Origin of the sequence: Pseudomonas sp. 21 (assembly GCF_000955805.1) — a bacterium.
Lineage (GTDB): Bacteria > Pseudomonadota > Gammaproteobacteria > Pseudomonadales > Pseudomonadaceae > Pseudomonas.
Genome location: NZ_JYOA01000007.1, coordinates 93382 through 207467 on the forward strand (window position 1 = coordinate 93382; position 114086 = coordinate 207467).

The following is a 114086-nucleotide window of genomic DNA, read 5'->3' on the forward strand; positions in this document are numbered from 1 at the left end:
GCGCATGGCGCGCTCCTACAAGTTCGCGCCACCCCTTGCCGTTTGGCGCAGGGCCCGATCGGCGTACAAAAATCGCAGGCAAGAAAAAACCCCGCTTCTTGCGAAGCGGGGTTTTGCAGACCGATATCCTGACGTCCATGCAGGCCACCATCCGTGGTGGAATCCCTATATTTCCGTGTTGTCTTTGGCGCTTCCTGCGCAATGTCCTGACTGAGATAAAGGTTACCGCTGTAGACCTTTATCAGATAGACGCCGATCACCACCGCAGTTTGTAAGCTATGGCTTACAAAAATTCGAAATACCCTTCTTCTCAAAAGAAATATCCCAATAAAAAAGCCCCGCCGAAGCGGGGCTTTCTCACACGCGACAGCTTAGAACTGCGCGGCGTCCAGCAGGTACAGCGACTCGCTGCCGGCCTTCACCGAGGCGGTCAGGGAGTGGATGCGCGGCAGCAGACGGGCGAAGTAGAAGCGCGCGGTGCCGAGCTTGCTGGCGTAGAACTCGTCCTGGCCTTCCTTGCCCAGCGAAGCGCGAGCCATCAAGGCCCACATGTACGCGTAGGCGGTGTAGCCGAAGGCGTGCAGGTACTCGACCGAGGCGGCGCCGATCTCGTTCGGGTTGCCCTTGGCACGGTCCAGGACCCAGGCGGTCAGCTCGTCGAGGTTCTGCACGGCGGCGTTCAGCGGGCCGGTGAACTCGGCCAGTTCGGCAGAGGCCGATGCGGTGAAGGCACGGATCTCGTCAGTGAACAGCTTGGCGTACGCGCCGCCGCTGCCGACGATCTTGCGGCCCATCAGGTCCAGCGCCTGGATGCCGTTGGTGCCTTCGTAGATCTGGGTGATGCGGCAATCGCGCACCAGCTGCTCCTGGCCCCACTCGCGGATGAAGCCGTGGCCGCCGAAGATCTGCTGGCCGTGGATGGTGGTTTCCAGGCCCATGTCGGTGAGGAAGGCCTTGGCCACCGGGGTCAGCAGGGCGACCAGTTCCTCGGCGCGCTTGCGGGTGGTCGGCTCTTCGCTGTACTTGGCGGTGTCCAGCTGCATGGCGACGTAGCTGGAGAAGGCGCGGCCGCCCTCGTTCAGCGCCTTCATGGTCAGCAGCATGCGACGCACGTCCGGGTGGACGATGATCGGGTCGGCGGCCTTGTCCTTGGCGACCGGGCCGGTCGGCGCGCGGCTCTGGATACGCTCGCGGGCGTACTCCACGGCGCTCTGGTAGGAGCGCTCGCCAGTGGCCAGGCCCTGGATGCCGACGCCCAGGCGCTCGTAGTTCATCATGGTGAACATGGCGGCCAGGCCCTTGTTCGGCGCGTCGACGATCCAGCCGGTGGCGCCGTCGAAGTTCATCACGCAGGTGGCGGAGCCCTTGATGCCCATCTTGTGCTCGATGGAGCCACAGGACACGGCGTTGCGCTCGGCCAGGGAACCGTCGGCGTTGACCATCACCTTGGGCACCAGGAACAGCGAGATGCCCTTGGAGCCTGCCGGCGCGTCGGGGAGCTTGGCCAGCACCAGGTGGATGATGTTCTCGGTCAGGTCGTGCTCGCCGCCGGTGATGAAGATCTTGGTGCCGGAAATCTTGTAGCTGCCGTCAGCCTGCGGCTCCGCCTTGGTACGGATGATGCCCAGGTCGGTGCCGGCGTGCGGCTCGGTCAGGCACATGGAACCGGCCCAGGTGCCGGCGTACATGTTCGGCAGGTACTTGGCCTTGAGTTCTTCGCTGGCGTGGTTGAGCAGCGACAGGCAGGCGCCGGCGGTCAGCATCGGGTACAGGCCGAAGGACAGGTTGGCCGAGTTGACCATTTCCTCGACCTGGGCGCCGATCACCTTGGGCATGCCCATGCCACCGAACTCCGGCGCGCCGCCCACGCCCACCCAGCCGCCTTCGGCGTAGGTGCGGTAGGCCTCGGGGAAGCCGGCCGGGGTCTTCACGCCCTCGGCGCTCCAGCTGCAGCCTTCTTCGTCGCCGCTGCGGTTCAGCGGGGCGATCACGCCGCCGGTGACCTTGCCGGCCTCTTCGAGGATCGCGGCGGCGGTCTCGACGTCGACGGTCTCGGCCAGGGCAGGCAGTTCGGCCCACAGATTGGCGACCTCGAAGACTTCATTGAGGACGAATTGCATGTCGCGCAGGGGAGCTTTGTAGTCAGCCATGATGGATCCTCGAACGAAAACGACGGCTGATCAGGCAGCCAGCGGTATCAGAATAGGAGGTACACGAAGGTACGCCGCCGGAGTTTACTCCAACAACTTTTCAGACTTTAAGCGTCATGTTGTGACCACACAACTATGTATTGGTCACAATGTGTAGCGAAAAACGAGGAGGCCCGCGCAAGGCGGGCCTCCTCGACTGGCACGGGAATTACAGGGCGAACTGCTCGGCCGACAGGCGCATCAGCACCTCGGAACCGGCCTCCGCTGCCGCCACATGGGACAGCGCGCGGGGCAGCAGGCGGCTGAAGTAGAACTCGGCGGTGGCCAGCTTGGTTTCGTAGAAGGCCTTCTCGCCAGCGCCCTCTTCGAGCTTCTGCTGGGCGACCAGCGCCATGCGCAGCCAGAAGTAGCCGAGGGTGATGTAGCCGGAGTACATCAGGTAATCCACCGAGGCGGCACCGACTTCGTCCGGGTTCTTCATGGCGGCCAGGCCGAGCTTCTGGGTCAGTTCGCCCCACTGCTTGTTCAACGCCGCCAACTGGGCGACCTGGGCCTTGAGCTGCGGGTGCTCGGCGTGCTGCTGGCAGAGCTGATGAACCAGCTTGGTGAACCCCATCAGCAGCTTGCCCTGGCTACCGAGGACCTTGCGGCCCAGCAGGTCCAGCGCCTGGATGCCGTTGGTGCCCTCGTAGATCGGCGCGATGCGGCAATCGCGCACCAGCTGCTCCATGCCCCATTCGCGGATGAAGCCGTGGCCGCCGAACACCTGCATGCCGTGGTTGGTCACTTCCAGGCCGGTCTCGGTCATGAAGGCCTTGCAGATCGGCGTGAGGAAGGCCAGCAGGTTGGCCGCGCGCTCACGCTCTTCGGCGTCCTGGGAGAGGTGCTCGATGTCCAGCAGTTGCGCGGTGAAGTACGCCAGCGCGCGGTTGCCTTCGTTGAACGCCTTCATGGTCAGCAACATGCGGCGCACGTCCGGGTGGACGATGATCGGGTCGGCGGGCTTCTCCGGCGCTTTCGGGCCGGTCAGCGAACGCATCTGCAGGCGGTCCTGGGCGTAGCGCACGGCGCCCTGGTAGCTGGTCTCGCCAAGGCAGAGACCCTGCATGCCGGTGCCCAGGCGCGCGTGGTTCATCATGGTGAACATGCAGGCCAGGCCCTTGTTGGCCTCGCCGATCAGGAAGCCCTTGGCGCCATCGAAGTTCATCACGCAGGTGGCGGAAGCCTTGATGCCCATCTTGTGTTCGATGGAGCCGCAGGCCACGGCATTGCGCTCGCCGGCCTCGCCGTTCGCGTCCAGGTTGAACTTGGGCACGATGAACAGCGAGATGCCCTTGGTGCCGGCCGGTGCGTCGGGCAGCTTGGCCAGGACCAGGTGGATGATGTTCTCGGAGAGATCGTGCTCGCCGGCGGAGATGAAGATCTTGGTGCCGGTGATCGCGTAGCTGCCGTCGGCGTTGGGCACGGCGCGGGTCTTGATGATGCCCAGGTCGGTGCCGCAATGCGGTTCGGTCAGGCACATGGTGCCGGTCCAGACCGCGCTGGTCATGCGCGGCAGGTAGGTGTCCTTCTGCTCCTGCGTGCCGTGGGCGTGGATGGCGGCCATGGCGCCCTTGGTCAGGCCGGGGTACATGCCCCAGGAGCAGTTGGACGCGCCGATCATCTCGCTGACCAGCAGGCCGAGGGACGGCGGCAGGCCCTGACCGCCATATTCCGGGTCGCTGGAAACGCCGTTCCAGCCAGCCTCGACGTACTGCGCGAAAGCTTCTTTGAATCCCTTGGGCGTGGTCACCACGCCGTTGTCGAAGTGGCAGCCTTCCTCGTCGCCGGAGCGGTTCAGCGGGGCGATGACCTGTTCGCAGAACTTCGCGCCTTCCTCGAGGATGGCGGCGAACATGTCCGGGGTGGCGTCGGTGGCGCCGAGGGCTTCGTAGCGGCCGGTGAAGTCGAAGACTTCGTCGGTGAGGAAGCGCACGTCGCGCAGGGGGGCCTTGTACTCGGGCATCGCGAATCTCCGTTCGGTTCAGGGCGCCAGCGTGGCGCGGAAAACTCGAACCTAACGGGGCGTGACCGCCTGGACAATCACGCTGCACGCGCTGAATGCGTGGTCATAACCCGGCCGGGTCAGACGGTGCGCACCGCGCCGCGACGGGATTGCCCGTGCACGGCCACGCGGTTGCGCCCGCCGCTCTTCGCCGAGTACAGCGCCTCGTCGGCGCCCTTGATGACTTCCTCCGGGCTGCGCCGCTCGCCATCGCGCTCGGCGACGCCGACGCTGATGGTCACCGAGACCGTCTGCGCGTCCTTGCCGGTGCGCTTGTTGCGGCCCTGGCGGTCGTCCTTGGGGCGATTGCCACGGTCGCGCAGGTGCATGGCGTAACCCTCGATGGCCTGGCGCACGCCATCGAGGTAGGGCAGGCACTGCTCTACCGACTTGCCGGCGAAGACCACGGTGAACTCCTCGCCGCCATAGCGGTAAGCCTTGCCGCCGCCACCGGTGCGGCGCAACTGGCTGGCGACCATGCGCAGCACCTGGTCGCCGACGTCGTGGCCGTGGCTGTCGTTGAATTTCTTGAAGTGGTCCACGTCGATCATCGCCAGCACGTACTGTTGGCCCAGGCGCTGGAAGCGTTCGTTCAGCGCGCGGCGTCCGGGCAGGCCGGTGAGCTCGTCGCGGAAGGCCATCTGGTAGGCCTCGTGGGCCACCGCGCCGGCGAGGGTGAGCATCACCAGGCTGGTCATTACGGTCAGCGCGTGGGGCAGGATGAACACCTTGGGCAGCATCCACAGCAGCCCGAGCAGGCCCAGCAGCTGCGCGGCGTGCAAGGGCCGCGGCTGGCGCACGTAGGCGGCGACCAGGGCGATGAAAGCCATGAGGAAACCGAAGTAGGACAGTTGCGCCAGGCTCATCCAGTGGCCGTGCAACGCCGGCCAGTAGGTGTCGCTGAGCAGCTCCGCCAGGCCCTGCGGGAAGCGCTTGGCCAGGGCGGTCGCCACGCCCGCCACGGCAATCAGCGCGGCGCTGCGGGCCAGCAGGTCCTGCAGCATGTGCATGCGCTCCTGCCAGATGCCGTACAGGCCGTAGAGCAGCGGCAGCAGCACGCAACAGAGGTGGAACACCAGCGCCGCCTCCGGGAGCACCACGCGGTGCGCCTGGAAGTAGTCGACCTGGTTATCGAGGAGGAAATAGGCGATGTAGACCACCGCCAGCATGAACAACTGGCGCTGGCGCCCATAGACCATGCACAGCGCACCACCGAGCAGCAGCAACAGGGTCGGCAGGACGTTGAACAGCGAGGTGAAGAAATCGGACAGTTCGGCCAGGGAGCCGGCGGCGATGCCGGCCGGAATCAGCAACAGGGGCGTGAGGAAGTGGCTGAGCCGGTAGGGGGCCGTGGGTCGCACAGGGGGTTCCGCAAGGTGGGTGCCGGGCTCGCCGTCAGTCGATCGGCAAGTGGCGTAATGATGGCATTTTCTGCGGACATTTGTGTGGGATCGGATACGAAAAAGCCCGCCTTGCGGCGGGCTCCTTCCTGTTCAGCAGACGGACGGCGAACCGTCCGTACGGGGCGCTGATCAGTAACCGAGGGCGAAATCTTCCTCGGCCAGGTCCATCAGGTTGTTGGCGCCGGACAGCATGGAGCCAACGTGCGCGCGGGTGCGCGGCAGGATGCGCTGGAAGTAGAAGCGCGCGGTCTTCAGCTTGGCCTGGTAGAAGGCCTCTTCGCTGGTACCGGCAGCCAGCTTCTCGGCAGCCAGGCGAGCCATGTCGGCCCAGAAGTAGGCGAGGCAGGCGTAGCCGGAGAACATCAGGTAGTCGACCGATGCGGCGCCGACTTCCTCGCGGTCCTTCATGGCGGCCATGCCGACCTTCATGGTCAGGTCGCCCCACTCCTTGTTCAGCGCAGCCAGCGGTGCAACGAATTCCTTGACGGCTTCGTTGGCCTCGTTGGCCTGGCAGAACTTGTGCACGATCTTGGTGAAGCCCTTGAGCGCTTCGCCCTGGGTCATGAGGATCTTGCGGCCCAGCAGGTCCAGCGCCTGAACGCCGGTGGTGCCTTCGTACAGCATGGAGATGCGGCTGTCGCGGACGTTCTGTTCCATGCCGTGCTCGGCGATGAAGCCGTGGCCGCCATAGATCTGCACGCCGTGGTTGGCGGCTTCGAAGCCCACTTCGGTCATGAACGCCTTGGCGATCGGAGTGAGGAAGGCCAGCATCGCGTCAGCGGCTTTCTTCTCTTCTTCGTCCTGGCTGCGCTGGACGATGTCGACCTGCTTGGCGGCGAAGTACAGCATGGCGCGGTTGCCTTCGGCGAAAGCCTTGGCGGTCAGCAGCATGCGGCGTACGTCCGGGTGCACGATGATCGGGTCAGCGGCTTTTTCCGGCGCTTTCGGGCCAGTCAGCGAACGCATCTGCAGACGCTCGCGAGCGTAGGCGATGCCACCCTGGAAACCGATTTCGGCGTGGGCCAGGCCTTGCAGCGCGGTACCCAGGCGAGCGGTGTTCATGAAGGTGAACATGCAGTTCAGGCCCTTGTTCGGCGGGCCGATCAGGAAGCCGGTGGCGGCGTCGAAGTTCATCACGCAGGTAGCGTTGCCGTGGATGCCCATCTTGTGCTCGATGGAGCCACAGGAAACGGCGTTGCGCTCGCCCACGTTGCCTTCGGCGTTGGGCAGGAACTTCGGCACGATGAACAGCGAGATGCCCTTGGTGCCCTGCGGGGCGTCGGGCAGGCGGGCCAGCACGATGTGGACGATGTTGTCGGCCATGTCGTGTTCGCCAGCGGAGATGAAGATCTTGGTGCCGGTGATCTTGTAGGTGCCGTCAGCCTGCGGCTCGGCCTTGGTGCGCAGCATGCCCAGGTCGGTGCCGCAATGCGGCTCGGTCAGGCACATGGTGCCGGTCCACTCGCCGGAGACCAGCTTGGTCAGGTAGGTGTGCTGCTGCTCGGAGGTGCCGTGGGCGTGCAGGGTGTTCATGGCGCCGTGGGACAGGCCCGGGTACATGCCCCAGGACCAGTTGGCCTGGCCGACCATTTCGCTGATGGCCAGACCGAGGGATTCGGGCAGACCCTGACCGCCGTGCTCGACGTCATGGGCCAGGCTCGGCCAGCCGCCTTCGACGAACTGCTGGTAGGCCTCTTTGAAGCCGGTCGGCGTCTTCACGCCTTCCGGGCTCCATTTGCAGCCTTCCAGGTCGCCAGTGCGGTTCAGCGGAGCGATTACCTGTTCGCAGAACTTCGCACCCTCTTCGAGGATGGCATTCACCATGTCCGGGGTGGCGTCTTCGGCGCCCGGCAGGTTCTGGTAGTGCGCTTCGTAGCCCAGCAGCTCGTCGCGAACGAAACGGATATCACGCAAGGGGGCCTTGTAATCAGGCATAGCGGTAAACCTCTACGAAGGGTTCTGGTTAATGGGCGACCGGTTGCTGCGGTCGCAGTGCGGGAGCATTCCCGGCCGCCCAGTCGGTGCGCGCACGCATCCGGACAGTCAAACAGGCGTTTGAAACATACGTTTACGCCATACCCTTGTCAAGCATGCAAACCGACCATCCGGTCACGCTCGCAAGGCGCTTCGCCGGGCATTCCCGCAGCGAATTCCTGAGCTTGATTAAAGCCCATGGCAGAGCGGCCGGCGTGTCGTGAGGACAGCCGGCCGCCAGGGGAATTCAGTTCAGGGAAAAGTGGCCGTCAGGCGCGGATATCGATGAGCGTGCCGAGCGTTTCGTCGGCTGCCTGGATGACCTTGGCGTTGGCCTTGACCTCGTGCTCGCCGCGGCGCAGGTCCACGAGGCGGTCGTTCAGCACTTCGCTGGGCGCGGTGCCGGCAGTGGCGATGTCAGTGCTGGCGCGGTCGACGCGGCGCTGGCCGTTCTGCACGCCATACAGGCCTGCCGAGAAAGCATTGCCGGAAATTTCCATCGAGCGCCTCCACAACAAAAAGCAGCAAGTGGCCACTATTCAAGCAGACAGACCGCCCCAGGCCAAGGCTCGGTTACAAATCCAGGATGCCCAGGTCCAGGTGCGCGGACACCGCCGCCGGAGTCGCCGAGGCCAGGCGCGGCACGCGCCCGAGGCAGGGCGCGGGCAGCCGCTCGGCGAGGGTCGCGAGGTTTTCTTCCAGACGGGAGGTCTGCGCGTCGACGATGTTCGCCACCCAGCCGGCCAGCACCAGGCCGTCGCGCTGGATGGCCTCGGCGCTGAGCACGGCGTGGTTGATGCAGCCCAGGCGCACGCCGACCACCAGGATCACCGGCAGCCCGAGAGCAACGGCGAGGTCCGACAGGTTCTCCTCCCCCGCCAGCGGCACGCGCCAGCCACCGGCGCCTTCCACCAGGGTGAAATCGGCGCCCAGTTCCAGCACCGAACGCACCGGGCCCTTGAGCGCATCGACCGTCAACTTCACGCCCTGCTCGCGGGCGGCAAGGTGCGGGGCGATGGCCGGCTCGAAGGCGAAGGGGTTCACCTGCTCGTAGGCCAGCGGCACGCTGCACTCGCCCAGCAGCGCCAGCGCGTCGGAGTTGCGCAGGCCCTCGGGGCTGCGCTCGCAGCCCGAGGCCACGGGCTTGGCAGCGGCGGTGGACAGGCCCGCCTGCCGCGCCGCGTGGAGCAGGCCGGCGGCGATGGTGGTCTTGCCGATTTCGGTGTCGGTGCCGGTGACGAAGTAGGCGTGGGACATGGATTCCTCGGTGTCTTTCGTAGGAGCGGACTCCGTCCGCGATAGGTCCGCTTCGCGCCGGATATCATCGCGGACGGAGTCCGCTCCTACAGGGAATTGATTTTGCGCAGGACGGCGTAGACCACCCGGTAAGTCGCCGGCAGCCCCTCGGGCGTGCGGAAGCGCTCGTAGGCGGCGATCAGCGCGCGCACCCGCTCGCGCCCGGTGAGACCGTCGGGTCGGCCGGGGTTGAGGTTGTGCGCACCGAGCGCCTTGAGTTCATGGGTCAGGCTGCGCAGGTCGGGGAAGTGCAGGACGCGATCCTCGGTGCGCAGCTCCAGCACTTCCAGGCCGCTGCCTTGGCAATGCTGCTGGTACTGTTCGAAGGCACGAAAACGGTTCACATGGACGAAACCGTCTACCGCTTCCCAGCTCTGCCGCAGTTCGCCCAGGGTGCCGACGCACAAGCTGCTGAAGGCCAGCACGCCACCGGGGCGCAACACTCGGCGCGCTTCTGCGAGCACGGCCGGAAGATCGGCGCACCACTGCAGGGCCAGGCTGGAGAACAGCAGATCCGCTGCGCCATCGCGCAGTGGCAGGCTTTCGGCGTCTCCGCCGACAAAGTACTGCGCGCCACCTTGCTCGCGGGCGTGGCGCAGCATGCCCTCGGCAATGTCGACGGACAGTCCCTGTGCCTGTGGATAACGCGCCGCCAGGGCGCGAGTGAAATAACCGGTGCCGCTCCCCAGGTCGATCCAGCGCTGCGGCGCGCCCCCGGCTGGCAAAGACTCCAGCAGACGGTTGCCGACAGCACGCTGCAGTTCGGCTACCGCGTCATAAGTCGATGCGGCGCGGGAGAAGGAGGCGGCAACCTGGCGTTTGTCGGGCAGCGCGCTGGTACTGCAATCAGGCATCGTCGCCCTCGTGGATGAACTTCAGGATGGCGCCCGCCACTTCGTCCGGCTGCTCCAGCGGCAGGCCGTGGCTGGCGCCGGGCAACAGGCTGACTTCGACATCCGGCAGCCACTCCAGCAGCGCGTCGGCGGCACTGGCCGGAACCAGCGCATCGTTGGCAGCGAACAGGTGCAGTTGCGGGCCGGGATAGCGACCGAGAGCGGCGCGAGTATCGAGCTGCCCCAGCAGTTGCAGGCCGGCGGTCAGGCCTTCGGCATTCAATTGCGGCAGCGCCACCTGCAGCTGGCGCGCGAGGGTGCGCGCGTCGCGGGCGCCCTGGCTGACCAGCAGGGTGAAGCGCTTGCGCACCAGGTGCGGCTCCAGCAGGAAGGCCTCGAAGAAGTCCTCGAAGACCTCGCCGGCCATGGCGTCCGGCCAGTCCTCGCGGCGGCGGAAGCAGAGATTGGCGGCGATAGTCACCAGCCCCCGGCAGGACTCACCACGGCGCGCCGCCAGCTCGGCGCCAAGCATGCCGCCCAGCGACCAGCCGGCGATCCAGGCGTCGTGGGCGACGTTGTCGTCCAGTTCGTCGAGCCAGGCATTCGGATCGGCGTCCGCCGGCAGCGGCTCGATCTGCACGTTCAAATGCGGTGCCTGCTCCAGCAGTGCATCGCGCAGCGGTTCCAGCGGCGCGCTGCCCAGGCCCCAGCCTGGCAACAGGATCAGTTGGTCACGCATCATCGCCCTCCTCGGCATCGATCTCTGCCAGAAGGCTAGACGACACGCGCTGCCAGCTCTCCGCCAGCGCCACGAGCAGGCGATCGACCTGCGCTTCGGTGTGCGAAGCGGACAGCGTCACGCGCAGGCGCGCGGTGCCGGCCGGCACGGTGGGCGGGCGGATCGCGCCGACCAGAATGCCGCGCTGGCGCAGCTCGGCCGACAACGCCATGGCCTGGGCGCTGCCACCGATGAGGATCGGCTGGATCGGCGTCGGGCTGTCCATCAGCTCCAGGCCGATGGCTTCGGCACCGGAGCGGAAGCGCGCGATCAGCGCATTCAGGTGATCACGGCGCCAGCTCTCGGCGCGCAGCAGTTCCAGGCTCTTCAGCGTGGCGCATGCCACGGCGGGCGGCTGGCTGGTGGTGTAGATGTACGGGCGGGCGAACTGGATCAGCGTCTCGATCAGCTCCTCGCTGCCCGCAACGAAGGCGCCAGCGGTGCCAAAGGCCTTGCCGAGGGTGCCGACCAGTACAGGCACATCCTCCATGCTCAAGCCGAAGTGTTCGACGATACCGCCGCCGGTCGCGCCCAGCGGGCCGAAACCGTGGGCGTCATCGACCATCACCCAGGCATTTTGCTGTCGAGCCGTCGCGCAAAGGCTGGGCAGGTCAGCCAGGTCGCCGTCCATGCTGAACACGCCATCGGTGACGACCAGCGTATTGCCTTCGGCCTTCTCCAGGCGCGAGGCGAGGCTGGCGGCATCGTTGTGCAGGTAGCGCGAGAAGCGCGCCCCGGAGAGCAGGCCGGCATCCAGCAGCGAGGCGTGGTTGAGGCGGTCCTCCAGCACGCTGTCGCCCTTGCCGACGAGGGCAGTGACGGTACCGAGGTTGGCCATGTAGCCGGTGGAAAACAGCAGCGCGCGCGGGCGGCCGGTGAACTCGGCGAGCGCCAGCTCCAGCTCATGGTGCGGGCCGCAGTGGCCGTTGACCAGGTGCGAGGCGCCACCGCCGACGCCCCAGCGCTCGGCGCCGGCACGCATGGCGGCAATCACCTCGGGGTGATTGGCCAGCCCCAGGTAGTCGTTGGAACAGAAGGCCAGCATCGGCTGGCCGTCGATGACCACTTCCGGTCCCTGCGGCGATTCCAGCAGCGGACGGCGGCGGTAGAGGTCCTCCGCCTGGCGCTGGGCCAGACGGGCGGCGAGATCGAAAGGCATACGCAACCCCTTAGCTGCAATTCAGGCTTCCGGCTGAAGGCCGAGCCCGTAGGAGCGAGCTTGCTCGCGAACTGCCTGGCATCGGAGTGTCAGGGATGATTGTTCGCGAGCAAGCTCGCTCCTACGAAAAGCAGGTCAGGCCGAAGCCGCGTTATAGAACAGCTGCGAGTCGCGTTGTTCCACCAGCGCCTGCTCGATGGCGGCCTGGTGCACTTCGTCGGCGTGCTCCTCGCGCTCCTCGGGCTTGATGCCCAGGCGCGCGAACAGTTGCATGTCCTTCTCGGCCTGCGGGTTGGTGGTGGTCAGCAGCTTCTCGCCGTAGAAGATCGAGTTGGCGCCGGCCATGAAGGCCAGGGCCTGCATCTGCTCGTTCATCTGCTCGCGGCCGGCGGACAGGCGCACGTGGGATTTCGGCATCATGATGCGGGCGACGGCCAGGGTGCGGATGAAGTCGAACGGATCGACGTCCTTCTCCTCGGCCAGCGGGGTGCCCTTGACCTTCACCAGCATGTTGATCGGCACCGACTCCGGGTGCTCGGGCAGGTTGGCCAGCTGGATCAGCAGGCCGGCGCGGTCGTCCACCGACTCGCCCATGCCGAGGATGCCGCCGGAGCAGATCTTCATCCCCGCCTCGCGCACGTACGCCAGGGTCTGCAGGCGCTCGCCGTAGGTGCGGGTGGTGATGATGTTGCCGTAGAACTCCGGCGAGGTATCGAGGTTGTGGTTGTAGTAGTCCAGGCCCGCTTCGGCCAGGGACTGGGTCTGCTCCTGGGTCAGCTTGCCCAGGGTCATGCAGGTTTCCAGGCCGAGCTTCTTCACGCCCTTCACCATTTCCAGCACGTAGGGCATGTCCTTGGCGGACGGGTGCTTCCAGGCGGCGCCCATGCAGAAGCGGGTCGAGCCGATGGCCTTGGCTTCGGCAGCGGCCTGCAGCACCTTCTGCACTTCCATCAGCTTTTCCTTGTCCAGGCCGGTGTTGTAGTGGCCGGACTGCGGGCAATATTTGCAGTCTTCCGGGCAGGCGCCGGTCTTGATCGACAGCAGGGTGGAAACCTGTACGCGGTTCGGGTCGAAATGTGCGCGGTGCAGGGTCTGCGCCTGGAACAGCAGGTCGTTGAAGGGCTGTTCGAACAGGGCGCGGACTTCGGCAAGGGTCCAGTCGTGGCGGGTTACTTGGGCTGCGGTGGCACTCATCGGCAAAGTCCTTCGACGCTTTGGGGGCGCCTCTTGTCTAAGGTGCCCCGGCGGCGCGCCACCGGGGAAATCAGGCTCAAGGCATCATATGTGGAGCTGTGACGCTGTCAACCATTCCCGCGACACAGGTCGACAAGTGCCCATTTATTGATCAATTACAACGATCTCGTAGCGGCTGAGGCTGAACCGATCCGCCCCATTGCCGCTCCAATCAGGCAGAACACTCAGGAGTCATACCCCAGATGGGAACAGAAGGATTCTTCGACGGCCTTGGCCAGATGGTCGGCAAGGCCATCCGCTTCATCGTCGATCTGCTGTCGGGCGTGCTCGGCGGCCTGTGGCGCGCCATGGACGACTTCTTCCACGGCCTGGCGCGGGCTGTGGGAATCGACGTCTCGATCTTCAGCTTCGTCCTGCTCTTCATTGGCCTGCTGTTTCTCTACAGTGGCATTCGCGCCTTCCTGCGGCGCTCGATCTTCGGCGGGCTGATCTGGACGGTGCTGGGCCTGGTGGTCCTGAGCTGGCTGATCCACTGACGGCGCCGCCCTGCGGAGGGCGGAATGCGATTACTTCCCTGGCGCCCCACCTGGTGGCGCCCACGCGTGCAATGCCTGCTTTGCGGTGGAACGGCGGAACCTGCCGCCCTGCCGCTGTGCGCCGGTTGTGACGACGACCTGCCCTGGCTCACCGGCCACTGCGTGATCTGCGCCCTGCCCCTGCCCACCACCGATCTCGCCTGCGGCCAATGCCTGCGCCGAGCGCCAGCTTTCCAGAAAGTGGAAACGCCGTTGCGCTACGGCTTCCCCGTCGATGCGCTGATCACCCGCTTCAAGCATCAGGCCAACGCGCCGCTGGGCCGCTTGCTCGGCCAGTTACTGGCGCGCCATCTGCGGCACGCCTTCGACGAGGGCCTGGCTCGACCGGAGCGGCTGATCCCCGTTCCCCTGTCACGCCGGCGTGAGCGCCAGCGCGGCTTCAACCAGGCCGCCCTGCTGGCCGACTGGATCGCCGAGCCTCTTGGCGTGCCTGTGGATAAGCGCCTGGTGCTGCGCACGCAGGACACCCCGGCCCAGCAAGGCCTCGATGCCGCCACCCGCAAGCGCAATCTGCGCAACGCCTTCGTCCTGGCCGACGGAGCCATGGTCGATGGCCTGCACCTGGCGCTGGTGGACGACGTGCTGACCACCGGCGCCACCGCCGAACGCATCGCCCGCCTGCTGCGTCGCGCAGGAGCCAGGCGGGTGGACGTCTACTGCCTTGCCCGCACGCCGGCCCCGGAATAGACGACCGTTCGGCCACATTCCCGACATTTGCCCCTTGCGTTTTGCACGCCAGCAACGGAGCCTCGTCGCATACCAATAAGTACCCGCGAAACCATGACCACCCTCAGCCTGTTGACCCAACACGTTACCCGCCGCCCGCAGCGCATCGCCCTGCTGGCGCAGATCGCCCAGCTCGGCTCGATCACCCACGCCGCCAAGGCTGCCGGGATGAGCTACAAGACCGCCTGGGACGCCATCGACGAACTGAACAATCTCTCCGACCGGCCGCTGGTGGAACGCAGCGTCGGCGGCAAGGGCGGCGGCGGCGCACGCCTGACGGTCGAGGGCGAACGCCTGCTGGCGCTGTACCAGCGCCTGGAAGCCCTGCGCGAACACATAGTCGAGCACGTCGAGCACCAGGCCGACCTGGAGCTGATCGGCCGCCTGATGATGCGCACCAGCGCACGCAACCAGTTGCACGGGCGCGTCTGCGCGGTGGAGCCGTCCGGTCTCAACGACCTGGTGTGCATCGAGCTGCCCGGCGGCTCGCGCATCCAGGCGCGGGTGACCCGCGAGAGCACCGAGAAGCTGGAACTGGCCAACGGCGTGCCGGTGGTGGCGCTGATGAAAGCCGGCTGGCTCTACGTCGACCTGCCGCACATCCCCTGCCCGGAAGGCCTGAACGCGCTGGAAGGCCATGTCGATGACATCCGCGAAGCCGAAGACGGCCCCAGCGAAGTGCGCATCCAGTTGCCCAGCGGCCAGATGCTCTGCGCCCTGACCGACCCGGAGCGCATCGAGATCCTCGGCCTGAAAGCCGGCTCGCCGGTGCGCGCGCAGTTCTCCCCGGCGCAGGTGATCCTCGGCACGCCGCTGTAGTCCCCGTTACACGGGTTTCCCTGCCTCATATCAAGCCCAGCGGCGCCGCGCCGCGCTCCAATAGCCGATAGAGTTCCGCCCCGGCCGGGCGGAATCTTGGCCTACCGGAGCTCCCACCATGCGCCGCCCACTGCTGCTGATCACCCTGCTGTTCCTGCCCTTCGCCAGCCACGCCGGCCCCGACGTGCTGCGCGTCGGCGCCAGCGACGAACTGATGCCGATACTCGAACCCGTGGTCGACCAGTACCAGCTCGACACCCACAACAAGGTCCTGCTGATCGGCGGCGGCGAAAGCGAACTCACCGAGCAGGTGCGCCAGGGCACGCCCTACGACCTGCTGCTGACACCGCTGCACAACACGGCCAAGCCATCCCAGGCGGTCCAGTGCAAGGCCCGTTCGATGCAGAAACTGACCCTGGTGAAGGGTGAGCGCCGGGCGCTGGCCACGGACTTCGTCGACTACCTGCGCAAGCACTGCCCCGACCACTGAGGCGACTTCCCACCCATTGACGGTGGACTGGGTACACTAGGCAGCTTTACCACTGCCGGATCGTCGCCATGTCTCATCCTTTTTCCGACCTCACGCCCGATCTGGTACTGGATGCAGTGGAAAGCATCGGTTTTCTCAGCGATGCCCGCGTTCTTGCGCTCAACAGCTACGAGAACCGCGTCTACCAGGTGGGCATCGAGGACAGCGAGCCGCTGATCGCCAAGTTCTACCGCCCCGGGCGCTGGACCAGCGAGGCGATCCTCGAGGAACACACCTTCTCCGCCGAACTGGCCGAGTGCGAAGTCCCGGTAGTGGCGCCGCTGGTGCACGAGGGACAGACCCTTTTCGAGCACGCCGGCTTCCGCTTCACCCTGTTCCCCCGCCGTGGCGGCCGCGCGCCGGAGCCGGGCAACCTCGATCAGCTCTATCGCCTCGGCCAGTTGCTCGGTCGCCTGCACGCCGTGGGCGCCAATCGCCCCTTCGAGCACCGCGAGGCACTGACGCCGCGAAACTTCGGGCACGAGTCCCTGGCCACCCTGCTGGAAGGCAACTTCATCCCGAAAAGCCTGCTGCCGGCCTATGAATCCGTGGCCCGCGACCTGCTGAAAAAGGTCGATGACTTGTACGCCCGCGTGAAGTACACGCCCATCCGCATGCACGGCGATTGCCACCCCGGCAACCTGCTGTGCCGCGACGACACCTTCCATGTCGTCGACCTGGACGACTGCCGCATGGGCCCGGCCGTGCAGGACCTGTGGATGATGCTCGCCGGTGAACGGCACGAACGCCTGGGCCAGCTTTCCGAGCTGGTGGACGGCTACCAGGAATTCCACGATTTCGACCCGCGCGAACTGCCGCTGATCGAAGGCCTGCGCTCCCTGCGCCTGATGCACTACAGCGCCTGGCTGGCGCGCCGCTGGGACGACCCGGCGTTCCCGCCGAGCTTCCCCTGGTTCGGCAGCGAGCGTTACTGGGGCGAACAGGTGCTGGTGCTGCGCGAGCAACTGGCGGCGCTGGATGAGGAGCCGTTGCGACTGTTCTGAGTGCTGACCGCGCTCGCGACCGCATTGGCTCTTTGTAGGGGCGAGCGAACCGCCCGACATCGAGTTCGTGGGCAAACGGGTTCGCGAGCAAGCTCGCTCCTACAGGCAATGCCCTTCTGCGTAACGGCAACGTTACGCACATTCTTTCAGACCCTACCGTCATCACCCGCGGCGGCACAGACAAGCCTTCGCGAGCGCCCTAGAATTGTGCGGCCACTCATTAGCTGCCTAACCAAGGATGTTCCATGGCCACCGCCAATCCCCGCCGGGGCTACGCCCTGGGCTTGACTGCCTACGTCATCTGGGGGCTCTTCCCGATCTACTTCAAGCTGCTCGAACGCATTCCCGCCCTGGAAATCATCACCCATCGCGCCATCTGGTCGGCGGTGTTCGGCGCCCTGCTCCTGCTGGTGTGGAAGCATCCCGGCTGGTGGCGCGAGCTGCGCGAGAACCCCAAGCGCATCGCCGTACTCACCACCAGCGGCCTGCTGATCGCCAGCAACTGGCTGGTCTACGTCTGGGCGGTGAACAACGGCCACATGATCGAGGCCAGTCTGGGCTACTACATCAACCCGCTGATCAACGTATTGCTGGGCCTGGTGATCCTGCGCGAACGCCTGCGTCCGCTGCAGTGGGTGGCGGTCGGCCTCGCCGCGCTGGGCGTGGCGCAGCAACTGTGGCAACTGGGCAGCCTGCCCTGGGTATCGCTGGCGCTGGCGCTGACCTTCGGCTTCTACGGGCTGATCCGCAAGCAGGCGCCGGTGGCGGCGTTACCGGGGCTGGTCGTCGAAACCTGGATCCTGCTGCCACTGGCGATCGGCTACCTCGTGCTGTTCGCCGACGGCCCGAGCGTGCATGCGGACTTCTGGACCACCAAGGACGCCATCTGGCTCGCCGCCGCCGGCCCGATCACCCTGGTGCCACTGGTGTGCTTCAACGCGGCCGCGCGCCACCTGCCCTACGCGACCCTGGGCTTCCTGCAATACCTGGCGCCGACCCTGGTGCTCTTGCAGGCAATCCTGCTGTTCGGCGAGCACCTGGACACCACGCGCCTGATCTCACTCTGCTGCATCTGGGCGGGCCTGGTCGTCTACAGCCTGGACATCTGGTATCGCCTCTCCCGCGGTGACTGATCATTAATTGATCCACCGCCTGCAAGCCACACCAGCTGTGGCTTGCAGGCAGTCACCCGCAGATTGTCCACAGCTCTATCCCGCGATTGCGGGGATAACGGCTGTTTTTTCCACAAGCCACTCCGCCACGTTCTTCTCGGTGCTGCCCTGGCTGTCACCACGCGATGACATGATCAATATTTGACCAAACCTGCGTAAGCCCCGTGAAATCTAGCGTGCAGAGAGATTCCCCCGGCTTTTCCACAGGCTGATCCCCGCTTCGTGTGGACGGATGGGCGCCGCCCGCTCAGAAACTGGACAACTCCGTGAAGCCCAGAAGCGGCGTGGCCTGCAGCGTTCCATGAACGGCTTCTCCACAGACTCTTCCAGTGGATTTGTGCACAGCGCCTGGAAGGTTCGGAGCTCCGTTTTCTCTGAGCCTCTGCTGTACAAAAAACAAGCAGCAGCATCAAACACCCGGAAACAGGGCATCACAGACACTTATCAACAGAATGCCCACGGCGCGATCCCCGCGATCTGTGCACAGTTCCAAAGTTCGACGTGGATAAGAAGATTGGCGCCAAGCCCAAATGAAATGGGCCCCCTGTCAATTCATCAACAGAGAACCCACAGGTTTTTCCACAAGACGGGTGGTCAGAGCAGCGTAGCTATTCCCCGCTGTGGAAATTCAGTTCCACCATCAGGTCATCGGCCAGCTCTTCCAGCTTCTGCTGCAGGGTTTCCAGTGGCAGGGTCAACGGCACGGCCAGCAGCGCCTCGGCGTGGAACAGCGGCTCGCTGCTCATCGGCGCGGGGAGCACCTCGGTGGTCAGGCTCTCCAGGTTCACGCCGTGTTCGGCCAGCAACTGGGTGATGTCGCGGACGATGCCGGGGCGGTCGTTGCCCACCAGGTCGAGATGGATCGGCTTCCAGTTGCAGGCCGGCTCGATGCCGCTTTCCGCCAGCAGCACGCGGATGCCGTGCTCGCTCAACTCCTGCAGGCCTTCCACCAGTTCGTCATAGCCCTCGGCGGGCACGGCCACGCGAAGGATCCCGGCGAACTGCCCGGCCATGCGCGACATGCGGCTTTCCAGCCAGTTGCCGCCGTGGGCGGCGATGCATTTGGCCACGCGCTCCACCAGACCGGGCTGGTCCTGGGCGATGACGGTCAGTACGAGGTGGTCCATGAGCAGTCTCCGCGAAGGGCTAGGCCGTGAGGTCCAGCCAATAGGTGTAGAACTTGTCGTCCCGCTTGTAGCCCAGGCGCTCGTACAGCGACTGGCCAGCGTGGTTGGTCTTCGCCGTCTCCAGCATCAGGCCGCAGGCGCCGGTGGCTTCGCCATGGGCGCGGGCAGCGTTCATCAGCGCCTCGCCATAACCATCGCGGCGCGCGGCCGGCAGCACATAGAGGTCACTGACCAGCCAGGACGCCTGCAGCGCCAGGGAAGCGAAGAACGGGTACAGCTGCACGAAGCCGACCGCCAAGCCATCGATGCTGCGCGCGATGAACACCGTGGACTGGCCACTGCCGATGCGCGCCCCGAGGTACTCGCGAATCTTCGCGTGGGGCGCGGGCACCTCGTAGAAATCGAGGTAGCCGGAAAACAGCGGAACCAGGTCATCCAGATCGGTGGGGGTGGCAAGCGTCACGGACATGCGGGATTCTCCAGGAGGGAAGAAGCAGTATAGGCACGGCGAGGTTAGCCGGCTGCGACGGGCTGCCACAGGTACCCATTCGGGTAATGCGTGTACAGTTTTAAGATTTATCTGGAACAATCCAGATGATATTTGCGAACATAAGATCTGCTACGTGACTGATATGCGTACTTTGGTCTAACCGCGACGCTAGCCCACTGATTTTTCCCACGGCATCATGTAGTATTCCGCGGCTCGGACTACAAGGCGTTTTGCCTGTGTCCAGAGCTGGTCCTGAGCAGAGTGAGGCAAGCAATGACTGAACGCGTTCAAGTCGGTGGCCTGCAGGTCGCCAAAGTCCTTTTCGACTTCGTGAACAACGAAGCCATTCCCGGCACCGGCATCGAAGCCGGCAAGTTCTGGGCGGGCGTAGAAACCGTAATCAACGACCTGGCGCCCAAGAACAAGGCCCTGCTCGCCAAGCGCGATGACATCCAGGCGAAAGTCGACGGCTGGCACCAGGCCCGCGCCGGCAAGCCGCATGACGCAGCCGCCTACAAGGCCTTCCTGCAGGAAATCGGTTACCTGCTGCCCGAGCCGGCCGACTTCCAGGCCAGCCCGCAGAACGTCGACGACGAAATCGCCCGCATGGCCGGCCCGCAGCTGGTCGTGCCGGTGATGAACGCGCGCTTCGCCCTGAACGCCGCCAATGCCCGCTGGGGCTCGCTGTACGACGCCCTGTACGGCACCGACGCGATCAGCGAAGAGAACGGCGCCGAGAAGGGCAAGGGCTACAACAAGGTCCGCGGTGACAAGGTCATCGCCTTCGCCCGCGCCTTCCTCGACGAAGCCGCTGCGCTGGAATCCGGCTCCCACGTCGACGCCACCGCCTACGTCGTGAAGAACGGCGCGCTGGCCGTGACCCTGAAGAACGGCAGCGAGACCGGCCTGAAGAACGCCGCTCAGTTCCTCGCCTTCCAGGGCGAAGCCGCCAAGCCGAAAGCCGTGCTGCTCAAGCACAACGGCCTGCACTTCGAAATCCAGATCGACCCGACCAGCCCGATCGGCCAGACCGACGCCGCTGGCGTGAAAGACGTCCTGATGGAGTCCGCGCTGACCACCATCATGGACTGCGAAGACTCCGTCGCCGCCGTCGATGCCGACGACAAGGTCGTGGTCTACCGCAACTGGCTGGGCCTGATGAAAGGCGACCTCGCCGAGCAGGTCTCCAAGGGCGGCAGCACCTTCACCCGCACCATGAACCCAGACCGCGTCTACACCAAGGCCGACGGTTCCGAGCTGAGCCTGCATGGCCGCTCCCTGCTGTTCGTGCGTAACGTCGGCCACCTGATGACCAACCCAGCGATCCTCGACGCCCAGGGCAACGAAGTGCCCGAAGGCATCCAGGACGGCCTGTTCACCAGCCTGATCGCCATTCACAACCTGAACGGCAGCGCCACCCGCAAGAACAGCCGCACCGGCAGCGTGTACATCGTGAAGCCGAAGATGCACGGCCCGGAAGAAGTCGCCTTCGCCGCCGAAATCTTCAGCCGCGTCGAAGACCTGCTGGGCCTGCCGCGCAACACGCTGAAAGTCGGCATCATGGACGAAGAGCGCCGCACCACCGTCAACCTGAAGGCCTGCATCAAGGCCGCCGCCGAGCGCGTGGTGTTCATCAACACCGGCTTCCTCGACCGCACCGGTGACGAGATCCACACCTCCATGGAAGCCGGCGCCATGGTGCGCAAGGGCGCCATGAAGACCGAGAAGTGGATCGGCTCCTACGAGAACAACAACGTCGACGTCGGCCTGGCCACCGGCCTGCAGGGCAAGGCGCAGATCGGCAAAGGCATGTGGGCCATGCCCGACCTGATGGCCGCCATGCTCGAGCAGAAGATCGCTCACCCGCTGGCCGGCGCGAACACCGCCTGGGTTCCGTCGCCGACCGCCGCCACCCTGCACGCGCTGCACTACCACAAGGTCGACGTGTTCGCCCGCCAGGCCGAGCTGGCCAAGCGCGCACCGGCTTCGGTGGACGACATCCTGACCATTCCGCTCGCCCCGAACACCAACTGGAGCGCGGAAGAGATCAAGAACGAGCTGGACAACAACTCCCAGGGCATCCTCGGCTACGTAGTGCGCTGGATCGACCAGGGCGTCGGCTGCTCCAAGGTGCCGGACATCAACGACGTCGGCCTGATGGAAGACCGCGCGACCCTGCGCATCTCCAGCCAGCTGCTGGCCAACTGGCTGCGCCACGGCGTAGTGACCGAAGAGCAGGTGCTGGAAAGCCTCAAGCGCATGGCTTCGGTGGTGGATCGCCAGAACGCCGGTGACGCCCAGTACCGCCCGATGGCGCCGAACTTCGACGACAACGTGGCCTTCCAGGCTGCGCTGGAACTGGTCCTCGAAGGCACCCAGCAGCCCAACGGCTACACCGAGCCGGTCCTGCACCGCCGCCGCCGCGAGTTCAAGGCCAAGAACGGCCTGTAAGAGCTTCGCCAAGCGTTGAAAGAACCGCCCTTCGGGGCGGTTTTTTTATGCCTATCGGTTGGGATTGGTGCCGCCCCCAGCCGATCGCTGACAGCGTCCGCTCCTACGCCGAGCCTACCTGTGAGGGTGGGAGCGGACTCTGTCCGCGATTGCCCTTGAGCCACTTCGGAACCCATGCGTAACGCCTGTGCACAATTATTGTGTACAAAATCCCCAGTCAGCTAGTTTCCCGTATCGGCAGGATCTGACTCTCAAGTCAATGATTGCTATGGGAAAATTATTTCACGCCCCCTTGAACACCTGGCAAAGCCGCACCAAACAAGGGCTCTGCTCGATTCCAAAGGCAGGGGAAAATCAAGCGGAGCTGCAAGGTGAACCGGGCTGGCACGGAATTGGCTTTTGCACACAAACCAAAAAAAGCCGTGCATACAAAGCCGAGTAGCCCATGACCAGCAGTCCTACCCACCTGTCCGGCGTTACCCCCCTCCAATCTGTCGATAGCGCGGCCGCCGCCCGGCCGGCCGCGCCAACCCTGAGCCCACGCCTGTACAGCGCCGACCTGGCGCCGACCAAGGCTGCGGGCCGCAGCTGGGGGCGCTACAGCCTGTTCGCGCTGTGGACCAACGATGTGCACAACATCGCCAACTACTCCTTTGCCATCGGCCTCTTCGCGCTGGGCTTGAGCGGCGCGCAGATCCTCGCTGCCTTCGCCCTGGGCGCGCTGGTGATCTACGGGCTGATGAACCTGTCCGGCTACATGGGCCAGAAGACCGGCCTGCCCTACCCGGTGATGTGCCGTATCAGCTTCGGCATCCACGGCGCGCAGGTGCCGGCGCTGATCCGCGCGGTGATCGCCATCGCCTGGTTCGGCATCCAGACCTACCTCGCCTCGGTCGTGCTGCGCGTGCTGCTCAGCGCCATCGCTCCGAGCCTGGCGGCCTACGACCAGGACTCGATCCTCGGCCTGTCGACCCTGGGCTGGATCACCTTCCTCGGCATCTGGTGCGTGCAGTTGGTGATCTTCGCCTACGGCATGGAGATGGTGCGCCGCTACGAATCCTTCGCCGGCCCGATCATCCTGGTCGCCTTCGCCAGCCTCGCCGGCTGGATGTACTGGCGCGCCGGGCTGTCGATTGCCTGGTCCAGCGGCAACGCGCCGACCGGCGCGACCATGTGGCTGAAGGTGCTCGGTGCCGCGGCACTGTGGGTTTCGCTGTACGGCACCATGATCCTCAACTTCTGCGACTTCACCCGCAATTGCCCGGACCGCCGCACCATCAGCGTCGGCAACTTCTGGGGCCTGCCGGTGAACATGCTGGGCTTCGCGCTGATCGCCGTGGTGCTGGCCGGCGCGCAGTTCAGCATCGACGGCAGGCTGGTGCAGAACCCCACCGAGATCGTCGCCGCCATCCCCAACACCTTCGGCCTGGTGCTGGCCTGCCTGGCCTTCCTGATCGTCACCGTGGCGGTGAACATCATGGCCAACTTCGTCGCCCCCGCGTACGTGCTGACCAACCTCGCGCCGAACCTGCTGAACTTCCGCCGCGCCGGCCTGCTCAGCGCCACCATCGCCGTGCTGATCCTGCCGTGGCACCTGTACAACAGCCCGGCGGTGATCGTGTACTTCCTCGGCGGCCTGGGCGCACTGCTCGGCCCGCTGTACGGGATCATGGTCACCGACTACTACCTGGTGCGCCGTGGCCGGGTGAACCTGCCGGAGCTCTACAGTGAAAGCCGCGAGGCGGCCTATCACTTCAGCGGCGGGGTCAACCTGCGTGCGGTGGCGGCGTTCGTCCCGGCCGCGCTGATCGCCATCGTCCTGGCGCTGGTGCCGGCGTTCGAAACGCTGTCGCATTTCTCCTGGTTCTTCGGTGCCGGGCTCGGCGCGCTGATCCACTTCGCCCTCGCCGACCGCAAGCGCAGCCATGTGGATGTCTGCGGCGAATCCATCGCGGTGGACGCTGCGCATCACTGAGGCCGACAAGGCCGCCTTCGGGCGGCCTGGTTCGTTCAGGGCGCCAGCAGGAAGTCCAGCACCGCGCCTTCGAACTCACGGGGAAACTCGATGTTCGACAGGTGTACCGCCGGCAGTGTGAACAGGCGCGCGCCGGGGATTGCCTCGGCAATCAGCTCGCTGTGATCCGCGGCGGTAACCGTGTCGAATTGCCCTGCGATCACCAGCGTGGGCAGGCGGACGTTCCGCAAGGCCGTGCGCAGATCGGTTTCCTGCACGGCGGCAAAGGAACCGGCCAGCCCGTGCCGGTTGGTCGCCAGCAGCGTGGCGCGGAACGGCGCCACCTCCGGGCGGTCCTGCTCCAGCCAGGTCGCCGGGAACCAGTTGCCGAGGAAGGTCGCGGCGGTGTCCCGCATATCCTCCGCCTCCAGCACTTCGGCGATGCGCGCCTCCCACTGATCCTGTGGCCCCAGCCAGGCGGAAGTGTTCGCCAGCACCAGTCGCTCGATACGCTGCGGTGCGTTCAGCGCCAGCCATTGCCCGACGAAACCACCGAGCGACAAGCCGAGAAAATGCGCACGTTGCACACCCAGTGCGTCCAGCAATTCGATGACGTCTTCGCCCAGCCGCGCCAGCGAGTACGGCCCCGGCGGCACGCTGGAAGCGCCATGGCCGCGAGCGTCGTAGCGCAGCACGCGGAAGTGCTCGCTCAGCGCGGCAATCTGGCCGTCCCACATATGCAGGTCGGTGCCGATGGAGTTGGACAGAACCAGCAGCGGCAAGCCGCCGGCGCCATCCAGGCGGTAGGCAATGCGCACGTTGTCGCGGGTCGTCAGGTAGTGCAGCGGGCTCATGGGGGCGTCTCCGTCAGTGAAGGTGCAGACGAAGGTAGTTGCCGCGGCATTCCGAAGAAATTACAAAGAGCTGACCAGGACTGTCAGGAAAGCTGACATGCACGATTTCACCCTGCACGACCTGCAATGCTTCGATGCCGTGGCCACGGCGGGCGGTTTCCAGGCGGCGGCGCAGCAACTGCACCGCTCGCACCCGGCGGTGTTCGCCGCCGTCGCCCGGCTGGAGCGCCAGCTCGGTTTCGCACTGCTGGATCGCAGCGGCTACCGCGTCACCCTGACCGCCTCCGGCCAATCCTTCCATCGCCGCGCCCAGGGTTTGCTGCGCGAGCTGGGCAGCCTGCGCGACCACGCCACGCACCTGGCCGCCGGAGAGGAAAGCGAGCTGCGCGTGGTGCTGGGCGACTTCTGCCCGCGCCCTGCCCTGCTGGAACGATTGGCGCGCTTCTTCTCCGCTGAACCGCAGACGCGGCTGCAGCTGTACTTCGAAAGCGTCAGCGGCCCGCTGGAGCGGCTATTGGACGATGAGGCGGAACTGATCCTGCACCGTGTCGACAAGGCCGATCCGCGCCTGGAATGGCTGGACCTGGGCGCCGTGGATTTCATCCCGGTCATTGCCCCGGCGCTCCTGCCGGAAATGGAGAGTCCCGGCCCGGACCACCTGCGCCAACTCACCCAGTGCGTCATGCGCGACAGCGCCCGGCACTCGCCGCCGGTGGACTTCTTCACCCTCGAAGGAGCCCCGCAATGCACCGTGCCGGACCAGGCGATGAAAAAGGAGTTGGTGCTGCACGGTCTGGCCTGGGGGCACCTGCCGCGTCACTTGATAGAAGAGGAACTGGCCGAGGGCCGCCTGCGCGACCTCAGCGGAGCACAACTGCCTGGCCGTCGCGAGGAACTGGTCGCCGCGCGCCTGCGCGACCGCGCCCACGGCCCAGTCGCGCAACGGCTCTGGAGCTTCCTGCAGGCAGGCTGATCAGCTGCGACTCATTGGCCCGCGCACCGGCTGCTCGCGCAGGTGGCTGACCTCGCTGACCGGCGCACCCGCTGCGATCAGCGCCTCGCGCTGCTGCAGGATCGGCGTGCGGGCGATGGCGCGCTCGAACCGGTGGAGTTTTTCGAACGCCGGCAGGGCGAAGGCCGCTTCCAGCATCGCCGCCAGTTTCGGCCAGCGCTGGGCATCGAGCGGGTAGCGGGCGAACTGCGCGTTGCGCATGAAGCAGGCCACGCTGATGTCGGCGATGGACAGCTCGCCGAACAGCCAACCGCTTTCCGGCAACTGCGCTTCCAGGTAGTCGAAGATCGACGGCAGATCCTGTTGATAGGTCTTTTCCAGCACCGCTGCGTCCGGCTCGCGGCCCCACACGCCACGGCCGATCACCAACTGGTCGAACAGCTGCCAGATCACGACCTGGCCCATGCGGCTGTCGGCGAACTCCTCGATCCAGCGTGCGCGAGCGCGCTGGGTGATATCCGCCGGGTAGAGCGCAGGCTGTGGATAACGCTCTTCCAGGTACTGGCAGATCACCGAGGAGTCGTTGAGCACCAGCTCTCCGTCCACCAATACCGGCACCTGGCGCAGCGGGCTGAGGCGCTCGAACTCGGCGTTGCCGTAAAAGGGCACGACGGAGTCGATGCGGTAGTCCACGCCCTTCATCTCCAGCAGGACCAGCGCCTTGCGCACATAGGGGGACAGGTAGGAGCCGATGATGAGTACCGGGTCGGACATGGCTGTTCTTCTTATAGGAATGGGCGCCCGATTGTAGATCGTGCTGCGAACGGTGGACAAAAGCCGACGGGCGCCAATTGCGCGCGTGACTGCACTTTGCGATCATTTGCGAATAGTTATCGTTTTTGAACTTGATCCCATTCGGGTCATTGGGGGAGTAGCTTGTCGGCCATCCAGATGGGTAGCGGCGAACTCGTTGGCGCCTTGTATCGCGATCACCGCGACTGGCTGACTGCCTGGCTGAACCGCAGCCTGGGCTGTCCGCAGCGCGCCGAAGACCTGAGCCAGGACACCTTCGTCCGCGTGCTCGGTCGGCGCGAGCTGCCCTCCCTGCGCGAACCGCGCGCCTTCCTGGTGACCGTTGCCAAGGGCCTGCTGGTGGACCACTGGCGCCGCGTGGCGCTGGAACAGGCCTACCTCGACGAACTGAAATGCCTGCCCGAAGCGGTGCAGCCCTCCGCCGAGGACCACTGCCTGATCCTCGCCGACCTGCGCGAAATCGACCGTCTGCTGGGCAAGTTGTCCACCCGCGCACGCAGCGCCTTCCTGCTCAATCGCCTGGACGGCCTGGGCCACGCCGAGATCGCCGAGCAGCTGGGCGTATCCGTACCGCGCGTGCGCCAGTACATCGCCCAGGGCCTGCGCCAGTGCTACGTCGCCCTGTACGGCGAGCCGACGTGAAGGGACCGGTATCCCTGCAGGTGCTGGACGAGGCGATCAGCTGGCAGCTGCGCCTGGGCTCCGGTGAATCGCGCCCGGACGATGAAGCCGCCTTCGCTCGCTGGCATTCCGCCCACAGCGAGCATGCCCGCGCCTGGAGCCAGTTGGGCATGCTCGACCGCAGCCTTGCCGGCGCCGCCCCCAAGGCCGCACGCAACGCCTTGCTGCGCTCGCCCGGCGAGTCGCGGCGCAAGGTCCGCCGGCTGGCCGGCACCGGGCTGTCGCTGCTGCTGGTCGGCGCGCTGGCGCTGGGTGTCGGCAACCGTTACGCGCCGGTGCGCTATGCCTTCTCCGACCTGGTAACCGCCACTGGCGAGCAGCGCGAACTGCGCCTGCCGGACAACACCCGGCTGGTGCTCAACAGCCGCACCGCCGTCGATGTGCGCTTCGACGCCGAGCAACGGCGCATCGTCCTGCTCAGCGGCGAAATCCTGGTGGAGACCGCCCACGGCGACAGCCGCCCGTTCATCGTCGAAACCGACGAGGGCCGCCTGCGTGCCCTCGGCACGCGCTTCCTGGTGGAGCGTGACGAAGGCGACAGCACCTTGCTCAGCGTCCTGCAGTCCGCCGTGGCCGCACGCCCCGAACAACTGCCGGACGAGCGCGTGATCAACCAGGGCCAGCAGGTACGTGTGCGCGCCGACGGCTTCGGCACAGTGGAGGCCAACAGTGCCACTGCCGACGCCTGGACCCACGGCATGCTGGTGGTGGACAACGTGCGCCTGGGCGAGTTGATCGACCAACTGGCTCGCTACAGCCCCGGCCACCTCGCGGTGGACCCGGCGCTGGCGGACCTGCGCATCACCGGCAGCTTCCCGCTGAAGAACATCGACCTGGCGCTGAGCTCGCTGGAGCCGACGCTGCCGGTGCGTATCGAGAAGCACGGCCCCTGGTGGTCGCGCGTGGTGCCGCGCGGCTGAAGGTTCTTGCGTAGGAGCGAGCTTGCTCGCGAACGGATTCCCCCCCGGTTGCCAAGCCATCAAGGGGTTCGCGAGCGAGCTCGCTCCTACGAAAAGCCCTCCGGAAAAATATTTTCACCCCGCCCTATCACTTTTTGAATCTCGTCCGGCAAGGAGGCATCGAGAACCGTTTTCATTCAGGAGTCGTTTTCAATGCGCCGCCCGTTCGAACTGTCGCTCCGCCCCTGCCTGCTGGCCACCGCTATCCTGCTGACCACCTCTTCGGCCATCGCCGCCGACGCCGTGCGTGACTACCAGGTGCCCGCCGGCCCGCTGGCCAGCACCCTCAACCGCATCGCCGCCGAAGCCGGCCTGTCGCTGAGCCTCGACCCGGCGCTGGCCCAGGGCCGCAGCGCGCACGCCGTGCAGGGTCGCTACGATGCCGCCGGCGCGCTGCGCCAGGCGCTGCAGGGCAGCGGGCTGGAACTGGTGGAAAGCGAATCGGGCAGCTACAGCCTGCGCCCGGTGCCCAGCGACACCCTGTCGATGTCCGCCACCACCATCAGCGGCACCCAGGAAGACCCGGACGGCCCGACCGTCGGCTACCTCGCCACCCGCACCCGCGCCGGCACCAAGACCGACACCCCGCTGCTGGAAGCCCCGCGCTCCATCTCCGTCGCCACCCGCGAGCAGATGCAGGACCGCAACGTGCAGAGCCTGGACGACGCGGTGCGCTACATGCCCGGCGTGATCGCCAGCAGCTACGGCAACGACACCCGCGCCGAGTGGTTGAAGGTGCGCGGCTTCGAGCCGACCCAGTTCCTCGACGGCCTGCCGCTGCCCAAGGGCTCCTACGTGATGCCCAAGCTGGAAACCTGGGACCTGGAACGCGTCGCCCTGCTGCGCGGCCCGGCCTCCTCGCTGTACGGCCAGACCCCGCCCGGCGGCCTGCTGGACATGACCAGCCGCCGCCCCGAGACCGAGAGCAGCCATGAAGTGCAGTTGCAGGTCGGCAGCTATGAGCACAAGCAGATTTCCTTCGACAGCACCGGCAAGGTCGACGACGCCGGCAACCTGCTCTACCGCGTCAGCGGTGTCGTGCGCGACAGCAACACCCAGGTCGACCACGTCGACAACAAGCGCTACAACATCGCCCCGAGCCTGACCTGGAACTTCGACGAAGACACCAAGCTGACCTTCCTCTCGCAGTTCAACCGCGACGATACCGGCATCACCAGCCAGTTCCTGCCGCTGCAGGGCACCAAGCTGTCCACCCCGGCGGGCGAGGTGAAGTACCACGAGAACCTGGGCGACCCGGACTGGGAGTTCTACGACAAGACCTACTACGCCCTGGGTTATGCCTTCGAGCACCGCATCAACGACGTCTGGCAGTTCCGCCAGAACCTGCGCTACACCAAGAGCGACCTGTCCTTCCAGGGCATCACCGCCGGCGGCAGCGCGACCTCGGTGGCCGACGACGGCACCCTGTCCCGTGGCGCCAACGTGGTGGACGAAGACATCAGCCAGTTCGCCATCGACAACAACCTGCAGGCGGACTTCTCCACCGGCCCGCTCAAGCACACCCTGCTGCTGGGCCTGGATCACCAGCGCGCCAACACCAACTACAAGTGGCTGTACGGCACCGCGCCGACCAGCAACATCAGCAAGCCGATCTACGGCCAGGACTTCAGCAACGTCGTCTACACCGCGTACAACGACTACAACCAGAAGATGCGCGATACCGGCCTGTACGCCCAGGACCAGATCGCCCTCGACAACTGGCGCCTGACCCTCGGCGGACGCCAGGACTGGGCCCACACCGGCTCGAAGTTCTATAACGCCAATGGCGCCACCGATACCCGTCGCGACAGCAATTTCAGCGGCAACGCGGCGCTCAGCTACGTGTTCGACAACGGCGTGGCGCCCTACGTGTCCTATGCCGAGTCGTTCCAGACCGAAGCCGGCGGCACCAACGGTGCGGCCTTCGAGCCGAGCACCGGCAAGCAGTACGAACTGGGCGTGAAGTACCAGCCGGTGGGCACCGACCTGATGCTCAGCGCTGCCGTCTACGACCTGACCCGCAAGAACATCGTCCTCACCGGCAGCGACTTCATCAGCCGCCCGGTGGGTGAAGCGCAGGTCCGCGGCTTCGAGCTGGAGGCCGTGGGCAACGTCACCGAGAACCTCAAGGTGACCGCCGCCTACACCTACGCCAACAGCAAGATGACCAAGGTCGCCAACCCGCTGGACAAGAACCGTCCGCTGCCGCTCACCCCGGAAAACCAGGCCTCGCTGTGGGCCGACTACACCTGGCATGACGGCCTGCTCGACGGTTTCGGCCTGGGCTTCGGCACCCGCTACGTCGGCGAGACCCACAACATCGCCATCGGCAGCATGGGCTACGTGCGCGACAAGTCGGACGGCGACACCGGTTCCTACACCGTCTACGACGCCGCGGTGCACTACGACCTCGGCCGCCTGGACAACAGCCTCAACGGCCTGAACGTCGCGCTGAATGCCAACAACGTATTCGACAAGGAATACATCTCCACCTGCGACGGCTTCTACTGCTACTACGGCGACCGTCGCAACGTGGTGGCCAGCGTCAACTACAAGTTCTGACCGGAACCGGCGGCCCGCGCAACGCGGGCCGCTTCGATGTTTAGGGGAACGTAGGAGCGGGCTCCGTCCGCGATGACCTCCGGCGCGAGGCGGACCTATCGCGGACAGAGTCCGCTCCTACGCAATGCCCACCTGCTCAGCGCACCACCGCTCCCCACACCACACTCGCATCGTCGTGGATCTTCAGGCGCGGATAGTCCAGCGCCTGGCCATCGGCGCTTTCCAGCGCGCGCAATTCGTCGATCAGTGCTTCGACGCCACGCTCGGGCAGCGCCGCGAACAGCGCGTCCAGGTCGTAGCGGCGAAAATCCAGCAACCGGTCGAAACCATCGGTTACCAGCATGAATGCCTTCAGCCCCGCAGGGTCGAGCACCCGGCGTTGCACGTGGGAAATCCAGCGTTCGCTTGGGTCGAGGCACCAGTAGCCTTCCGGCGTGTTGGCCAGCATGCGGTTGCGCCGCACCCATTCGCGACTGGCCTGCCAGAGCTGCGCATGGCTCCAACCCGGATTCGCCTCGCGCAGCGCCAGCAGGCGCTGCACCGACTGGCGATCGATCTCTTCCAGCGGTGTGTCGCCGAAGCTCTCCACATGCCCGTCATCCCACGCCAGGTGGATGCAGGTGTCGCAGAGATTGAGCAGCTCCAGCGTGCCATCGCCCAGCACCCGCAGCAGGCTCAGGCAGGCCGTGGGCAGGTTCAGATCAAGGCTCACGGCCACGCCGGAATCGCGCTGGAAATCCGCAGCGATGCCCGCCTGCAATTGCACCAGCAGGTCTTGAGTCCGCCTGTACGGCTGCTCCTCCAGCAGGCGCTGAAGATGTCCATTGGCGCTCTGCGCCAGCCAGCGGGCATCGCTCTCGCCGCCCACCAGCCCCTGCCCGAGACTGGTCGCCCCATCCAGCACCCAGGCCGCCGTGGCGGTATGGCCGATGGCGTCATCGTTCACCGGCGAGCCCTGGCGGCACGCCGCCCCCAATACGGAAATCGTCGTCACAACCGCTCTCCTTCGTTTCGTCGGCCACACTGACCGGCGTACAGTCTCACCTGAATCCGGACTCTGCCAAGGAGAGCCCCATGCTTCGCGTTTTGTCCCTTCTCTTGACCGGCCTGCTGCTGGCCACCGGCGTCCATGCCGCCGAGGTGAAGTACTTCGACCTGCCCAAGGGTTCCGGCCCGCACGATGTGGCGCCCACCGAGGACGGCAAGGTCTGGTACACCGCGCAGAAGCTCGGCGTGCTTGGCCGGCTCGATCCGCAGACCGGGCAGAGCGAGCAGATCAGCCTCGGCAAGGGCTCCAGCCCCCACGGCGTGATCGCCGACGCCAACGGCGACGCCTGGATCACCGACGGTGGCCTCAACGCCATCGTCCACGTGGACGCCCAGCGCCTGGGCGTGGAAGTCATCCCGCTGCCCAAGGAGGCAGCCAACGCCAACCTCAACACTGCGGTATTCGATGACGATGGCGTGCTGTGGTTCACCGGGCAGAATGGCTTCTATGGTCGACTCGACCCGGACAGCCGCGACCTGAAGGTCTGGCCGGCGCCGCGCGGCAAGGGCCCCTACGGCATCGCCGTGACTCCGGATGGAGGCGTCTGGTACGCGTCGCTGGCAGGCAACTACATCGGCCAGGTCGACGATATCGCCGATAACGCCACCACCTTCGACGCGCCCGGCAACGACAGCGGTCCGCGTCGCCTGTGGGCCGACTCCGTGGGGCGGCTGTGGATCAGCCAGTGGAACGCCGGGAGCCTGGCTCGCTTCGACCCCAGCGACAACCAGTGGAAAACCTGGAAGCTGCCCGGCGATCATCCGCAGCCCCATGCCGTCTACGTCGATGCCATGGACCAGGTCTGGCTGAGCGATTTCGCCGCCAATGCCCTGCTGCGCTTCGACCCGCAGAGCGAGAAATTCACGGCCTTCCCCAGCGACCACGCAAACGCCAACGTCCGCCAGTTGCTTGGCCGCCCCGGCGAAGTGTGGGGCGCCGAATCCGGCACCGATCGCCTGGTGCTGATCCGCGACTGAACCGATGACCGACACCCAGGAGTTGCTGTCGATGAGTACCCGTCCCGTCCTGTTCCACGCCGCCGCTTCGCCCTTCGTGCGCAAGGTCATGGTCCTGCTGCACGAGACCGGCCAGGTCGACTCCGTGGAGCTGTACGCCGCCGTCCACACCCCCATCGCGCCGGACGCCGGCGTGCTGCACGACAACCCCGCCGGGAAGATTCCCGCCCTGCGCGTGGCCGACGGCCAGACCCTGCATGACAGCCGGGTGATCCTCGAATACCTCGACCAGCAGCACGCCGGCGAACCGCTGATCCCCCGCGAAGGCGCGGCGCGCTGGCGTCGCCTCACCCTCGCCTCGCTGGCCGACGCGGTACTGGATGCCGCCGTGCTGATCCGCTACGAAACCGCCATGCGCCCGCAGGAAAAACACTGGGACAAATGGCTCGACAACCAGCAACTGAAGATCGTCCGCACCCTCGCCTATTTCGACGGCCCGGCCCACCCCGAGCTGACCGGGCGCTTCGACATCGCCGCGATCGGCGTCGCCTGCGCGCTGGGCTACCTGGACTTCCGCCAGCCGCACTGGGACTGGCGCACGGACTATCCGCAACTGGCGAAGTGGTTCGCCGAGGTCAGCCAGCGGCCGTCGATGCAGGCGACCGTGCCGGCCTGACGGGTTGATGGGTATCGCTGCGCTCCAGCGTTCCTACGAGGGCGAGGGTACGCAGCTCAGAGAGTGCTCCGGCATGCTCCAGACCCGCCAGCCCGCACCGCCCAGCCCCCTCTCCCCTCGGGAGAGGGTTGCGGTGAGGGGAAGCCGGCTGCGCCAGGTCTTCATCATCGGCTGGCTGTGCCGCACCACCCGCCGCTGAAAACGTTCATCGTGCTTCTCCCTCCGCCCCACCCCCTGCTCGAACAACCCGGCGATCCGCCGTGCCAGCCGCCGCCCTACCTCGCGCTCCTCGCGCAGCCCGGCCCAGGCACTCACGACTGCTGCTCCTGGCCGCCGAAGCGGTAGATCGGCAGCGCCAGCAGCAGGCCGAGCTGGGCGACTCCCATGCACATCTCCAGGAAGGAACGCACGTGGGGATTGTTCGCCGCATCCTCGACGCCGGTGAGCAACTCCCACCACTCTCCCGGCAGCAGCAGGGCGATGTGGGCCAGCGGTTTGCCGCTGGCCACCAGCAAGGCGATCCAGTCGAAGCGGCCGATGAGCATCAGCAGCGGCAGGCACAGTCCGCTGATCAGCAGGCCGGCGAACAGGCACAGGGAAAAACGCATCACGTGGGTCATCGCGGCTCTCCTCAGCGCTGCACGCGCACATCGTCCAGGGAAAATTCCAGGTCATCGCCGCGGGGCTTGCCGATGCCATACCAGTCCAGCCGGCGGGTCAGCACCATCACGCCACCGAGCACGCCGAACAGCAGCAGCGAGCCCATCAGCAATGCATAGTCTTCGGCGCTGAGCAGCGCATAGAGCATCCCGTAGAGCCCGGCGAGCCCCAGGCTGAAACCGGCCCCGCGCCACAGGCTGTGCAACACGTGGCAGAGGTAGAAGCCGATCAGCCCAACGCAGGCGCCGGCGGACAACAGGTAGGCCAGCTCGAAGCCGAGGTGCTCGGAAAGCGACAGCAGCAACAGGTAGAACAGCGCCAGCGCCATGCCCACCAGCGCGTACTGGATGGGGTGCACCGACAGGCGCTTGAGCACTTCGAAGAGGAAGAAGCCGGCGAAGGTGAGGACGATGAACAGCAGCGCGTACTTCACCGCGCGGTCGGTCTTCAGGTACTGGTCCACCGGGTCCACCAGCGCCACGCCGAAACGATGCTCACCGAACTGGCTGCACTCGGCGGTGCTGGCACGAGCGGTATCCGGATCAGCCGCGCCAACCGCACGGGCGACATCGACCTGGGCCGGCGCGGTGCACGCACGCAGTTGGTCCTCCAGGTTGGTGGCGAAGAAGCTGGTGCGCCAGCGCGCGCTGAAACCCTGGTCGCTGACGCTGCGCTCGGTGGGCAGGAACTCGCCGCCGAAGCTGGGGTGCGGCCAGTCCGAGACCAGGTTGACCTGGCTGTCGCGGCCCACCGGGGTGATGTCCAGTCGGCTGCTGCCCAGCAGCGAAAGCTCGAAGGCATAGTCGAAACGCTGCTCGCGGTCGCTGGCCTTGAGCGGCAGCAGCGCATGCACGCCGTTGCCGAGGAACTGGCTCTGGGTGCCGGGCTGGAAGTCGCGCAGCTCGTCGCCGACTTTCAGCTTCGGCGCATTCTCGATGCCACGCACATCGCTGATGCCCACGGCCAGCAGCGGGTCGTCGAAACGGTAGCTGGTGAGATCACTGCTGATGCCGTAGTTGGCCGGCAGGACGAAGCTGCCGCTGACCCGGCTGTCGGCATGGAACAGGCGCGCCTCGTAGATGCCGCGATGGCGCAGCTCGGTGCGCATCTGCCCGTCGAGGCTGAAGACTTCCGGCAGGAAGTACAGCCGCCCGCGCACCTCGCGTTCCTGCAATACGCGCTGCTGGCTGGCCTTGTCCAGGCGCCAGCTGCGAATGGTACGGGTGTAGGGCACGACCACCAGCGGGCCGGTGAGCTGCTGGCTGTAGCTGGCGCTGCGGGCGATGTCCTGCAGGACTTCGTCGCGGTAGTTCTGACGCTCGTCGACGAGGCCGTCGATCATCAGCAGGGGTATCAGCAAGAGGACGATCAACAGCGCGATGGCGCCGAGCTTGATGCCGAGATGGCGGTTCATCGAGGGCTTCTCCGTAGGTGGACGACGGAGAGAGCTTGGGGTTCGCGCGTGGCGGCGCTCGGGGCGGATTGTGGAGACTGTGTGGGTTTTATGTGGCACGGAACTCCCTGTAGGAGCGCGCCATGCGCGCGATAGCGGGCATGGCCCGCTCCTACAATGGCAGGACCAGGCTCGCCTTCACGCCGCCGTCGACGTTCTCCACGCTCAGCTCACCACCATGCAAGGTCGCTACTTCCGCGACGAAATTGAGGCCGAGGCCGGTGCTCTTGCGGCCACTCGCCGGACGCGGCAGCGAATAGAAACGCTCGGTCAGGCGCGGCAGGGCGAACTGCGGAATGGCTTCGCCCTGGTTGAACAGCTCGACGCGCCAGCCCTCGCCAACGGGCAGCGCATCGAAGCGAATCACGCCGCCGGCCGGGGTGAAATCCAGCGCATTGTCCAGCAGGTTGCCCAGCGCCTGGCGCAGCAGGAAACGCTCGCCCACCACGGTTGCCTGCGGTGGAATCGCATTCTCCAGCTGCACCCCCTGCGCACGGGCCATGCGCTCATCGATCAGCTCATTCGCCAGCTCATGCAACGCCACCGGTACATGCTCCTCCAGCCCCTGGCGCTGTTCCACCTGGGCGAGGTTCAGCAGGCGCTCGATCAGCTGCTGCAGGCGCTCGCTCTCCCCGGCGATGTTGCCGACGAAGCGCGCACGCTGCTCGGCAGGCATCTCGCCTTCGAGCAGTTCTGCCGCGCCACGGATTGCCGCGAGCGGGCTCTTCAACTCGTGGGTCAGGGTATGCACGTAGCGCTCGACGTAGTCCTTGCCCTCGAGCTGCACGCGCATGTGCTCCACCGCGCCGGCCAGTTGCGCCATCTCGCCGCCCCGATAGCGCGGCAGCTCGGCGCGCCGGCCCTCGCTGACCGCCTGGGCGTAGCGGGTCAGGCGATCCAGCGAGCGGCTCAGCCACCAGGACAGCCCCGCGCCGACCAGCAGGCCGAGCACGATCAGCCCGGCGCCGAGCCACGCCAACCGGCGCTGCGAGCGATCGATGTAGGGTTGCAGGGTACGGTTGGGCTTGGAGACCGAGACCACGCCGATGATCTTCTCGCCATCGCGGATCGGCGCGGCGACATACATCACCGAGGACTCCGGGTCATCCGCCGACTCGCGGCTGGAGCGCGCCCCGTACTCGCCGTGCAGGGTCCGATAGACGTCGTTCCAGCGCGAATAATCCTGGCCCACTGCCTTGCCGAGTGAGTCCAGCAGGACGACGCCGCGCACATCGGTGACGTAGATGCGGTGGTTCACCGCGGTCTTGTTCACGCCCCAGATGTCGGCCTGCGGGCTACGCGCGCCATAGGCGCGGAGCATGTCGGGCAGTCGGCTCTGGTCGAGGGTGCCGCGCTTCACGTCAGCCTGGAGAATCTCGGCCAGCAGATTGGCGGTATCCACCAGGGTCTCTTCGCTGGACTGGCGTACGCCGGGGCGGATTTCGTCCATCACCGTGCGCAGGACGAACCAGCCGGTCAGCCCGACGAAGAAGAAGTAGACCAGGAATATCCGCAGCGACAGGCGCATCAGCTCTTGTCCGGCGCGTAGCTGTAGCCCAGCCCGCGGTGGGTCTGGATCGGTTCGGCGGTGGGAGCGACCTGGCGCAGCTTGGCGCGCAGGCTCTTGATGTGGCTGTCGACGTTGCGCTCGTAGCCGGCATCGGCGGCGACGCCCAGGGCATCGAGCAACTGCTCGCGGCTGAAGACGCGTTCGGGGCGCGCCAGCAACGTTTGCAGCAGGCGGAATTCGTGGCGGGTCAGGGCCAGCAAGTGGCCGTGGTAGCGAATCTGGAAACGCTCTTCGTCCACCTCGAACGGGCCGTTGCCGGCGGGCGCCGTGGCAGGCGCTTCACGCGGCGCGGTGCGCTTGAGGATGGCTTTCACCCGCGCGGCAACTTCGCGCGGGCTGAAGGGTTTGACCACATAGTCGTCGGCGCCGATCTCCAGGCCGACGACGCGGTCGATCTCGGCGTTGCGCGCGGTGAGGAAGATCACCGGCACTTCGGAGAAGCGCCGCAGCTGTTTGCAGGCTTCGAAGCCGCTGATGTCGGGCAGGCCGACGTCGAGGATGACCAGGTCGAATGCGTCGCGCTGCAGGCGTTCGAGGGCGGGGCCGGCGAGGTTCAGCCAGGTGGCCTCGAAACCCTCGGCCTGCAGGGCGTAGAGCAGCGTGTCGGCGATGGCGGCTTCATCTTCGACGATGAGGATGTGGGGCATGGGATTCCGATTCCCGGGAAAGTCCCGGAAGGGTCCATCATGCCCCGCGCCGCGTCAATCGAGGATCAGGAGCAGCTCGGCTTGCCGGCGACGAAGCGCTCACCCGGGTCCACCGCGACATGGAATTTGCGCAGGCCCTTGGTGCCCATCAGGAACGGGTAGTTGAAGTGGCTGCGATCAGTGAGGTTGACCTCGATGGTGCGCTGGTCTCCGCCCAGGCATACCGGCAGCTCGATCACCGGGCGCTGGCTGAGGCCGGGGCTGGCCTCTTCCTCTTCGTCCTCGCCAGCGGATTCGGTGCGGTTCTTGATCTTCGAGATGCGCGACAGCTTGTGCTCGTATACCGAGTCGCCGCCGTCCTTGGTGGCCAGCTTGAAGCGCACCCAGTCCTCGCCGTCACGCTGGAAGATCTGGATGTCCTTGGCCGACAGCGAGGAGGTGTAGGCGCCGGTGTCCATCTTGGCCTGCAGGGTCTGGTCGAGTTCGGGCAGGCTGACCCATTCGTAGCGGCCGTAGAGCTTGGTCTCGGCGGCCAGGGCGAGGCCGGGCAGTGCGATGAGGGTAAGCAGAGCAAGGGCGCGTTTCACGCGGAATCTCCGGGGTGGATTACGTCGCATAGGACTAGCACGGCGGCCATTGGTTCGCCATACCCGCGCCGCTTGGGCAGGAACAATTGTCTGCGTATCATGGCCGCGCCACCGTCGCACAAGGAATGGACCCCATGCCGGCAGTCAAAGGCGTCATCGCCAGCCTCCTGCTGTTGCTCAATACCCTGATCCTGATCGGGCCTATGATGCTGATCGCGCTGCTCAAGCTGATCATTCCCGGTCAGGCCGCGAAGGACGCCTGCTCGCGCGGGGTGATGTGGATCGCCGAGACCTGGGCGGAGATCGACAAGGCCATCTTCGCCCTGATGACGCCCACCCTCTGGGACATCCGCGGCGGCGCCCAATTGCGTGGCGACACCTCTTACCTGGTGATCAGCAACCACCAGTCCTGGGTCGACATTCCGGCGCTGGTGCAGGCCTTCAACCGCAAGACGCCCTACTTCAAGTTCTTCCTCAAGAAGGAGCTGATCTGGGTGCCCTTCCTCGGCCTGGCCTTCTGGGCGCTCGACTACCCCTTCATGAAGCGCTACAGCAAGGCCTTCCTGGAGAAGCACCCGGAACTCAAGGGCAAGGACCTGGACATCACCCGGGCCGCCTGCGAGAAATTCAAGCGCATGCCGGTGACCGTGGTGAACTACCTCGAAGGCACGCGCTTCACCCCGGCCAAGCAGGCCCAGCAGCAGTCGCCCTACCAGAACCTGCTGCGCCCCAAGGCCGGCGGCGTGGCCTTCGTGCTGGCCGCGCTGGGTGAGCAGCTCGATACGCTGCTGGACGTCACCCTGGTCTACCCGAAGGGCCCACGACCGGGCTTCTGGGACCTGCTCTGCGGACGCGTGCCGCGCATCATCGTCGATATCCAGGCGCGCGAGATCGACCCCGCGCTGTGGCAGGGCGATTACGAGAACGATGCGGAATTCCGCCAGTACGTGCAGCAGTGGGTATCGCAGCTGTGGGAACAGAAGGATGCGCGCATCGAACAGTTGCGCCAGGAGTTCTGACGCGGCTCAGGCGCCCCGCCCGGCGACCGGCGCAGCCGGCGTCAGCGGGGCCGTCGGCGTGCCCCAGAGTCCACCGAGCGTCCCCAGCAGCTGGCTGCTCAAGCCCTGCTCGGTGAAGTAGTCGAGGATCACCCCGGCGAAGCGGCCGATCATCGACTGGTCCATGCCCAGCACGCCGAAGATCTGGTCGACGTCCTGCAGGTTGTTGATCCCGCCCAGCAGCGCCGCGGCGCTGCCCAGCCCACCGAAGCCACCCAGCGCACCACCCAGATCGCCCAGCGAGCTGTTGCCGGCGAGCTGGTCGAGGTTCGGCAGGGATTTCTGCAACTGTGCCGTGTCGGTGTCCTTCAGGCTGTTCATCGCCAGCCCCAACAAGGCGCCGGTGCCGCCGATGGCCTGCTGCTCGCTGACACCCAGCTGCTTGGTGAGGTTGCCCAGCAGCGCATTGGCGGCGGGCGGCACGCTCTGCGTCTCGGTGACGGGCTCGCTGGCGTCGGTGAAGGTAGCGGCGAACACGGGGGAAGCGGCCAGCCAGGCGGCAGCCAGGAAGACGACGGAACGGGTGGGCATCGACGGCTCCGGAAAACGGATGTCCGGCCCCAGGACGGGGCCGGATCGTCGATAGGACCGGGGCGCGGCGCGGCGGTTCCGCGCCGGCCGGCGGATATCAGGCGCCGGTGCCCCAGAGGCTGCCCAGGGTGCCGAGCAGGTTGCTGTTCAGGCCCTGCTTGCCGAGGTAATCCAGCAGCACGCTGGAGAATTTGCCGGTCATGTCCTGGTCCATGCCCAGCGCGCCGAAGGCCTTGCTCACGTCGCCCATGCTGCTGACGTTGCCCAGCAGGCCGCTGGAAGCGCCGCCGCCCAGGTCGCCGAGCTGGCCACCGAGGCCGCCCAGGGCATTGCTGCCGGTGAGTTTGTCGAGGCCGGGAACGGTCTTCGCCAGCTGCGAATAGTCGGCGGTGCTCAGCTTGTTCTTCGCCAGGCCCAGCAACGCGCCGGTACCGCCGAGCGCCTGTTCGTCGCTGACGCCGAGCTGGCCGGTCAGGGCGCTGAGCAGGCCGCTGGTCTGCGGGGTGGAAGCAACGCGCGAGGTATCGGCGCCGGTCGCGCCGGACACCGCCTTGGCGGCATCGCCCAGGTTGAAGGCGAATGCGGAGGAAGCCGCCAGCAGGGCGGCCAGTGCGAGGGTGACACGGGGTTTGACGGACATCGCTGTCTCCTGGGGGTACCGGACGCCATATCGACCGGGAGCCGGGGCCATTGTTCCGCCCTGGGAGGCGCGACGGGGGAAAAGCACGGCGCGGTCACAGGACCGCCAATGATCGACCTCCCGAGGCAGCGACAGGGAACTCCCTCGCCAGTGGGCAACGAAAGGCCGTTCGTCCAATTCCCTGGGCTGGCGGCGAGCTAGAGTCGTCTCTCCGCTGCCGCGGCGTTTTTCCCCGCGAACGCCAAAGATTCCCTAAGCTAGAGCCATTCCCGCCCGACGGACCGACCATGAGCGAACCCTTCATCCTCACGCCCCGCGTGGCCCGCCTGCTGCCCTGGCTGGTGGCCATCGCCTTCTTCATGCAGGCCCTGGACGGCACCATCCTCAACACTGCCCTGCCGAGCATGGCCCGCTCGCTGGAAGAGGACCCGCTGCGCATGCAGGGCGTGGTGATCGCCTACCTGCTCACCGTGGCGTTGCTGATCCCTTCCTCCGGCTGGATTTCCGACCGCTTCGGCACGCGCCGGGTCTTCCTCTTCGCGATCTTCCTGTTCAGCTTCGGCTCGCTGCTCTGCGCGCTCTCGCCCAGCCTTGGCAGCCTGGTCGGCGCCCGCGTGGTGCAGGGCATCGGCGGCGCGCTGATGATGCCGGTGGGGCGCCTGGTGATCCTGCGCGTGTACCCGCGAACGGAGCTGGTGCGCATCCTCAGCTTCGTCACCATCCCCGGCCTGCTCGGTCCGCTGGCCGGCCCGACGCTGGGCGGCTGGCTGGTGGAGTATGCCAGCTGGCACTGGATCTTCCTGATCAACCTGCCGGTGGGGCTGGTCGGCTTCATCGTCGCCCTGCGCCTGATGCCGGACCTGCACGGCGTGCGTGCGACGCGCTTCGACACGATCGGCTTCCTGCTGTTCGGCGGCTCCATGGTGCTGATCACCATCGCCCTGGAAGGCCTGGGCGAATTGCGCATGCCCCATGTGCGCGTGGTCCTGCTGCTGGTGGGCGGCCTGGTGCTGCTGGCGGCGTATTGGCTGCGCGCACTGAAGATCGAGGCGCCGCTGTTCCCTCCGTCTCTGTTCCAGACGCGAACCTTCGCCGTCGGTGTGCTGGGCAACCTGTTCGCACGGCTGGGCAGCGGCTCCCTGCCCTTCCTCACGCCGCTGCTGCTACAGATCGGCCTGGGCTTCTCGCCGTCGCGGGCGGGCATGACCATGATCCCGATGGCACTGGCGGCCATGGTGATCAAGTCGCTGGCGCGACCGCTGCTGGACCTGTTCGGCTACCGCAAGCTGCTGGTGGGCAACACCCTGTTGCTCGGCGCGATGATCGCCAGCCTCGGCCTGGTCGACCAGAACACTCCCTACGCGCTGCTGCTGGTGCAGCTGGCGATACTGGGCGGGATCAACTCGCTGCAGTTCACCGCGATGAACACCCTCTCCCTGATCGACCTGCGCGACGACAACGCCAGCGCCGGCAACAGCCTGCTCTCGGTGGTCATGCAGTTGTCCATCGGCATGGGCATCGCCTGCGCGGCGGCGCTGCTGGGCGGCTTCAATGGTGACCAGGAAAGTGCGCAAGGCGACGTGCTGTCAGCTTTCCACGCGACCTACTTCAGCGTCGGCATCCTCTCGATGCTGGCGGCGGCGATCTTCTTCCAGCTCAACGCCGACGACGGCCGCACCACGCCACGCCGGGTCGAGCCCGAGCATGGCGTCGATGAGCACTGATCAGGGCTTGCAGGTAGGCGCGACGGTCTGCGTCTTCGAGGCGTCCACCGCGCCCAGGTGTTCCAGGGTGCGGCGGCCGAGCAGCACCGGGTAGTCCAGAGTCTGGCGGTCACGCAGGGTGAACTGCTCGCGATAGACCTTGCCGCCCAGGCAGACGTCCATCAGCACCACCGGGCTGCGCTCGACGCCGCTCTCGTTCTTGAACTTGAGCACACGCTCGACGCGCCGCTCGAAGGGCAGGCGCTGCTCCTTGCCGGTGGCAGGGTCGGTGAGCATCACGTCGTACTGCACCCAGCGCTCGCCGTTCTTCTTGATCCGGACGATGTTGCGCGCATCCATCACCGAGGTCTGCGCGCCGGTGTCCAGCTTGGCCTTGAGCGGCGCCTGCTCGGGCATCAGCATGAGCGTTTCCACCCAGCCCCAGGTGGTGGGCTGCGCGGGGGCGTCGGCGGCAAGGGCACTGCCCGAGAAGAGCAGGCCGGCGAGCAGCAGGCGGAAGGCGGGCGATGGCATGGATGGCGGCTCCGGAAAGTCGATGGCGGCACTATGGGCAATCAGAACATAGGCAATAAAAAACCCCGGATGTTTCCACCCGGGGTTCTTTTTGGCTGACGCCAGGGGATCTTAGATCACCTGCACGCGCTCGGCCTGCATGCCTTTCTGGCCCTGCACGACCTCGAAGCTGACTTTCTGGCCTTCGGCCAGGGTCTTGAAGCCGTTACCTTCGATAGCGCGGAAGTGTACGAACACGTCCGGGCCGCTTTCCGGGGTAATGAAGCCGTAGCCTTTGGTCTCGTTGAACCACTTGACGGTGCCGTTCTGACGATTCGACATGGTGTTCTCCTTGGAACGTATTTTTGAAATTAGCCACGAATGGCCAGGAACTGAGTTGCAAGGAGTTACAAGGAGTCGAGCAGGACGGGGTGGAATAACCGACCGCATCAGGTCACGATCGACGGCGACCCATGCAAACACAGTCCGGAAACTCTACGATAAAAATCTGCGGAAAGCGAATCTCTTGAAAAAACCGTTCATCGCCACTTGGAGAAATTCTGACGAGCGGCCTCAAACCCTTGCCATATCGGCTTCTCAGCCCTTTTGAGGGTGCTCTCCTGCTACACTGCGCGGCCATATGGATTCACCCGGGCTCCCTTCGTGACCACCTCTGCATTTTCCAGCCTCGCGCTGTCGGCCGACCTGCTGGCCAACCTCGATTCTCTCGGTTACCGCGAGATGACGCCGATCCAGGCTGCCGCCCTGCCGGCGATCCTCAAGGGCCGCGACCTGATCGCCCAGGCCAAGACCGGCAGCGGCAAGACCGCCGCCTTCGGCATCGGTCTGCTCAGCCCGCTGAATCCGCGCTACTTCGGCTGCCAGGCACTGGTGCTGTGCCCGACCCGCGAGCTGGCTGACCAGGTGGCCAAGGAAATCCGCCGCCTCGCCCGCGCCGCCGACAACATCAAGGTGCTGACCCTCTGCGGCGGCACGCCCTTCGGCCCGCAGATCGGCTCGCTGGAGCACGGCGCCCACGTGGTGGTCGGCACCCCCGGTCGCATCCAGGAACACCTGCGCCGCGGCACCCTGAAGCTCGATGGCCTGAACACCCTGGTGCTCGACGAAGCCGACCGCATGCTCGACATGGGCTTCTACGACAGCATCGCCGACATCATCGGCCAGGCCCCGGCGCGCCGGCAGACCCTGCTGTTCTCCGCCACCTACCCCGAGGGTATCGACCAGCTGGCGGCGAAGTTCCTGAAGAACCCCGAGCGCGTGGAAGTGGAAGCGCTGCACGACGACAGTCAGATCGAGCAGCACTTCTACGAGATCGATCCCAAGCAGCGCCTCGATGCCGTCGTCCGCCTGCTCCAGCATTTCCGCCCGCAATCCTGCGTCGCGTTCTGCCATACCCGCCAGCAGTGCATGGAAGTGGTCGAGCAACTCAACGCCCGCAAGATTTCCGCACTGGCCCTGCACGGTGACCTGGAGCAGCGCGAACGCGACCAGGTGCTGACCATGTTCGCCAACCGCAGCTGCAGCGTGCTGGTGGCCACCGACGTGGCCGCGCGCGGGCTGGACATCGCCGCGCTGGAAGCGGTGATCAACGTCGAACTGTCGCGCGATGCCCAGATCCACATCCATCGGATCGGCCGCAGCGGTCGTGCCGGCGAAAAGGGCCTGGCGCTGTCGCTGGTCACTCCCGCCGAAGCCAACCGCGCGCAGGCCATCGAAGACCTGCAGGGCGCGCCGCTGAACTGGGAACGCATCGACTTCCTCAAGGCCAACGACACCCCGCTGCTGCCGCCGATGACCACCCTGGCCATCGCCGGCGGGCGCAAGGACAAGCTGCGTCCCGGCGACATCCTCGGCGCGCTGACCGGCGATGCGGGCCTCAAAGGCACACAGGTCGGCAAGATCGCCATCTTCGACTTCCAGGCCTTCGTCGCCGTGGAGCGCGACATCGCCAAGCAGGCGCTGAAGCACTTCAACGAAGGCAAGATCAAGGGCCGCTCGTTCAAGGCGCGCATCCTCTGACCGGAAAGCCCCTGTAGGAGCGAGCTTGCTCGCGAACCGCACGATATCGATAACGTCGGCAAACAGTGTTCGCGAGCAAGCTCGCTCCTACAGAAAGCCCCGCGGCTCAGCCGCGTCGGTGCGTGACTCGCTCGCGATAGCCGCACGACAGTCGTTCCGCTAGTCTGAGCAGCAGACATTCGGAAGTCCCGCACGCGCATGTTTTCCTCCCCACTGCTCCAGTCTCTGCGGCGCCTCTGGGCGCTGGACAAGTTCGCCTACAGCCTGCGGGTGTTCGTCGCCCTCAGCGGGGTCATGCTCGCGTGCTGGCTGCAGGGTCGGCCGGAGCTGGTCATCCCGCTGTTCCTCGGGGTCATCGCCAGCGCCCTGGCGGAAACCGACGACCACTGGCTGGGCCGCCTGCAGGCACTGCTGGTGACCCTGGCGTGCTTCACCATCGCCTCGCTGGCGGTAGAACTGCTGTTCCCCTACCCGCCCCTGTTCGTCGCCGGGCTCGCGCTCTCGACCTTCGCCATGACCCTGCTCGGCGCCCTCGGCGAGCGCTATGCGGCGATCGCCTCGGCGACCCTGATCCTGTCGATCTACACCATGATCGGCGTCGACCAGCGCGGCGGTACGCCCACCGACTTCTGGCGCGAACCGCTGCTGCTGGTGGCTGGTGCGGGCTGGTACGGATTGCTCTCGGTGCTGTGGAACGCGCTGTTCGCCAACCAGCCGGTGCAGCAGAGCCTGGCGAAGCTGTTCCTCGAACTGGGCGAGTACCTGAAGATCAAGTCGACCCTGCTGGAGCCGCTGCGCCAGCTCGACGTCGAAGCCCAGCGCCTGGCGCTGGCGCGGCAGAACGGGCGCGTCGTGGTGGCGCTCAACCAGGCCAAGGAAACCATCCTCGCACGGTTGTCCCACGGCAGGCCGAGCCCGAAGATCAGCCGCTACCTGAAGCTCTACTTCATCGCCCAGGACGTTCACGAGCGCGCCAGCTCGTCGCACTACCCGTACAACCAGCTGGCCGAAGCCTTCTTCCACAGTGACGTGCTGTTCCGCTGCCAGCGCCTGCTCAACCAGCAGGGCAAGGCATGCAAGGCGCTGGCGAAGGCAATCCAGCTGCGCCAGCCGTTCGACTACAACGACAGCGAACTGGCCCTGGCCGACCTCAACGCCTCGCTGGAGTACCTGCGCCAGCAGGGCAACCCGGCCTGGCGCGGCCTGCTGCGCTCCCTCGGCGCGCTGGCGGCCAACCTCACCACCCTGGACCGCAAGCTCAGCGGCGCGAGCAACCCCGACATGCTCGACGACGAGCAGGACAGCACACTGCTGGACCGCTCGCCACGCTCATTCAAGGACGCGCTGGAGCGCATCCGCCTGCAGGTTTCGCCGACCTCACTGCTGTTCCGCCACGCCCTGCGCCTGTCGCTCGCACTGGCTGCCGGCTACGGCGTTCTGCACCTGATCCACCCGACCCAGGGCTACTGGATCATGCTCACCACGGTGTTCGTCTGCCAGCCGAACTACGGCGCCACGCGCATCCGCCTGGTGCAGCGGATCCTCGGCACGCTGGTCGGCCTGGTGGCCGGCTGGGCGCTGATCGACCTGTTCCCCAACCCGCTGGTCCAGTCGCTGCTGGCGGTGGTCGCCGGGGTCGCCTTCTTCGCCACGCGAAGCACCCGCTACACCCTGGCGACGGCGGCGATCACCCTGCTGGTGCTGTTCTGCTTCAACCAGGTGGGCGACGGCTACGGGCTGATCCTGCCGCGCCTGTTCGATACCCTGCTCGGCGCGCTGATCGCCGGCATCGCAGTGTTCCTGGTGCTGCCCGACTGGCACGGGCGCAGCCTGCACCGGCTGGTCGGCGGCACCCTGGCGTGCAACAGCCGCTACCTGCGGGAAATCATGCAGCAGTACGCCAACGGCAAGCGCGACGACCTCGCCTACCGCACCGCGCGGCGCAACGCGCACAACGCCGACGCGACGCTCTCCACCACACTGTCGAACATGCTGCTGGAGCCCGGCCACTTCCGGAAGGACGCGGAGATCGGCTTCCGCTTCCTGGTGCTGTCGCACACCCTGCTCAGCTACCTTTCCGCCCTCGGCGCGCACCGCAACCAGCTGCCGCCCGACGTCAACGACGACCTCATCGCCGAGGCCGCCGAGCGCCTCACCGCCAGCCTCGACGACATCGCCGCGCGGCTCAACGAGCGACGCCCGGTGGCTATCTACAGCGACGAGGAAGACGCGCTGGCCAAGCGCCTGGAAGAGTTGCCCGAGGAACAGGACGACGCCCACCGGCTGGTACAGACCCAGCTGGCACTCATTTGCCGGCAGCTCACGCCGCTGCGCACCCTGGCGGCGCACCTGCTGAAGAAGGACCTCGGAGCGGAGCAGAGCGAAGCCGCCTGACGCTTTTGCAGGATCGAGGGGGACGCCCAGTTCTGGCTCGCGAACGCATTGCACCGGAGTGAATCGGGGTTCGCGAGCAAGCTCGCTCCTGCATAGAGCCCAAAGCCCCGTCAGAGACCGTGCTCGCGCATCAGCGCGTCGTAGCTGCCGTCCTCGTGCATCTCGTGGATCGCCTTGTTGAACGCCGCGATGATCGCCGCGTGGTCGGGCACATGCCGGCCGACCAGGATGTGCAGGCCATTCTCGGTCAGCGGAACCGGCAGGAATTCCAACTGGCCCTTGAGTTCGGCGAGGTCGCCGTTGAAGTGCACGCGCGCCGTGATCTCGTCTTCCAGCGTCAGGTCCACTCGGCCGGCCTGCAGCATCAACGCCGCGTTGACGAAGCTGAACACCGGTACGCGCTGCAGTTTCGGATCGCTGTTGAACGCCTCGGAATAGGCGTACCCGCGGACCATGGCGATGCGGTAAGGATAGAGATCGGCCAGCTTGCCGAAGGTGATGGGCGAGCCCTGGCGCTTGATCAGGCGTACGCGGTTGACCAGGTAGGGCTCGGAATAGACAGCGAAGGACTCCCGCTCCGGCGAATACCACGCATCCGCCACCAGGTCGTACTCGCCGTTGGCCACGCCGTGCAGCACGCGCGGCCAGGGCACTTCGATGTACTCGCTGGCGTAACCGGCACGCTTGAGCGCCGCCTGCACCAGGTGCACCGCCACGCCGTTGCCCGGCAACTGGCGATCCGCGTAGGGCGGCCAGCGGTCCGCGGCAATGCGCAGCACTTCCCCGGCCGGCGCCGCGCTGGTCACGCACAGAAGCAGGAGGATCAGCAGCAGGCGCAGCGGCATCGCGGATGTCGTCCAGGGAGAAGCTTTCAAGACTAGACGCTGCCCACGGCGCCGCGCCAACCTCAGAACAGCATCGCCGCGCGCAGGCTCATGCCGCCGCCGGTTTCCGGCACCACGGTCACGTTGTAACGCTCACTCTCCGGACCTTCGAGGAACAGGTTGTAGGTGAAGTTGGCGAAGAAATTGCCCACGGCCATCCCCACCAGCACATCGGTGGGATAGTGCTTGTCGCCTTCCACACGCGATAGCGCGGTCAGCCCGTCGAGGGTGTAGAGCCCGGCCTTGGCGGTGTAGCGCCAGGTCGGGTCCATATCGATATAGTCCAGGTTGCGACGGGTGAAACTGGTGTGCACGGCCGTCACGGCGGTGTGCTTGGACGGGAAGGAGTCGTCGGGAATCCCGTCCGGCCGCTCGCGTCCGGACCATTCCTTGGCCTCCTCGACGAAGCCGGTCACCGCATAGCGGTCCGCCGCCAGCAAGGTCAGGTTGCGCCCGCGCCAGCTCCACTTCTCCTCGCTGCTCACGTCCTTGGGCGATGCCACCAGGCCGGTGACCACGCTCAGGCCGGTGGCGAGGTTGAGCATGCGGTCGGCGGCCTGGTTGGCGTCGCCGCCGAAGAACCAGTCATGGTTGCTCGCCGACTTCTGCCACTTGTGGTCCCAGCCGCCCGCGGCGATCACCGCCGCGCCAGCCACCGGAGCCCAGACATCAGCGCTGGTGGCGGCGCGCTGTGCCGAATCCCCCACCCGATCCCAGCTCATTTGCGGTGCCCCTGCGCAACCGATGAGCGCGGCGCTGGCCGCCAGGGTGGCGACTGCCAGCAAAGTCCGAGTCATGATGTTCCCCCATGCGCCCGGCCCGCTCCAGGGCAGCGGACGCGTCAATGCATGAGCGGGGAAGGATAGTCCGGTGCGTTCTGAAGGCTCCTGCCTTCAGTCATTAATCGGTAACTCTTCATTTCCTTCAGCGGAAAAAGAAAAACCCCGCCGAGGCGGGGTTCTTCAAATCAGACGGAATCAGCCTTTGAAGACGTCTTCCACCGACTGCAGCGGGTAGTGCTTCGGATACGGCAGGGTCGCCACGCCGGTCTCGATGGCGGCCTTGGCCACGGCGTCGGAAACGACGGTGATCAGGCGCTTGTCCATCGGCTTCGGAATGATGTACTCGCGGCCGAACTCGATCGCGCTCACGCCGTAGGCGTCGCACACGTCCTTGGGTACCGGCAGCTTGGCCAGGTCACGCAGGGCCAGGGCGGCGGCGATCTTCATTTCTTCGTTGATGCGGGTGGCGCGTACGTCCAGGGCACCGCGGAAGATGAAGGGGAAGCCCAGTACGTTGTTGACCTGGTTCGGGTAGTCCGAACGGCCGGTGGCCATGATCACGTCGTCGCGGGTGGCGTGGGCCAGTTCCGGCTTGATTTCCGGATCCGGGTTGGAGCAGGCGAAGACGATCGGGTTCGGCGCCATGCGCTTGAGGTCGTCCGGGCTCAGCAGGTTGGCGCCGGACAGGCCGACGAATACGTCGGCGCCTTCCAGGGCGTCAGCCAGGGTGCGCTTGTCGGTCTCGGTGGCGAACACGGCCTTGTACTGGTTCAGGTCGTTGCGGCCGGCGTGGATCACGCCCTGGCGGTCGATCATGTAGATGTTCTCGACCTTGCCGCCCATGCTCACCAGCAGCTTCATGCAGGAGATGGCGGCAGCGCCGGCGCCCAGGCAGACGATCTTCGCGGTTTCCAGCTTCTTGCCGGCGATTTCCAGCGCGTTGAGCATGCCGGCGGCGGTCACGATGGCGGTACCGTGCTGGTCATCGTGGAAGACCGGGATGTCGCACTGCTCGATCAGCGCGCGCTCGATCTCGAAGCACTCGGGTGCCTTGATGTCTTCCAGGTTGATGCCGCCGAAGGTGATGGAGATGCGCTTGACGGTATCGATGAAGGCCTGCGGGCTCTCGGCGTCGACTTCGATGTCGAACACGTCGACACCGGCGAAGCGCTTGAACAGGACGCCCTTGCCTTCCATGACCGGCTTGGAGGCCAGCGGGCCGAGATTGCCCAGGCCGAGAATGGCGGTGCCGTCGGAAATGACCGCGACCAGGTTGCCCTTGCCGGTGTACTTGAAGGCCAGTTCCGGATCACGCGCGATTTCGCGCACCGGCTCGGCGACGCCCGGGCTGTACGCCAGCGACAGGTCGCGGGCGGTGGCAGTCGGCTTGGTCAGCTCGACGCTCAGTTTACCGGGGCGGGGTTGGGCGTGATATTCGAGGGCAGCGGTCTTGAGATCAGACATTTGGGCACTTCCGCTTTTGTTGCTTGTTGGACAGACGGGGGTCCGAGCATACGCACAAACCCCGCACCTGCCAAGGTAGCCCAAGCCCCTGCTGTCAAGACCTCTAGCGTACGACTTTCAGCCAATCGCCCGGTTTTGGCTGGCCGGTTGGATACAAGTCATTCAATAAACGTATACGATTTATCGAGTCAGATTCCGGACCGGATTCGGCCTTCGCGAACTGCTCGACAGTCTGCCCGGATTTGACCTGAACGACGGCAATCCGGCGCGGTTGCGCAAGTTTCTGCTCGTCCGCACGCATCGGCCGGAAGCTGCGGATGACCTGCATGAAGTGATCGTCCTCGCTCTCCAGCGAGGCGCGACCTTTGACCACACCAATGAACAGGTAGGCGTGGTCCTTCTGGTAGATCACCGCCGCGCGCCGTGCCGGATTGCCGGGCACCACGCCGGTGGCGACGTCGAGGCCGCTCTGCTGGAAACTTTCTTCGTTCGATAACCGCCCGCCAGCGCCTTTTCGCAGGTATTCGGCCGGGGTCAGCTGGCCATCCCGGGGCACCAGCTTCATGCCGATGTAGGCTTGCTGGTCGGCGGTGTAGCCCACCAGGGCGGACGGCTGGTTGAGGATGCCCCAGCCCGTCGGGTAAGTCAGGGTAAAGTCCAGTTCCGAGTGATAGAACGCCTGGCCACGGCGCACACCGCTGGCGGCGGAGTCGCCGAAGGGCATGCCGTCGATGGCCTTGAGGTAGCGTTCGGCGCCCACTTCGCGTTGGCCGCTGACGGCCAGGGCCTGGGCCGGACCGATCACCTGTTTCAGGCGCTGGTCGTTGTCCGGGTGGGTGTCGAACAAGCCATGGTAGCCGACCGGCTGGGCGGCCTGGCCCTTGCGCGCCGCTTCGTCGCGGGCGAAATCTTCCTGGTTCTTCAGCACCCGCACTACCTGGATCATGGCGGTGGGGTCGTAGCCGGCGCGGGCCAGGTACTTGGCGCCGAGACCGTCGGCCTCCAGCTCCATGTCACGGCCATAGCCGCGCACGAAGGCGGTGCCGAGCACGTTGGTGAGGTCCGCCGCGGCGCCCACGCCGGTGCCGATGGCCACCGCCTGCCCGAGAATGCCCCAGGCGCTGGACTGACTCTGCTGCTTGACGCTATGCCGGGCGGTGACGTGGCCGACCTCGTGGCCGAGCACGGCGGCCAGTTCCGCCTCCGAGCCCAGATACGCCATCAACCCACGGTGGATATAGATGTAGCCGCCGGGCAGGGCGAAGGCGTTGATGTCGGGGGTGTCGATGACCGTGAAGTGATACTGCAGCTGCGGCCGGTCGCCGGCGCGTGCGACCCGCTCGCCCACCTGCTGGACGTAGGCCTGCAGTTTCGCATCCTCATAGCGCGGGTACTGCTTGGCGATTTCCTGGCTGTACTTCTGGCCCATCTCCAGCTCGCTCTGCTCGCTCATCATCACGAAGTCAGACTTGCCGGTGGCCGGGTTGGTGGCGCAACCGCCGAGGACGCCCAGGAGCGCCAGCAGCACCAAGGTTCCGAACGAGCGCAAGCTCATGGCAATACCTCCATCATCGCCGGGTCGGTTACAGGCAGCATCCAGCGCGCCTGTCCGGGTTTAACGCCACCACGCTCGGCGCGGTCGATGACCCAGCCGCGCGCTTCCACCTGTCGCCCCTTCAGGTCGCGCAGGGTTGCATCGTCGAACTGCCTCACGAGGCGCGGCTGGATACGCAGCACCAGCGGGCCGTCGAGCTCGACCCACAGGCCGCCCCGGTTGCGTTGAACCTGCTCCACCCGACCCTGTACCACCGCAAAGCCGCTGTCCTGAAGTTGCTGCGCCGTCTGCACCGGGGACTTTTTCCACAGCCCCAGCCTGGCGCGGCGCGCCTCGCGCTCGGCGGCCTGCTGGCAGACGGTAAGGTCGGTGTTGGGGGCGATAGCTACAAGGTAGCCCAGACCTTCGGCGAGCAGGCGGGATTCGAGGTTGTTGCCCTGGCCGTCAAAGGCGTGGGCCAGGGTGCGGCCGTACTTGTCCTTGCCCTGCTGGCCGGCAACCAGGCCGACCTCGCCGTCATTGGCTGCCACCAGTTGCTGCAGGCGGCGCTGGGCGGTGACCGCAAAGGCCTCTTCGGAGCGGCCATGATGGGCCAGTTCCGGGGCGTTGACGCCGATCAGGCGGACGCTGCGGCCGTCGGCCAGCTTGAGCGTGTCGCCATCCACCACCCGCGCCACGCGCACCGTTTCGGGCGACGAAGGCTTCGGGCAGGCAGCGGCGCTGGCGTCCAGGGAAAAAAGGACGGCCATAAAAAAGGCGCCCACGAGGGACGCCTTTTTCGAATTACCGTGAAAAACCATCGTGGGCCTTTCCCGGAAATCGATCTTACTTCTTGCCGCCGAACATGGCGAAGCGCTGGTTGAAGCGGTCGATACGGCCGCCGGTGTCCAGAACTTTCTGCTTACCGGTGTAGAAGGGGTGGCACTCGGAGCAGACGTCCAGGTGAATGCCCTTGCACAGGGTGGAACGGGTCTTGATCACGTTGCCACAGCTGCAGGTAGCTTCGATGTCTTCGTACGCGGGATGGATTTCCGGTTTCATGGTCTCTTCCTCTCAGTGGTGTGCCGCCACCCAGTCTCTGGCAGAAGCCGAGCCACGGTCATCGAGGACCGCGGGCGGGATCTTTTACCGGGCACCGCACGGAAATTAAGGGCGTGGATCATACCAGAGAACGCTTTCAACGCAAGATCAGGCATGACCGACCGTCGCATTGCCCATGCTACCATCCGACGCTCCCCGCCGCCCCGGAATCCGTCGCGTGCCGTCACCGTCCATCCTGCGCCTCGCCCTGCCCTCGCCGCTGCGCCGCCTGTTCGATTACCTGCCCCCGCGCGGGGTCGACGTCGCACGCCTGCAGCCCGGCGTGCGCCTGCGCGTCCCCTTCGGCCGTCGCGAGATGGTCGGCGTGCTGGTGGACAAGGTGGAAAGCTCCGACGTCCCGGCGGACAAGCTGCGCCCGGCGCTGGCCGTGCTCGATCGCGAGCCGCCGATGCCGGCGCACCTGCTGGAGCTGTGCCGCTGGACGGCGCAGTACTACCAGCACAGCCTGGGCGACACCTTCTCCTGGGCGCTGCCCAACCTGCTGCGCCAGGGCGATCCGGCCGAAGCTCGCCAGCAGCGTTTCTGGCATGCCGAACCCGGCGCCCGCGAGGAAGACCCGCGCCTGGCCCGCGCACCGCGCCAGCGCGAAACGCTGAAGATCCTCAAGCAGCATCCCCACGGTGTCGCCCACGACCTGCTCAGCCAGTTGCAGATCAACAAGGACAGCCTCGACCTGCTGCAGGAAAAGGGGCTGGTCACCCTGGAAGTGCGCGAGCACCGCGTGCCGCCGCACCACGGCCCGTGGCTGGCGCAGGCGGAACTGCCGCTGAATGCCGAACAACGCGCCGCCTTCGAGGCCGTGCGCGCCGGTTTCGGCAGCTTCCACAGCTTCCTCCTGGCCGGCGTCACCGGCAGCGGCAAGACCGAGGTCTACCTGCAACTGATCCGCGAAACCCTGGAGGCCGGCAAGCAGGCGCTGGTATTGATCCCCGAGATCAACCTCGGCCCGCAGACCCTGAGCCGCTTCGAACGGCGCTTCAACGCGCGCATCGCCCTGCTGCATTCGGCGCTGACCGACCGCGAGCGCCTCGACGCCTGGCTGGCGGCCCGCGATGGCGAGGCGGACATCATCATCGGCACCCGCTCGGCACTGTTCACCCCGCTGAAGAATCCGGGGCTGATCATCATCGACGAGGAGCACGACGCTTCCTATAAACAGCAGGAAGGCCTGCGCTACCACGCCCGCGACCTGGCCATGGTGCGCGCGCGGCTGGAGAACGTGCCGATCCTGCTGGGCTCCGCCACGCCGGCGCTGGAAAGCCTGCACAACGCCCAGAGCGGCCGCTACGGCCTGCTGCGCCTGACCCAGCGGGCCGGCGGCGCGCACCAGCCCAAGTTCCACCGCCTGGACGTGAAGAGCCTGCCGCTGGATTCGGGCATCTCCATGCCGCTGCAGCGTTCGATCAAGGAAACCCTGGCCGCCGGCCAGCAGGTGCTGGTCTACCTGAACCGCCGCGGCTTCGCCCCGACCCTGCTGTGCCACGACTGCGGCTGGATCAGCCAGTGCCCGCGCTGCGATGCGCGCATGACGGTGCACCAGGGCAGCGGCGAACTGCGCTGTCACCACTGCGACCACCGCGAGCGACCGCCGCGCAATTGCCCGAAATGCGGCACCGTGGACCTGCGCCCGGTCGGCGCCGGCACCGAGCGCGCCGAGGAGCGCCTACGCATCCTCTTCCCGGACTACCCGGTGCTGCGCATCGACCGCGACAGCACCTCGCGCAAGCACGCCATGCGCGACCTGTTCGCCACCATCAACAAGGGCGAGCCGTGCATCCTGGTGGGCACGCAGATGCTCGCCAAGGGGCACCACTTCCCGCGGGTCACCCTGGTGGCGATCCTCGACGCCGATGGCGGGCTGTTCTCCGCCGACTTCCGTGCCAGCGAGCGCATGGCCCAGCAGATCGTCCAGGTCGCCGGCCGCGCCGGGCGCGCCGAGGAACCGGGCCGCGTGCTGATCCAGACCCATCTGGCCGACCACCCGCTGCTGGTACAACTCACCGAGCAGGGTTACTTCGCCTTCGCCGAGCAGGCCCTCACCGAGCGCCGCTCCGCCGGTCTGCCGCCCTTCTCGCACCTGGCGCTGCTACGCGCCGAGGCGCACAAGCCGGGGCAGGCCGAAGGTTTCCTCGACGAAGCCTGCGCCGAGGCCGAGCGCCTGCAGGCCACCCTCGGCCACGACGTCGACCTCCTCGGCCCGGTGCCGGCGCCCATGGAACGCCGCGCCGGCCGCTACCGCGCGCAACTGCTGCTGATGAGCACCGCCCGCGCACCACTGCACCGTCTTCTCACCCCATGGCTGCAAACGCTCGAGGGCATGCCCAGCGGGCGCCAGGTACGCTGGTCGCTGGATGTCGACCCGATCGATCTGTTCTGACGACCTTCTTTTATTCCCAAGAACCCGTCCGCCGCGCCGGAACCGTCCTACATTGACTTCCATCAGCCGCGACGGACGGCGCAGCGGCGAGACTGAACTCGGAGCGCTCCGCGGTTGGCAAGCCATGCCCAGCCACGGATAATGCGCGGTTCTGAGCCCGATAACCGGTCGCGCGCGCCGGATGCACGCGAGCACGGAGAAAACCATGAAAGACACGATTCGCCACCTGATCCAGCAAGCCCTTGTCAGCCTCACCGAAGACGGCACCCTGCCGGCCGGCCTGACGCCCGACATCCAGGTGGAGAACACCAAGGACCGAACCCACGGTGACTTCGCCAGCAACATCGCCATGATGCTGGCCAAGCCGGCCGGCATGAAGCCGCGCGACCTGGCCACCAAGCTGGTCGCGGCGCTGCCGCAGAGCCCGGAAGTGGCCAAGGTCGAGATCGCCGGCCCCGGCTTCCTGAACTTCTTCCAGGACCAGGCCTGGCTCGCCGCCAGCCTCGACAAGGCCCTGGCCGATGGCCACATCGGCGTACGCAAGGCCGGCCTCGCGCAGCGCGTGGTGGTGGACCTGTCCTCGCCGAACCTGGCCAAGGAAATGCACGTCGGCCACCTGCGCTCGACCATCATCGGCGACGCCGTCAGCCGCGTGCTGGAATTCCTCGGCGATACCGTGATCCGCCAGAACCACGTGGGCGACTGGGGTACCCAGTTCGGCATGCTGCTGGCCTACCTGGAAGAACAACCGGTGGACGCCCAGGCCGAACTGCACGACCTGGAAGTCTTCTACCGCGCCGCCAAGAAGCGCTTCGACGAATCCCCCGAGTTCGCCGACCGCGCCCGTGAGCTGGTGGTGAAGCTGCAGGCCAACGATCCCAAGTGCATCGCCCTGTGGACCCGCTTCAACGACATTTCCCTGTCGCACTGCCAGAAGGTCTACGACCTGCTGGGCGTTAAGCTGACCATGGCCGACGTGAAGGGCGAGAGCGCCTACAACGACGACCTCGCCCAGGTGGTCGCCGACCTCACGGCCAAGGGCCTGCTGGTCGAGAGCGACGGCGCCCTGTGCGTGTTCCTCGATGAATTCAAGAACGCCGAAGGCGAGCCGCTGCCGGTGATCGTGCAGAAGGCCGGCGGCGGCTACCTCTATGCCACCACCGACCTCGCCGCCATGCGCTACCGCCACAAGGTGCTGCACGCCGACCGCGTGCTGTACTTCGTCGACCAGCGCCAGGCCCTGCACTTCCAGCAGGTGTTCGAAGTGGCCCGCCGCGCCGGTTTCGTCCCGGCCAGCATGGACCTGGAGCACATGGGCTTCGGCACCATGAACGGCGCCGACGGCAAGCCGTTCAAGACTCGCGACGGCGGCACCGTGAAGCTGATCGACCTGCTGATCGAAGCCGAGGAGCGCGCCTACACCCTGGTGAAAGGCAAGAACCCCGACTTCAGCGAGCAGGACCTGCGCCAGATCGCCCACGCCGTGGGTATCGGCGCGGTGAAGTACGCCGACCTGTCCAAGCACCGCACCAGCGACTACAGCTTCAACTTCGACCTGATGCTGAGCTTCGAGGGCAACACCGCGCCGTACCTGCTGTATGCGTACACCCGCGTGGCGAGCATCTTCCGCAAGCTGGGCAAGGGCTACGACGAAGTGGGCGGCAAGATCGTCCTGCAGCAACCGCAGGAAATCGCCCTGGCCGCCCAGCTGGCGCAGTTCACCGACCTGCTCAACAACGTCGCCGTGAAGGGTGTCCCGCACATCCTCTGCGCCTACCTGTACGAGCTGGCCGGCCTGTTCTCCAGCTTCTACGAGCACTGCCCGATCCTCACGGCCGAAGACCCGGCGCAACAGGAAAGCCGCCTGCGCCTCGCCGCGCTGACCGGCCGTACCCTCAAGCAGGGCCTGGAGCTGCTGGGCCTGGAAACCCTGGAGCGCATGTAAGCACCCATGGCGAAGAAGAAACCCGCTCCCAAGCGCGGCGCCAGCCGCTACCAGGCCCCGGCCAAGAAGACGTCGGTCCCCGGCTGGGTCTGGCTGGTCGCCGGCCTGGCCATCGGCGGCTTCATCATGTTCCTGATGAAGCTGGAGCCGGGTCGCAACGACGTCAAACGCGAGAAGCCGGAGGCGCCCAAGACCGTGGTCGGCTCCAGCAAGCCCTCCGGCACCGTGCAGCCGCAACAGCCGGCCGCCCCCACCGGGGTCAAGCCCAAGTACGACTTCTACACCCTGCTGCCGGGCTCGGAAGTCGCCGTGCCGCCAGAGGCCGTGCCACCGCCGGCCAAGCCACAGCCGCCGGCGACCGTGGTCGCGACCAAGGAAGAAGCCGAGAAGATCGACACCCAGCGCGCCCTGGCGGCGCTGAGCGGGCAGAATCCGCCGCCACCGGCGGTGGTCAAGCCGGCAACGCCCGCCACGCCGCCCGCGACCCAGGTCGCCAGCGCGCAGAAGCAGGCATTGCCGCAGGCTCCGGCCAGCGATACGGCGCCAGCCAAGCCGACACCGCCGCCGGCCGTCGCCGCCACGCAGTACTACCTGCAGGCCGGCTCGTTCCGTAAGCAGACCGACGCCGACCACCTGCGCGCGCAGATCATCATGATGGGCCAGAACGCCCGCGTGGAGTCCGGCACGGTGCGCGACGAAACCTGGTACCGCGTCATGGTCGGCCCCTACGGCGACCGCGCCAAGGCCTCCGCCGCGCAGAAGCAACTGGCCGGCAACGGCTTCAGCAACCTGCTGTTACAGCAGCGCCAGACCCGCTGATTCCAAGGCCTGCACCGACGAGTGGCGCGCGAAATGCGCGTTGCTCGTCCGGTGCAGGACTTGAACCCCGCCTTCCTAGTCCCCATCTGACTCTGCATTCGGGCACATCGCCCCGCTAGTGTGGAGTAAGACCCTTGACCACCATCGTATCTGTCCGCCGTAACGGCAAAGTCGTCATGGGCGGCGACGGCCAGGTTTCCCTGGGCAACACCGTGATGAAAGGCAACGCGAAGAAAGTCCGTCGCCTGTACCACGGTGAAGTACTGGCCGGCTTCGCCGGCGCCACCGCCGATGCCTTCACCCTCTTCGAACGCTTCGAGCAGCAGCTGGAAAAACACCAGGGCCACCTGGTGCGCGCCGCTGTCGAGCTGGCCAAGGACTGGCGTACCGACCGCTCCCTGAGCCGCCTGGAAGCCATGCTGGCCGTGGCCAACAAGGACGCATCCCTGATCATCACCGGCAACGGTGACGTGGTCGAACCCGAGCACGGCCTGATCGCCATGGGTTCGGGCGGCGGCTTCGCCCAGGCGGCCGCCATGGCGCTGCTGCAGAAAGGCAGCGACGAGATGAGCGCCCGCGAAATCGCCGAGACCGCCCTGAACATCGCCGGCTCGATCTGCGTGTTCACCAACCAGAACCTGACCCTTGAGGAGCTCGACAGCGCCGTCTGAGCGCTGTCGTTCCGGAGTAGCCCGTCAAATGTCCATGACTCCCCGCGAGATCGTCCACGAACTCAACCGCCACATCATCGGCCAGGACGACGCCAAGCGCGCCGTCGCCATCGCCCTGCGCAACCGCTGGCGGCGCATGCAGCTGCCGGCCGAACTGCGCGCCGAGGTGACGCCCAAGAACATCCTGATGATCGGCCCGACCGGCGTCGGCAAGACCGAGATCGCCCGCCGCCTGGCCAAGCTGGCCAACGCGCCGTTCATCAAGGTGGAAGCGACCAAGTTCACCGAAGTCGGCTACGTCGGCCGTGACGTCGAGTCGATCATCCGCGATCTCGCCGATGCCGCGATCAAGATGCTCCGCGAACAGGAAGTGCAGAAGGTCAAGTACCGCGCCGAGGACGCTGCCGAAGAGCGCATCCTCGACGCCCTGCTGCCGCCGGCGCGCACCACCGGCTTCGGCGACGAGCCGGCACGCGAGGACTCCAACACCCGCCAGCTGTTCCGCAAGCGCCTGCGCGAAGGCCAGCTGGACGACAAGGAAATCGACATCGAGGTCGCCGACATCCCCTCGGGCGTGGAAATCATGGCCCCGCCCGGCATGGAGGAGATGACCAACCAGCTGCAGAGCCTCTTCTCCAACATGGGCAAGGGCAAGCGCAAGTCCCGCAAGCTGAAGGTCGCCGAGGCGATGAAGCTGATCCGCGACGAGGAAGCCCAGCGCCTGGTCAACGAAGAAGACCTCAAGGCCCGCGCCCTGGAAGCGGTCGAGCAGAACGGCATCGTCTTCATCGACGAGATCGACAAGATCGCCAAGCGCGGCAACGTCGGCGGCGCCGATGTGTCCCGCGAAGGCGTACAGCGCGACCTGCTGCCGCTGATCGAGGGCTGCACCGTGAACACCAAGCTGGGCATGGTGAAGACCGACCACATCCTGTTCATCGCCTCGGGCGCGTTCCACCTGTCCAAGCCCAGCGACCTGGTGCCGGAACTGCAGGGCCGCCTGCCGATCCGCGTCGAGCTGAAAGCCCTGAGCCCGAGCGACTTCGAGCGTATCCTCAGCGAGCCGCACGCTTCGCTGACCGAGCAGTACACCGCGCTGCTGAAGACCGAAGGGCTGGACATCGAGTTCGCCGCCGACGGTATCAAGCGCCTCGCGGAGATCGCCTTCCAGGTCAACGAGAAGACCGAGAACATCGGTGCCCGTCGCCTGCATACCCTGCTTGAGCGCCTGCTCGAAGAGGTGTCCTTCGATGCCGCGGACCTGGCCAGCGAGCACAGCGACAAGGCCATCGTGATCGACGCGGCCTACGTCAATGGCCACCTGGGTGAGCTGGCCCAGGACGAAGACCTGTCGCGCTACATCCTGTAAGCGGATCACTGCGACAGCGACGGGGCGCCTCAGGGCGCCCCGTTGGTTTTCCGCCGGCGCTACAATGCCGGTATCGCCGTCCAGGAGCCGTCCATGCGTATCCCAACCGCCATCAAGCTGCACAAGGCCTCGAAGAAGCTCTCGCTGACCTATGGCGACCAGTCCTACGACCTGCCTGCCGAGTTCCTGCGCGTGCATTCGCCATCGGCGGAAGTCCAGGGCCACGGCAACCCGGTGCTGCAAGTGGGCAAGCTGAATGTCGCCCTGAGCAACCTGGAGCCGGCCGGGCAGTACGCGCTGAAGCTGACCTTCGACGACGGCCACGACAGCGGCCTGTTCACCTGGGACTACCTCTATGAGCTGTGCATGCGCCAGGACGAGATGTGGGCCGATTACCTGGCGCAGCTGGAGAAGGCCGGCAAGTCGCGCGACCCGTCGGAGTCCGTGGTCAAGCTGATGCTGTAGGTTCCCCTGTAGGAGCGAGGGGGACGCCTAGTTCTTGCTCGCGAACCATTCCAACGCCTGCGCTGCCGGAAAATTCGTTCGCGAGCAAGCTCGCTCCTACAAAAGCCCCAACGCTGCTCCTACAACTCGTTCGATCTTTCCTCCCCGCCTCCCTCTTCGCACCAACCTTCGTCGGGCAATCGCTCCAGGGCACGCCATTTGCAACATTCCCATTGCAGACTGCTGCGTGCAGGGTGATGACCAAGGGTTTGGCGAGATGCCCCCGCTCTAGGGCGCGTTTTCTAACTTTTCCCGACATACTCCTAGGAGTTGGCCCACGCTGCACCAGCTTGCGCGGCGAAGGAAACTCGGGTAACCAAGGCAGTGCAATGTACGGAACTACAGTGCACAAAGCGTGGTTTCCTGACCTTCCAGTGATGCCGCCAAGTAGATGAATCGCGTGGAGCCCTCTCCACGTTCCGCAACCCCGAGAAGTACTTGGCCCTACGTCACGAAAGGTGAGCCCCGCCAGTATGTGTCTCAGGACAATGGAGCGTCGCCGATGACCCAGAAGAACAACAGCGATCTACCCCAGCAAGCCGCGGAAAACACCCTGAATCTCAGCCCGGTGATCGGCATTCAGGGCAAGGACCTGCTCACCTCTGCCCGCATGGTGCTGCTGCAAGCGGTCAAGCAGCCGTTCCACAGCGCCAAGCACGTGGCCCATTTCGGCCTCGAACTGAAGAACGTGCTGCTCGGCAAGTCCGACCTCAAGCCCTCGGACGACGACCGCCGCTTCAACGACCCGGCCTGGAGCCAGAACCCGCTCTACCGCCGCTACCTGCAGACCTACCTGGCCTGGCGCAAGGAGCTGCACACCTGGATCGGCGACAGCGACCTGTCCAGCCAGGACATCAGCCGCGGGCAGTTCGTCATCAACCTGATGACCGAGGCCATGGCGCCGACCAACACGCTGTCCAACCCGGCAGCGGTCAAACGCTTCTTCGAGACCGGCGGCAAAAGCCTGCTCGACGGTCTTACCCATCTGGCCAAGGACCTGGTGAACAACGGCGGCATGCCCAGCCAGGTCAACATGGAAGCCTTCGAGGTCGGCAAGAACCTGGCCCTGACCGAAGGCGCGGTGGTGTTCCGCAACGACGTGCTGGAGCTGATCCAGTACAAGCCGATCACCGAGAGCGTGCATGAGCGCCCGCTGCTGGTGGTGCCGCCGCAGATCAACAAGTTCTACGTCTTCGACCTGTCGCCGGAGAAGAGCCTGGCGCGGTTCTGCCTGCGCAACCAGGTGCAGACCTTCATCGTCAGCTGGCGCAACCCGACCAAGGCGCAGCGCGAGTGGGGCCTGACCACCTACATCGAGGCGCTGAAAGAGGCCATCGACGCGGTCCTGTCCATCACTGGCGCCAAGGACCTGAACATGCTCGGCGCCTGCTCCGGCGGCATCACCAATGTCACCCTGCTCGGCCACTACGCAGCCCTGGGAGAGAAGAAGGTCCACGCCTTCACCCAGATGGTCAGCGTGCTGGACTTCGAGATGAACACCCAGATCGCCCTGTTCGCCGACGAGAAGACCCTGGAAGCCGCCAAGCGCCGCTCGTACCAGTCCGGCGTGCTCGAAGGCAAGGACATGGCCAAGGTGTTCGCCTGGATGCGCCCCAACGACCTGATCTGGAACTACTGGGTCAACAACTACCTGCTGGGCAACGAGCCGCCGGCCTTCGACATCCTGTTCTGGAACAACGACACCACGCGCCTGCCGGCCGCGCTGCACGGCGAGCTGGTGGAGATGTTCAAGACCAACCCGCTGACCCGCGCAGGCGCCCTGGAGGTCTCCGGCACGGCCATCGACCTCAAGCAGATCACCTGCGACTTCTACTGCGTGGCCGGCCTGTCCGACCACATCACGCCGTGGGAAGCCTGCTACCGCTCCGCGCGCCTGCTGGGCGGCAAGTGTGAATTCATCCTGTCCAACAGCGGCCACATCCAGAGCATCCTCAACCCGCCAGGCAATCCCAAGGCCCGCTTCATGACCGGCCCTGAACTCTCGGCCGATCCGAAGGCCTGGCAGGAAAACGCCAGCAAGCACGCCGATTCCTGGTGGCTGCACTGGCAGAACTGGCTCGCCGAGCGCTCGGGCAAGACGCGCAAGGCACCGACCGCCCTGGGCAACAAGGCCCACCCGGCCGGCGAAGCCGCCCCTGGAACCTACGTACACGAACGATGAAAACAGAACTCCTCCCGCAAGCCGGCGCCGTGGACGACGCCATCACCCCAGAATCGTCGCCGGCCGTGGAAGTGGCCGCGCCGACGAGCCGGCGCGCACGCAGCAAACGCAGCGACGAGGAGATCCTGCCGAGCAAGGCGCCGACGGCGCAGCCCTTCGAGTTCCGCACCATCGAGCTCGACGGGCAGACCATCCGCACCGCCGTGCGTCCGGGCAAGCGGCACATGACACCGTTGCTGATCTTCAACGGCATCGGCGCCAACCTGGAGCTGGTCTTCCCCTTCGTCGCCGCGCTGGACCCGGACCTGGAGGTGATCGCCTTCGATGTCCCCGGCGTCGGCGGCTCGTCCACGCCCAGCACGCCATACCGCTTCCCCGGCCTGGCGAAGCTGGCCGCGCGGATGCTCGACTACCTGGACTACGGCCAGGTGACGGCAATCGGCGTGTCCTGGGGTGGCGCCCTGGCGCAGCAGTTCGCCCATGACTACCCCGAGCGCTGCAAGAAGCTGATCCTCGCCGCCACCGCCGCCGGTGCAGTGATGGTGCCGGGCAAGCCGGCGGTGCTCTGGCGCATGGCCAGCCCGCGCCGCTACATCCAGCCCTCCTACGGCGTGCACATCGCTCCGGACATCTACGGCGGCGCCTTCCGCCGCGATCCGAAGCTGGCCATGGCCTTTGCCAGCAAGGTGCGTTCGTCCGGCAAGATGGGCTACTACTGGCAGCTGTTCGCCGGCCTTGGCTGGACCAGCATCCACTGGCTGCACAAGATCCGTCAGCCGACGCTGATCCTCGCCGGCGACGACGATCCGATCATCCCGCTGATCAACATGCGCATGATCGCCTGGCGCATCCCCAACTCCGAGTTGCACGTGATCGACGACGGCCACCTGTTCCTGGTGACCCGCGCGGAAACCGTGGCTCCGATCATCATGAAATTCCTCCAGGAGGAACGGCAGCGCGCGATCATCCACCCCCGGCCTTTCGCTCCGAAAGCCAGCTGAGTCCAGCCCAAGCATCACAGCTTCGTCATGGTTCGAGGTCATCCTGCCTTGACTGATCGCTGCGCAGGCACTTTTTTTAAGGAGCCGAACAACAAACAGGCGTGTTCACGGGTATCGACACGTAGCGCCTGAATTGGGAGAACGCTGCCGCCACCTTCACCGGTGTCCGCAGGGCAACCCGGCTGCTGATCCGCTGCCCTGTTTTCGGGCAGTTTCCTCTCGCGTCGATACCCGTGCACATCCCTCGAACCGGCGACAGGCGTCTGGAACGGGCCATTCCCGATTCTGGTACAGCCCTTGCGTCGCCATTGGCAGGTCGGACCCTTCATGGAGTGCTGTTCATGCGAGAGAAAGCTGAGCCTGGTAGCGTCCCCGTTCCTTCCCAACACATGAATGCGCAGAGTGCGATGCTCGGCCTGCGCGGCAAGGACATGCTGTCCACCCTGCGCATGCTGGCGCTGCAGGGCGTGCGCCAGCCGATGCATTCGGCGCGGCACCTGGCGGCCTTCGGCAAGCAGGTGGGCAAGGTGCTGATCGGCGACTCGCCGCTGCAGCCCAATCCGCAGGACGCGCGGTTCCAGGATCCGTCCTGGCGCCTGAACCCCTTCTACCGGCGCACCGTGCAAGCCTACCTGGCCTGGCAGAAGCAACTGCTGGCCTGGGTCGACGAGAGCGACCTGAACAGCGACGACCGCGCCCGCGCGCGTTTCCTCTTGTCGATCCTCTCCGACGCCGCCTCGCCATCGAACACGCTGCTCAACCCTCTGGCGGTGAAAGAGCTGTTCAACACTGGCGGACAGAGCCTGCTCAAGGGCGCGCAGCACCTGCTCGACGACCTGATGCACAACGGCGGCATGCCCAGCCAGGTCAACCGCAGTGCCTTCGAGATCGGCCAGAACCTGGCCACCACGCATGGCGCCGTGGTGTTCCGCAACGAGGTGCTGGAGCTGATCCAGTACAAGCCAATGGGCGAACATCTGCATGCCAAGCCGCTGCTGATCGTGCCGCCGCAGATCAACAAGTTCTACATCTTCGACCTGTCGCCGGAGAAGAGCTTCGTCCAGTACGCCCTGAAGAATAACCTGCAGGTATTCATGGTCAGCTGGCGCAACCCCGATGCGCGTCATCGCGAATGGGGGCTGTCGACCTACGTCACGGCACTGGATGAAGCCATCGAGGCGTGCCGTTCCATCAGCGGTAGCCGCAGCGTGAACCTGATGGGCGCCTGCTCCGGCGGCCTGACCATCGCGGCCCTGCAGGGCCACCTGCAGGCGCGCCGGCAACTGCGCAAGATCGCCAGCGCGACCTACCTGGTCAGCCTGCTGGACAGCCAGGTGGAAACGCCCGCTGCGCTGTTCGCCGACGAGCAGACCCTGGAGAGCAGCAAGCGTCGCTCCTACCAGCACGGCGTTCTCGACGGCCGCGACATGGCCAAGGTGTTCGCCTGGATGCGCCCCAACGACCTGATCTGGAACTACTGGGTCAACAACTACCTGCTGGGCAAGCAGCCGCCGGCCTTCGACATCCTCTACTGGAACAACGACAACACCCGCCTGCCCGCCGCACTGCACGGCGACTTCCTCGACTTCTTCAAGCACAACCCGCTGGCCCGCCCCGGCGCCATGGAGGTCAACGGCAGCGCCATCGACCTGAAGAAAGTGGCGGTGGACAACTTCCACGTCGCCGGCATCACCGACCACATCACTCCATGGGACGCGGTGTACCGCTCCGCGCAACTGCTGGGCGGCGACAGCCGCTTCGTGCTGTCCAACAGCGGGCACATCCAGAGCATCCTCAACCCGCCGGGCAACCCCAAGGCCTGCTACTTCGAGAACGGCAAGATCAGCTCAGACCCACGCGCCTGGTACTACGACACCAAGCGCCAGGAAGGCAGCTGGTGGCCCTTGTGGCTGGAGTGGATCCAGGAACGCTCCGGCGAACGCCGCCCGGTGAACTTCGAACTGGGCAACGCCGAGCACCCGCCCAGGGAGGCCGCGCCGGGGACGTACGTGCACGTGCGCTGATCGCGGCAACCCGATACAGGTTGCCCGCCCCGTCCGCACCACTGGCACCGTGCTGATTTTCGTAGGAGCGAGCTTGCTCGCGAATTGCTTGATGCCGCGTGCATCCGACGAGGTTCGCGAGCAAGCTCGCTCCTACAGGTCAGTCAACACCCCGAAAGTTGGTGTGCCGGCAATTGCGGGCCGCCGCTCATCGAAGCTATCGTCGGCCCTCACTGCGGCTGGAACCTGAACACGGATGAAAACGCGCGACCGGATTCTCGAATGCGCCCTGCAGCTGTTCAACGAGCAGGGCGAGCCCAACGTGTCCACCCTGGAGATCGCCACCGAGCTGGGCATCAGCCCCGGCAATCTCTATTACCACTTCCACGGCAAGGAGCCGCTGGTGCTGGCGCTGTTCGAGCGCTTCCAGGACGAACTGGCGCCACTGCTCGACCCGCCGGAAGACGTGCGACTGGGCGCCGAGGACTACTGGCTGTTCCTGCACCTGATCGTCGAACGCCTGGCGCACTACCGCTTTCTCTTCCAGGACCTCTCCAACCTTTCCGGCAAGCTGCCCAAGCTGGCCCGTGGCGTGCGGGCCTGGCTCAACCAGCTCAAGCGCACCCTGGCCACCCTGCTGGCGCAGCTCAAGGCGCAGGACGAGCTCGCCAGCGACACCGAAGCCCTCGGCCAACTGGTGGAGCAGATCACCCTCACGCTGCTGTTCTCCCTCGACTACCAGCGCATCCTCGGCCACGGGGGCGACGTCCGCCAGGTGGTGTTCCAGGTGATGATGCTGGTGGCGCCGCACCTGCGCCCGGAATCGCAGCTGATCGCCGAGCGACTCGCCAAACGCTACCTCGCCCCCTGACCTTTCCCTGCGAGCTTTTCCCTTGGGGGAATGAAAACGCCCGGCGCGAGGCCGGGCGTGGGCGTTGCAGCAGACCGATCAGGCCTGGGACGGCGGCGGCGTTGCCGGAGCAGCGGCGGACGGCGTCACGGCCGGCGCGGCGGCGGGAGCCGACGGTGCAGCAGTGGCGGCCGGAGCGGTTGCCGGTTTCGGAGCTGCCGGCTTGGCGGCGGCCTTGGGCGCAGCGGGCTTCTTCACGGCAGCAGGCTTCTTCGCCGCGGCCGGCTTGGCTGCAGGCTTCGCAGCAGCAGGCTTGGCAGCAGCAGCCGGTTTTGCAGCGGGTTTGGCGGCAGGCTTCGCAGCGGCTTTCGCAGCAGCGGGCTTGGCAGCCGGTTTCGCGGCAGGCTTGGCCGCAGCCTTGGCAGCCGGTTTCGCCACAGCCTTGGCAGCGGGTTTCGCAGCAGCCTTGGCAGCCGGTTTGGCAGCCGGTTTGGCAGCGGCTTTGGCAGCGGGCTTGGCGGCCGGCTTCGCTGCAGGCTTCGCAGCAGCTTTGGCAGCCGGCTTGGAAGCCGCGGTCTTCACAGCGGGTTTCGCGGCCGGTTTGGCGGCGGCTTTCGCTGCGGGTTTGGCGGCGGCCTTGGCGGCCGGCTTGGCGACGCTGACGCCGGTGAGTTTCTCGATCTGCTTGGTGAGGCTGTCGACCTTGCTGTGCAGGTCCTTCACTTCACGGCTGCTCGGTACGCCCAGGCGCGAAATCGCACTGTTCAGGCGCTTGTCGAAGGCCTCTTCCAGCTCGCCCCACTTGCCGATCGCGGCGCCCTTGACGGCATCGACGCGCGCCTTCGCGGAACGGGTGGAAGTCTTCACCGCACCCTCGACTTCGGTCTTGGCCAGTTTCTCAGCCTTCTCGCCGTCCTTGACCAGGGTCTCGAACACCTTGCTGCCGTCCTTGCTGACCTTCGAGTAGGCCCCCAAGCCAGCCAGCCAGATCTGCCGCGAGTATTTCTCGATCTCGCCGATCCAACTGGACTCTTTTTTATCGGTAGTTTTTTTGCCAGCCATCCCGCTCTCCTTATTGGTTTTTCGCGACTCGCTCGAGCACTGCGCTCAGCTCATCCAGCTTAGCAGAGAGCGCCTCCACATCACGCCTGGAGGGAATTCCGATTCTGTTGAGGGCAGAGGACACACGCGCATCGAAAGCTTCCTCGATCTTGTCGAAGTTGAGCTTGGCTTTGACGCTGTGCAGACGACCCTTGACGCTGTCATTGGCGGCGTCGATCTGGGTGCTCACCAGGTCACGGCCCTTCTTCTCGACGGACTCACCGGACTTGACCAGTTCCTTGAAGTATTCGCTGCCTTCCTGGCCCACGCGAGCGTAGGTACCCAGGCCCGCGAGCCAGATCTGCCGCGCGTAGTGCTTGGCATCGGAATAGAGGGAGGATTCGAGCTCTACGACTTTCTTCTTGCTGACAGCCTTGGCCATGGTGGCACCTCACAGGGTTCTGATTCGATGGATTCGAATAGCTGCCCGCGAAAGGCGGGACTGTGGGCCAAGGTATCGGGGAAAATTAGAAAACACATACCAGGCTTTGTAGGAAAGCCGGCGCCGCCCGAAAGCGGCTTGGCCCCGCAGGGAGCGGGGCCGGAAGGTATCAGGCCAGCGCCTTGTCCAGCGCGCGCTCGATCTCGCCCTTGAGCAGGCCGCCCATGGCCGAGAGCATCAGGCCCAGCTTCACGTCCACCGCGACCTTGTCCGCGCCCACTTCGATGCGCCCGTCCACGCCGCTGCGCTTGAACAGCAGGGTATCGCCCTGCCACTCGCTGCTCACGCCGTGCTCGCGGCCGAGCTTGTCGGCGAGCTTCTCCGCCTTGGCGCGGGCGGCCTCGAGGCCGAGGGAGTGGGAACGTTCGACGTGGATACGGGACATGCTGGAACTCCGCGATTGACTGACCCTGCCGATCATACGCGCCGCGCCGTATCGCCGCACCCCGCGGCCACGGTCACCGGGGCGGCGTTTTCCGTGCTTCCTGTTAGAATGCCCGCCACTGACTTCCAGGGTAGAAATGCCATGAGCGAACCGCGCAAGCCCCAAGCCGGCCAGGACGGCGCCGATCCCACCACGCACTTCGGCTACAAGACCGTGCGCGAGAGCGAGAAGGCCGAGAAGGTTGCCGAGGTATTCCACTCGGTCGCCGCCAAGTACGACCTGATGAACGACCTGATGTCCGGCGGCATCCACCGTCTGTGGAAGCGCTTCACCATCGAGCTGTCCGGCGTGCGCGCCGGCAACCGGGTGCTGGACATCGCCGGCGGCACCGGCGACCTGACCCGCCAGTTCTCCCGCCTGGTCGGCCCGACCGGCGAAGTGGTGCTGGCCGACATCAACGCCTCGATGCTCAAGGTCGGCCGCGACAAGCTGCTCGACAGCGGCGTCGCCGGCAACGTCAACTTCGTCCAGGCCGACGCCGAGAAGCTGCCGTTCCCCGACAACTACTTCGACGCGGTGACCATCGCCTTCGGCCTGCGCAACGTCACCCACAAGGACGAAGCCATCCGCTCCATGCTGCGGGTGCTCAAGCCCGGCGGCCGCCTGCTCGTGCTGGAATTCTCCAAGCCCACCAGCAGCCTGCTGTCCAAGGCCTACGACGCCTACTCCTTCACCCTGCTGCCGCTGATGGGCAAGCTGGTGACCAACGATTCCGAGAGCTACCGCTACCTCGCCGAATCGATCCGCATGCACCCCGACCAGGAAACGCTGAAGTCGATGATGGTGGAGGCCGGCTTCGACCGCGTCACCTACCACAACATGACCGGCGGCGTGGTCGCCCTGCACCGCGGCATCAAGCCCTGATGACCCTGCTCCTGCAGGCCGCCCTGGCCAGCGCCGAAGCCACCGTCAACCGCGTGCTGCGGCTCGACGGCGTGGCCCTGCGGCGTCTCGGCCGGCTCGCCGGCAAGGTGCTGGAAGTGGACTGCCAGGCGCCCGCGCTGCGGCTGTTCATCCTGCCCGACGCCGACGGCCTGCACCTGGCCGCGCACCACGAAGCGCCAGCCGACTGCACCCTCGTCGCGCCGGCCGGCAGCCTGCTGCAACTGGCGCTGGCCAAGGACAAGACCCGCGTCCTGCACAGCCCTGAAGTGACCATGGGCGGCGACAGCGCGATGCTGCTGGAGCTGGCCGACATCCTCCAGAGCCTGGAGCTGGACTGGGAGTACGAAGTCTCCCGCTGGCTCGGCCCGGTGCCCGCACACCTGCTCGGCGCGCGCCTGCGCGGCGGCATGGCCTGGGCCGGCGACAGCCTGGAAAGCCTGCGCCTGAGCCTCGCCGACTACCTCGCCGAGGAAAGCCGCAGCCTGGTCGGCCAGCACGAAGCCGAAGCGCGCTTCGCCGAGCTGGACCAGTTGAAGATGTCCCTCGACCGCCTCGACGCGCGGATCACCCGCCTGACCCAGAAGATCAAGCCTGACGCATGAAGCTGCTCGCCTTCCGCCGCCTGCTGCGCATCCAGCGCGTAGCCATCCGCTACCGCCTGGACGACATGGTCCTCGAACTGCCCTTCCTGCCCTGGTGGCTGCGCCTGCTCGGCGGGCTGCTGCCCTGGCGCTGGCTGCCGCGCAAACCACTGGACCTCAGCCGTGGCGCGCGCATCCGCCTGGCATTGGAAGACCTCGGGCCGATCTTCATCAAGTTCGGCCAGATACTCTCCACCCGTCGCGACCTGTTGCCCGACGACATCGCCCTGGAGCTGGCCTTCCTGCAGGACAAGGTGCCGCCCTTCCCGCCGGAGCAGGCCGTGGCGCTCATCGAGCAGCAGCTCGGCGCGAAGATCGAGCAGGTGTTCTCGCGCTTCGAACGCGAACCACTGGCCTCCGCCTCGGTGGCGCAAGTACACACCGCGCAGCTCAAGAGCGGCGAGGAAGTGGTGGTAAAGGTCATCCGCCCGAACCTGGAGCCGGTGATCCGCTCCGACATCGCCTGGCTGCACATCCTCGCCCGCACCGCCGAGCGCATCTCGGCCGACGCCCGCCGCCTGCACCCGGCCGAAGTGGTCAGCGACTACGAGAAGACCATCTACGACGAGCTGGACCTGCTCCGTGAAGCGGCCAACTCCTCGCAGCTGCGACGCAACTTCGAAGGCTCGCCGTTGCTCTATGTGCCCCAGGTCTACTGGGACTGGTGCCGCCCGAAAGTGCTGGTGATGGAGCGCATCTACGGCATCCCGGTGACCGACCTGGACACCCTGCGCGACCAGCGCACCGACTTCAAGGCGCTGGCCGAGCGCGGCGTGGAGATCTTCTTCACCCAGGTGTTCCGCGACAGCTTCTTCCACGCCGACATGCACCCCGGCAACATCTTCGTCAGCACCCGCACGCCGTGGAGCCCGCAGTACATCGCGGTGGACTGCGGCATCGTCGGCAGCCTCACCGACGAGGACCAGGACTACCTGGCGCGCAACCTGATCGCCTTCTTCAAGCGCGACTACCGCAAGGTCGCCCAACTGCACATCGACTCGGGCTGGGTGCCGGCAGAAACCAAGGTCAATGATTTCGAGGCGGCGATCCGCACCGTGTGCGAGCCGATCTTCGAGAAGCCGCTCAAGGACATCTCCTTCGGCCAGGTGCTGCTGCGCCTGTTCCAGACCGCGCGACGCTTCAACATGGAAGTGCAGCCGCAGCTGGTACTGCTGCAGAAGACCCTGCTGAACATCGAAGGCCTGGGCCGCCAGCTCTACCCGGAGCTGGACCTGTGGACCACCGCGCAGCCCTTCCTGGAGCGCTGGATGCGAGATCGCGTCAGCCCCGGCACCCTGCTGCGCAACGCCCAGCAGCACATCGAACAGCTGCCGCACCTGGCGCAGATGACTCGCGACACGCTCGAGCGCCTGTCCCGCGAGCCGCAGCCCGAAACACGCCTGACCGGCGCACAGCCCGGCATGGCCAGCGCCTGGCCGGCGCGGCTGATTGGCGCGGTGCTGGTCGCCGGCGCCGCCGAAACCGGCCTCGCCACCCACAGCCTCGCGGCCTGGCCGGCGTGGGCGATGCTGGCCGGTGGTCTGTATCTGATTCTGCGCCGATAGCCAGTCGCCCCGGTGGCTGGCACACTTAACCGCTATACGAAGTGGCTTACAAAGTGGCTCTGGGCACCACACGTGCCCGCTGTACGGAACCCGAGATGAAAGACTGGCTGGACGAAATCAAGTGGAATGCCGATGGACTGGTGCCGGCGATCGCCCAGGACCATCGCACCGGCCGCGTGCTGATGATGGCCTGGATGAACCGCGAGGCCCTCACCCTCACCGCCGCCGAGAACCGCGCCATCTACTGGTCGCGCTCGCGTGGCAAGCTCTGGCGCAAGGGCGAGGATTCCGGGCACGTGCAGAAGCTGCACGAACTGCGCCTGGACTGCGACGCCGACGTGGTGATCCTGATGGTCGAACAGCTGGGCGGCATCGCCTGCCATACCGGCCGCGAGAGCTGCTTCTACCGGGTGTTCGAGAACGGCGCCTGGCAGACCGTCGACCCGGTCCTGAAGGACCCGGATGCCATCTACTCCCACGTAGGTACAGGAAAACCCCATGAGCACTGATACCCTCGCCCGTCTGGCGGAAGTCCTCGAAGCGCGCAAGAATGCCGCACCGGACAGCTCCTACGTGGCCAGCCTGTATCACAAGGGCCTGAACAAGATCCTGGAAAAGGTTGGCGAAGAGTCGGTGGAAACCATTCTCGCCGCCAAGGACGCCGCCGCCAGCGGTGACTGCACGGACCTGATCTACGAAACGGCCGACCTCTGGTTCCACTCCCTGGTGATGCTCGCCGCCCTCGGCCAGCACCCGCAGGCGGTGCTGGACGAGCTGGACCGCCGCTTCGGCCTTTCCGGGCACGACGAAAAAGCCGCGCGCCAGCCGTCTGCCTGAACCCGACAACATTGCGAGGAAAACAAGATGGGCATCTTTGACTGGAAACACTGGGTCGTCATCCTGATCGTCGTGGTCCTGGTCTTCGGCACCAAGCGCCTGAAGAACCTCGGTTCGGACGTCGGCGAAGCCATCAAGGGCTTCAAGAAGGCGATGAACACCGAAGAAGACGAGAAGAAGGACCCGAGCGCCGCTGCCGGCAACCCGCCGCTGAACCAGCCGCACACCATCGACGCCCAGGCGCAGAAGGTCGAAGAGCCGGCGCGCAAGGACTGATTCATGTTCGGTATCAGCTTCAGCGAACTGCTGCTGGTGGGACTCGTCGCCCTGCTGGTGCTCGGCCCCGACCGCCTGCCGGGCGCCGCGCGCACGGCCGGCCTGTGGATCGGCCGGCTCAAGCGCAGCTTCAATGCCATCAAGACGGAAGTGGAGCGCGAGCTGGGCGCGGATGAAATCCGCCGCCAGCTGCACAACGAGCACATCCTGCAGATGGAACAGGAGGCCAAGAAGCTGATGGCGCCACTGACCGACCTGCAGGAGCAGGCCCGGGAAACCTTCAATCCGCAGCAACAGCCGGCCCAGCCTGACGGCCAGGGCGCGCCTGCCGAGCCGCCCGCGGCGCCGAGCATCGCGCCCAATAGCCGCCTGAACAGCCTGCCGGGCGCGGGCCTCGCGCCCGCCACCCCGGAGGTTCCTGCCGCTGCACCGCAGGCGCCGGAAGCCGGCCAGCCGGCCCAACCGACCGCCGCGAGCCAGCCGCCCGCCTCGTCCGAGACGCCGCGTACCCCATGAGCGCCGAAAAACCCGACCAGCCCGAACACGACCAGGAAATGCCCCTGGTCTCGCACCTGACCGAACTGCGCACGCGCCTGCTGCGCTGCGTGGTCGCGATCTTCGTGATCTTCATCGGCCTGCTGTACTTCTCGCAGAAGATCTACGCGCTGGCTTCCGAGCCGCTGCGCCGCTTCCTGCCCGAAGGCGCGACCATGATCGCCATCGACCCGGCGTCGGCCTTCCTCGCGCCGCTGAAGCTGACCATGATCGTCGCCGTGCTGTTCGCCATGCCGGTGATCCTGGCCCAGGTCTGGGGCTTCATCGCACCAGGCCTGTACAAGCACGAGAAGCGCGTCGCCCTGCCGCTGCTGGCCTCCAGCATCGTGCTGTTCTACGCCGGCATGGCCTTCGCCTACTTCCTGGTGTTCCCGTTGATGTTCCACTTCTTCCTCGGCTCGGCCCCGGAAGGCGTGACACCGATGACCGACATCAACAGCTACCTGGACTTCCTCACCCTGCTGTTCGCCTTCGGCGTGGCCTTCGAGATTCCCGTGGCCACGGTGCTGCTGGTGTGGATCGGGGTGGTCAACGTGGCCTACCTGAAGAAGATCCGCCCCTACGTGATCATCGGCTGCTTCGTGGTCGGCATGATCCTCACCCCGCCGGACCCGCTGTCGCAGACCCTGCTGGCGGTGCCGATGTGGTTGCTGTTCGAGGCCGGCGTGCTGTTCAGCCACCTGATCCGCAAGCGCGGCCCGGAAGAGGAAGAAGAGTCCAAGGGCGACCAGCCTCCGGCCACCCGCTCGTGAACCTGCTGCTGCTCGACGACGCCGACTTCGTGACGGCGGATCGCGTGATCCTGCGCGACCGCCGCCTGACCCACATGCAGGAAGTCCACCGCGCCGAAAGTGGTGACCGAATGCGCGTCGGCCGTCTCGGCGGCCTGATGGGCGAAGGCCGCCTGCTGCGCCTGGAGGCCAACGAGGCCGAGTTGCAGGTCAGCTTCGACCAGGCCCCGCCGGCCAAGCTGCCGCTCACCCTGCTGCTCGCCCTGCCCCGTCCGAAGATGCTCCGCCGCGTGCTGCAGACCGTCGCCGCCATGGGCGTGCCGCGCCTGGTGCTGCTCAACAGCTACCGGGTGGAAAAGAGCTTCTGGCAGACGCCCTTCCTCGATCCCGACGCCGTGCGCGAGCAACTGGTCCTGGGCCTCGAGCAGGCCCGCGATACCGTCCTGCCCGAGGTCATCATCGAGAAGCGCTTCAAGCCCTTCGTCGAGGACCGCCTGCCCGCGCTGGCCGCCGGCAGCCTCGGCCTGATCGGTCATCCCGGCCCCTGGCCCGAGTGCCCGCGGGCGTTGAGCGAGCCGGTGACCCTGGCCATCGGCCCGGAAGGCGGCTGGATTCCCTACGAGGTCGACAAGCTGCGCGAAGCCGGTCTGAACCCCGTGCAACTGGGCGAACGCATCCTGCGCGTCGAGACTGCCGTGACCGCGCTCCTGGCACGCCTGTACTAACTGGAAATGGCTAGAGGCCAGTAACCACGCGGCCTCCAGCGTGAACCACCAGTCAGAAAATTACCGCAAAACCCTTCAGTTCCACGCAGCGAAGCCGATATCAGCGGTACCGGTCGTCCCCACTCTGCGCATTTCCTGCTCAGCCATGCGTACCGGCCCTGTTCATCGCTGGAGCGCCGCCTTCATGTTTCGCTGGTTCAACAACCTGACTGTCAAACTCAAACTCGCCTCGGGCTTCGGCCTGGTGCTGCTGCTCACCCTGCTGATCGCCCTCACCGGCTGGATCAACCTGGGCAACGTGATCGAACGGGGCGACAAGCTCGGCGAGATCTCCGAGCTGATCTCGATCGCCAAGGACCTGCGCATCGCCCGCCTGAAATTCCAGTCCACTCGCGCGCCGGAAGACGCCAAGGCGGTGCTCGATACGCTGGACAAACTGGACCAGCGCCACCGCACGCTGAACGAGAAGTTCACCGAGGCCGAGGACCGTCGCGTCATCGACCAGCAGCACGACCTGAGCGTGGAATACCGCAAGCTTTACGCCCAGTTGCTGAAGTCCTTCGAAGAGCGCGACGCCGCCAAGCAGGTGCTGATCCAGGCCGCCGGCGCGGTCAGCGAAGGCCTGCAGAAGGCCGAGCAGAAGCTGGTCAACAGCGCCAGCGTGGAAAGCCTGCAACACCTGCAGGACCTCGCCGGCCTCGGCCGTGGCGTCATGCAGGCGCGCCTCCAGGTCATGGCCTACACCAGCACCGACGCGCAGAACCTCGAGCAGCCCGCCTTCGCCGGCCTGCAGAAGCTGATCGACGGCGTGAAGAGTGACATGAGCACCTCGCCGGCCGAGCTGAACGGCGAGTTCCGCGCCACCCTCGACGCGCTGGAGACCTACCGCAACGCGCTGAGCAACTACCGCAACGAGGTCAACGACAGCCAGGCTGCCCGCGACCGCATGCGCGACGCCGGCCAGCAGATCGAGAAGCTCAGCAACGAACTGACCGCCACCCAGACCGCCAAGCGCGATGCCGGCGTGACCCATGCCAAGACCCTGCTGGGCCTGGCCGCGCTGATCGCCCTGGTGCTGGGCAGCATCGCCGCCTGGATCATCACCGTGCAGATCGTCAATCCGCTGCGCGACGTGCTGGGCCACGCCGAGCGCATCGCCGACGGCGACCTCAGCCGTGACATCCCCACCACCCGCCACGACGAACTGGGCCAGCTGCAGAAGAGCATGCAGCGCATGAACCTGTCCCTGCGCGAGCTGATCGGCCGCATCCACGACGGCGTGACCCAGATCGCCAGCGCCGCCGAGGAGCTCTCCGCGGTCACCGAGCAGACCAGCGCCGGGGTGAACAACCAGAAGGTCGAGACCGACCAGGTGGCCACCGCCATGAACGAGATGGCCGCCACCGTGCAGGAAGTCGCGCGCAACGCCGAGGAGGCCTCCGAGGCCGCCTCCGCGGCGGATCGCCAGGCCCGCGACGGCGAAGGCGCGGTGACCGAAGCGGTGACCCAGATGGATCGCCTGGCCGGCGAAGTCGGCCGCACCAACGAATCGGTGCTCAAGCTCAAGCGCGAAAGCGAGAAGATCGGCAGCGTCCTGGACGTGATCAAGGCAGTCGCCGAGCAGACCAACCTGCTGGCGCTCAACGCCGCCATCGAAGCCGCTCGCGCGGGCGATGCCGGTCGTGGTTTCGCCGTGGTCGCCGACGAGGTGCGCGGCCTGGCGCAGCGCACCCAGTCCTCCACCGAGGAGATCGAGGAGCTGATCGCCGGCCTGCAGAGCGGCACCCAGCAGGCCGTGCAGATGATGGAAACCAGCCGCGACCTGACCGTCAGCACCGTCGACCTGACCCGCCGTGCCGGCGAGCGCCTGGGCGCCATCACCCGCACCGTGTCGACCATCCAGTCGATGAACCAGCAGATCGCCGCCGCATCCGAGCAGCAGAGCGCGGTGGCCGAGGAGATCAACCGCAGCGTGATGAACGTGCGCGACATCTCCGAGCAGACCGCCGCCGCCAGCGAGGAAACCGCCGCTTCCAGCGTCGAGCTGGCGCGCCTGGGCAACGAGCTGCAGGTACTGGTCAGCCGCTTCCGCGTCTGATCCGTCCCGCCACGAAAAAAGGCCCGCGCACTGCGGGCCTTTTTATATCCACTACGAACTTCACCTGTAGGAGCGGGNCATGCCCGCGATCGCGCGCACGGCGCGCTCCTACAAAAAGTCCAGGCGCACGCGGCAAAGAACCGCCTTCAGTTTCTCAAACTCCCGCCGATAGCCTCTGACGCACGAAGATGCGTCCCGACAATTCCGCCTCGCCTCCGATCTTTTGTTGTTGCCTGCCACGGGTCGTCGATCCCGTGGCGACGCCTGCCTGGAGTTTTCGACATGTACGATTGGCTAGTAGTACAGCTGGGGCGCCTGAACGTCAGCCTGAAGCTGGTGGTGGGCTTCGGCATCCTCCTCTTCCTCACCCTGCTGGTGCTGCTCAGCGGCCTGCACAGCCTGGACAACCAGGCCGGGCGCGGCGAGCAGATGGCGACCATCACCGAACTCAACGACCTCAGCCAGCAGGCCAACCTCGCCCGCCTGCAGTTCGAACTGGGCGGTGATCGCAGCCAGGCCGAGCGCGTCGAGCAGCACAGCACGAAGATGCTGGAGCTGATCGAGCAGCGCCTGAAGGGCAGCGATATCGATGCCCGCCAGCTGGAGGCCGCGCGCCAGGCCGTCAGCCAATACCGCGAAGCTTTCAGCGCCCTCACCCGCGCGGTGGACCAGCGCACCCAGGCCCGTGGCACCCTGGTGGGCAGCGCACAGAGCGCCCTGCAGGCCTTCGAGACACTGGACAAGCAACTCTTCGAGCTGCTCGCCGAACAACCCGGCGACGCCCAGCTGCTGCATGGCGCGCAGGCCGTCGGCCAACTGCACCAGCAACTGCTGGTGGTGCGCTACCAGGTGCGCGGCTACGTCTTCGAGCAATCCGCGAGCGCCGAACAGGCCGCGTTCGCCGCCTTCGACAAGCTGCGCGACACCGGCACAGCCCTGCAGAGCCAGTTGCCGGCCATCGCCGCCGAAGGCCTGAGCGCTGCGCTCAAGGACCTGCAGGACTACCGCAGCGGCATCGAACACTTCCGCGACGGGGTGAACGCCACCCAGCAGGCACGCAAGGCCCTGGGCGGCGCCAGCGATGCACTGCTTGCCGCCGCCACCCACCTCTACGACGACACCCTGGCACGCAATGAGGCCGAGACCGCCGCCGCCAAGACTCGGCAGATCCTCATCGCCGTGCTCGCCCTGGCCTTTGGCTTCCTCTCCGGCTGGGCCATCAACCGCCAGATCGTCCGCCCGCTGCACGAGGCGCTGGAACTGGCCGAGCGTATCGCCCAGGGCGACCTGTCCCAGGGCCTGTCGCGCGACCTCAACCTGCAGCGCAGCGACGAGCTGGGCCAATTGCAGCGCGTGATGATGCGCATGCGCGAAAGCCTGGCGCAGCTGCTCGGCCACATCGGCGGCAGCGTCAGCCAACTGGCGACTGCCGCGGACGAACTCTCCGCCGTCACCGAGCAGACCCGCGCCGGGGTGAACAGCCAGCGCGTGGAAACTGAGCAGGTCGCCAGCGCCATCCATGAAATGGCCGCTACCGTGCAGGAAGTCGCGCGCAACGCCGAGCAGGCCTCCGCCGCCGCGCAGCAGGCCGACCAGCAGGCGCGCCAGGGTGACCAGGTGGTGCGGGACGCGGTGAACCAGATCGACCGCCTGGCCATCGAAGTGGATCGCTCCGCCGAGGCCATGGCGCTGCTGCGCAAGGAAAGCGAAAAGATCGGCAGCGTGCTGGATGTGATCAAGTCGGTGGCCGAGCAGACCAACCTGCTGGCGCTCAACGCCGCGATCGAGGCCGCCCGTGCCGGCGAGGCCGGGCGTGGTTTCGCCGTGGTCGCCGACGAGGTGCGCGGCCTGGCGCAGCGCACGCAGTCTTCCACCGCCGAGATCGAAGGCCTGATTGCCGGCCTGCAACGCGGCGCCCAGGAAGCGGTGACGCGCATGGACGACAGCCGCCGCCTGACCGGCAGCTCGGTGGAACTCACCCGGCGCGCCGGCGAGGCGTTGGGCGTGATCGCCCGCACCGTGGCCGACATCCAGGGCATGAACCTGCAGATCGCCTCCGCCGCCGAGGAACAGAGCAGCGTCGCCGAGGAGATCAACCGCAGCGTGGTGCAGGTGCGCGAGATCGCCGACCAGTCCGCCGCCGCCAGCGAGCAGACCGCCAGCTCCAGCACCGAGCTGGCGCGCCTGGGCAACGAGCTGCAACTGCAGGTGGGGCGCTTCCGCCTGTGAGGCGCCCGTCGCTCGGCGCGCCCGCGCCGACCGACAACGGCAGGACAGTTGTCATGCGCATGGCGTAGGATCGGTCACTCGCCATATAGGGAGAGTGACCATGCGCCCGCTGACCATCGACCTCGACGAACTCGCCTTCGCGCTCGACACCCAGGGTATCGATCACTACCTCGATCTGTTCAGCGGCCAGGTGCTGCTGATTCCCGAAGAAGACCCCGATCCTGAACTGGCCGAACTGCTGCACCGCGAGCCGGAGCGCCTGCTGCCCATCGAACCGCTGAGCAGCGGCCAGTCGCTGGAGCTGATGCGCGAGTTCCTCCGCGAAGTGCCCGAGCCGCACGCCTACTCCGCCCTGGCCAACGCCATCGAGGGGCGCAAGCCGTTCAAGGCCTTCCGTCACGTGCTGATGGGTTATCCCGAATTGCTGCAGGCCTGGTACGTCTACCAGAGCGAGCGGCTGCGCGAGTGCGCGCTGGATTGGCTGGCGGACAACCATATCCAGCCGGCGACCCGCAGCGCGATGCTCTGATCCGCAGGTTCGCGAGCAAGCTCGCTCCTACGAAGAGCACCCCGGCCCCAGCAGAGGCGCGAAACGCCGCAAACTCTCGCGCAACAATGTAGGGCGGATAACCAGATCCAGCCGGCAACGCGCAGCGCGATGCTTTGATCCGCAGGTTCAGGGGCAAGCTCGCTCCTACGTAGAGCGAGCATTCCGCACCCTGTAGGAGCGAGCTTGCTCGCGAACTGCCCCCCACTCCGGCACAACAATGCAGGAGCGCCCCGCAGCATGCTTGCGACTCCTGGACCAGGCGTCGCCCTCACCGATAACGTGGGAGCGGACTTCGTCCGCGATCAGCCACGCCCACGCAGCAGCTCCTGCCCCGCCGCCCAGACAAAAACGCCGCCCCGAAGGGCGGCGTTTTTGTTTCCGATCAGAACAATCGGCCTTCCGGCGCTTCGTTGGAGATCGGCTTGGCTTGCGCCGCCGTCGCCTGCCAGCCGCCGCCGAGGGCCTTGTACAGGTTGACCTCGCTGGTCAGCTGGTTGAGGCGGTCGGTGATCAGCTGCTGCTGGGCACTGAACAGCGAGCGCTGCGCGTCGAGCACGGTGAGGTAGTTATCCACACCGGTGCGGTAGCGCTTGTCGGCCAGGCGGTAGTATTCGCTGGTGGCGTCCACCAACGAGCGCTGCGCCTGCAATTGCTCGTTGAAGGTACCGCGCGCGGCGAGGCCGTCGGCGACCTCGGAGAAGGCCGTCTGGATGGCTTTCTCGTACTGCGCCACGTTGATGTCCTTCTGCACCTTGGCCAGGTCCAGGCTCGCCTGCAGGCTGCCGGCGTTGAAGATCGGCAAGGTGATCGAAGGCTTGAACAACCAGCTGCCGGAACCGCCGTCGAACAGGCCGGACAGGTCCGGGCTGAGGCTGCCGGCGTTGGCAGTCAGGCTGATGTTCGGGAAGAACGCCGCCCGCGCCGCGCCGATGTTGGCGTTGGCCGCCTTGAGCTGGTGCTCCGCCTGGAGGATGTCCGGGCGGCGCTGCAGCAGGTCGGAGGGCAGGCCCGCCGGGACAGTGGCCAGCAGCTCGTCGGACAGCTGGCGGCCCTGGGGCAGGTCGCCCGGCAGACCGGAGCCCAGCAGCAGGACCAGCGCGTTCTGGTCCTGCGCAACGAGACGGGTGTACTGCGCCAGGGTCGCCCGCGCGCTTTCCACCGAGGTCTGCGACTGGCGCAGGTCCAGGGCCGAGGCGACGCCGACTTCGTAGCTGCGCTTGGTCAGGTCGTAGCTCTTCTGGTAGGTGCCCAGGGTGTTGCGGGTCAGCTCCAGTTGGGCCTGGTCGGCGCGCAGCGTCAGGTAGGCGTTGGCGACGTTGGCCACCAGGCTGGTCTGGGTGCTGCGACGGGCTTCTTCGCTGGCGAAGTAGGTTTCCAGCGCCTGGTCACGCAGGGCGCGCAGGCGGCCGAACAGGTCGAGTTCCCAGGAGGTAACGCCCAGGGTGGCGCCGTACTGGCTACTGATCATCGAGCTGCCGGTGGTCGACAGGTCGGCCGGCAGGCGCTGGCGCGAGCCGGTGATGCCGGCGTCCACCGCCGGGAACAGGTCGGCCCGCTGGATGCGGTATTGCGCCCGGTAGGCTTCGATGTTCAGCGCGGCAACGCGCAGGTCACGGTTGTTTTCCAGCGACACTTCGACCAGTCGCTGCAGTTGCGGGTCCTTGAAGAACTCGCGCCAGCCGATGTCAGCGCCGGCAGTAGCCGGCTGCCCCGCATCGTAGGCTTCTCCCTGCGGATAAGCCGCGGCCACGGGCGCCTCTGGGCGCTCGTAGTCGGGGATCAGCGAGCAGCCGGACAACACGCCGGCTGCTATGGCAAGGGACAGTAAGGACTTTCTCATATCAATGCCCCTTCTCGGTGGATTCCTGTTCCTTGGACGCCGAGTCCTTGAACAGGGTACTGACCACCACGTAGAACAACGGCACCCAGAAGATCGCGAGGATGGTCGCGGTGACCATGCCGCCGATCACGCCGGTACCGATCGCATGCTGGCTGCCGGAGCCGGCGCCGGTGGAGATCGCCAGCGGCACCACGCCGAGGATGAACGCCAGGGAGGTCATGACGATCGGACGCAGACGCATCCGGCAGGCCTCGATGGCCGCCTCGACGATGCCCTTGCCCTGCTCGTGCAGTTCCTTGGCGAACTCGACGATCAGGATCGCGTTCTTCGCCGACAGGCCGATGGTCGTCAACAGACCCACCTGGAAGAACACGTCGTTGGACAGACCGCGCATGGACGTCGCCAGCAGCGCACCGATGACGCCCAGCGGCACCACCAGCATCACCGAGAACGGAATCGACCAGCTCTCGTACAGCGCCGCCAGGCAGAGGAACACCACGATCAGCGACAGGGCGTAGAGCGCAGGGGCCTGCGAGCCGGACAGGCGTTCCTCGTAGGACAGACCGGTCCAGGCATAGCCGACGCCCTTGGGCAGTTGCTTGACGATCTCCTCGACCGCCGCCATGGCTTCACCGGTGGAGCGGCCAGGAGCCGGTTCACCGAGGACTTCCATGGCCGGCACGCCGTTGTAGCGCGCCAGTTTCGGCGACCCATAGCTCCACTCGCCGGTGGCGAAGGCACTGAACGGCACCATCTCGCCGGTGCTGTTGCGCACGTACCACTTGTCCAGGTCTTCCGGGCTCATCCGCGCATTCGGGCGGCCTTGCAGGTAGACCTTCTTCACCCGACCACGGTCGATGAAGTCGTTGACGTAGTTCGAACCCCAGGCGATGGAGATGGTGCTGTTGATGTCCGCCAGCGAGACGCCCAGCGCACTGGCCTTCTCGTCGTCGATCAGCAGCTTGTACTGCGGTTCGTCGTTCAGGCCGTTGGGACGCACGCGCTGCAGTACCGGGTTCTGGGAAGCCAGGCCGAGGAACTGGTTACGCGCCTGCATCAGCACTTCGTGGCCAACGCCGGCCTGGTCCTGGAGGAAGATGTCGAAGCCCACGGCGTTACCCAATTCGAGTACCGCCGGCGGGGCGAAGGCGAACACCATCGCGTCCTTGAAGCTGAAGAAGTGCTGCTGCGCGCGCTGGGCCAGCGCGAACACGCTGTTCTCCGCGCCCGGACGCTCTTCCCAGGGCTTGAGCATGATGAACGCCATGCCCGAGCTCTGGCCGCGGCCGGCGAAGTTGAAGCCGGTCACGGTGAACACCGAGGCCACCGAGCTGCTTTCCTTGTCCAGCAGGTACTCGCGCATGGAGTCCACCACCACCTGGGTGCGCTCGGCGGACGAACCGGCCGGGGTCTGCACCTGGGCGAACAGCACGCCCTGGTCCTCGTCGGGAAGGAACGCGGTGGGGATGCGGGTGAACAGGAAGACCATGCCGCCGAGGATCATCACGTACATCAGCAGGTACGGCACGCGGTGCTTGAGGATCGAGGTGACGCCGCGCTCGTAGCCGTGGGTGGTGGAGAGGAACGCACGGTTGAACCAGCCGAAGAAGCCGCGCTTGTGTTCGCCGTGGTCGCCCTTCTCGATGGGCTTGAGCATGGTGGCGCAGAGCGCCGGGGTCAGCACCAGGGCCACCAGCACCGACAGGGCCATGGCCGAGACGATGGTGATGGAGAACTGGCGGTAGATCACCCCGGTGGAGCCACCGAAGAAGGCCATCGGCAGGAACACCGCCGAGAGCACCAGGGCGATACCCACCAGCGCCCCCTGGATCTGGCCCATGGACTTGCGCGCCGCCTCGCGGGGCGACAGGCCTTCCTCGGCCATCACCCGCTCGACGTTTTCCACCACCACGATGGCGTCGTCCACCAGCAGGCCGATCGCCAGCACCATGCCGAACATGGTCAGGGTGTTGATCGAGAAGCCGAAGGCGGCGAGTACGCCGAAGGTGCCCAGCAGGACCACCGGCACGGCGATCGTCGGGATCAGCGTGGCGCGGAAGTTCTGCAGGAACAGGTACATCACCAGGAACACCAGCAGGATCGCTTCGCCCAGGGTCTTCACTACCTCATGGATGGAGGCGGAGACGACCGGGGTGGTGTCGTACGGGTAGACGATCTTCATGCCCTGCGGGAAGAACGGCTCCAGCGTGGCCAGGGTGGCGCGGATCGACTTGGCGGTGTCCAGCGCGTTGGCGCCGGTCGCCAGCTTGATCGCGATACCCGAGGCCGGCTTGCCGTTGAACTGGGCGTTGATGCTGTAGTCCTGGCCGCCCAGGGCCACGTCGGCGACGTCCTTCAGGCGAACCTGGGAGCCGTCGGCGTTGACCTTGAGCAGGATGTCCTTGAACTGCTCGGCACTCTGCAGGCGGGTCTTGCCGATGATGGTGGCGTTGAGCTGCTGGCCCTTGACCGCCGGCAGGCCGCCCAGCTGGCCGGAGGATATCTGCACGTTCTGCGCCTGGATCGCCGTCTTCACATCGCCCGGGGTCATCTGGAAGCTGTTGAGCTTCGCCGGGTCCAGCCAGATGCGCATGGCGTACTGCGAACCGAACACCTGGAAGTCGCCCACGCCAGCAGTCCGCGACAGCGGGTCCTGGATGTTGGAGACGATGTAGTTCGACAGGTCTTCCTTGGTCATGCTGCCGTCTTCGGAGACGACGCCGACCACCATCAGGAAGTTCTTCACCGCCTTGGTCACGCGGATGCCCTGCTGCTGCACTTCCTGCGGCAGGAGCGGCGTGGCCAGCTGCAGCTTGTTCTGCACCTGGACCTGGGCGATGTCAGGGCTGGTGCCCTGGTCGAAGGTCACGGTGATGGTCATGCTGCCGTCGGAGTTGGACTCCGAGGAGATGTAGCGCAGATGGTCGAGACCGTTCATCTGCTGCTCGATCACCTGCACCACGGTGTCCTGCACCGTCTCGGCGGAGGCGCCCGGGTAGCTCACCTGGATGGCGATGGCCGGCGGCGCAATGGCCGGGTACTGGTTCACCGGCAACTTGAGGATCGACAGACCGCCCGCCAGCATGATCACCAGGGCGATCACCCAGGCGAAGATGGGCCGGTCAATGAAAAACTTCGACATTACGAATCCCCTTGATTAACCCTGCTTGGCCGGTTGAGCGGCGGCGGGCTTGTCGGCGGCACCAGCGGTGGGCGCCACGTTCTTCGCGGGTACGGCCTTGGCCTGGGCGCCCGGCTGGACGTACTGCAGGCCTTCGGTGATCAGGCGGTCGCCGGGCTTGAGGCCATCGCTGACCAGCCAGTAGGCACCGACGGTGCGGTCGGTCTTGAGGGTGCGCAGCTCGACCTTGTCCTCGCCGTTGAGCACCAGCGCGGTCGCCATGCCACGGAAGTCGCGGGTCACGCCCTGTTGCGGCGCCAGGATGGCCTGCTTCTTGATGCCCTCTTCCAGCTGCGCATGGACGAACATGCCCGGCAGCAGCTCCTTGTTCGGGTTGGGGAAAATGGCGCGCACGGTCACCGAGCCGGTGCCCTGGTCAACCGAAACCTCGGAGAACTCCAGCTTGCCCTCGACGGGGTATTCGGAGCCGTCTTCCAGGTACAGCTTGACCTTGGCGGCGTTGTCGCCGGCCTTCTCCAGCTGCCCGGCGGCCAGCTCGCGGCGCAGGCGGATCAGCGAAGTGGAGGACTGGGTGACGTCGACGTAGATCGGGTCCAACTGCTGCACGGTGGCCAGCGCAGTGCTCTGGCCGTTCTGCACCAGGGCGCCTTCGGTCACGCTGGAGCGGCCGATGCGGCCGGAGATCGGCGAATAGACCTTGGTGTAGCGCACGTTGATCTGCGCGCTGTCGACGGTGGCCTTGGCCTGCAGGTAGGCGGCCTGGGCGTCGGCGTACTGCTGCTTGCTCACCGCCTCGTCCTTGACCAGTTCCTTGTAGCGCTCGGCCTGCTGCTGGGTGGATACCAGGTTGGCCTGGGCGCTCTGCAGCGTCGCCTGATAGGTGGCCGGGTCGATCTGGTACAGCTGCTGGCCTTCCTTGACGTCACTGCCTTCCTTGAACAGGCGCTTGAGGATGATGCCGTTCACCTGCGGGCGAACTTCGGCAATGCGATACGCGGTAGTACGGCCCGGCAGTTCGGTGCTCAGGGTGACTTCCTGCGGCTGCAGGGTCACTACACCGACCTCGGGGATCTGCTTCTCCTGCGGGGCCTGGGCTTTGTCGCAGCCGGCAAGAGTGGCCATGGCGACGAGCAGGGCCGGGACCAGGGCGCGCATGGCTGGCTTTCGTTGCATATCGTTGTCCTCGTGAGCAAAGCATCCGGTTTGGCTGTGGGCTTGCCGGTCCGGAAAAGCTGGCAAAAATACTTACATTCAGCCCTGTTTGTAAACGTCCGAAAGCCCTGAGGGAAACCTACTGAAACGTTTTAGCCAATGGCCGATGTCGCAGTAGGTTTCCCGCAAGGCAGTCGCGGCGACGAACAAAGTTGATAACATCAACTAAAATACGAAAAAATGGTTGAGCTGATCAACCGGATTTACACAAGACTTACCGTGACCGAGCCGATGACCCACACCCTGAATCCCGACCTGCCACAGACCCTGATGAAGGTCCTCGATCATTTGCGCGAGAGCCTCCAGGACGAACTGTGCGCCGAGGGCATCGACCTCACCCCGCCGGACATCCGCCTGCTCGAGCTGATCGGCGCCGATGCCGGCCAGAGCCTGCAGAGCCTCGGCCGAAAGATGTGCCGCGACAAGGCACTGGTGACCCGCAAGATCCGTGAAATGGAGACGCTCGGCCTGGTTCGCCGCGAGCGCAACCCGGACGACCAGCGTAGCTTCCAGCTGTTCCTCACCGAGGCCGGGAGCCGTATCGACGAACGTACCCAGGCCATCCTCGCACGAACCCATGACAGTCTGTTCGCGCCCCTGGACGACGAGGAGCAACGCACCCTGACCCAGCTCCTGCGGCAATGCCTGCAGGGCCGGGCAGACTAGCGCTACAAACGAAAACGCCGGCGTTCGCCGGCGTTTTCGCTGTCCTGCTTCTTACTGACGCACCCCTTCGACCGACAGGGTCAGCTCGACTTCCTGGGAAGCCGGGCCGAGGTCGCGCTGGATGTTGAAGTCCTTCAGCTTGAGGGTGGTGGTGCCGAGGAAGCCGGCACGGTAGCCGCCCCACGGGTCATCGCCCTGGCCGATCAGTTCAGCCTTGATGGTGACCGGCTTGGTCACGCCGTTGAGGGTCAGGTTGCCGGTGATCTCGGCATTCTTGCCATCGGCCTTCACGGCGGTGGATTCGAAGGTCGCGGTCGGGTTCTTCGAGACGTTGAGGAAGTCCGGGCTGCGCAGGTGCTTGTCACGCTCGGCGTGGTTGGAGTTCACGCTGTTGGTGTTGATGGTCACCTTGACCTTGTCGGCGGACGGGTTCTTCTCGTCGAAGGTGAAGGCACCGTCGAAGTCGTCGAAGCGGCCGTACAGCCAGCTGTAACCCAGGTGCTTGATGCGGAACTCGATGAAGGCGTGCTGGCCTTCCTTGTCGATCTTGTAGTCCGCGGCCATGGCCTGGCCAGCGGAGAACAGGGCGGTACCCAGCGCCAGAGCGGCGAACGTCTTCTTCAGCATTGAAGCAATCTCCCTTTGGGGTGAGGTGTTATTTCGCGGCACGACCGAGCATGCGGACCAGCGTCTCATCACGGTCGAAGAAATGGTGTTTGAACGCCGCCAGGGCGTGCAGCACGGCCAGCACCACGAGGGTCCAGGCCAGGTACAGGTGGATGGCGCCGGCGATGTCGGCCTGGTCGGTGATGCCGCTCAGGGTGGCGGGCACGTCGAACCAGCCGAACACGCTGATGGGTTTGCCTTCGGCGGTCGAGATCAGGTAGCCGGCGATGATCACCGCGAACAGCAGCGCGTAGAGCGCCAGGTGGCCGAGCTTGGTGGCCAGGCGGGTCAGGTTGCCGTGACTGGCCGGGGTCGGCGGTGCCGGGCTGATGAAGCGCCAGAGCACGCGAACGATCAGCGCGATGGCCAGGAGGATGCCGATGCCTTTGTGGATTTCCGGGGCGCGGTGGTACCAGGTGTCGTAGTAGTCCAGCTCGCGCATCCACAGGCCCAGGCCGAACAGGCCGAAGACCACCAGCGCACTGCCCCAGTGCAGGAACAGGCTGACCAGTCCGTAGCGAGCGGGGGAATTACGCCATTGCATCGATCGACATCCTTGAAAACGGGAATTCAAGACTAGCGGCTAATCCATCGAAGAAAAGCAGAAAAATCTGCTTTGAAACATCGACTGACAAGATAGGTCATCTCCTGAAACGGCCGTGCCAGAGCCAGAAACGACAATGCCGGCTTTCGCCGGCATTGTGGATGGAGCGGGTTGGCTCAGAACGGCAGCCAGGACATGATGCCCTTCTTCTCGCCCTTGGCCTCGGCCGGCTTGTCGCTGGCGGCCGGCTTGTTATCGGCCACCAGGGATGCGCCTTCGAGCACCGGCGTCTTGCCGGCATACAGGTCGCGGACCTGGCTGGCGGCACGCTTGCCGCTGCGCAGGGCGCCTTCGATGGTGCCCGGGTAGAGCGCATCGGTGTGCTCGCCGGCGAAGGCCACGCGGGACACCGGGGTCTCCCACACGCGCCAGAAGCGGCTGATCTGGCCCGGACCGAAGGCCAGGTAGGAACCGCCGGTGCCGGCGTCGGTGCTGTAGCGACGCATTTCGTAGCCGTCGTAGGCACCGCGCATCTTCGGGTAGTACTTGTTCATGCGGATCAGTACCTGCTCGGAGAGCTGGCGGTCACCGAAGGCCTGCATCACACGGGCGTTGTCGCCGGACAGGTTGATCAGCACGTTGGCGCCGCCCTTGGTCGCGGGCTCGACCCAGATCATGCCCAGGCCCTGGTCGCTGTAGATCTCGCCGGACAGGCGCGACTTGTCGTCCCACACCGGGCGCTTGAACTTCATCAGGATCTGGTCGCGCCAGCCATAGTTGGTGCCCTTGAGCGCCGCCAGCTGCTTCTCGTTCAGGCCCGGGGTCAGGGTGATGTTGCCCAGGGCGCGCAGCGGCACGGCCAGCACCAGGTAGTCGGCGCTGTAGCCGGTGGCGCCGACCTTGACGGTCACGCCATCCTTGTCCTGGCTGATCGAGGTGACCTTGGCGTTGGTCTTGATGGTCTTGATCTGCTTGACGAAGGCCTGGGCCAGCACCTGGCTGCCGCCGGGCAGGCGCGACGCGCGCAGGTCACGGTCGTCGACGCCGCGGTACACACGGCCCTGCTGGGCGAGGTAGAGCAGCGACAGGCGCGACGGTTCGTCGTAGTGCGAACGGATGCGCTGGTTGACCAGCAGGCGCGCGGTCGGCGACAGGTTCAGCTTGTCCAGCCAGCGCGCGGCGGTGAGCTGGTCGAGGGCGAACAGGGTCTTGTTCGCCAACGGGTTGAGCGGGTCGTCGATGGAGGCGGACAGCTCGTTCAGGGACTTCTCGAAGCGCTCGAGGTCCGCGGCGACGGCCGGCATCTTGGTCTTCAGGTCGGCGCTGGTGTAGTAGACGCCGTCGATCAGGTAGCTCGGGGTGCGGACGAATTCCGGCGCCGGCACCGAATTCACCTTCAGGGTGTCCAGGTAGCCGTTGAGGGTCGGCTGGACCTTCTTGTTGCCGATCCACTCGCTGGTGGCCAGGCCCGAGCGGCCGCCCACCTGCGGCTTGGCTTCCAGCAGGGTCACCTGCCAGCCTGCCTGCTGCAGCTCGTAGGCCGCGGAGAGGCCGGCGAGTCCGCCGCCCACCACGATGGCGGTCGGTTGTTTGTCCTTGCCCAGCGCCACTACGCTGAACACGCCCAGAGCGAGCAGCGCGGCAGCGCGCAGCCATCCCATTTTCATCGCCAGACTTCCCCGAATTGGTGCAAAGGCGCGAAGCATACGTGAGCGCCAGAAAGCCGAATAGCTGTCTTGGTCGGCTGCCTGCAACATGTGTCGTGGGACGTGTCCTTGTTCATCTCAGGAGCATTGAATAGGCTTGCCGACCAGAGCGAGCCGACCGTCAGAAGAGCCATCAATTTAAGGAGCCGGCCATGGGCCTGAATGCCGAGTGGATGCAGCGCGATCTCGAGGTGCTGTGGCACCCCTGCACCCAGATGAAAGACCACGAGCGCCTGCCGGTGATCCCGATCCGCCGCGGCGAAGGCATCTGGCTGGAGGACTTCGAAGGCAAGCGCTACCTCGATGCGGTCAGCTCCTGGTGGGTCAACGTCTTCGGCCACGCCAACCCGCGCATCAACCAGCGCATCAAGGACCAGGTCGACCAGCTGGAGCACGTGATCCTCGCCGGCTTCAGCCACCAGCCGGTGATCGAGCTGTCCGAGCGCCTGCTGCGCCTGGCGCCGGCCGGGTTCTCCCGGGTGTTCTATGCCGACAGCGGCTCGGCCGGCATCGAAGTGGCGCTGAAGATGAGCTACCACTACTGGCACAACCTCGGCCAGCCGGAGAAGAAGCGCTTCATCACCCTGACCAACAGCTACCACGGCGAAACCGTGGCGGCGATGTCGGTGGGCGACGTGGCGCTGTTCACCGAGACCTACAAGTCGCTGCTGATGGACACCATCAAGGTGCCGACCCCCGACTGCTACCTGCGCCCCGAGGGCGTGAGCTGGGAAGAGCACTCGCGGACGATGTTCGCCGCCATGGAGCAGGCGCTGGAGCAGCACCACAAGGAAGTCGCCGCGGTGATCGTCGAGCCGCTGGTGCAGGGCGCCGGCGGCATGCGCATGTACCACCCGGTCTACCTCAAGCTGCTGCGCGAGGCCTGCGACCGCTACGGCGTGCACCTGATCCACGACGAGATCGCCGTCGGCTTCGGCCGCACCGGCACGATGTTCGCCTGCGAACAGGCCGGCATCACCCCGGACTTCCTGGTGTTGTCCAAGGCGCTGACCGGCGGCTACCTGGCGATGAGCGCGGTGCTGACCACCGACAAGGTCTACCAGGCGTTCTACGACGACTACGCCACCCTGCGCGCCTTCCTCCACTCGCATACCTACACCGGCAACCCGCTGGCCTGCGCCGCCGCCCTGGCGACCCTGGACATCTTCGAGCAGGACAACGTCATCGAGGCCAACAAGGCCCTGGCGGCGAAGATGGCCAGCGCCACCGCGCACCTTGCCGACCACCCGCACGTCTCGGAAATCCGCCAGACCGGCATGATCCTCGCCATCGAGATGGTCCAGGACAAGGCCACGAAAGCCGCCTACCCCTGGCAGGAACGCCGCGGCCTGAAGGTCTTCCAGCACGGCCTGGAACGCGGCGCGCTGCTGCGCCCGCTGGGCAGCGTGGTGTACTTCCTGCCGCCGTACATCATTACCCCCGAGCAGATCGACTTCCTCGCCGAGGTCGCCAGCGAAGGCATCGACATCGCCACCCGCGACAGTGTCAGCGTGGCGGTCAGCGAACGCTTCCCCGAGCATCGCGATCCGGGCTGATCGGCTACAAGCGGCAGGCCGAAAGCTTTAAGCTTGCCGCTTTCCCCCATCAGTTCGACATTGCCATGCGCCTCTCCCGCTTCTTCATCGACGCCCCGCTCTCCCTCGGCCAGCACGAGCTGCCCGAAGCCCAGGCCCACTACATCGGCCGCGTACTGCGCCACAGCGTCGGCGACGCGGTGCAGCTGTTCGACGGTTCGGGCCAGGAATACCTGGGCGAGCTGATCGAGGTGGGCAAGAAGAACGTCCGCGTGGAGCTGCGCGAAGCCTTCGCCGGCCAGGCCGAGTCGCCGCTGCGCGTGCACCTGGGCCAGGGGCTGTCCCGTGGCGAGCGCATGGACTGGGCGATCCAGAAGGCCACCGAACTGGGCGCCAGCGAGATCACCCCGATCGTCAGCGAGCGCTGCGAAGTACGCCTGAAGGACGAACGCGCCGACAAGCGCATGGCCCACTGGCGCCAGGTGGCGATCAGCGCCTGCGAACAATGCGGCCGCTCCGTGCTGCCAGTGCTCAATGCACCGGTCACCCTCGTCGAATGGCTGGAGAGCTGCGAAGCGCAGCTCAAGCTGGTGCTGCACCCGGTGGCCGAGCCGCTGACCAGCCATGACAAGCCGGCCAGCCTGGCCTTCCTGATCGGCCCGGAAGGCGGCCTGAGCAATGCGGAAGTGGAGCAGGCCAAGGGCGCCGGGTTCCATGCCGCGCGACTGGGGCCGCGCGTGCTGCGCACCGAGACTGCTCCGGTCGTAGCGCTGAGTGTGGCGCAGCAGTTGTGGGGCGACTTCTAGATTCTCTGCGATGGAAAAAACCTCTCCCAAAGGGAGAGGGGTGAGGCAAGACGGCAGCGCCGGTGCCATGCAGGTTCGCGAGCAAGCTCGCTCCTACGAAGAGCGCACCGAGCGGGCCGGCAAGTTGTAGGAGCGAGCTTGCTCGCGAACAGCCCGGGCGCCCGGCGACTCAGATTCCCCGCAACGCCAATCCCGCCAGCACCAGCAACACCACACCGCAAAGCGCATGGCTCACCCGGTGCCAGCGCGGTGAAGCGTTGCGCCGCAACCAGTCCACCAGCGCCGCGCAGAGGAAGCAGCAGAGCACCGAGGCCGTCATGAAGCCGGCGAAGAACACCAGCGAATCCGCCAGCGAAGGCACGCCATCGACCAGCCCCGCCATGGCGCCGCCCAGCGCGCCCCAATAGACGATGTTCTTCGGGTTCGACAGCGACAGCATCGCCCCGGAAGCAAACGCCCCGGCGTGGTGATCGCCGAGCGCGCCCTCCTCTACCACGCCGACCTCGCGTGCATCGCGCAGGCTCTGCACACCCAGCCAGGCCAGGTACGCGGCGCTGGCCAGGGTCAGCGGCAGGCGCAGGGTTTCGTGGCCCAGCAGCAGCGCCAGCCCGGTCAGGCCGATCAGCGCCCACACGGCATCGCCGATCAGCGAGCCGAACTGCACCAGCAGTGCCGGGCGAAAGCCGCCCTTCAGGCCACGGCGCAGGGTTTCGGCGAGCACGGCGCCGGGAGATAGGCAGAAGACGATGCCGAACAGCAGCGCGGCGAAGAACAGGGTCATGGATCGGCTCTCGAACAGGGTGGCGATGGCGCCATTGTGCCTGGACTGCAGCCGACCGAACTTGAACCGGATTGCTCAGCGCAGGGCGCGCTGGAAGTTGCCCGGCGACACGCCATAGGCCGCGCGGAAATGCCGGTTCAGGTGGCTCTGGTCGGCAAAGCCCAGCTCGTGGGCCACTTCGGTGGCCGGCAGGCCGGCGCGCAACAATGCCTGGGCGCGACGGGTGCGCAGTTGCATCGCCCACTGCCGGGGGCTCAGGCCCACCTGTTTCTGGAAACTGCGCAACAGGTGGAAACGCGACAGGCCGAGGTAGGCCGCCATCTCGTCGAGGCTGGGTTGCCGCACCAGGTCGGCGGCCAGCCAGTCCTGCAGGTCGGCAATCCGCCCACCGTTCTCCAGACCATCCTGTGGCAGGCGTACGCCCATGGCGCGGGCGAGCTCGGCCAGCTGCAGTGTCAGGCGTTCTTCGCCGCGCTGGCGGACGAAAGGGTCATCGCCCAGCACGCGCTCGACCGCATCGGCCATCGTGGTCGCCAGGGCAGGCAGATGGTCGGTGGCCCGTTCGAATTCCAGGCGCTGCAGGCCGAGCATCGTTGCGAGTTGGTCAGGCCCGACGTAGAGGCTGACGAACTGCCAGGGCTGGCCTTCGGCGACGCCACCGCCCTGGATCTGCCCGGGGTTGTAGCAGGTGAAACAGCCGGGCCCGGCATCGAAGGTACGGCCATCCAGCCACACGCTTTCCTCGCCGCGCAGGTTGGCGCTGATGACGAATTCGTCGTGGCTGTGGCGCTCGAAACGATGGCCGCCAAGGGTGGCGCCAGCGACCTCGAAGCCGGGTTGGTTCCCCAGCTGGGCAAGGCGCAGGCCACCGTTCATGGCCGGGTCAGATGAGGCCGGAGTCGGCCAGTTTCTGCTCCAGCGCGGCCAGGTCGGGGATGCGCGCCTGGGCGTCGCCCAGGTCCACGGCGTCCAGCTCCAGCGGGGCCAGCGGCACGTCGAGACGCTTGAGGTCGCTGCTGACCTTCAGCGAACGCGGGATGCCCTGCACCAGCAGCGCGAAGAACTTCACATTGGGCCGGCCGCCCAGGGCGTTGACCACGATCACCCGCGCGCCGGAGCCGACTTCGGCCTGGCCGTCGGAGGCCGCCTCGAAGGACAGCAGCGGCAGGCGCAGGTCGCGCCAGGCCACCTGGCCCAGGTACCAGGACGGCAGGCCGTCCACCGGGTGCGGGGCGCGGTAGGTGATCAGCTCGGCCACGGCCACGTTGGGCAGCAGCAGGTTGCGGTCGGCCAGCGGCACCAGCAGGCCGGTCAGGCTGCTGGGGGCGGCATTGGCAACGCCGGCATTGGCGACGGGAAGATCACTCATCGGGCCTTATCTCACTGCGTGACTGCGCCGACGCATTGCTCGGCGAGGTGATTGACCAGCGCCGCCGCAAGTTCGCGCGGGTCGCCGGAGAGGGTGCTATAGCCGCCTTCGCGCAGGCTGTCGGGCATGCTGGAGCAGGCGCAGCTGTCGGCGCGCTGGGTCCAGATCGGCGCGCCCTGGCGGCGCACGTAGGCCGCGGCGGCGCTACCGTCGCTGCACATGCCGCTGAACACGATCACGCCGCAACGATCGCCGTACTGCTGGGCGAGGTTGAGCATCATCTGGTCGATGGACGGGCTGTAGGGCTCCGGCCAGCTGCGGTCCTGCACATGCATGCGCGCCGAATCGTCGAAGCCCAGCTCGCGGGAAATCGGCACCACCACCACTTCGCCGCAGCGCACCGGGTCGCCGTCGCGCACGGTGTTGACGTGCCACTGGCTGTGGCGACCGACCGCTTGCGGCAGGTTCGCCTCGAACGAGGCATCGATGTGCTGGGCATACAGGAAGCCCACCGGCAGGCCGCCGGGCAGCGCATCGAGGAAAGTCTTCACCGCCGCCGGGCCGCCCAGCGAGGCGGCGAGCAGCCAGACCTGCGCGGCGGGTTCACCGGCCTTGAGCGGGGAAGCCGCGAGGTCATCGGGCAGCGTCACGCGGCTGGGCCGCTGCGCTTCGTCGAGCAGCGCGGCGAGGCTGCGGCCCACGCCGGCACTGGGGTCACCCACCAGCTTGCGCAGCTTGGACACCAGCCGGCGTTCCCAGCGCGGGTAATGTTCGGAATGCCGCTCCGGCGCGTGGCCTTCGCCGAACAGCACAGGTACGCGCGACTGTTCCAGCAGGTTGTCCACCAGGGGCGAATCCTCCTGCTGCGCCAGGTCCACCAGCCACAGGTCGGTCTCGCAGGCGTCCAGCTGCTCGCTTTCAAGGCGCGCCGGATCGGCGTTGAGCACCACCTGGTAACCGTGGCCGGCCAGCGCCTGTGCCAGCACGTGGCGCTGCAGCGAGGTGTCGGCGATCACCGCAATGCGCGGCGTGCTCTGCTCAGACATGGGTCTTCACCAGCTTGTGGATATTCTCCAGCAGCTCGGATTCCTGGTACGGCTTGCCCAGGTACTGGTTGACGCCGATGGCCAGGGCACGGTCGCGGTGCTTCTCGCCGGTACGGGAGGTAATCATGATGATCGGCAGGTCCTTCAGCTGTTCATCGTGGCGCACCAGGGTGGCCACCTCGAAGCCGTCCATGCGCGGCATCTCGATGTCCAGCAGCATGATGTCGGGCTTGTGGTCCTGCAGCTGGGCGATGGCGTCCACCCCGTCCTTGGCGGTGAGCACGTTCATGCCGTTGCGTTCCAGCAGGCGGCTGGTGACCTTGCGCACGGTGACCGAGTCGTCCACCACCATGACCAGGGTCGGGCGCTGGTGCTCGATTTCCGCCACGCTCGGGCCTGCCAGCTGGCGGCGCGGCGCGTGCTGGATGAGCTGGGCGTGGAGCACGCGGATCGTCGCCAGCAGGTCGAGAATCACCACCACGCGACCGTCACCGAGGATGGTCGCGCCGGAGATGCCACTGACGCCGGCGAACTGCGCACCGAGGCTCTTCACCACGATCTCGCGCGAGCCGGCCAGGGCGTCCACCTGCACTGCCACGGCGTGGTCCGCCGAGCGCACCAGGATCACCGGCAGCGGCAGCGACTGGCCGACCAGCTTGGGATGCTGGCCGTTGTTCAGCAGGTCGCCGAGGTACTTCAGTTCATAGCTCTGGCCGGCGTACTCGAAGCTCGGCGCGGCGCCGGATTCGTCGGCGGCGGCCTGCTCGTAGAGCGCTTCCAGCTCGTACGGGGAGACCCGCACGATACCTTCGATGGTGTTCAGCGGCAGGGCGTAGAGGTCCTCGCCGGAAAGCACCATCAGCGCGCGGTTCACCGACACGGTGAACGGCAGGCGGATGTCGAAGCGGGTGCCTTCGCCGACGCTGGAGTGGATGCTCATGGAGCCGCCGAGCTGTTTCACCTCGGAGTTCACCACGTCCATGCCCACGCCACGGCCGGAAATCTGCGTGACCTTCTCGGCGGTACTGAAGCCGGCCTCGAGGATGAACTGCAGCACCTCGTGGTCGTTCAGCTCGCTGTCGTCGGTCATCAGGCCGCGCTCGATGGCCTTTCGGCGCACCGCTTCGAGGCGGATGCCGGCGCCATCGTCGGCCAGGGTCAGGAGGATGTCGCCACCCTCGCGGCCCAGGGTCAGGCGGATGGTGCCCTGCTCCGGCTTGCCGGCGATGCGGCGCGCCTCGCCGGACTCGATGCCGTGGTCGACCGCGTTGCGCAGCATGTGCTCCAGCGGCGCGACGATGCGTTCGAGCACGCTGCGGTCCATCTCGCCTTCGGCGTTGCTGACCACGAACTCGACCTGCTTGCCCAGCTCGCTCGCCACCTGGCGGACGATCCGGCGCAGGCGCGGCACCAGGCGGTCGAAGGGCACCATGCGGGTGCGCATCAGGCCTTCCTGCAGCTCGGTGTTGACCCGCGCCTGTTGCAGCAGCAGGGTCTCGGCGTCGCGGTTCTTCGCGGCCAGGGTTTCCTTGAGGTCGAACAGGTCGGAAGCGGACTCGAACAGCGCGCGCGAAAGCTGCTGCAGCTGCGAGTAGCGGTCCATTTCCAGCGGGTCGAAATCTTCGTAGCCGGCGCGCTCGGCGTCGGCCTGGTGGCGCGAGAGGATCTGCGCCTGGGTTTCGGTATCCAGGCGCCGCAACTGGTCGCGGACCCGCTCGATGGTCGCGTCCATCTCGCCCAGGGTCGAACCGACGTCGCTCACCTGCTGCTCGACGCGGCCACGGAAGATGGAGGTCTCACCGGCGAGGTTGACCAGCCCTTCGAGCAGTTGCGCGGGCACCTTCACCAGTTCCTGCGGCGCACGGCGCGCAGCGGCTTCCTGGGCGGCTTCCTGGGCACGGCGAACGAAGGGCAGCACCACCGGCGCATCGAGGCGCTGCGGTACGGCAGCGGCCATGATGGCTTCCGGCAGCACCGGCAGGTTCACCGGGGTCGGCTGTTCGGCGACCGGTTCTTCGTCGAGGGATTCCTCGAACTGGCTTTCGGCGCTCTCGACTTCACCCAGGTGCAGGCGCAACTGGTCGACTTCGGCCTGCAGGCCTTCGAAGCCGGACTGCGCGTCCATCAGCAGGCTTTCCGGCCAGGGCGCGCCCTGCTGCTGGGCTTCGCCCAGGTGCTGTTCGAGGTCGTGGGCCAGGTCGCCCAGGCTGGTCTGGCCGGCCAGGCGTGCACCACCCTTGAGGGTATGGAGAATGCGCAGCAGCTCATCCAGCGCACCGTTCTCGCGTTCGGCGTCCCAGCGGCCCAGCGCCTGCTCCATGCCTTCGAGCAGGTCGTCGGCCTCTTCCAGGAAGATATCCAGGATGTCGGCTTCCGGGCCTTCGGGCGCGGCGCGCTGGGAGCTGATTGCGTGCAGGCTGACGCTGCTGGGGATGCTCAGCTGTTCTTCGGGGTTGGCACGAAATCGGTGGATCGCGTCAATCAGCGATTCACCTCCCGGAATCCGGCGATGCTGTTGGACCGCTTCGAGCATCTCGGCGAGACGGTCGTGGCAGCGCTGCAGCAGCTCGAAGAGCGTCGGGCTGGCGCGCAGGCGTCCGCCGCAGAGGCCTTCGTAGAGGAACTCCAGTTCGTGGGACAGATCGCCGATGGGGCGGATCTCGGCCATCCGCGCGCCGCCCTTGAGGGTGTGCAGGTCGCGTTGCAGCGCTTCCAGCTCGACGCTGTTGTCGGGGTTTTCCATCCAGCGGTGCAGGGCACCGGAGGAGCTTTCGAGGATGTCGAAACCTTCCTCGAGGAAGATTTCGACCAGTTCCTGGTCGCGGTCTTCGTTCAGCTCGTACTCGCTGTCCTGCACGCCCGAGGCTTCAGGAACAACCGCGGCCGGCTGTGACTCATCCCGTGACAGCTCGGCCCCCTCGGCTTCAGCCGCTTCGAGGAAGGACTGCAGGTCGAGGTCCGGTGCCGTGACTTCCAGCTCCGGTTCGATGCTTTCGAGATCGCCGGCCTCTGCCTCGACGGCTTCGAGTTCGGCGCTGACCTCGGCTTCCGGCGCCACCTCGGCAGGCAGCTCCAGCTCGATGTCGTCTTCGACGACCGGCGGCAGCTCGAGGCTTTCCTCCTGCTCGGCCACGGCATCCTGCTGCGCAGCCTGGGCCTGCGGCAGGTTCAGGCCGGCGGCCGGGTTCTGGCGGAAGGTGCGGATGGTCTGCACCAGGTCGGCCGGGTCGGTCAGCGCCTGGCCGGCCTGCAGCTGGTCGAGCTGGGTCGCCAGGCGGTCGTGGCAGGTGCGCAGCAGGTCGCCCAGCGGCTGGCTGTGCTGGAAGCGATGGTCCAGCAGGCCTTCGTAGAGGGATTCGAGTTCGTGGGACAGATCGCCGATTTCGCGGATTTCCGCCATGCGCGCGCCACCCTTGAGGGTGTGCAGGTCGCGTTGCAGGGTCGAAAGCGCAGCGAGGCCCTCGGGCGAGGCCAGCCATTGGTCCAGCGCCTGGCCGGCGTTATCGAGGATGTCGACCGCCTCTTCGAGGAAGATCGCCACCATTTCCTCGTCCAGCGCGCGCGGCGGTTGCTGCGGGGCGGGATGGGCGTGCGGGGTTTCGGCGGTGATGACGTCATCGTCATCGTCGTCGGCGGCGCCACGCGGGGCGCCGTCGTTGTCGCCCCGCGCCGACCAGCTCAGGCCGTCGGGCAGGTTGTCGTCGTCCACCGGGCGGCTGTCGAGGAGGAATTCCTCGTCTTCGGCGGGGAAGTCATCGGCGGTCAGGCTTTCCAGGTCGACGAACTCGATTTCCGCGTCGTCCTGCGCTTCGTCCTCGGGCGCGGCGACCGGCGCATCCAGCAGGCGATGCAACGCTTCGACCTGTTCCGGGCGGGCGCTGACCTGCAGCGCAGCCGCCACCTGGTCCATCATGCCGATCAGCGCCTCGTGGGCGGCCTCGGCAGCGGAGAAGAAGGCGTCACCGGTTTCCAGGCGGCCCTGGCGCACGGCGCCATAGACCGCCAGCAGCGCGTCGGCGAGTTCCGCCATCTGCGGCAGCTCGGCCATCTGCGCGCCACGGCTGAGGGTTTCCAGCTCGTCATACAGGGCACCCAGTTCGTGGCGCTCCTGCGGGTGCTCGCGCCAGCGGCGCAGCAGGTCCTCGGCGTCGAGCAGGATGTCCATGCCCTCGGCGAGGAACATGCCGATCATCTGCGGGTCGTTGCCGCTGCCCTCGCCGCTTTCACCGCGACGCTTGGCCTCGGCGGCCTCCAGGCGCTCCTGGTGGATCTTCGCGATGCGCGCCAGCAACTCCGGGCTGCCCTCGATGGGCGCCAGCGGGCGACCTTCGACGAGCTGGTCGAGACCGACGCGGAACAGGCCTTCGGCGGCATGCAGCAGCTCTGCTTCGCGCAGGTCGACCTGCAGCAGGTTGGTCTTGAATTCCTTCACCAGCCGCTCCAGCGGCGTGGCGATTTCGGCGATCGGCAGGATACCGGCCATGTGCGCGCTGCCCTTGAGCGTGTGCAGGGCGCGCTGCAGGTCGTCGGTCACCGGTTGCGGCAGCTGCTGCGCGCAATCGGCGAGGAAGCCGACCAGGGTTTCCAGGTGGGCTTCGGCTTCGTTGCGGAAGATCTCCAGCAACTGCGGATCGAGGCTCTCGTCGAGCCCTTCGTTGGCCGCCTGGGCAGCGATCTCCTCGACCTCTGCCAGCTCAGGGGTGATGTCCTCCACCGGCGGCGCCGACTCCGGCAGCCCGCCACCGGGCGGCGGCACCGGCTGCCCCTTGGCCAGGGCATGGGCAGTGGCGGCCAGGCGGTCGACGTCGTCGCGCTGGCGCTGGGCGCTGGCGGCGTACTCGTCGACCAGTTCAGGCATCAGCGCGACCACGTCCTGGACTACCTGCAGCACGGCTGGCGAGGCGGCAATGCTGCGGTCGAGCACGCGGTTGAGCAGGTTCTCGATGGACCAGGCCAGCTCGCCGATCACCAGCGCGCGGACCATCCGGCCACTGCCCTTGAGGGTGTGGAAGGCGCGGCGAATCTCGGTCAGCGAGTCGCGGTCGTCGGTGTTGGCCAGCCAGGTCGGCAGGTGCTCGCCGATGGTTTCCAGCACTTCGCCGGCTTCTTCGATGAAGACTTCGCGCAGCTCTTCGTCGATCGGCTCTTCGTCGGCGGGCGGCGGCAGCAGGCTGGGCGGCACGTCCTGGGCCGGCGGGTTGATCGCCTGGACCGGGGCAGCCATGACTTCAGCCAGGGACAGCGGCTTGGCCGGTGCCTCGGCGACCGCTTCGGGCTCGGCCGGCGGGCTGGGCAGTTCGACTTCCGGCAGGTCCAGCTCGGCGATGTTCTCGTCGCTCCAGGCTTCGGCCTGGACGGCGGGTGCCTGGGGTTCGACCAGCGGTTCCAGCGCTTCCAGCGCTTCCAGCTCAAGTGGCGCGTCGAGGCTGAAGTCGACGCCAGCATCCAGCGCGGTCGGTTCGCTCAGCTCGCCCAGGGTCCAGTTGTCATCGCTGACCAGCGAGGTTTCGGCGGTGACCGGTTCATCGGTGGCCGGCCGGGCGTCGAAGCTCAGGTCGTCCAGGGATTCCAGCGGTGCGGGTTCGATCGTTTCCAGGCTGGCGAAACTTTCGTCCAGCTCCAGCGACGGTGCGGGCGACTCGGCAGCCGGCTGGCTCAGGTCGATGCTGAACCAGTCTTCCTCGGCGGGCTTGTCGCCGGCCGGGGTTGGCGACTGCATGTCCCAGGTCAGCTCATCCACCGGGGCCGGAGTGACCTCCAGCGTCGGCAGGCTGGCGAAGTCTTCGAGCAGTTGCGGAGTTGCCGGGGCTTCGCCCGGAGTGACGGACAGGTCCAGCGATTCCCAGGATAGCTCGGTAGCTGCGGGCTGCGCCTGCCCGGGCTCGTCGAATCGCGGCGCCTCGGCCAGCGGGAGGGCATCGTCCAGGTTCCAGCTCAGCTCATCGGCCAGCGGTTGCGCGGGCGCCTCTTCCAGCGTTTCGAGAGTGAACTCGATGCTGTCGGCCTTGTGGCTGTCATCCAGCGACCAGCCTTCGTCGGCCAGGGTGGTGTCGGTGATCGGTGCGGCCGGCTCCAGTTCGATATCCCAGCTGAGGCTTTCCGGCTCCAGGGTCGCGCCGGGCAGTTCAGCCGAGGCAGCCAGCGGCGTGGCCTCGTCGAGCGTCCAGGCGCCCGGTTCGGCGCTGGGCTCGGTGGCGGGCAGGCCGGAGTCCAGCTCCAGGGGTTCGAAGGTGAAGCTCGCTTCGGCTGCGCCAGCAGGCTGGGCTTCGAGCTCGGCCGGGAGGTCGAAGTCGGCCGGCAGTGCGGGTTGCTCCCCGACGGCAGGCTCGACGACGGGCTCCAGCGATTCGAAGGTGAAGCTCTCTTCAGTGTCCGCAACAGGTTGGGGCGTCTCGAGGTCGGCAAGGTCCAGCGCCGGTTCATCCACCGGGGCCAGCTCTTCCGTCGGGGCAAGCTCGGCAGGCTGTTCGAACGCTGGCTCTTCGGTCGGGGCGACGTCGAAGCTCGCGGGCTCGAAGCTGTCGGCGATTTCCACCGGCGCGGCCAGCTCCGGGACTTCGTCCACCGGCACCGCCTCGGTCGGCTCGGCCAGCGGCTGGGCGGCCAGCACGTCGATCTCGTCGAGTGGATTATCCAAAGGCGCCGGCGCGAAGGCGCTCATCTCGGCGTCGAGGATCGACGGGCGCGGCTTGAGCGAGTAGCCCAGGCTGTCCAGGCTCTCCTCGGCCACGTCGAGAATCATGTCGCCCTGGGTGTTGTGGTCTTCCGACAGGCGCTCGAGGTAGTACTCGACGCTGGTGATGGCGTCGGCCAGGGTGTCGAGGCTGTGCCAGTCCGGCACGGCCTGGCGCACCAGCAGTTGTTCCTGGATGTAGCGGTTGCAGTTTTCCAGCAGTTTCGCCGCGCGTTCCTGGGAGATCATCGCCAGTCCGCCGCGAACCTGGGTCAGCAGCTCCGGCACGCGGGCCAGGTGCTCGTGGTTCCACTGCGAGGCGATGAACTCGATGATCGCGTCCTTGGCCAGTTCCAGGCCGTTACGCGCTTCCTTGATCACCACCTGGTGGATCTGCTCGACGTCGGTGGTCGGCAGGACGTTTTCTTCGCTGCCCGGCTCTTCGCTCGGGCCGACCATGCCGGCCAGGGTGGCCTCGACATACAGCAGCGCACCGGCGACATCCATCAGGGTCGCGTCGTTGGGCTGGCGCTGGCCATGGGCGAGCGCGCTGACCACCTCGATCTGGTCGAGGATGACCTTGCGCGGCTGGCCGAAGCCCAGCACGGCGAGGGTGTCGGCGATCTGCTTGAGCGGTGCCAGCAGGCTACCCAGTTCGTTCACGCCGCTGCGGTCGCTGCGCACGAAGAGGTCGAGGCTGTCCTTGACCCGCACCAGCTCCTCGCACAACGCGCCGACGACCGAGCGCATGGCGTCGCGGTCAGGGCCGGCGAGACGGGCGCGTTCCTCGTCCACCAGGGCTGCGCCCGGCAGGGCGTCGTCGAGGCGGTACTCGTCCTTCACCGCACGCACGCGCGGCGACTGGTCGGAGGCCTTGGCGACGTAGAACAGCAGGTTCTTGATCAGTTCGTCCGGCGCCGGCTGGTTCATGGCGTCGGCGCCCTGGTCGACCAGGCGCTTGAATTCGCGGTCGACCTGGCGCAGCAGGTTACGTACCGAGGTGCCGTTGGCGATGCTGCCGTTGGCCAGGCCTTCGATCATCGCCGAGGCGATCACCCACAGGCGGCCCAGCGGGGCGTCCTTGCACAGGGACTCGAGGCGGGCGAAGACGCGCGCCAGGTAGCCCAGGTTGGTCGGCAGGTCCTGGTTGCGGATGACGCCGACCAGGGCGACCTGCAGCATCTGCCGCAGTTTGCGCAGCAGCGCCGGCAGTTCGGCGGTGCGCAGGCGCGCCAGGGCGTCCACCGGCAGCACCGGTGAAGATTGGGAAAGGTCGGGGGAGAACAGGCTGGTTTCCGACAGCAGCTTCTCGCCACGGGCGGTGCGCAGGTCGTTGAGCAGCGGCAGCACCACCAGCGGCAGGTCGCGGCGGGCGCTCTGGATGCGCTCCAGGTAGGCCGGCAGCTGCAGGATGGCCTGCATCAGCACTTCCAGCGCTTCGCTCTGGCTGGAGGTCGTGCCGTCGATCAGCGCCTGGGTCAGGTACTCCATTTCTTCGGCGAGCAGGGCCGCGCCGTAGAACTCCACCATCTGCAGAGTGCCGCGCACCTGGTGGATATAGGCCAGGCAAAAGCCCATCCGCGTCGGGTCCTGGGGGTTCTCGACGTAGGATTCGAGGGCTTGCCGCGCCTGCTTGAGCGTTTCGGCAATCTCGCCTTTTACCCATTCCAGGGCGACATAATCGTGCCGATCACCCATAGCCACTCCACTCATGTGTCTGTGTCATCCCTTCCGGGTAAAGGCCAGAACGCGCTCATCGGCGACCGGTTCGAGCAGCGGGTGGTGCCAATCGGCGACCTCGCCCACTCCGATCACCAGCAGTCCCCCAGGCGCCAGCCGCTCGGCCAGGCGATTGAGGATGTCCCGCCGCCGCCAGCGGCGGAAATAGATCAGCAGGTTCTGGCAAAAAATCACGTCCATGCCGGACATTGGCGCCTTGGCCAGTTCCAGCACATTCAGCCGCGCGCAACAGACGCGCCCGGCGAGATCGGGTATCACACGGTATCGACCGTCATCCTGCGCGCTGAAGTAGCGCGTGGCCAGTTCCGGGTCGATATCCGCAAGCTTGCGTGCCGCATACGTGGCCTCGCGCGCCCGATTGAGGGCGTTGAGGCTGATGTCGGTGCCGGTCACGCCGAACAGCGGCGCCAGACCGGCATCTTCCAGTACCTTGGCGGCCACCATGGCGAGGGAATAAGGCTCCTCGCCGCTGGAACAGCCGACGCTCCACAAGGCCAGCGGCCGGCTCGGGCCGACCTGTTCGAGGCGCTGGAGCAGGAAGCTTTCCAGCACGTCGAAGGATGCCTTGTGGCGAAAGAAACGGGTTTCCTGAACGGTGAGGCGGTCCAGCAGGTTCGACCATTCGACGGCGCCGCGCGGGCCATCGGTGACCTGGCGGTAATAGGTGCCATAGTCGGCGATACCCAGTTCGCGCATCCGCGCGCCCAGGCTGGTCTGCAGAAAGGCACGGCGCTGCTCGTTGACGACAACGCCGGTGCGGTCTTCCAACAGTGCCTGCCAGTCGCGGAAGTCCGCGGCCGACATGTCGGCCAACGGCTGCAACGACCAGACGCCACTTGCCTGCATGTCGCGCCCCTCGCTCAAGATTGTCGTGCGCTACCCGGCAAAGAGCAGCGCACCTCCTCTGCTCAGGCCTGTTCGGCGGTGTCCGGCAGTTTGAAGCCGGATACGGAGTGGCGCATCTCGCCGGCCATCTTGGCCAGGTTACCAATGCTGCGCGCGGTAGCGGTGGTACCGGCAGAGGTCTGCGAGGTGATCTCCTGGATCACGTTCATGGTGTTGGAAATGTGGCCGGCGGAGGAGGCCTGCTGACGGGCGGCGTTGGAGATGTTCTGGATCAACGCGGCCAGGGTCTTGGATACCTTCTCGATCTCTTCCAGGGACACACCGGCGTCCTGCGCCAGGCGGGCACCACGTACCACCTCGGAGGTGGTCTGTTCCATCGAGATCACCGCTTCGTTGGTGTCGGTCTGAATGGTCTTCACCAGCGCCTCGATCTGCTTGGTCGCAGCCGAAGAACGTTCCGCCAGGCGCTGTACTTCGTCCGCTACCACGGCGAAGCCGCGGCCCGCGTCGCCCGCCATGGACGCCTGGATCGCGGCGTTCAGGGCGAGGATGTTGGTCTGGTCGGCAATGTCGTTGATCAGGCTGACGATGTCACCGATCTCCTGGGACGATTCACCGAGGCGCTTGATCCGCTTCGAAGTGTCCTGGATCTGCTCACGGATGTTGTCCATGCCGGTGATGGTGTTGTGCACCACTTCGTTGCCCTTGTTGGCGATGGCTACGGAACGTTCCGCTACCGCCGAGGACTCGGAGGCGTTCGCCGATACCTGGTCAATGGACACGGCCATTTCGTTGATCGCGGCGGAGGCGCCGGCGATTTCCTGGGCCTGGTGCTCGGAAGCCTCGGCCAGATGCATGGCGGTGGCCTGGGTTTCCTGGGCGGCGGCGGCCACCTGCACGGCGGTCAGGTTGATGGTTTCCACCAGCTCGCGGAGCTGGTCGATGGAGTAGTTGATGGAGTCCGCGATCGCACCGGTGAAGTCCTCGGTTACCGTCGCGGCCACCGTCAGGTCACCGTCGGCGAGGTCGGCGATTTCGTCGAGCAGTCGCAGAATCGCCGCCTGGTTACGTTCGTTCTTCTCGGCGGTCTCGGCCAGTCGGCGGTTGGTCTCACGCACCATCACCAGGCCGATGAGGATGATCGCGCCCAGGGCGATGATACCCAGCGCGGCGCTGGCGACCTGGTTGAACACACGGCCTTCGGCCAGGTTCTCGAAGCCGGCGGCGAGGCTGGAAGCCTTGTCCAGCAGGGTCTGCGAGCCACCGAAGATGGTGTTGGCGGCTTCACGGACCTGGAACAGTTCCGGGGAGGTCTCGAGGATCTCGTCCACCGAGCCGGAGACGAATTCGAAGAGCTCGGCGATCTCGTTGAGGCGGTCCACCGCTTCGGCGTTGGTCACCTTGGAGATGCTCATCGCCGCGTTGCCTTCCTTCATGCCCTTCAGTACGCGGCCGAAGAGGCTGGCGTCACGACCGAAGCTGTCGGCGGCCTGCACGGAGTTCTCGTCACCAGCCAGCACCTTGTTCACCGAGCCGAGGATACGTTCGGCCAGCAGCGACTGGCGCTGGGCTACCGCGACCTGGTCGGCCGGGGCGCCGTTTTCCAGCAGGATGTCAACGACCTCTTCGTACTCCACCTGCAGCTGCGGGATGGTTTCGGCGAGGGTCGCGGCTACCTGGTGCAGGGACAGTACGGTCTGTTCGCTGGCGAGGATGGAGTCGGCGTTCTTGCGCAGGGTGTCCCAGTCCTTCTGCACATCCGCCATCTGCGGTTGTACCGAATCCGGGCTCGGCGGCAGGCCGGTGCTCTCGTCACCCTTGGAGAGGATGTTCCAGCGCTTCTCGAAGTCGTTGCGCGCTTCTTTCAGCAGCTTGAACGCCTCCGCCTTGCCCGCCGCGGCTTCCGTGGCGTTCTTGGCGATACGCTGGGACAGCACGCGCAGTTCGCCGGCATGGCCGATGTACTGCTTGTCGTGGTTCGCCTGGGTGTTTAGGTAAGCGAAGTTGGCGAACAGCAAGACGATCGCCACGATCAGGACCACGAAGAGTCCGAGGATCAGCGAGCTGCTACGCGCACCCGAAAAAAGACTGCCTGCCTTTATATTTTTCATATTCGGCCCCCGCCTGGACCCACCACGATTACGAATTCCATGTCACAACAAGGGCCGGCAAAGCCGGCCCAACCGGTCAAACGCTAGCTGGCGACATCCAGGAACCCCGGGTGCTGAGCCAGCGCATGCGGGCTGAACACGAGCCAGGGTTGCTCCCGGTGGAAGACGCCATGAATAAAGGGTTGCAGGACCGCTTCGAGGGGCGGCAGCTGCTCGGAGAAGGTGTCCACCGGGAAGTGCTGCATGCCGAACACCTCATCGACGATGAGGCCGGCGAAGACTTCCTGGTGTTCCACGACGAGCACGCGCCGCTGCTTGCGCAGAGGCGAAAGCTCCGCGCCGAGGAAGCCGCACAGGTCCATGATCGGCAACAGGCGGCCGCGCACGTTGGCGACCCCCTTCACCCAGTCACGGACTCCGGGCAGCAGTGTGTAGCGCGGTTCGTGAAGAACCTCGCCGACCTCCCCCATGGGCGCCACGAACAGGCGCCCAGCCATGCGAAAGCCGATACCGTTCCAGCTCTGCACCACCTCGCGCTGGGCGGGCAGACCCGCGGCCAGCTGACGACAGCGCTGATCGATCTGGACGAGAACCTCGAAAGGACTCTGGACTTCCGCCATGCCGGCCCTGGCCTTCTCTAATAATTATGTTCGCTACGTGCAGGCAGGCTGAATCAGCCGGCCAGCACCGAATTGATGGTCTTGAGCAGCGTCTCTTCGTCCACCGGCTTGGTCAGGTAGTCGCGAGCGCCCTGGCGCTTGCCCCAGACCTTGTCGGTCTCCTGGTCCTTGGTGGTGACGATGATCACCGGAATCGCGCTGGTTTCCGGGTCCTTGGACAGCTGACGGGTCGCCTGGAAGCCATTCAGGCCGGGCATGACGATGTCCATCAGGACGACGTCCGGCTTTTCCTGGCGAGCCAGGGCCACGCCATCGGCGCCATTTTCGGCCTTGAGCACCTGATGCGAGTGCTTTTCCAGCATCGCGGTCAGCTTGTACATCTCGGTCGGCGAGTCATCAACAATCAGAATTCGAGCCATTGTGGTCCCCATACGGAATAGGCGTCACCGGCGCTTGCGCCGGACTTCAGGAAGCGTGCTCCACCGGGGTGAAGTCGGGCACATGGGTCTTGATCGCGCCGAGCAGTTCTTCCTTGCTGAAGGGCTTGGTGAGGTACTGATCGGAACCGACGATGCGACCCTTGGCCTTGTCGAACAGGCCGTCCTTGGAGGACAGCATGATCACCGGCGTGGATTTGAATGCACTGTTGTTCTTGATCAGGGCGCAGGTCTGATAGCCATCCAGGCGCGGCATCATGATGTCGACGAAGATGATGCTCGGATGGGTATCGGCGATCTTGGCCAGCGCGTCGAAGCCGTCGATGGCTGTAATGACATCGCAGCCGACTTTCTTCAGCAGGGTTTCAGCCGTGCGACGAATCGTCTTGGAATCGTCGATCACCATTACTTTCAAACCGTCGGAATGCTGTTCCATGTTCGCCCTTACCATCTCGGTGAGTCGTTTTTCCGCTTTTTATTTCAGTGCGCAAGCGCCCTGCCACCGTCGGGCTGCGACCCAATCGTGGGAACCTTTTACCACAATCGTCAGAATCTTTACCACGCCCAGCAAATTCAGGCCATAAGACCCCGAACGCGCAGGCTTTTTCCTTGACCGAGCGCACATCCAGCGCCACCCTGAGCGTCCATTTTCAGCCTTTGTGGCGCGACCCCGAGTCGCAGCCGCAAGCCGACGAATTCCCCCAGGAGGACATCCCATGAGCGTACGCCTCGGGATCGTGATGGACCCCATCGCGCAGATCAGTTTCAAGAAGGACAGCTCGCTGGCCATGTTGCTGGCCGCCCAGGCCCGTGGCTGGCAGCTCTTCCATATGGAACAGCAGGATCTTTACCAGAAAGAGAACGTCGCCCGCGGTCGCATGCGCCCGCTCAAGGTGTTCTACGATCCGGCCCACTGGTTCGAACTGGAAGAGGAAGTCGACCAGCCGCTGTCGGACCTGGACGTGATCCTGATGCGCAAGGACCCGCCCTTCGACAACGAGTTCGTCTACTCCACCTACCTGCTGGAACAGGCCGAAACCGCCGGCACCCTCATCGTCAACAAGCCGCAGAGCCTGCGTGACTGCAACGAGAAGTACTTCGCCACGCTGTTCCCGCAGTGCGCGCCGCCGACGGTGGTGAGCCGCCGGTCCGACATTCTCCGCGAATTCGCCGCGGAGCATCGTGACATCATTCTCAAACCCCTGGATGGCATGGGCGGATCGATGATCTTCCGCCACCGCGAAGGCGACCCGAACCTCTCGGTGATCCTCGAGACCCTGACCCGTCACGGCCAGGAGCAGGTCATGGCACAGCGCTACCTGCCGGCCATCAAGGACGGCGACAAGCGCATCCTGATGATCGACGGCGAGCCGGTGGAGTACTGCCTGGCGCGCATCCCCGCCCAGGGCGAGACCCGCGGCAACCTCGCCGCCGGCGGCCGTGGCGTGGCCCAGCCGCTGACCGAGCGCGACCGCTGGATCGCCGCGCAGGTCGGTCCGGAGCTGCGCAAGCGCGGCCTGCTGTTCGTCGGCCTGGACGTGATCGGCGAGAACCTCACCGAGATCAACGTCACCAGCCCGACCTGCATCCGCGAGATCGATGCGGCCTACGACACGCGCATCGGTGAGAGACTGATGGCAGTCATCGACGAAAAGCTCAAGGCGCGCAGTGCGTCATAGACTTTTATAAGCCTCGTCGGCAGACTTCCGCCCCACCCTGGCCCCTGCGAACCGCAATGAACGCTGCAACCCACCAAGACTTCCCCGTGTCCTCCGGCGTACGTCCGGCGGACCGTCTGGGTTTCACCCTGTTCATTGCGGCCATCCTGCACGTGGCCGTGCTGCTGGGCGTGGGCTTCACCATGCCCATGCCCAGCCAGCTGAGCAAGACGCTGGAAATCACCCTGGCCAGCTTCAAGAGCGACAAGGCGCCGGAGAAGGCCGACTACCTCGCCCAGATGAACCAGCAGGGCAGCGGCACCCTGGAACACAAGGCGATCCCCAAGACCACCGAGCAGGCGCCGTTCCAGGACACCGAAGTCAAGAAAGTCTCCCCGCCGGCCACCCCGCGCCAGGCCAAGAGCCCGGAAGCGCCCAAGGCCACCGTCGCCACCCGCACCCCGCGCCCGGACAAGGTGCAGACCAAGCAGCAGACGCCCAAGGCCGAGACCGTCGCCAAGCCGGCGCCGCAGTTCGACTCCAGCCAGCTGTCGGCGGAAATCTCCAGCCTCGAGGCCGACCTTGCCCGCGAGCAACAGGCCTACGCCAAGCGCCCGCGCATCCACCGCCTGAGCGCCGCCTCGACCATGCGCGACAAGGGCGCCTGGTACAAGGAGGAATGGCGCAAGAAGATCGAGCGCATCGGCAACCTCAACTACCCGGACGAAGCCCGCCGCCAGCGCATCTACGGCAGCCTGCGCCTGCTGGTGTCGATCAACCGCGACGGCTCCCTGTATGAAGTGCAGGTGCTGGAATCCTCCGGCCAGCCCACCCTGGACCAGGCCGCCCAGCGCATCGTGCGCCTGGCCGCGCCCTTCGCGCCCTTCTCCGGCGACCTGAACGACATCGACCGCCTGGAAATCATCCGCACCTGGCGCTTCGAGCGTGGCGATCGCCTGTCCAGCAACTGATCCGGCGCGCCCGGCAACCTTTGCCGGCGCTTTCAAGTCTTGTCCCTTTGGCCCCCAGGCCTGAAACTAGCCGGCATGAAAAGCACAGCCGCCAGCTACCTCAAGCACCATTTCCTGATCGCCATGCCGCACATGGCGGACTCGAACTTCGCCCAGACCGTCACCTACCTCGTGGAACACAACGAGCAGGGCGCCATGGGGCTGATCATCAACCGCCCCAGCGGCCTGAGCCTCGCCGATGTGCTCGAACAGTTGCGTCCGGACGAATTGCCTCCGGTGCGCTGCCAGGGCGTGACCATCTATACCGGCGGGCCGGTACAGACTGATCGCGGCTTCGTCCTGCACCCCGCCGGGCGCAGCTACCAGGCCACCCTGGAGCTGGGCGAGCTGTCGCTGTCCACCTCCCAGGACGTGCTGTTCGCCATCGCCGACGGCAGCGGCCCGGCACAACACCTGATCACCCTCGGCTACGCCGGCTGGGAAGCCGGCCAACTGGAAGCCGAGCTGGCCGACAATGCCTGGCTGACCTGCCCCGCCGACCCCACGGTACTCTTCGATGTACCGGCCGAGCAGCGCCTGTCGGCGGCGGCCGAGCGCCTGGGGGTCAACCTCAGCCTGCTCACCGCCCAGGCCGGGCACGCCTGATGAGCAGCAAACCCCTGCGCCTGCTCCTGGGTTTCGACTATGGCACCAAGCAGATCGGCGTCGCCGTTGGCCAGGCCATCACCGGCCAGGCCCGCGAACTCTGCGTGCTCAAGGCCCAGAACGGCGTGCCGGACTGGAACCGCGTGGAAGCGCTGATCAAGGAATGGCAACCCGACGCCATCGTCGTCGGCCTGCCGCTGAACATGGACGGCACCCCCAGCGACATGAGCGAGCGCGCCGAGAAGTTCGCCCGCCGCCTGCACGGCCGCTACAACCTGCCGGTGCACACCCACGACGAACGCCTGACCACCTACGCCGCCAAGGGCGAGCGCCTGGCCCAGGGCCAGACAGGCGGCTACCGCGAGCGCCCGGTGGACGCCCTGGCCGCCGCCCTGCTGCTGGAGGGCTGGCTGGCGGAGAACGCCCCTGCTTGACCTGCGGCAGAGCCCCTTGGGCCAAAGCCGCTAAGCTTGCCGGACCACTCCTTCCCGGAACGGTCCGCCCCGATGGCCGCCCGTGCCGGGTGGCCTCGCCAACCGAACCGGAGACGTCATGACCCTGCCCAGCCCCGCCGAACTCATCCCCCGCATGGCCACCGACCTGCGCAACTACCTCGCGCAGCGCGGCATCGACTCGCCCCGCTTCGTCGGCATCCACACCGGCGGCATCTGGGTCGCCCAGGAACTGCTCAAGGCACTGGGCAGCGACGAGATCCTCGGCATCCTCGACGTCTCCTTCTACCGCGACGATTTCACCCGCAGCGGCCTGCACCCGCAGGTCCGTCCGTCGGAACTGCCCTTCGAGATCGACGGCCAGCACCTGATCCTGGTGGACGACGTGCTGATGAGCGGCCGGACCATCCGCGCCGCGCTCAACGAGCTGTTCGACTACGGCCGCCCGGCCAGCGTGACCCTGGTCAGCCTGGTGGACCTGAACAAGCGCGAACTGCCGATTCGTCCGGATGTCGTCGGCGAAACCCTGTCATTGGCACCCAACGAGCGGGTAAAATTGCGCGGTCCCGCACCACTCGTCCTCGAGCGCACGCTTCTCAGCACCGCGCTGTAACTCCGCGCGCCCGGACATCCACCCCCAACTTTCAGGGCCTGCCACATGCCGACCGACGCCAAGCGCCCGCTGCAGCTCAACGACCTGGGCCAGCTGCGCCACTTCCTCTCGCTCGACGGGTTGTCCCGCGAACTGCTGACTGAAATCCTCGACACCGCCGACTCCTTCCTCGAAGTCGGCGCCCGCGCGGTGAAGAAAGTCCCGCTGCTGCGCGGCAAGACCGTGTGCAACGTGTTCTTCGAGAACTCCACGCGCACCCGTACCACCTTCGAGCTGGCCGCCCAGCGCCTGTCCGCCGACGTCATCTCGCTGAACGTGTCGACCTCCTCGACCAGCAAGGGCGAGACGCTCACCGACACCCTGCGCAACCTCGAGGCCATGGCCGCCGACATGTTCGTCGTGCGCCACAGCGACTCGGGCGCCGCGCACTTCATCGCCGAGCACGTCAGCCCCAACGTCGCCGTGATCAACGGCGGCGACGGCCGCCACGGCCACCCGACCCAGGGCATGCTCGACATGCTCACCATCCGTCGCCACAAGGGCAGCTTCGAGAACCTCTCGGTGGCCATCGTCGGCGACATCCTGCACTCGCGGGTGGCACGCTCCGACATGCTCGCGCTGAAGACCCTCGGCTGCCCGGACATCCGTGTCATCGCCCCGCGCACCCTGCTGCCGGTGGGCCTGGAAGAGCAGTACGGGGTGAAGGTCTACACCAACGCCGACGAAGGCCTGAAGGACGTCGACGTGGTGATCATGCTGCGCCTGCAGCGCGAGCGCATGGCCGGCGGCCTGCTGCCCAGCGAAGGCGAATTCTTCAAGCTCTACGGCCTGACCCAGAAGCGCCTGAAGCTGGCCAAGCCCGACGCCATCGTCATGCACCCCGGCCCGATCAACCGCGGCGTGGAGATCGACTCCGCCGTGGCCGACGGCGAACAGTCGGTGATCCTCAACCAGGTCACCTACGGCATCGCCATCCGCATGGCCGTGCTGTCCATGGCCATGAGCGGCCAGAACGCCCAACGACAGCTGGAACAGGAGGACGCGCAATGACCGTCAGCATCCGTGGCGCCCACCTGATCGACCCCGCCAGCGGCCTGGACAAGGTCTGCGACCTGCACATCGAGGCCGGCCGCATCGTCGCCATCGGCGATGCTCCCGCGGACTTCCACGCCGTCCAGGAAATCGACGCCGCCGGCCTGATCGCCGCGCCCGGCCTGGTGGACCTGAGCGTCGCCCTGCGCGAGCCGGGCTACAGCCGCAAGGGCAGCATCGAAAGCGAAACCCGCGCTGCCGCTGCCGGCGGCGTCACCAGCCTGTGCTTCCCGCCGCAAACCAAGCCGGTGCTGGACACTTCCGCCGTCGCCGAGCTGATCCTCGACCGCGCCCGCGAAGCCGGCAACGCCAAGGTCTTTCCCATCGGTGCGCTGACCAAGGGCCTGGCCGGCGAGCAGCTGTCCGAGCTGGTCGCCCTGAGCGACGCCGGCTGCGTCGCCTTCACCAACGGCCTGGCGCCGATGGCGAGCAACCGTGTGCTGCTGCGCTCGCTGGAGTACGCGGCGACCTTCGACCTCACCGTGATCTTCACCTCCCAGGACCATGAGCTGGCCGAGGGCGGCCTCGCCCACGAAGGCCCGACCGCCAGCTTCCGCGGCCTCGCCGGCATCCCGGAAACCGCCGAGACCGTGGCCCTGGCGCGCAACCTGCTGCTGGTCGAGCAATCCGGTGTGCGTGCGCACTTCAGCCAGCTGACCAGCGCCCGCGGCGTCGAGCTGATCGCCCAGGCCCAGGCCCGCGGCCTGCCGGTGACCGCCGACGTGGCGCTGTACCAGCTGATCCTCACCGACGAGGCACTGGCGGACTTCTCCAGCCTGTACCACGTGCAGCCGCCGCTGCGCTCGCACAAGGACCGCGAGGCCCTGCGCGAAGCGGTGAAGAGCGGCGTGATCCAGGCCATCGCCAGCCACCACCAGCCCCACGAGCAGGACGCGAAGAACGCCCCGTTCGCCGCCACCGATCCGGGCATCAGCAGCGTCGAACTGCTGCTGCCGCTGGCCATGACCCTGGTGCAGGACGGCCTGCTCGACCTGCCGACCCTGCTGGCGCGCCTGTCCAGCGGCCCGGCCGCCGCCCTGCGCCTGCCGGCCGGCAAGCTGGCGATCGGCGCAGCCGCCGACGTGGTGCTGTTCGAAGCCGACGGCCAGACCCTGGCCGGCGAGACCTGGCATTCCCGCGGCCAGAACTGCCCGTTCCTCGGCCACTGCCTGCCGGGCGTGGTGCGTTGCACCCTGGTGGACGGGCATATCGTCCACGCGGTCTGACGCCAGCAGCTCCATGAAAAAGCCCGCCGATTGGCGGGCTTTCCACGAACGGAAGCGTCCTATGGTGACCATCCCTCAGCACGGCCCCCGCAACGAACTGAACGAC

101 protein-coding genes and 2 pseudogenes (1 of these 103 running past the window's edge) are annotated in these 114086 nt (G+C 66.3%); 54 read left to right on the forward strand and 49 right to left on the reverse strand.

Going from position 1 to position 114086, the window contains the following annotated elements; translation table 11 throughout:
* Positions 1-275 (forward strand): hypothetical protein (locus tag UB43_RS29930; protein ID WP_218187699.1); only part of this gene is annotated, 275 nt, incomplete at its 5' end.
* A 96-nt stretch (positions 276-371) separates the two neighbouring features.
* Here UB43_RS29930 and UB43_RS15895 read toward each other — a convergent pair.
* The 10 genes from UB43_RS15895 to bioB form a co-directional block, all read right to left on the reverse strand.
* Entirely contained in the window at positions 372-2150 is a 1779-nt protein-coding gene (locus UB43_RS15895; protein ID WP_045212765.1) for an acyl-CoA dehydrogenase C-terminal domain-containing protein, read from the reverse strand.
* Between the two features lie 208 nt (positions 2151-2358).
* A complete protein-coding gene (locus UB43_RS15900) occupies positions 2359-4155 on the reverse strand; it encodes an acyl-CoA dehydrogenase C-terminal domain-containing protein (RefSeq protein ID WP_045212767.1) in 1797 nt (598 codons plus the stop codon).
* Between the two features lie 119 nt (positions 4156-4274).
* Positions 4275-5555, reverse strand: a complete 1281-nt coding sequence (locus UB43_RS15905) for a diguanylate cyclase (protein ID WP_045212768.1) — start codon at positions 5553-5555, stop codon at positions 4275-4277.
* Positions 5556-5726: 171 nt separating this feature from the next.
* On the reverse strand, positions 5727-7532 hold the full coding sequence (locus UB43_RS15910) for a phenylacyl-CoA dehydrogenase (RefSeq protein ID WP_045212770.1): 1806 nt from the start codon (positions 7530-7532) through the stop codon (positions 5727-5729).
* 308 nt (positions 7533-7840) lie between these two features.
* Positions 7841-8071: a hypothetical protein gene (locus tag UB43_RS15915; protein WP_037015742.1), complete on the reverse strand. Its 231-nt coding sequence runs from the start codon at positions 8069-8071 to the stop codon at positions 7841-7843.
* Positions 8072-8144: 73 nt separating this feature from the next.
* A complete protein-coding gene (gene bioD, locus UB43_RS15920) occupies positions 8145-8828 on the reverse strand; it encodes a dethiobiotin synthase (RefSeq protein ID WP_045212775.1) in 684 nt (227 codons plus the stop codon).
* 86 nt (positions 8829-8914) lie between these two features.
* On the reverse strand, positions 8915-9721 hold the full coding sequence (bioC, locus tag UB43_RS15925) for a malonyl-ACP O-methyltransferase BioC (RefSeq protein WP_045212777.1): 807 nt from the start codon (positions 9719-9721) through the stop codon (positions 8915-8917).
* A complete protein-coding gene (locus UB43_RS15930; protein ID WP_045212779.1) occupies positions 9714-10439 on the reverse strand; it encodes an alpha/beta fold hydrolase in 726 nt (241 codons plus the stop codon). Before UB43_RS15930 ends, bioC begins: the two co-directional genes overlap by 8 nt.
* Entirely contained in the window at positions 10432-11637 is a 1206-nt protein-coding gene (bioF, locus tag UB43_RS15935) for an 8-amino-7-oxononanoate synthase (protein ID WP_045212781.1), read from the reverse strand. The genes UB43_RS15930 and bioF overlap by 8 nt, the downstream gene beginning before the upstream one ends.
* Positions 11638-11772: 135 nt before the next feature.
* Positions 11773-12831, reverse strand: coding sequence for a biotin synthase BioB (gene bioB / locus UB43_RS15940; protein WP_045212783.1), 1059 nt, complete (start codon positions 12829-12831; stop codon positions 11773-11775).
* A gap of 242 nt (positions 12832-13073) precedes the next feature.
* Between bioB and UB43_RS15945 the strand changes: the two genes are divergently transcribed.
* From UB43_RS15945 to rarD, 6 genes are all read left to right on the forward strand, one after another.
* On the forward strand, positions 13074-13367 hold the full coding sequence (locus tag UB43_RS15945; protein WP_045212785.1) for a hypothetical protein: 294 nt from the start codon (positions 13074-13076) through the stop codon (positions 13365-13367).
* A gap of 24 nt (positions 13368-13391) precedes the next feature.
* Entirely contained in the window at positions 13392-14114 is a 723-nt protein-coding gene (locus UB43_RS15950) for a ComF family protein (RefSeq protein ID WP_045212788.1), read from the forward strand.
* A 93-nt stretch (positions 14115-14207) separates the two neighbouring features.
* Complete coding sequence (locus UB43_RS15955; protein WP_045212790.1) at positions 14208-14972, forward strand: TOBE domain-containing protein; 765 nt, start codon at positions 14208-14210, stop codon at positions 14970-14972.
* Between the two features lie 118 nt (positions 14973-15090).
* Positions 15091-15462, forward strand: a complete 372-nt coding sequence (locus UB43_RS15960) for a hypothetical protein (protein ID WP_045212792.1) — start codon at positions 15091-15093, stop codon at positions 15460-15462.
* 68 nt (positions 15463-15530) lie between these two features.
* Entirely contained in the window at positions 15531-16505 is a 975-nt protein-coding gene (locus UB43_RS15965; RefSeq protein WP_045212794.1) for a serine/threonine protein kinase, read from the forward strand.
* 245 nt (positions 16506-16750) lie between these two features.
* Positions 16751-17638, forward strand: coding sequence for an EamA family transporter RarD (rarD, locus tag UB43_RS15970; RefSeq protein WP_045212796.1), 888 nt, complete (start codon positions 16751-16753; stop codon positions 17636-17638).
* A gap of 647 nt (positions 17639-18285) precedes the next feature.
* Here rarD and UB43_RS15975 read toward each other — a convergent pair.
* Complete coding sequence (locus tag UB43_RS15975) at positions 18286-18804, reverse strand: glycine cleavage system protein R (protein ID WP_045212798.1); 519 nt, start codon at positions 18802-18804, stop codon at positions 18286-18288.
* 19 nt (positions 18805-18823) lie between these two features.
* Positions 18824-19273: a GNAT family N-acetyltransferase gene (locus tag UB43_RS15980; protein ID WP_045212801.1), complete on the reverse strand. Its 450-nt coding sequence runs from the start codon at positions 19271-19273 to the stop codon at positions 18824-18826.
* A gap of 294 nt (positions 19274-19567) precedes the next feature.
* Here UB43_RS15980 and UB43_RS15985 point away from each other — a divergent pair, with 294 nt between their 5' ends.
* Together UB43_RS15985 and UB43_RS15990 are read left to right on the forward strand one after the other, a co-directional pair.
* Entirely contained in the window at positions 19568-21745 is a 2178-nt protein-coding gene (locus tag UB43_RS15985; RefSeq protein WP_045212803.1) for a malate synthase G, read from the forward strand.
* Between the two features lie 445 nt (positions 21746-22190).
* Positions 22191-23720, forward strand: a complete 1530-nt coding sequence (locus UB43_RS15990; protein ID WP_045212805.1) for an NCS1 family nucleobase:cation symporter-1 — start codon at positions 22191-22193, stop codon at positions 23718-23720.
* A gap of 35 nt (positions 23721-23755) precedes the next feature.
* Here UB43_RS15990 and pcaD read toward each other — a convergent pair whose 3' ends face one another.
* Positions 23756-24553 (reverse strand): 3-oxoadipate enol-lactonase, encoded by a 798-nt coding sequence (pcaD, locus tag UB43_RS15995; RefSeq protein WP_045212807.1) that lies wholly within the window; start codon positions 24551-24553, stop codon positions 23756-23758.
* A 97-nt stretch (positions 24554-24650) separates the two neighbouring features.
* On the opposite strand from pcaD, the gene UB43_RS16000 reads away from it, so the two are divergent.
* Positions 24651-25526 (forward strand): LysR family transcriptional regulator, encoded by an 876-nt coding sequence (locus tag UB43_RS16000; protein WP_045212810.1) that lies wholly within the window; start codon positions 24651-24653, stop codon positions 25524-25526.
* Here the strand turns inward: UB43_RS16000 and UB43_RS16005 are convergent, their stop codons facing one another.
* Positions 25527-26279 carry a glutathione S-transferase family protein gene (locus tag UB43_RS16005; RefSeq protein ID WP_045212812.1) on the reverse strand — a complete coding sequence of 251 codons (753 nt, stop codon included), beginning with the start codon at positions 26277-26279 and terminating at the stop codon, positions 25527-25529. It abuts the gene before it with no gap.
* Between the two features lie 177 nt (positions 26280-26456).
* On the opposite strand from UB43_RS16005, the gene UB43_RS16010 reads away from it, so the two are divergent.
* The 3 genes from UB43_RS16010 (at position 26457) to UB43_RS16020 (ending at position 30520) form a co-directional block, all read left to right on the forward strand.
* Entirely contained in the window at positions 26457-26960 is a 504-nt protein-coding gene (locus UB43_RS16010; RefSeq protein WP_371318975.1) for an RNA polymerase sigma factor, read from the forward strand.
* Entirely contained in the window at positions 26957-27919 is a 963-nt protein-coding gene (locus tag UB43_RS16015) for a FecR domain-containing protein (RefSeq protein ID WP_045212817.1), read from the forward strand. The genes UB43_RS16010 and UB43_RS16015 overlap by 4 nt, the downstream gene beginning before the upstream one ends.
* Before the next feature lie 192 nt (positions 27920-28111).
* Positions 28112-30520, forward strand: a complete 2409-nt coding sequence (locus tag UB43_RS16020) for a TonB-dependent siderophore receptor (RefSeq protein ID WP_045212820.1) — start codon at positions 28112-28114, stop codon at positions 30518-30520.
* A gap of 136 nt (positions 30521-30656) precedes the next feature.
* Here the strand turns inward: UB43_RS16020 and UB43_RS16025 are convergent, their stop codons facing one another.
* Entirely contained in the window at positions 30657-31514 is an 858-nt protein-coding gene (locus tag UB43_RS16025; protein WP_045212822.1) for a protein phosphatase 2C domain-containing protein, read from the reverse strand.
* Positions 31515-31594: 80 nt separating this feature from the next.
* On the opposite strand from UB43_RS16025, the gene UB43_RS16030 reads away from it, so the two are divergent.
* Together UB43_RS16030 and UB43_RS16035 are read left to right on the forward strand one after the other, a co-directional pair.
* Positions 31595-32545 (forward strand): SMP-30/gluconolactonase/LRE family protein, encoded by a 951-nt coding sequence (locus tag UB43_RS16030; RefSeq protein ID WP_052969554.1) that lies wholly within the window; start codon positions 31595-31597, stop codon positions 32543-32545.
* Between the two features lie 31 nt (positions 32546-32576).
* Positions 32577-33200, forward strand: a complete 624-nt coding sequence (locus UB43_RS16035; RefSeq protein WP_045214149.1) for a glutathione S-transferase family protein — start codon at positions 32577-32579, stop codon at positions 33198-33200.
* A 311-nt stretch (positions 33201-33511) separates the two neighbouring features.
* Here the strand turns inward: UB43_RS16035 and UB43_RS16045 are convergent, their stop codons facing one another.
* The 5 genes from UB43_RS16045 to UB43_RS16065 all read right to left on the reverse strand — a co-directional run bounded on the left by UB43_RS16045 (position 33512) and on the right by UB43_RS16065 (position 38117).
* Positions 33512-33820 carry a hypothetical protein gene (locus tag UB43_RS16045; RefSeq protein WP_045212826.1) on the reverse strand — a complete coding sequence of 103 codons (309 nt, stop codon included), beginning with the start codon at positions 33818-33820 and terminating at the stop codon, positions 33512-33514.
* Positions 33821-33831: 11 nt separating this feature from the next.
* On the reverse strand, positions 33832-35274 hold the full coding sequence (gene creD, locus UB43_RS16050; protein ID WP_045212827.1) for a cell envelope integrity protein CreD: 1443 nt from the start codon (positions 35272-35274) through the stop codon (positions 33832-33834).
* 151 nt (positions 35275-35425) lie between these two features.
* Positions 35426-36841 carry a two-component system sensor histidine kinase CreC gene (gene creC / locus UB43_RS16055; protein WP_045212829.1) on the reverse strand — a complete coding sequence of 472 codons (1416 nt, stop codon included), beginning with the start codon at positions 36839-36841 and terminating at the stop codon, positions 35426-35428.
* Entirely contained in the window at positions 36841-37530 is a 690-nt protein-coding gene (gene creB / locus UB43_RS16060; RefSeq protein ID WP_045212832.1) for a two-component system response regulator CreB, read from the reverse strand. The genes creC and creB overlap by 1 nt, the downstream gene beginning before the upstream one ends.
* Before the next feature lie 65 nt (positions 37531-37595).
* Positions 37596-38117 carry an ATP-dependent zinc protease gene (locus tag UB43_RS16065; protein WP_045212835.1) on the reverse strand — a complete coding sequence of 174 codons (522 nt, stop codon included), beginning with the start codon at positions 38115-38117 and terminating at the stop codon, positions 37596-37598.
* A 134-nt stretch (positions 38118-38251) separates the two neighbouring features.
* On the opposite strand from UB43_RS16065, the gene UB43_RS16070 reads away from it, so the two are divergent.
* Positions 38252-39136, forward strand: a complete 885-nt coding sequence (locus UB43_RS16070) for an acyltransferase (RefSeq protein WP_045212837.1) — start codon at positions 38252-38254, stop codon at positions 39134-39136.
* Between the two features lie 6 nt (positions 39137-39142).
* On the opposite strand, the gene UB43_RS16075 is transcribed toward UB43_RS16070, so the two are convergent.
* Both UB43_RS16075 and UB43_RS16080 read right to left on the reverse strand, forming a co-directional pair.
* Entirely contained in the window at positions 39143-39706 is a 564-nt protein-coding gene (locus tag UB43_RS16075) for a DUF2780 domain-containing protein (RefSeq protein ID WP_045212839.1), read from the reverse strand.
* A 97-nt stretch (positions 39707-39803) separates the two neighbouring features.
* Positions 39804-40346: a DUF2780 domain-containing protein gene (locus tag UB43_RS16080; RefSeq protein WP_045212841.1), complete on the reverse strand. Its 543-nt coding sequence runs from the start codon at positions 40344-40346 to the stop codon at positions 39804-39806.
* 287 nt (positions 40347-40633) lie between these two features.
* On the opposite strand from UB43_RS16080, the gene mdtD reads away from it, so the two are divergent.
* The gene (gene mdtD, locus UB43_RS16085; protein ID WP_045212843.1) at positions 40634-42070 is read left to right on the forward strand and encodes a multidrug transporter subunit MdtD; all 1437 of its coding nucleotides are present in this window, start codon (positions 40634-40636) and stop codon (positions 42068-42070) included.
* Here the strand turns inward: mdtD and UB43_RS16090 are convergent, their stop codons facing one another.
* Entirely contained in the window at positions 42071-42583 is a 513-nt protein-coding gene (locus tag UB43_RS16090; RefSeq protein ID WP_045212845.1) for a RimK/LysX family protein, read from the reverse strand. It lies immediately after the preceding gene.
* A 111-nt stretch (positions 42584-42694) separates the two neighbouring features.
* Positions 42695-42904, reverse strand: a complete 210-nt coding sequence (locus UB43_RS16095; protein ID WP_017520182.1) for a cold-shock protein — start codon at positions 42902-42904, stop codon at positions 42695-42697.
* A gap of 321 nt (positions 42905-43225) precedes the next feature.
* Here UB43_RS16095 and dbpA point away from each other — a divergent pair, with 321 nt between their 5' ends.
* A complete protein-coding gene (gene dbpA / locus UB43_RS16100) occupies positions 43226-44602 on the forward strand; it encodes an ATP-dependent RNA helicase DbpA (RefSeq protein WP_045212847.1) in 1377 nt (458 codons plus the stop codon).
* A 198-nt stretch (positions 44603-44800) separates the two neighbouring features.
* The gene (yccS, locus tag UB43_RS16105; RefSeq protein ID WP_045212849.1) at positions 44801-46996 is read left to right on the forward strand and encodes a YccS family putative transporter; all 2196 of its coding nucleotides are present in this window, start codon (positions 44801-44803) and stop codon (positions 46994-46996) included.
* Positions 46997-47106: 110 nt separating this feature from the next.
* Here yccS and UB43_RS16110 read toward each other — a convergent pair whose 3' ends face one another.
* From UB43_RS16110 to rpmE, 6 genes are all read right to left on the reverse strand, one after another.
* Positions 47107-47841 carry an ABC transporter substrate-binding protein gene (locus UB43_RS16110; RefSeq protein ID WP_045212851.1) on the reverse strand — a complete coding sequence of 245 codons (735 nt, stop codon included), beginning with the start codon at positions 47839-47841 and terminating at the stop codon, positions 47107-47109.
* Positions 47842-47903: 62 nt separating this feature from the next.
* Positions 47904-48677, reverse strand: coding sequence for a phosphatase PAP2 family protein (locus UB43_RS16115; RefSeq protein ID WP_045212854.1), 774 nt, complete (start codon positions 48675-48677; stop codon positions 47904-47906).
* A gap of 180 nt (positions 48678-48857) precedes the next feature.
* A complete protein-coding gene (locus UB43_RS16120) occupies positions 48858-50126 on the reverse strand; it encodes a malic enzyme-like NAD(P)-binding protein (RefSeq protein WP_045212856.1) in 1269 nt (422 codons plus the stop codon).
* A gap of 103 nt (positions 50127-50229) precedes the next feature.
* On the reverse strand, positions 50230-51681 hold the full coding sequence (locus tag UB43_RS16125; RefSeq protein ID WP_045212859.1) for a M48 family metalloprotease: 1452 nt from the start codon (positions 51679-51681) through the stop codon (positions 50230-50232).
* The gene (locus UB43_RS16130) at positions 51678-52430 is read right to left on the reverse strand and encodes a thermonuclease family protein (RefSeq protein ID WP_156160428.1); all 753 of its coding nucleotides are present in this window, start codon (positions 52428-52430) and stop codon (positions 51678-51680) included. Before UB43_RS16130 ends, UB43_RS16125 begins: the two co-directional genes overlap by 4 nt.
* 76 nt (positions 52431-52506) lie before the next feature.
* Entirely contained in the window at positions 52507-52722 is a 216-nt protein-coding gene (gene rpmE / locus UB43_RS16135; RefSeq protein WP_024766509.1) for a 50S ribosomal protein L31, read from the reverse strand.
* 175 nt (positions 52723-52897) lie between these two features.
* On the opposite strand from rpmE, the gene UB43_RS16140 reads away from it, so the two are divergent.
* The 10 genes from UB43_RS16140 (at position 52898) to UB43_RS16185 (ending at position 66524) form a co-directional block, all read left to right on the forward strand.
* A complete protein-coding gene (locus tag UB43_RS16140) occupies positions 52898-55159 on the forward strand; it encodes a primosomal protein N' (RefSeq protein WP_156160429.1) in 2262 nt (753 codons plus the stop codon).
* A 205-nt stretch (positions 55160-55364) separates the two neighbouring features.
* Positions 55365-57104, forward strand: coding sequence for an arginine--tRNA ligase (argS, locus tag UB43_RS16145; protein WP_045212866.1), 1740 nt, complete (start codon positions 55365-55367; stop codon positions 57102-57104).
* Between the two features lie 6 nt (positions 57105-57110).
* Positions 57111-57923 (forward strand): SPOR domain-containing protein, encoded by an 813-nt coding sequence (locus UB43_RS16150; RefSeq protein ID WP_045212869.1) that lies wholly within the window; start codon positions 57111-57113, stop codon positions 57921-57923.
* 134 nt (positions 57924-58057) lie between these two features.
* Positions 58058-58594, forward strand: coding sequence for an ATP-dependent protease subunit HslV (gene hslV / locus UB43_RS16155; RefSeq protein WP_045212871.1), 537 nt, complete (start codon positions 58058-58060; stop codon positions 58592-58594).
* Between the two features lie 28 nt (positions 58595-58622).
* Positions 58623-59963: an ATP-dependent protease ATPase subunit HslU gene (gene hslU / locus UB43_RS16160; RefSeq protein ID WP_045212875.1), complete on the forward strand. Its 1341-nt coding sequence runs from the start codon at positions 58623-58625 to the stop codon at positions 59961-59963.
* A 93-nt stretch (positions 59964-60056) separates the two neighbouring features.
* The gene (locus UB43_RS16165) at positions 60057-60428 is read left to right on the forward strand and encodes a gamma-butyrobetaine hydroxylase-like domain-containing protein (protein ID WP_045212877.1); all 372 of its coding nucleotides are present in this window, start codon (positions 60057-60059) and stop codon (positions 60426-60428) included.
* 541 nt (positions 60429-60969) lie between these two features.
* Positions 60970-62649, forward strand: coding sequence for a class II poly(R)-hydroxyalkanoic acid synthase (phaC, locus tag UB43_RS16170; RefSeq protein WP_045212879.1), 1680 nt, complete (start codon positions 60970-60972; stop codon positions 62647-62649).
* Complete coding sequence (phaZ, locus tag UB43_RS16175; protein WP_256205168.1) at positions 62646-63650, forward strand: poly(3-hydroxyalkanoate) depolymerase; 1005 nt, start codon at positions 62646-62648, stop codon at positions 63648-63650. Before phaC (UB43_RS16170) ends, phaZ begins: the two co-directional genes overlap by 4 nt.
* A gap of 341 nt (positions 63651-63991) precedes the next feature.
* Positions 63992-65674, forward strand: coding sequence for a class II poly(R)-hydroxyalkanoic acid synthase (gene phaC, locus UB43_RS16180; RefSeq protein WP_045212881.1), 1683 nt, complete (start codon positions 63992-63994; stop codon positions 65672-65674).
* Between the two features lie 235 nt (positions 65675-65909).
* Complete coding sequence (locus tag UB43_RS16185) at positions 65910-66524, forward strand: TetR/AcrR family transcriptional regulator (protein ID WP_045212883.1); 615 nt, start codon at positions 65910-65912, stop codon at positions 66522-66524.
* A gap of 78 nt (positions 66525-66602) precedes the next feature.
* Here UB43_RS16185 and UB43_RS16190 read toward each other — a convergent pair whose 3' ends face one another.
* The 3 genes from UB43_RS16190 to UB43_RS16200 all read right to left on the reverse strand — a co-directional run bounded on the left by UB43_RS16190 (position 66603) and on the right by UB43_RS16200 (position 68431).
* Positions 66603-67565, reverse strand: coding sequence for a phasin family protein (locus UB43_RS16190; protein WP_045212884.1), 963 nt, complete (start codon positions 67563-67565; stop codon positions 66603-66605).
* A gap of 10 nt (positions 67566-67575) precedes the next feature.
* Positions 67576-67986, reverse strand: coding sequence for a phasin family protein (locus UB43_RS16195; RefSeq protein ID WP_045212886.1), 411 nt, complete (start codon positions 67984-67986; stop codon positions 67576-67578).
* A 169-nt stretch (positions 67987-68155) separates the two neighbouring features.
* Complete coding sequence (locus UB43_RS16200; RefSeq protein WP_024767449.1) at positions 68156-68431, reverse strand: polyhydroxyalkanoic acid system family protein; 276 nt, start codon at positions 68429-68431, stop codon at positions 68156-68158.
* A gap of 141 nt (positions 68432-68572) precedes the next feature.
* Between UB43_RS16200 and ubiE the strand changes: the two genes are divergently transcribed.
* From ubiE to UB43_RS16260, 14 genes and pseudogenes are all read left to right on the forward strand, one after another.
* Positions 68573-69355: a bifunctional demethylmenaquinone methyltransferase/2-methoxy-6-polyprenyl-1,4-benzoquinol methylase UbiE gene (ubiE, locus tag UB43_RS16205; RefSeq protein WP_045212891.1), complete on the forward strand. Its 783-nt coding sequence runs from the start codon at positions 68573-68575 to the stop codon at positions 69353-69355.
* Positions 69352-69978, forward strand: a complete 627-nt coding sequence (locus UB43_RS16210) for an SCP2 domain-containing protein (RefSeq protein WP_256205183.1) — start codon at positions 69352-69354, stop codon at positions 69976-69978. Before ubiE ends, UB43_RS16210 begins: the two co-directional genes overlap by 4 nt.
* Positions 69975-71582 (forward strand): ubiquinone biosynthesis regulatory protein kinase UbiB, encoded by a 1608-nt coding sequence (ubiB, locus tag UB43_RS16215; protein WP_045212896.1) that lies wholly within the window; start codon positions 69975-69977, stop codon positions 71580-71582. Before UB43_RS16210 ends, ubiB begins: the two co-directional genes overlap by 4 nt.
* A gap of 95 nt (positions 71583-71677) precedes the next feature.
* On the forward strand, positions 71678-72091 hold the full coding sequence (gene hisI, locus UB43_RS16220) for a phosphoribosyl-AMP cyclohydrolase (protein WP_045212898.1): 414 nt from the start codon (positions 71678-71680) through the stop codon (positions 72089-72091).
* Positions 72081-72419 (forward strand): phosphoribosyl-ATP diphosphatase, encoded by a 339-nt coding sequence (locus UB43_RS16225; RefSeq protein ID WP_045212901.1) that lies wholly within the window; start codon positions 72081-72083, stop codon positions 72417-72419. Before hisI ends, UB43_RS16225 begins: the two co-directional genes overlap by 11 nt.
* Before the next feature lie 27 nt (positions 72420-72446).
* On the forward strand, positions 72447-72695 hold the full coding sequence (locus tag UB43_RS16230; protein ID WP_045212903.1) for a twin-arginine translocase TatA/TatE family subunit: 249 nt from the start codon (positions 72447-72449) through the stop codon (positions 72693-72695).
* A 3-nt stretch (positions 72696-72698) separates the two neighbouring features.
* Positions 72699-73211 (forward strand): Sec-independent protein translocase protein TatB, encoded by a 513-nt coding sequence (gene tatB, locus UB43_RS16235; protein WP_045212905.1) that lies wholly within the window; start codon positions 72699-72701, stop codon positions 73209-73211.
* Entirely contained in the window at positions 73208-74002 is a 795-nt protein-coding gene (tatC, locus tag UB43_RS16240) for a twin-arginine translocase subunit TatC (RefSeq protein ID WP_045212907.1), read from the forward strand. The genes tatB and tatC overlap by 4 nt, the downstream gene beginning before the upstream one ends.
* Positions 73999-74706, forward strand: a complete 708-nt coding sequence (locus tag UB43_RS16245) for a 16S rRNA (uracil(1498)-N(3))-methyltransferase (RefSeq protein WP_045212911.1) — start codon at positions 73999-74001, stop codon at positions 74704-74706. The genes tatC and UB43_RS16245 overlap by 4 nt, the downstream gene beginning before the upstream one ends.
* Positions 74707-74890: 184 nt before the next feature.
* Positions 74891-75883: pseudogene (locus UB43_RS30330) on the forward strand (methyl-accepting chemotaxis protein); the annotation flags it as partial.
* A 216-nt stretch (positions 75884-76099) separates the two neighbouring features.
* Positions 76100-76804: a methyl-accepting chemotaxis protein gene (locus UB43_RS30335; protein WP_371318976.1), complete on the forward strand. Its 705-nt coding sequence runs from the start codon at positions 76100-76102 to the stop codon at positions 76802-76804.
* A 282-nt stretch (positions 76805-77086) separates the two neighbouring features.
* Positions 77087-78175: pseudogene (locus UB43_RS30340) on the forward strand (methyl-accepting chemotaxis protein); the annotation flags it as partial.
* A complete protein-coding gene (locus tag UB43_RS30345) occupies positions 78170-79033 on the forward strand; it encodes a methyl-accepting chemotaxis protein (RefSeq protein ID WP_371318977.1) in 864 nt (287 codons plus the stop codon). The pseudogene UB43_RS30340 and the gene UB43_RS30345, both read left to right, overlap by 6 nt.
* A gap of 100 nt (positions 79034-79133) precedes the next feature.
* Complete coding sequence (locus tag UB43_RS16260; RefSeq protein WP_045212919.1) at positions 79134-79562, forward strand: UPF0158 family protein; 429 nt, start codon at positions 79134-79136, stop codon at positions 79560-79562.
* A 403-nt stretch (positions 79563-79965) separates the two neighbouring features.
* Here the strand turns inward: UB43_RS16260 and UB43_RS16265 are convergent, their stop codons facing one another.
* The 3 genes from UB43_RS16265 to mexA are packed head-to-tail and all read right to left on the reverse strand — an operon-like array spanning position 79966 to position 85738.
* Positions 79966-81423, reverse strand: coding sequence for an AdeC/AdeK/OprM family multidrug efflux complex outer membrane factor (locus tag UB43_RS16265; protein WP_045212920.1), 1458 nt, complete (start codon positions 81421-81423; stop codon positions 79966-79968).
* A 1-nt stretch (position 81424) separates the two neighbouring features.
* Positions 81425-84565, reverse strand: a complete 3141-nt coding sequence (locus UB43_RS16270; protein WP_045212922.1) for an efflux RND transporter permease subunit — start codon at positions 84563-84565, stop codon at positions 81425-81427.
* Positions 84566-84580: 15 nt separating this feature from the next.
* Positions 84581-85738 (reverse strand): multidrug efflux RND transporter periplasmic adaptor subunit MexA, encoded by a 1158-nt coding sequence (mexA, locus tag UB43_RS16275; protein WP_045212924.1) that lies wholly within the window; start codon positions 85736-85738, stop codon positions 84581-84583.
* A 270-nt stretch (positions 85739-86008) separates the two neighbouring features.
* On the opposite strand from mexA, the gene UB43_RS16280 reads away from it, so the two are divergent.
* Positions 86009-86443: a MarR family winged helix-turn-helix transcriptional regulator gene (locus tag UB43_RS16280; protein WP_045212926.1), complete on the forward strand. Its 435-nt coding sequence runs from the start codon at positions 86009-86011 to the stop codon at positions 86441-86443.
* A gap of 51 nt (positions 86444-86494) precedes the next feature.
* Here UB43_RS16280 and UB43_RS16285 read toward each other — a convergent pair whose 3' ends face one another.
* The 3 genes from UB43_RS16285 to UB43_RS16295 all read right to left on the reverse strand — a co-directional run bounded on the left by UB43_RS16285 (position 86495) and on the right by UB43_RS16295 (position 89320).
* Positions 86495-87070 (reverse strand): YceI family protein, encoded by a 576-nt coding sequence (locus tag UB43_RS16285; protein ID WP_017520144.1) that lies wholly within the window; start codon positions 87068-87070, stop codon positions 86495-86497.
* A gap of 28 nt (positions 87071-87098) precedes the next feature.
* Complete coding sequence (locus UB43_RS16290; RefSeq protein WP_045212930.1) at positions 87099-87653, reverse strand: cytochrome b; 555 nt, start codon at positions 87651-87653, stop codon at positions 87099-87101.
* A gap of 176 nt (positions 87654-87829) precedes the next feature.
* Positions 87830-89320, reverse strand: a complete 1491-nt coding sequence (locus UB43_RS16295; protein WP_045212932.1) for a flavin monoamine oxidase family protein — start codon at positions 89318-89320, stop codon at positions 87830-87832.
* 191 nt (positions 89321-89511) lie between these two features.
* Between UB43_RS16295 and UB43_RS16300 the strand changes: the two genes are divergently transcribed.
* On the forward strand, positions 89512-90915 hold the full coding sequence (locus tag UB43_RS16300; protein WP_045212934.1) for an adenosylmethionine--8-amino-7-oxononanoate transaminase: 1404 nt from the start codon (positions 89512-89514) through the stop codon (positions 90913-90915).
* 65 nt (positions 90916-90980) lie between these two features.
* Entirely contained in the window at positions 90981-91700 is a 720-nt protein-coding gene (locus UB43_RS16305; protein WP_045212936.1) for a 16S rRNA (uracil(1498)-N(3))-methyltransferase, read from the forward strand.
* A 169-nt stretch (positions 91701-91869) separates the two neighbouring features.
* On the opposite strand, the gene UB43_RS16310 is transcribed toward UB43_RS16305, so the two are convergent.
* The 10 genes from UB43_RS16310 to pilG form a co-directional block, all read right to left on the reverse strand.
* Positions 91870-92481 (reverse strand): LysE family transporter, encoded by a 612-nt coding sequence (locus UB43_RS16310; RefSeq protein WP_045212939.1) that lies wholly within the window; start codon positions 92479-92481, stop codon positions 91870-91872.
* 75 nt (positions 92482-92556) lie between these two features.
* Complete coding sequence (locus UB43_RS16315; RefSeq protein WP_045212941.1) at positions 92557-93357, reverse strand: AraC family transcriptional regulator; 801 nt, start codon at positions 93355-93357, stop codon at positions 92557-92559.
* Between the two features lie 7 nt (positions 93358-93364).
* Entirely contained in the window at positions 93365-93850 is a 486-nt protein-coding gene (locus UB43_RS16320) for a chemotaxis protein CheW (RefSeq protein ID WP_045212944.1), read from the reverse strand.
* A gap of 11 nt (positions 93851-93861) precedes the next feature.
* Positions 93862-94896 carry a chemotaxis protein CheB gene (locus tag UB43_RS16325; RefSeq protein WP_045212947.1) on the reverse strand — a complete coding sequence of 345 codons (1035 nt, stop codon included), beginning with the start codon at positions 94894-94896 and terminating at the stop codon, positions 93862-93864.
* Positions 94889-103267: an Hpt domain-containing protein gene (locus tag UB43_RS16330; RefSeq protein WP_045212949.1), complete on the reverse strand. Its 8379-nt coding sequence runs from the start codon at positions 103265-103267 to the stop codon at positions 94889-94891. The genes UB43_RS16325 and UB43_RS16330 overlap by 8 nt, the downstream gene beginning before the upstream one ends.
* Positions 103268-103291: 24 nt before the next feature.
* Complete coding sequence (locus UB43_RS16335) at positions 103292-104155, reverse strand: protein-glutamate O-methyltransferase (RefSeq protein WP_045212951.1); 864 nt, start codon at positions 104153-104155, stop codon at positions 103292-103294.
* Between the two features lie 62 nt (positions 104156-104217).
* The gene (locus UB43_RS16340; RefSeq protein ID WP_045212954.1) at positions 104218-106266 is read right to left on the reverse strand and encodes a methyl-accepting chemotaxis protein; all 2049 of its coding nucleotides are present in this window, start codon (positions 106264-106266) and stop codon (positions 104218-104220) included.
* 83 nt (positions 106267-106349) lie between these two features.
* Positions 106350-106886, reverse strand: coding sequence for a chemotaxis protein CheW (locus tag UB43_RS16345; RefSeq protein ID WP_017520132.1), 537 nt, complete (start codon positions 106884-106886; stop codon positions 106350-106352).
* A 53-nt stretch (positions 106887-106939) separates the two neighbouring features.
* A complete protein-coding gene (pilH, locus tag UB43_RS16350; RefSeq protein WP_024766237.1) occupies positions 106940-107305 on the reverse strand; it encodes a twitching motility response regulator PilH in 366 nt (121 codons plus the stop codon).
* 46 nt (positions 107306-107351) lie between these two features.
* Positions 107352-107759 (reverse strand): twitching motility response regulator PilG, encoded by a 408-nt coding sequence (pilG, locus tag UB43_RS16355; protein ID WP_015475142.1) that lies wholly within the window; start codon positions 107757-107759, stop codon positions 107352-107354.
* Positions 107760-108039: 280 nt separating this feature from the next.
* Here pilG and gshB point away from each other — a divergent pair, with 280 nt between their 5' ends.
* The 8 genes from gshB to UB43_RS16395 all read left to right on the forward strand — a co-directional run.
* Positions 108040-109002: a glutathione synthase gene (gshB, locus tag UB43_RS16360; protein ID WP_045212958.1), complete on the forward strand. Its 963-nt coding sequence runs from the start codon at positions 108040-108042 to the stop codon at positions 109000-109002.
* A gap of 56 nt (positions 109003-109058) precedes the next feature.
* Complete coding sequence (locus UB43_RS16365; RefSeq protein ID WP_045212961.1) at positions 109059-109952, forward strand: energy transducer TonB; 894 nt, start codon at positions 109059-109061, stop codon at positions 109950-109952.
* Positions 109953-110027: 75 nt separating this feature from the next.
* Complete coding sequence (locus tag UB43_RS16370) at positions 110028-110597, forward strand: YqgE/AlgH family protein (protein WP_045212963.1); 570 nt, start codon at positions 110028-110030, stop codon at positions 110595-110597.
* Entirely contained in the window at positions 110594-111031 is a 438-nt protein-coding gene (gene ruvX, locus UB43_RS16375; RefSeq protein ID WP_156160430.1) for a Holliday junction resolvase RuvX, read from the forward strand. The genes UB43_RS16370 and ruvX overlap by 4 nt, the downstream gene beginning before the upstream one ends.
* Before the next feature lie 118 nt (positions 111032-111149).
* Complete coding sequence (pyrR, locus tag UB43_RS16380) at positions 111150-111662, forward strand: bifunctional pyr operon transcriptional regulator/uracil phosphoribosyltransferase PyrR (protein ID WP_045212968.1); 513 nt, start codon at positions 111150-111152, stop codon at positions 111660-111662.
* Between the two features lie 45 nt (positions 111663-111707).
* Entirely contained in the window at positions 111708-112712 is a 1005-nt protein-coding gene (locus tag UB43_RS16385) for an aspartate carbamoyltransferase catalytic subunit (RefSeq protein WP_045212970.1), read from the forward strand.
* Positions 112709-113980: a dihydroorotase gene (locus UB43_RS16390; protein ID WP_045212971.1), complete on the forward strand. Its 1272-nt coding sequence runs from the start codon at positions 112709-112711 to the stop codon at positions 113978-113980. Before UB43_RS16385 ends, UB43_RS16390 begins: the two co-directional genes overlap by 4 nt.
* 13 nt (positions 113981-113993) lie before the next feature.
* Positions 113994-114086: the 5' end (the start) of a hypothetical protein gene (locus UB43_RS16395; RefSeq protein ID WP_156160431.1), read on the forward strand. The gene runs 327 nt beyond the window's last position; 93 of the gene's 420 nt are visible here — the first part of the coding sequence; its start codon is at positions 113994-113996; the stop codon falls past the right edge of the window.

Coding starts and splice junctions, on each gene's coding strand:
- UB43_RS16010 (WP_371318975.1), top strand. CDS start 26,457: ATGGGTAGCGGCGAACTCGTTGGCGCCTTGTATCGCGATCACCGCGAC.
- UB43_RS16070 (WP_045212837.1), top strand. CDS start 38,252: ATGCCGGCAGTCAAAGGCGTCATCGCCAGCCTCCTGCTGTTGCTCAAT.
- phaZ (WP_256205168.1), top strand. CDS start 62,646: ATGAAAACAGAACTCCTCCCGCAAGCCGGCGCCGTGGACGACGCCATC.
- UB43_RS16125 (WP_045212859.1), bottom strand. CDS start 51,681: ATGAGCTTGCGCTCGTTCGGAACCTTGGTGCTGCTGGCGCTCCTGGGC.
- UB43_RS16270 (WP_045212922.1), bottom strand. CDS start 84,565: ATGTCGAAGTTTTTCATTGACCGGCCCATCTTCGCCTGGGTGATCGCC.
- bioD (WP_045212775.1), bottom strand. CDS start 8,828: ATGTCCCACGCCTACTTCGTCACCGGCACCGACACCGAAATCGGCAAG.
- UB43_RS15895 (WP_045212765.1), bottom strand. CDS start 2,150: ATGGCTGACTACAAAGCTCCCCTGCGCGACATGCAATTCGTCCTCAAT.
- UB43_RS16385 (WP_045212970.1), top strand. CDS start 111,708: ATGCCGACCGACGCCAAGCGCCCGCTGCAGCTCAACGACCTGGGCCAG.
- UB43_RS15980 (WP_045212801.1), bottom strand. CDS start 19,273: ATGTCCGTGACGCTTGCCACCCCCACCGATCTGGATGACCTGGTTCCG.
- rarD (WP_045212796.1), top strand. CDS start 16,751: ATGGCCACCGCCAATCCCCGCCGGGGCTACGCCCTGGGCTTGACTGCC.
- ubiE (WP_045212891.1), top strand. CDS start 68,573: ATGAGCGAACCGCGCAAGCCCCAAGCCGGCCAGGACGGCGCCGATCCC.
- creD (WP_045212827.1), bottom strand. CDS start 35,274: ATGAACCGCCATCTCGGCATCAAGCTCGGCGCCATCGCGCTGTTGATC.
- mdtD (WP_045212843.1), top strand. CDS start 40,634: ATGAGCGAACCCTTCATCCTCACGCCCCGCGTGGCCCGCCTGCTGCCC.
- UB43_RS16305 (WP_045212936.1), top strand. CDS start 90,981: ATGCGCCTCTCCCGCTTCTTCATCGACGCCCCGCTCTCCCTCGGCCAG.
- UB43_RS16110 (WP_045212851.1), bottom strand. CDS start 47,841: ATGCCGCTGCGCCTGCTGCTGATCCTCCTGCTTCTGTGCGTGACCAGC.
- UB43_RS16190 (WP_045212884.1), bottom strand. CDS start 67,565: ATGGCTGGCAAAAAAACTACCGATAAAAAAGAGTCCAGTTGGATCGGC.
- bioF (WP_045212781.1), bottom strand. CDS start 11,637: ATGCCTTTCGATCTCGCCGCCCGTCTGGCCCAGCGCCAGGCGGAGGAC.
- UB43_RS16005 (WP_045212812.1), bottom strand. CDS start 26,279: ATGTCCGACCCGGTACTCATCATCGGCTCCTACCTGTCCCCCTATGTG.
- UB43_RS16080 (WP_045212841.1), bottom strand. CDS start 40,346: ATGTCCGTCAAACCCCGTGTCACCCTCGCACTGGCCGCCCTGCTGGCG.
- UB43_RS16320 (WP_045212944.1), bottom strand. CDS start 93,850: ATGAGTGATCTTCCCGTCGCCAATGCCGGCGTTGCCAATGCCGCCCCC.
- UB43_RS16370 (WP_045212963.1), top strand. CDS start 110,028: ATGAAAAGCACAGCCGCCAGCTACCTCAAGCACCATTTCCTGATCGCC.
- UB43_RS15965 (WP_045212794.1), top strand. CDS start 15,531: ATGTCTCATCCTTTTTCCGACCTCACGCCCGATCTGGTACTGGATGCA.
- UB43_RS16390 (WP_045212971.1), top strand. CDS start 112,709: ATGACCGTCAGCATCCGTGGCGCCCACCTGATCGACCCCGCCAGCGGC.
- UB43_RS16185 (WP_045212883.1), top strand. CDS start 65,910: ATGAAAACGCGCGACCGGATTCTCGAATGCGCCCTGCAGCTGTTCAAC.
- UB43_RS16020 (WP_045212820.1), top strand. CDS start 28,112: ATGCGCCGCCCGTTCGAACTGTCGCTCCGCCCCTGCCTGCTGGCCACC.
- UB43_RS16115 (WP_045212854.1), bottom strand. CDS start 48,677: ATGACTCGGACTTTGCTGGCAGTCGCCACCCTGGCGGCCAGCGCCGCG.
- pilH (WP_024766237.1), bottom strand. CDS start 107,305: ATGGCTCGAATTCTGATTGTTGATGACTCGCCGACCGAGATGTACAAG.
- UB43_RS16130 (WP_156160428.1), bottom strand. CDS start 52,430: ATGGCCGTCCTTTTTTCCCTGGACGCCAGCGCCGCTGCCTGCCCGAAG.
- gshB (WP_045212958.1), top strand. CDS start 108,040: ATGAGCGTACGCCTCGGGATCGTGATGGACCCCATCGCGCAGATCAGT.
- UB43_RS16075 (WP_045212839.1), bottom strand. CDS start 39,706: ATGCCCACCCGTTCCGTCGTCTTCCTGGCTGCCGCCTGGCTGGCCGCT.
- UB43_RS16230 (WP_045212903.1), top strand. CDS start 72,447: ATGGGCATCTTTGACTGGAAACACTGGGTCGTCATCCTGATCGTCGTG.
- UB43_RS16310 (WP_045212939.1), bottom strand. CDS start 92,481: ATGACCCTGTTCTTCGCCGCGCTGCTGTTCGGCATCGTCTTCTGCCTA.
- UB43_RS16315 (WP_045212941.1), bottom strand. CDS start 93,357: ATGAACGGTGGCCTGCGCCTTGCCCAGCTGGGGAACCAACCCGGCTTC.
- UB43_RS16035 (WP_045214149.1), top strand. CDS start 32,577: ATGAGTACCCGTCCCGTCCTGTTCCACGCCGCCGCTTCGCCCTTCGTG.
- tatB (WP_045212905.1), top strand. CDS start 72,699: ATGTTCGGTATCAGCTTCAGCGAACTGCTGCTGGTGGGACTCGTCGCC.
- creC (WP_045212829.1), bottom strand. CDS start 36,841: ATGCGCCTGTCGCTGCGGATATTCCTGGTCTACTTCTTCTTCGTCGGG.
- UB43_RS15930 (WP_045212779.1), bottom strand. CDS start 10,439: ATGCGTGACCAACTGATCCTGTTGCCAGGCTGGGGCCTGGGCAGCGCG.
- UB43_RS30335 (WP_371318976.1), top strand. CDS start 76,100: ATGGCCGCCACCGTGCAGGAAGTCGCGCGCAACGCCGAGGAGGCCTCC.
- hslU (WP_045212875.1), top strand. CDS start 58,623: ATGTCCATGACTCCCCGCGAGATCGTCCACGAACTCAACCGCCACATC.
- UB43_RS15990 (WP_045212805.1), top strand. CDS start 22,191: ATGACCAGCAGTCCTACCCACCTGTCCGGCGTTACCCCCCTCCAATCT.
- UB43_RS15915 (WP_037015742.1), bottom strand. CDS start 8,071: ATGGAAATTTCCGGCAATGCTTTCTCGGCAGGCCTGTATGGCGTGCAG.
- UB43_RS16280 (WP_045212926.1), top strand. CDS start 86,009: ATGACCCACACCCTGAATCCCGACCTGCCACAGACCCTGATGAAGGTC.
- UB43_RS16195 (WP_045212886.1), bottom strand. CDS start 67,986: ATGGCCAAGGCTGTCAGCAAGAAGAAAGTCGTAGAGCTCGAATCCTCC.
- UB43_RS16000 (WP_045212810.1), top strand. CDS start 24,651: ATGCACGATTTCACCCTGCACGACCTGCAATGCTTCGATGCCGTGGCC.
- phaC (WP_045212881.1), top strand. CDS start 63,992: ATGCGAGAGAAAGCTGAGCCTGGTAGCGTCCCCGTTCCTTCCCAACAC.
- UB43_RS16285 (WP_017520144.1), bottom strand. CDS start 87,070: ATGCTGAAGAAGACGTTCGCCGCTCTGGCGCTGGGTACCGCCCTGTTC.
- UB43_RS30345 (WP_371318977.1), top strand. CDS start 78,170: ATGCGCGAAAGCCTGGCGCAGCTGCTCGGCCACATCGGCGGCAGCGTC.
- mexA (WP_045212924.1), bottom strand. CDS start 85,738: ATGCAACGAAAGCCAGCCATGCGCGCCCTGGTCCCGGCCCTGCTCGTC.
- argS (WP_045212866.1), top strand. CDS start 55,365: ATGAAAGACACGATTCGCCACCTGATCCAGCAAGCCCTTGTCAGCCTC.
- phaC (WP_045212879.1), top strand. CDS start 60,970: ATGACCCAGAAGAACAACAGCGATCTACCCCAGCAAGCCGCGGAAAAC.
- UB43_RS16165 (WP_045212877.1), top strand. CDS start 60,057: ATGCGTATCCCAACCGCCATCAAGCTGCACAAGGCCTCGAAGAAGCTC.
- UB43_RS16095 (WP_017520182.1), bottom strand. CDS start 42,904: ATGTCGAATCGTCAGAACGGCACCGTCAAGTGGTTCAACGAGACCAAA.
- pilG (WP_015475142.1), bottom strand. CDS start 107,759: ATGGAACAGCATTCCGACGGTTTGAAAGTAATGGTGATCGACGATTCC.
- ubiB (WP_045212896.1), top strand. CDS start 69,975: ATGAAGCTGCTCGCCTTCCGCCGCCTGCTGCGCATCCAGCGCGTAGCC.
- UB43_RS16090 (WP_045212845.1), bottom strand. CDS start 42,583: ATGCCATCGCCCGCCTTCCGCCTGCTGCTCGCCGGCCTGCTCTTCTCG.
- bioB (WP_045212783.1), bottom strand. CDS start 12,831: ATGAGTGCCACCGCAGCCCAAGTAACCCGCCACGACTGGACCCTTGCC.
- UB43_RS16225 (WP_045212901.1), top strand. CDS start 72,081: ATGAGCACTGATACCCTCGCCCGTCTGGCGGAAGTCCTCGAAGCGCGC.
- UB43_RS15960 (WP_045212792.1), top strand. CDS start 15,091: ATGCGCCGCCCACTGCTGCTGATCACCCTGCTGTTCCTGCCCTTCGCC.
- UB43_RS15900 (WP_045212767.1), bottom strand. CDS start 4,155: ATGCCCGAGTACAAGGCCCCCCTGCGCGACGTGCGCTTCCTCACCGAC.
- UB43_RS16150 (WP_045212869.1), top strand. CDS start 57,111: ATGGCGAAGAAGAAACCCGCTCCCAAGCGCGGCGCCAGCCGCTACCAG.
- tatC (WP_045212907.1), top strand. CDS start 73,208: ATGAGCGCCGAAAAACCCGACCAGCCCGAACACGACCAGGAAATGCCC.
- hisI (WP_045212898.1), top strand. CDS start 71,678: ATGAAAGACTGGCTGGACGAAATCAAGTGGAATGCCGATGGACTGGTG.
- UB43_RS15945 (WP_045212785.1), top strand. CDS start 13,074: ATGGGAACAGAAGGATTCTTCGACGGCCTTGGCCAGATGGTCGGCAAG.
- yccS (WP_045212849.1), top strand. CDS start 44,801: ATGTTTTCCTCCCCACTGCTCCAGTCTCTGCGGCGCCTCTGGGCGCTG.
- UB43_RS16330 (WP_045212949.1), bottom strand. CDS start 103,267: ATGGGTGATCGGCACGATTATGTCGCCCTGGAATGGGTAAAAGGCGAG.
- pyrR (WP_045212968.1), top strand. CDS start 111,150: ATGACCCTGCCCAGCCCCGCCGAACTCATCCCCCGCATGGCCACCGAC.
- creB (WP_045212832.1), bottom strand. CDS start 37,530: ATGCCCCACATCCTCATCGTCGAAGATGAAGCCGCCATCGCCGACACG.
- pcaD (WP_045212807.1), bottom strand. CDS start 24,553: ATGAGCCCGCTGCACTACCTGACGACCCGCGACAACGTGCGCATTGCC.
- UB43_RS16300 (WP_045212934.1), top strand. CDS start 89,512: ATGGGCCTGAATGCCGAGTGGATGCAGCGCGATCTCGAGGTGCTGTGG.
- UB43_RS16345 (WP_017520132.1), bottom strand. CDS start 106,886: ATGGCGGAAGTCCAGAGTCCTTTCGAGGTTCTCGTCCAGATCGATCAG.
- bioC (WP_045212777.1), bottom strand. CDS start 9,721: ATGCCTGATTGCAGTACCAGCGCGCTGCCCGACAAACGCCAGGTTGCC.
- UB43_RS15985 (WP_045212803.1), top strand. CDS start 19,568: ATGACTGAACGCGTTCAAGTCGGTGGCCTGCAGGTCGCCAAAGTCCTT.
- UB43_RS16030 (WP_052969554.1), top strand. CDS start 31,595: ATGCTTCGCGTTTTGTCCCTTCTCTTGACCGGCCTGCTGCTGGCCACC.
- UB43_RS16045 (WP_045212826.1), bottom strand. CDS start 33,820: ATGACCCACGTGATGCGTTTTTCCCTGTGCCTGTTCGCCGGCCTGCTG.
- UB43_RS16295 (WP_045212932.1), bottom strand. CDS start 89,320: ATGAAAATGGGATGGCTGCGCGCTGCCGCGCTGCTCGCTCTGGGCGTG.
- UB43_RS16290 (WP_045212930.1), bottom strand. CDS start 87,653: ATGCAATGGCGTAATTCCCCCGCTCGCTACGGACTGGTCAGCCTGTTC.
- UB43_RS16140 (WP_156160429.1), top strand. CDS start 52,898: ATGCTACCATCCGACGCTCCCCGCCGCCCCGGAATCCGTCGCGTGCCG.
- UB43_RS16340 (WP_045212954.1), bottom strand. CDS start 106,266: ATGAAAAATATAAAGGCAGGCAGTCTTTTTTCGGGTGCGCGTAGCAGC.
- UB43_RS16120 (WP_045212856.1), bottom strand. CDS start 50,126: ATGTCTGATCTCAAGACCGCTGCCCTCGAATATCACGCCCAACCCCGC.
- UB43_RS16260 (WP_045212919.1), top strand. CDS start 79,134: ATGCGCCCGCTGACCATCGACCTCGACGAACTCGCCTTCGCGCTCGAC.
- UB43_RS16200 (WP_024767449.1), bottom strand. CDS start 68,431: ATGTCCCGTATCCACGTCGAACGTTCCCACTCCCTCGGCCTCGAGGCC.
- UB43_RS16365 (WP_045212961.1), top strand. CDS start 109,059: ATGAACGCTGCAACCCACCAAGACTTCCCCGTGTCCTCCGGCGTACGT.
- UB43_RS16325 (WP_045212947.1), bottom strand. CDS start 94,896: ATGTCTGAGCAGAGCACGCCGCGCATTGCGGTGATCGCCGACACCTCG.
- UB43_RS16265 (WP_045212920.1), bottom strand. CDS start 81,423: ATGAGAAAGTCCTTACTGTCCCTTGCCATAGCAGCCGGCGTGTTGTCC.
- UB43_RS15975 (WP_045212798.1), bottom strand. CDS start 18,804: ATGGACCACCTCGTACTGACCGTCATCGCCCAGGACCAGCCCGGTCTG.
- UB43_RS16335 (WP_045212951.1), bottom strand. CDS start 104,155: ATGCAGGCAAGTGGCGTCTGGTCGTTGCAGCCGTTGGCCGACATGTCG.
- UB43_RS15955 (WP_045212790.1), top strand. CDS start 14,208: ATGACCACCCTCAGCCTGTTGACCCAACACGTTACCCGCCGCCCGCAG.
- UB43_RS15910 (WP_045212770.1), bottom strand. CDS start 7,532: ATGCCTGATTACAAGGCCCCCTTGCGTGATATCCGTTTCGTTCGCGAC.
- rpmE (WP_024766509.1), bottom strand. CDS start 52,722: ATGAAACCGGAAATCCATCCCGCGTACGAAGACATCGAAGCTACCTGC.
- UB43_RS15950 (WP_045212788.1), top strand. CDS start 13,392: ATGCGATTACTTCCCTGGCGCCCCACCTGGTGGCGCCCACGCGTGCAA.